We start from the raw sequence: 112,407 nt of genomic DNA, 5'->3' as shown, positions 1-112,407 counted from the left end.
CACCACGCTGCTGCGCCTGTCGCTGAACATGGCGTCGACGCGCCTGATCCTGACGCACGGGCACGAGGGCACGGCGGCGGCCGGCCACGTCATCGAGGCCTTCGCCGGCTTCGTCATGGGCGGCGACTTCATCATCGGCGTGATCGTCTACGCGATCCTGACGATCGTGAACTTCAAGGTGATCACCGCCGGTTCGGGCCGCATCGCGGAAGTCGCGGCCCGCTTCACCCTGGACGCCATGCCCGGCAAGCAGATGGCCATCGACGCCGACCTGTCCGCGGGCATGATCGACGAGACCACCGCGCGCGCCAAGCGCAAGGAGCTGGAGGACGAAAGCGCCTTCTTCGGCTCCATGGACGGTGCGTCGAAGTTCGTGAAGGGCGACGCCGTCGCCGGCCTGATGATCATGTTCATCAACATCATCGGCGGCGTGGCGCTGGCGGTCCTGCGCTACGACATGCCGGTGCTGCAGGCGCTGGACACCTTCACGAAGCTGACCATCGGCGACGGCCTCGTCTCCCAGATCCCGGCACTGGTCATCTCCATCTCCGCCGGCTTCCTGGTGTCGAAGGCCGGCACCGGCGGCTCCACCGACAAGGCGGTGGTCGGCCAGCTGACCGGCCATGTCAGCGCGCTCGGCCTATCGGCCGGCGCCATCGGCCTGCTGGCCCTGATGCCGGGCATGCCGATGCTGCCCTTCCTGCCGGTGGTCGGCGCGGTGGGTGCCGCCGCCTACTACCTGCCGAAGATCCGCGCGAAGAAGGAGGCGGAGGAGGCGGAGGCCGCGGCGGCGGAGGCTGCCGGCATGGGCCCTGGCGGCGGCCCCGCCCCCGTGGCCGACGAGCCGATCTCCACGGCACTCGCCATCGACCTGATTCGGCTGGAACTCGGCTACGGCCTGCTGTCGCTGATCAACCAGCCGCAGGCGGGCAGCCACCGGCTGACCGACCAGATCAAGGGACTGCGCCGGCAGATCGCCGGCGAGGTCGGATTCGTCATGCCGGCGGTGCGCATCCAGGACAACCTGCAACTGCCGCCCAACGCCTACATCATCCGAATCAAGGAGATCGAGGCGGGGCGCGGCGACATCCGGCCCAACATGCTGCTGGTCATGGATCCGCGCGGCGAGGCCATGAGCCTGCCCGGCGAGCAGACGATCGAGCCGACCTTCGGCCTGCCGGCCATCTGGATCGAGCCGGGCTACCGCGAGGAGGCCCTGTTCAAGGGCTACACGGTCGTCGACCCGTCCACCGTCATCACCACACACCTGACGGAGCTGATCAAGGACAACATGCCGGAGCTTCTGTCCTTCACCGAGACGCAGAAGCTGCTCGATGAATTGGACAAGGAACACCAGAAGCTCGTGGCCGACGTGGTGCCGCAGCAGATCACCGTGGGCGGACTGCAACGTGTGCTGCAGAACTTGCTTGCGGAACGCGTGTCGGTACGCGATCTTGCAACAATCTTGGAAGGCGTATCGGAGGCGGCAAGCCAAACCCGCAGCATCACGCAGATCACGGAGCATGTGCGCACGCGCCTGGCCCGTCAGATCTGCGACGCGAACATCAACGAGATGGGCTTCATCCCGCTCGTCACGCTCTCCCCCGAATGGGAGCAGGCGTTCGCGGAATCGCTGGTGGGTGACGGCGACGACCGGCAACTGACGATGGCGCCAAGCCGCCTGCAGCAATTCATCACTTCGGTCCGCCAAACCTTCGAGCGACACGCCATGATGGGCGAGACCCCCGTCCTGTTGACCAGCCCCCTGATCCGTCCCTTCGTCCGCTCGATCGTCGAGCGGTTCCGGCCGGCCACCGTGGTGATGTCGCAGAACGAGATCCACCCCAAGGCGAAGATCAAGACCCTGGGGCAGATCTGATGGCACACGCCGCACACCATGACGTGACCGGGACGGAGCCTCGCGCATGCGGCTGAAGTCCTTCCACGCCAAATCCATGTCCGAGGCCATGCGGATGGTCCGCCAGGCGCTGGGCGACGACGCGATCATCGTCGCCACGCGCGAGGAGGAAGGCGGCGGCGTGCGCGTGACCGCGGCGGTGGAGGAAGACGACCTCGTGATGGCGTCGGCGCGCGCGCCCCACCACGCGCCGCCCAAGCCGATCATCGTGGAGGAGCCGGAGATCGACGTGGGCGAGGTGGTGGCCGACGTGCTGCACCGCCACGGCGTTCCCGCCGCCCTGTCGGAACAGCTGATCGACGCGGCCGCCAGCCTGGACACCGACGATCCGCAGCTTGCGCTGGGCGCAGCACTCGACAGCATGTTCACCTTCAGCCCGCTGCACGACAAGCGCACCGGCAACAAGCCGCTGATCCTGGTCGGCCCGCCGGGCGGCGGGAAGACGCTGGTTGTCGCGAAGCTCGCCGCCCAGGCCGTGTTCAAAAAGCGCAAGGTCGGCGTGATCACCACCGACACGGTGCGCGCCGGCGGCATGGAGCAGCTGGCGGCCTTCACCCGCCTGATGAAGATCAAGCTGGCGACGGTGGAGGACCCCGACGCGCTGGCCGGCGCCTTCGAGGTGAACCGCGGCTGCGACGTGGTGCTGGTGGACACCGCCGGGCGCAACCCCTACGACCGGGAGGAGATGGCCGACCTGAAGGCCCTCCTCGCCGCCGGCGTGGCGGAGCCGATCCTGGTGCTGCCCGCCGGCATGGACGCGCTGGAGGCCGCCGACATCGCCCAATCCTTCAAGGCGCTGGGCGTGCGCCGCATGCTGATCACCCGCCTGGACATGGCGCGCCGGCTGGGCAGCCTGCTCGGCACCGCGCACCGCGCCCGCATGGCTTTCTGCAACGCCAGCGTATCCTCCAAGGTTGCAGAGGGATTGACGCCATTGAACCCGATGGCCTTCGCCCGCCTGATGATGCCCCCCGAGGCCAAGGCGGCGCGTGCCGCCGCCAAGACCTCTCCTTCCAAGACCAAAGCCGTACGTTCTTCGTCGTCGAGGACCATCCCATGACCGATCCGGTGTTTCCGGCCGCCCTCAAGAACGTTCGCCCGCTGCGCGGTGCCAACGTCATCGCCGTGGCCAGCGGCAAGGGCGGCGTCGGCAAGACGTGGTTTTCGATCACGCTCGCCCACGCGCTGACCAAGATGGGCAAGAATTCGCTGCTGTTCGACGGCGACCTCGGCCTTGCCAACGTCGACATCCAGCTGGGATTCCAGCCGAAGAACGACCTGGGCGCCGTCATAAACGGCGACGTGACCCTGGGCCGCGCGGCCCAGCGCTTCCCCGAAGGCGGCTTCGACATCATCGCCGGGCGCTCCGGCTCCGGCACGCTCGCCCAGCTGCCGAGCCAGCGCCTCTCCGGCCTGCGCAACGACCTGCTGGAGCTGGCGCGCACCTACGACTGCGTCATCATGGACATGGGCGCCGGCGTGGACCGCACGGTGCGCACCCTGTCCGGCCCGGCCGGCACCACGCTGGTGGTCACGACGGACGAGCCGACCTCGCTGACCGACGCCTACGCCTTCATCAAGCTGAGCCACGCCACCAACCCGACGGCGGACCTCCGCGTCGTGGTGAACATGGCGCAGAGCGTGAAGGACGGGGAGCGGACCTACGGCACCATCCTGAAGGCCTGCCAGAACTTCCTGAAGTTCAAGCCGTCGCTGGCCGGCATCATCCGCCGCGACCTGAAGGTGCGCGACGCCATCCGCAACCAGTCGCCGCTGCTCACCCGCTCGCCGGGCTGCGACGCCGCGCGCGACGTGCTGGCCATCGCCCAGCGGCTGATGAGCGGCCAGTAAGCCGAAACGCGAGGGAGGGGACATGGGCGGCACCGTCCCACCCCCCGTCGCCGGCCCAGCGGTGCCGGCCGCCCCCGCGCCGACGGCCCCCGCCGCACCAGCGGTGGCGACCGAGGTGACGGTCCTGACCCTGCCGGAACGGTTGCAGGGCCTGACCCGCGCGGTGGTGCTGACCGGCACGGTGGCCGGCGACACGCCGGACGGGCTGACGCGCGTCCGCACCCAGGCCGGCGAGATCCTGCTCGACACGCCGACGCCGCTGCCGACCGACAAGCCGGTCACGCTTCAAATCACGCCGGGCCAGACGTCCGCCCAGGGCGCCAAGGTCCTGCTCCTCCTGACCGCCGGGACGACCGCGGCGCCTTCCGCGCCCGGGACGCCGGCCGCCCCCCAGGCTGGAGCAGGCCAGGGCCCCGCCGTGATCCTGCCGAACCCGACCATCCCCTCGGCAACGCCGACGGCCACGGCGGGCGCCCCGACGGCACAACCCTTGCCGCCGCTGGTGCCCGGCAGCATCGTCCCCGCCCTGGTGATCGCCGCCGCGCCGAAGCCTCCGGCGCCGCGCGGCACGGCGCCCACCCTGCCCGGCCAGGCCGCTCCACCGCCGACACCGCCCGTCACCACGCCCACGCCGTCGGGCGCCGCGCCATCGGCAACGGCCGGCGCGACGCCCCCGCCCCTCGCCGCCGCGCCCACGACCGCCGGAGCAGCCCCCCAGCCCGCCACCCAACCCGCCCCGTCCCCAGGCGCGTCCCCGCCGATGGGCAAGCCGATGCTCGACACGCCGGTCCAACTGGGCGGCGACGCCGCGCACCCCGGCGCGGAGCCGCCCCCGTCCGCCCCAGCCACACCGAAGCCGACCGCCCCCGATCCCCAGCCGGCGCCGGAACCCGACCTGCCGCAGGGCGGCACCGTGGCGCTCAAGATCCTGACGATCACGCCGCCGCCCGACCAGCCGCAGAGCCATCCGCAAGGCATGCCGCCCGAGGGCACGCCCCCGAAATCATCCAACCTGCCGGGCAATCCCCCCGCGGATGGCGAGTCCACCAAAGCACCGCCATCCCCCGCCGGCCTGGACGACATGCCGGACGCGCCGGATGGCGCCACCCCGGACGAACCGGTGCTGCGCGGCACGGTGGCTGGCACGACCGCGCAAGGCCAGCCGATCCTCGCCACGCGCAAGGGCATGCTGGCCCTGAACGTCCAAGCGAACCTGCCGCAGGGAGCCACCGTCACCGCGGCCCTGACCGACCCCGGGCAGGCGTTGCGCGCCGCAGCGCCCGCGGCGACGCCCCCCGGCCCGCTGACGGAGCGCGACTGGCCGGCCATGCGCCAGATCCTGGCCACCCTCGCCGGCGTGGACCGTGCGGCAGCCCAGTCCCTGCTCGCCACCGCCATGCCGCAGCCGAACCGCAAGCTGACCGCGGCGCTGAGCTTCCTTCTGTCGGCGATCCGCGGCGGCGACGCCCGCGGCTGGCTCGGCGACGAGGCCGCCGCCGCCCTGGACAGGGCCGGGCGCGGCGATCTCGTCCAGCAGCTGGACCGCGAGTTCAAGTCCCTCCAGCAGCAGGCGGCCGACCCGCTGCCCGGCGACTGGCGGCCCTTCGTCCTGCCGATGTTCGACGCCAACGGCCCGCTGCCCATCCGCCTGCACATCCACCCGATCAAGGGCGATGAGGAGGAGGACGGCGGCCGCAAGGGCAAGCGCGATGGCAAGGGGAGCCGCTTCCTGCTCGACCTGGAGCTGAGCCGCCTCGGCCCCCTCCAGCTCGACGGGCTGGTGCAGCCCAACCGCTTCGACCTGATCCTGCGCAGCCACACGGCGCTGGCGCCGGAGCTGCGGCTCGACCTGATCCAGATTTTCGCCGACAGCATCCGCGCCGTGGGCTATGTCGGCGGCCTGTCCTTCCAGTCCGGCGCCAAATGCTGGGTCAAGCTGACCCGCGCCGGCGGGGCGGGCGGCCAAAGCTACACTGCTTGATGATTCCGAAACCCATGCACCGCCGCGACCTGCTGACCACTGCACCCAACCCGGGCGCCCGCCACGACTATCTGGTCGTCCTGGAAGGCGAGCCCGTTCCCGGCACGCGCCTGATCGTGCGCTATGTGCCCGACCGGCTGGTGCTGGACCCGGCCGGCTTCGCCGCCTACCTAGGCGCGCTCTCCGGCACGGCCGGCGGCGGGCTGGAGGCGCTGGCGCTCGCCGTCCTCGACGACCTCAACAACGAGCTGGTACCCCGCTGGGCCGAGGTCACGGCCGAACGCCCGGCCCCCGTGCCCCACCGCGTCGTCGTGGAAGACCGCCAGCCCGGCTGGGACAACCCCCATCTCTTCGCCCGGATGCGGCGGATCTAGACCGCACTCTGCCCGGACGGCGCCGACGGAATGCCGCATTCGGCGCGCAGGATGGCCATGTTGTGCAGGGTGGCGTTCAGAAACCGCTGAATCGACGCATCGGTGTCTTCGTTCCGATCCTGCCGTTCAAAATACGCATCGTCCATATCGGCGAACTTCGCGATGTGGTCGTCCGCGACATGCGCGCGTCCCCTGGACTTTTTTCGGATGAACTCTTCCTTTGATTTCACGCTGTAATGGTTGATCTGCCCATAATACATCGACACCGAGGACGTGAAGGCGCATTGCTGCAATTCGATGCGTTCGCCTGCGTCATTCACGCAGAACCCGCTTCGGAGCTTTGCTCCATGAATGAACATCACCCCCGTCATCGAAGGACGGACCAACGTCTTGACATGCAGGTGACCGTCGAAACGCGGCCACGCGCACCGCGTGAAGCGTTCGATGACGGGACGGGGATCCTCGTGCTCGTGCCCCGACGATCCGAAGTATTTCTCATTCACCGCGATCGCCGCCACACCGTCCCGCGACGCGCAACGCGCGACGAAATCCTTGATGGAACGATCACGCACGGGCACGAAGAACTCGTCCGCGTCGACGAACAGCAGCCAGTCATGCTGGTCGCCGAAACTGGTCAGCGCGTGGTTGTACGCGGCGATCTGCGGACTCATCCAGATCAACTTCTGCCAATCATAGCGGATTTGGACGTCGAGCTGATCGAGCGCGTCGTAGATTTCCGGATAGTCGAGGGGGCGCTCGCAATTCGGCGACGGCCACGACACCACCGTTATCGGGACTTTCGTGCCGATCCGCAGCAAAAGCTCGACCGATCCGTCCGTGCTGCCGTTGTCATAGATGATGAAATGGTCGACGCCGATGGCGATGTAATAGGCGATCCATTCCAGAAGGTAAGGCGCCTCGTTCTTCACGATTGCGCAGACTGCAATTCGCACCGCCGTGATCTCCACGCTGAAACCGGTTCTCGCCTTATGACTCGGCGCCGCTTTCCTCCTGCTGGCGGCGGCGGAAGCCGACCAGCGCGGTCTCGTCCAGCATGTTGGCCTCCTTGCGCTTCAGCTTTTCCTTCTCGCGCTTCAGCCGCTCTTCCTCGGCCAGCTCATAGCGCTTCAGCTCCTGGAACGCTTCGGCCATCTCGTCGGTGGCGACCGAGATCTGGCCCTCCACCTGCCCCATGGACTGGGTCAGGCGCTTGCCGCGTTCCATGGCGGCCTGGATGTAGTTGCTGTAGGTGAAGGAGTATTCGACATTGCTGCGGGCCGTCTCCTGCTCCGCCGCGATCTCCTCCTTCAGCCGCTCGATCTCGGCCTTCAGGCGGTCGGCGAGGTTCTGAAGCTCGGCCAGCGCGCGGCGCTTCTCGTCGAGCTTCCATTTCTGCAGGCGGATGATGGTCTTGAGGCTGCTCATTCTTGCGGCGGCCACTGTTCGATGCCGAAGATCGCGGCCAGCATGGCGTAGCTCTCGTCGAGGTTCGTCGCCTCGCGCTTGCCCTGCTTCAGGAAGGCCTCCAGCGCCGGCTGGTAATGGATGGCTTCGTCCACCTGCGGGTCGGTTCCTTTCCGGTAGGCGCCCAGGCGGATCATCTCCGCCATGTTGTCGTAGGACGACATCAGGCGGCGCGCGTGGTTCACCAGCTCGTTCTCGATGGGCGCGTTGCAACCGGGCATGGTTCGCGACACGCTGCGCAGGATGTTGATGGCGGGGTAGCGCCCGCGCTCGCCGATCTGGCGTTCCAGCACGATGTGCCCGTCCAGGATGCCGCGCACGGCATCGGCGATCGGCTCGTTGTGGTCGTCGCCTTCCACCAGCACGGTGAACAGCCCGGTGATGGAGCCCGATCCGGCCACGCCCGGCCCCGCCCGCTCCAGCAGGCGTGGCAGCTCGGCGAAGACGGTCGGCGGGTAGCCCTTGGTCGTCGGCGGTTCGCCCGCCGACAGGCCGATCTCGCGCTGGGCCATGGCGAAGCGGGTGACGCTGTCCATCATGCACAGCACGTCGCGGCCCTGGTCGCGGAAATGCTCCGCCACCGCCATGGTCATGTAGGCCGCCTGCCGGCGCATCAGCGGCGCCTCGTCCGACGTGGCGCAGACGACGATGCTGCGCGCCAGGCCCTCCTCCCCCAGATCCTCGGTGATGAACTCCTGAAGCTCGCGCCCGCGCTCGCCGATCAGGCCGATCACCGCAACCTCCGCGGCGGAGAAGCGGGCGAGCATCGACATGACCGACGACTTGCCGACGCCGGAGCCCGCGAAGATGCCCATGCGCTGGCCGCGGCAGCAGGTCAGGAAAGCGTTGATCGCGCGGATGCCCAGGTCCAGCTTCTCGCCGACGCGGGCGCGGGCGTGGGCCGAGGGCGGGTTGTTGCGCACCGGCACGCCGCGCGGCCCCTTGGGCAGCGGGCCCTTGCCGTCCACCGGCTCCCCCAGCGCGTTGATCACGCGGCCCAGCCATGCGTCGGTGGGGAAAACGGACGGCTGGCCGTCCGACACCAGAGCCCTGCAGCCGAGCCCGACGCCGTCAATGGACCCGAATGGCATAAGCAATGCGCGTCCTTGTCGAAAGCCAACCACCTCACAAGGTACTTGGCGACCGTCGCGGGATTCCACGATGCAACGGCCGCCGACGGACAATTCCTTCTCGATGCCGCCGACTTCGACCAGCAGGCCGAGCACGGCGGTGACGCGCCCGAACCGGCTGTAGCCGGGAAGGGCTTCGATCTCTTGAAGAAGGCGGGCGACGTCGGCGGGCACGGTTTTGGCTGTTTCGCGGACGTTGACAAGGAATCCGGGACGGATAACCGGGACGGGAGTACGGGCGGCGGCGCGCGCAGCGGCGGCCACCACCTGGAGTATGATCGCCTCGAAACATTAACGTTAAATGAAGCGCTATGCCTCTGGCGTTAAGCTGAATCGTCTGTTAACCTCTGTAAACAGACGAGCCGATCTGTTAAAGGTCATACGACCTTACCACGCCTTATCGGGTTGCCAGAAAAGCGCCATCAAACGTCGGGATATCGCCATGAGGGTTCTGCTGGTCGAAGACGATTCGTCCGTCGCCAAAAGCATCGAGCTGATGCTCCAATCGGAGGGCTACATCGTCGATTCAACCGACCTCGGTGAGGACGGGCTGGAAATTGGCAAGCTGTACGACTACGACATCATCATCCTGGATCTGATGCTGCCGGACATCGACGGGTACGAGGTTCTGCGCCGCCTGCGCGCCGCGCGCGTCACCACGCCGATCCTGATCCTGTCCGGCCTGTCGGAGCTTGACCACAAGATCAAGGGCCTGGGCTTCGGCGCCGACGACTACCTGACCAAGCCCTTCGACAAGCGCGAACTGATCGCCCGCATCCAGGCGATCGTGCGCCGGTCCAAGGGCCATTCCGACAGCATCATCCGCACCGGCCGCCTGACCGTGAACCTGGACACCCGCACGGTGGAGGTGGACAGCCAGCCGCTGCACCTGACCGGCAAGGAATACGGCATCCTGGAGCTGCTGTCGCTCCGCAAGGGCACCACGCTGACCAAGGAGATGTTCCTGAACCATCTCTACGGCGGTATGGACGAGCCGGAGCTGAAGATCATCGACGTGTTCGTCTGCAAGCTGCGCAAGAAGCTGGTGGCGGCCACGCAGGGCGACAATTACATCGAGACGGTCTGGGGCCGCGGCTATGTGCTGCGCGACCCGCACGAGGACGCCGCACCGCTCCCGCGCGTCCCGCACCCCCAGGCCCAGGCGGCGGGCTGACGCCCGCCCCTTCTCTCGGAACGTCAATCGTAGGTTGGGTGAAGCGTCAGCGAAACCCAACATCGCCTGCATGGTGACGCGTGTTGGGTTGCGCTGACGCTCCACCCAACCTACGCGGAAACCGACGCGGCGGCGGCGCTCACACCGCCGCCTTCAGCCCGCCCGGCGCGGTGAAGCCGCCCAGGCTGTAGAGCCCGCGCTGCCCGTCCACCGGCTTGAAGCGCTCCGTGATGCCCAGGACCGTCTCGGCGCCGCCGAGATACAGCACGCCGTCCTGCGGCATCTGCCGGGCGATGGCGTCCAGCACCTTGGTCTTGGTCGGCTGGTCGAAATAGATCAGCACGTTGCGGCAGAACACCACGTCGAATTGGCCCAGCGCCGACAGGTCGCCCAGCAGGTTGAACTCGCGGAAGCTGACCATCTGCCGCAGCTGCTGGCTGATCTGCCACTTGTCGCCCTGCTGCTTGAAGTGCTTCACCAGCATCTGGATGGGCAGGCCGCGCTGCACCTCGAACTGGGTGTAGACGCCGGACTTCGACCGCTCCACCATCTCCGACGAGATGTCGGTGCCGACGATCTCGATCCGCCAGCCGGCGATCTTCGCCGCGTCCTCGTTCAGCATCATGGCCAGCGAGTAGGCCTCCTGCCCCGAAGAGCAGGCGGCCGACCAGATGCGGATGGACCGCTTGGTCGCGCGGGTCTCCAGCAGCCGCGGCAGGACGATCTGCCGGAACTGGTCGAAGGGCTTCTGGTCGCGGAAGAAGGAGGACTCGTTGGTGGTCATCGCCTCCGTGATGTCGCGCAGCAGGGCTTCGTCCTTGCGCGTGCGCACGGTGGCGGCCAGCTCCTCCAGCCCCTTCATGTTCCACTTGCGCGCCACCGGCATCAGCCGGGATTCGAGCAGGTAGGCCTTGTCGCGGGTGAGGACGAGTCCGGAACGCTGCTTGAGCAGCGTGGAGAACATGTCGAAATCTTCGACTCTCATGCTGCCCTCGACGCGAACTTGCGGATGTAGGGTCCGATTTCCTTCAGCGGCAGCACGGCGGAACAGATGCCCGCCTGGGCCACGGCGCCGGGCATGCCCCAGACCACGCTGGACGCCTCGTCCTGCGCGATCAGCGTGCCGCCGGCGTTCACCACCTCGGTGCAGCCCTTCAGCCCGTCCTGGCCCATGCCGGTCAGGATGCAGGCCAGCACCTTGCGGCCGTAGGCGCGCACGATCGACCGCATCATCGGGTCCACCGCCGGGCGGCAGAAATTCTCGGGCGGGTCCTTGGTCAGCGCGATGACGTTGGCGCCGGCGCGCTGGTGAACCAGCATGTGGAAATCGCCGGGCGCGATGTAGCAGCGCCCCTGGACGATCGGCTCGCCGTCCTTCGCCTCCTGGGCGTTCAGCCCGCACTGGCGGGTGATGTGCTCCGCCAGGATGGTGGTGAAGGTGGCCGGCATGTGCTGGGTGATCAGGATCGGCTGCGTCACGCCGCCCTTCAGGTGGCTCAGCACCTCGAACAGCGCCTGCGGGCCGCCGGTGGAGCTGCCGATGGCGATCAGGTCCGGCTTCACCGGGGCGGCGGCGCCGACGGCGGGCGCGGGGCGCAGGGTCACCGGCGGCGGTTCGCGCTTCAGGAAGGCCGGCGACACCGGGGCCAGCGGCCGCAGTTCCCCGCGGGAGCGGGAGCCGGCGCGCTTGGCCGCCGCGCCCAGCGCCTTCACCTTGGACACCAGCTCGCGCTTGAAGTCTTCCGCCCCGCCGATCTCGCGGGTCGAGGTGGGCTTCGGGATGTAGTCGGCCGCACCCGCCGACAGGCAGCGCATGGAGATGTCGGCCCCGCGCAGCGTGAGCGTGGAGGCCATGATGATCTTGACCTGCGGCGCCACCGCCAGCAGCTTCGGGATGGCGGTCAGGCCGTCCATCACCGGCATTTCGATGTCCAGCACGATCACGTCGATCGAGTTGCGCTGGAGCGAGTTGATGGCCATCTGCCCGTCGCCGACGGACGCAACGACCCGGATGTCGGGGTCGCCTTCCAGGGCGCGGGTCAGGAGGCCGCGGATCACGGCGGAGTCGTCCACCACCATGACCCGGACCGGATCCTGGTTGGTCGGCGATGACGGCGGCGCTGCGGCAAAGGGGCTCTTGCCAAAACGGTCGGACATGACGCGGTCAGCCTTTCGGCGGCCAGGGCGGCTGCGATGCGGGGTGGACCCGCGTCACAGCAGACCGACCTGCTGGAACTTGGTCTGGATGATGTCGCTGTCGAAGGGCTTCATGATGTACTCGTTCGCCCCTGCGGACAGCGCCTCCTGGATGTGCGCCAGATCGTTTTCCGTCGTGCAGAAGACGACTTTGGGAAAGTCCCCGCCGCTCATCTTCCGCAGGCGGCGGAGGAACTCGATGCCGGTCATCACCGGCATGTTCCAGTCCAGAAGGATGGCGTCCGGCATCCGGTCCGCGCAGGCCTCCATGGCCTGTTTGCCGTCCTCCGCCTCGGTGCAGGCGAAGTTCAGCTCCTCCAGGATCTTCCGCGCGACCTTACGGACCACGCGGCTGTCATCGACCACAAGGCAGGATTTCATGGTGACTCGGGCCTCAAGGCTTCGCTTTTTCAGCAGACCGGTGAGAGTAGCCTCAGGCCGCTTCCATGGTGGTGAAATTCAGCAGGCGCGGCACGTCCAGCACCACCATCAGCTGCCCGTTCAGGCGGTAGATGCCGGTGGACACCTCCCGCCAGCGCGGATCGAGCGTCGCCGGATTGCGCTCGAAGTCGTCGTTGGACAGGCTGAGCACCTCGCCGACGCTGTCGACCATCAGGCTGTACAGCTCGCCGCGCAGGTCGACCACGATGGACATGCCCGGCTTGTCCTTCGGGCGCGACGGCAGGCCGAGCCGCAGGCGGACATCGATGGCGGTGACGATGCGGCCGCGCAGGTTCAGCGATCCGGCGACCTCCGGCGGGGCGAGCGGGATGCGGGTGATCCGCTGGTGCCCCAGCACGTCCTGGACTTGGAGGACCGGGATGCCGAACAGCTGGTCGGCGATCGTCATGGTCACATAGTCCTGGTTGCCGCCGGAGACGATCTCGTCGCCCTTGGCCTTCTTGGTCGTGGTGGGCAGCTTGGCGTTGCTCATGCGGCACCTTTCTGCTCGGACAGCGTCTGCTGGAGCGCGTACAGCAGCGCGTCACGGTCGAACTTGGCGACATAGTCGGTGAAGCCGGCCTGGCGTCCGCGGTCGAGGTCGCGCGGGCTGGCGTGGCTGGACAGGGCGACCATCGGGACGGCGCTCCAGCGGCCGCCCTGGCGGACCGCTTCGGCGAAGTCGAAGCCGCTCATGCCCGGCATCTCGATGTCCGACACGATGACGTCGAAGTCCTCGCCCGACTCGCACAGGGCCAGGGCCTCCGTGGCGTTCTCCACGGCCGTCACGTCGTAGCCGGCCACCGACAGCAGCGGGGTCAGCAGGTTGCGGAAGAAGGGGCTGTCGTCGACCAGCAGCACGCGCTGCTGCGCCTTCTCCTCCTCGTAGGCGTCGGTCGAGGAGGAGCCGAACCAGTCCTTGTAGGCCTGCGTCAGGAAGAAGCCGGCGTCGATGACGTCGGTCGCCTTGCCGGCGATGATGGCGGAGCCCATCATGCCCGGACGCTCGGCGGTCAGCTGGACCACCAGCCGCTCCTCCACGATGTCCACGATCTCGTCGACGATCAGGCCCATGCTGCGGTCGCCGTCGGCGAAGACCAGCACCGGCTGGCGCCCTTCGCTTTCCATGGCGAAGGCCGGGTCGATCGGAACCAGCGGCATCAGCTTGCCGCGGTACTGGACGACCGGCATGCCGTTCGACTGCTCGACGGAGGCGAGGTCCACGTCCTCCAGGCGGGCGACCAGCGACAGCGGCACCGCCTTCGGCGCGCCGGCGCCGGCGCGGAACAGCAGCAGCGCCATCTTGTCCTCCTGGCGGGTCGCCTGGACCGAGGTCGTCTCCTTGCTGACGTTCTCGCCCATGGTCATCTCGCCGGTCGCCGACGCGATGCCGTTCGGGTCGAGGATCATGATGACCGAGCCGTCGCCGAGGATCGTGTTGCCCGAGAACATCTCGATGTGGCGCAGGATCGGCGCCACCGGCTTCACCACGATTTCCTCGGTGTCGAACACGCGGTCGACCATGATGCCGAAGGTGTAGGTGCCGACCTGGGTGACGACGATGAAGGTCTCGTCGTCCTTCTTCTCCGCCCCTTCCTGGTCGTCGAGCCGCAGCAGTTCCTGGAGCGAGACCAGCGGCAGCAGGCGGTTGCGCAGGCGCAGGACGGGCGTGCCCTTCAGCCGCTCGATGGTGTGCTCGCTGTCGGCGGCGGCGCGCACCAGCTCGACCACGCTGATCTGCGGGATGGCGAAGCGCTCGCCCGCGCATTCCACGATCAGGGCGGAGACGATGGCCAGCGTCAGCGGGATCTTGATGACGAAGGTCGAGCCCTTGCCCTGCTGGGACTTGATCTCGATCGTGCCGCCGATCTTCTCGATGTTGGTCTTCACCACGTCCATGCCGACGCCGCGGCCGGACACGTTGGTGACCTTCGCGGCGGTCGAGAAACCCGGCTTCATGATGAACTGGATGATCTGCTGGTCCGACATCGTCGCCAGCTCACCCTCGCTCGCCAGGCCGTTCTGGATGGCCTTCTGCTTGATCTTGTCGATCGCCAGGCCCTTACCGTCGTCCTGGATCTCGATGATGATGTGGCCGCCTTCGTGATAGGCGTTCAGCGTGATGCGGCCGGTCTCCGACTTGCCGGAGCGCAGGCGCTCCGCCGGGGTTTCCAGGCCGTGGTCCGCCGAGTTGCGCACCATGTGCGTCAGCGGGTCCTTGATCAGCTCCAGCACCTGGCGGTCCAGCTCGGTGTCGGCGCCGAGCATCTGGAGGTCGATCTTCTTCGCCAGTTCGTGCGCCAGGTCGCGGACCAGGCGCGGCAGCTTGGCCCAGGCGTTGCCGATGGGCTGCATGCGCGTCTTCATGACGCCCTCCTGCAGCTCCGACGTCACGTGGTTCAGGCGCTGCAGCGGGGCGGCGAACTCGCTCTCCTTCTGGGAGCGCAGGATCTGGAGCAGCTGGTTGCGGGTCAGCACCAGCTCCGAGACCATGGTCATCAGGTTTTCGAGCAGGTCCACGTTCACGCGGATGGTCTGCGCGGCGACCGCCGATTCCTTCGCGGCGGCCTCGGGGCCGGCACCGGCCGAGCCGGCGGCGTCGGCGGCAGCGGCGGCGGGAACCTTGGCGGCGGGGGCCGGCTCGGCGTCCGGTACGACGAGGTCCTGGGACGGGGCGGGTTCGTCGGCGGGCTCCGGCGCGACCGGGGCGAGCGCGGTGCTGGTCGGGCCCGGCGTGGCGTTCCAGATCGCCTCGAGCTCGTCGAGCGTGACGTTGCCGGAGGAGGACGGGACCGGCACCTCCGCTGCGGCGACGGCCGGGGCCGTCGGCTCGGGCGCCGGGGCGGGCTTCGCCGCGGGGGCGCCGCCGCCCAGCTTGCCTTCGGCGCACAGGTTCAGGCGCTCAATCAGCGGCAGGTCGTCGCCGGGCGGCTCGGCCTCGGTGGCCTCCAGCACGGCGAGCAGGCTCTTGATGGTGTCCAGCGCCTGCAGGATCAGCGACACCGCTTCCGGGGTGATGGTCAGTTCCCCGTCGCGGAACTTGCCCAGCACGTTCTCCGACGCGTGGGCCACCTTCTCCAGGCGCGGCAGGCCGAGGAAGCCGCAGGTGCCCTTGATGGTGTGGACGAGTCGGAAGATGTTCGACAGCAGTTCAGGATTGTTGGGATTCTGCTCCAGACGGACCAGTTCCACGTCGAGAACGGACAGGTTTTCGTTGGTTTCCGTCAGGAATTCAGAGAGCAGATCATCCATGTCGCGATCCCCAAGCCCTCAATGATGGTCCGATTCCGGCCGGCCGTCCGGGCTGGCGGCTTGCACAAAGCCGCCGGTACGGGCCATTCCAGCTACGCGGGGAGCGTGTCAAACACTGATTAAGAGAACCTTACCTCTTTCGATACCACCCCGGCGGTCCGGTTGCGAAAGCCCGCCTGCGTTTCCATAGTCACAGCCGGGCGGACGTCGCCCGGCATGGAGACGCGGGAGAGCGCAGGCATGACCGACGAGGAGGCGGCGCAGGCGGTGCGCGCGGCGGTGGCCGCGCTGAACGAGGCGATGGCCGCCGCGGCCCGGCGCAGCATCGCCGTGGAACTGCGCACCACGGCGCACCAGACCGCCGAAGGGGTGGAGCGCATCGTCGCCGAGGCGCGCCTCTTCAAGCGCCTTTGATGAGCGCCCCGCTCACCATTCCACGGTGAAGACCAGAGTCTCCGGCCCGGACGGCGTGGCGGCGACGCGGTACCCGTCGTCCTCAGCGAAGCGGCCTGTCATGTAGGCGTGGATGGTGCGCGGGGTCAGGTCCGCCGGCGCGACGCTGCCGTTCAGCGCCGCTTCCGCCTCCGGCTTCAGGGCGCCCGGGCGGCCGGTCGCGGTGATTGTGAAGCGGCCGGACTGCTCGTCGCCCGTGGCGGCGACGGCGATGGTGCCGCCGTGGGTCAGCGCCTCGTCGGCCAGGATGATGACGTTCAGCAGGGCCTTCGCCGCCCCCCGCTTGAAGGCGAGCTGGTCGTTCGGCACCCCCGCCGGCCAGTCCAGCCGCGTGCGCCCGCCCTCCAGCAGCCCCTGCGCGGAGGCGCGCGTGTCGCCGAAGCCCTTCTGCTCCCGCCCGGCGAGCCCATAGGCGAGGCGGAAGACGCGCAGGCGGCGGTCAGCCTGCCCCGACGAATGCTCGATCAGCTTGATCGCCTCGCCCGCGAAGCCACCGCCGGCCGGCTCGTCGTCCTCCATCTCCTCGATCAGTTCCAACCCGTTGCGGATGGCCCCGACCGGGCTGACGAGATCGTGGCAGATGCGCGAGGCGAGAAGCTCGATGACGCGGATGTCCAACGGCACGGACGGTCTCCAAACTGGTGTGATGGCTCGTGGGGTGGACGGGAACTTCCGCGAAGCCCCCCGCATTCTGTAGCATCGGGATCCGCAGCACCCGTTTGTAACACCTCAACACGGCGAAGGGGAGAGACGCCATGGACGATTCGCTGGTTCCCGGCGCCTGGGTTCGCCATCCCGGACAGCCGGACTGGGGCCTGGGGCAGGTGCAGTCGGCGATCGGCGACCGCGTCACGGTGAATTTCGAGCATGCCGGCAAGGTGCTGATCAACACGGCGGTGATCGCCCTCACGGTCACCGACCCGGGCGCGGAGGCGCCCGACGATCCGACCGGAACACGCCGATGACGGGCCGGCGTGCCATGGCCCGTCTGGTCGCCGCCGGCCTGCTGGTTGCCGGGCCCGCGCTGGCCGACCCTCCGTCCGCCCCTCCTCCGGACCCGGAACACGGGAAGGCCCTGTTCCGCGCCTGCTCCCTGTGCCACACCCTGACACCGGACGGCGGCAACCGCGCCGGGCCGACCCTGTGGGCCCTGTTCGGCCGTCCGGCCGGCTCAGTGCCCGGCTACCGCTATTCCGAGGCGCTGAAGAACAGCGGAATCGTCTGGGACGAGAACACGGTATCCCGCCTGTTCGAGGCCGGGCCCGACACCGTCACGCCGGGCAGCAAGATGCCGCTCCAGACGATCCCCAGCGCGTCCGACCGCGCCGATCTCGTCGCCTACCTGCGCGAGGTCACGACCCCGCCTTGACCGGCAGCGTTGCCGGGGTTGAAGCCAAGCCCACGCCCGCCTATGGTCCTGGGAAACGGGTGCCCGCGCGCGCCCGGCCACTCACACCTCACGGGGAGCGTCACCCATGAAGGCCATGGTGCTTGGATTCGCCGCCGCCGCCCTGATCGCGTTCGGCGCCTCGGTCGCCCTGAAGTCCATGGACGACAGTTCGGCGCACCGCTACGCCTCCTCGTCGGTCCGTTTGTAGGTGGTCCGTTTGTAGGTGGTCCGCCTGTAAGGCCGCGATCGCCTCCGATTACCTAAAAAGCAAGGAAACCCTTTCCGGGCGAAGGGTCTCGCAGTACCATCACCCCCCGAGCGTACTTCCGCCGGAGGGCTGTCGGGTTGCGGTCGCGTCTGAAATGGGGAATGGGCGCGTTCGGCATTCTTCTGATCCTTGGCTTCAACGCCATGATCGGATACGACCTGCTGCGCGACCATCAGGACACCCTTCAATCGGCGCACGACGAAACGCAAAGCCTGTCCGTCGTCCTTGAACGTCACGCCACCGACAGCTTCGCCGGGGTGGACAAGATCCTGGCGGGCCTGGCGGAGGTCCTGTCCGTCCGCGACGACACCTTCCAGCGCGCCGATCCCGACATCCACGCGCTGCTGCGCCGCCAGGCGGCGCTGTCCCCGCTGACCCGGGCCATCCTCTTCATCGGGGCCGACGGCCAGCTTCTCCACGATTCCGACGCGCCGCAGCCGGCCAGCCTGAACCTGTCCGACCGCGACTACGTCATCGTCCACAAGGAACACCGGACGGTGGGGGCCTCCGGGGCCGCAAGGGCCTATGTCGGCCTGCCGGTGCGCGGACGCACGTCCGGCACATGGTTCGTCAGCATGAGCCGGCGTTTCGAGACGCCCGACGGGCGGTTCGCCGGGGTGATCGTCGCCATCGTCGAGCCGATCGCCTTCCGGCGCTTCTACGAGACGCTGCGCCTCGGGCACGACTCCATCGTCACGCTGTTCCACACCGACGGCCAGATCCTGGCGCGCCACCCGGACCACGACGCGAACATCGGCCGTTCCGCGCTGAACAACCCGCTGTTCACCACCTACCTGAAGTCGGCCGCGGAAGGCACCCGGGAATACCGGGCGCCGGGCGAGGACCAGCCGCGCATCCTCAGCTACCGCCGCTCGTCGGACTTCCCCATCGTCGTCGACGTGTCCGTCACGCGCGAGGCGGTGCTGGCCCCCTGGCGGAAGCGGGCGTTCAACGCGGCACTGGTGCTGGCCGCCGGCAACGGCATGCTCGCCCTGCTGATCCTGCTGCTGCTGCGCGGGATCGGCCAGCGGGAGCGCATGCTGGCCGACCTGCAATCCAACGAACGCGCCCTGCGCGCGAGCCAGACCCGCCTGATCGCCGACATCGCCGCCCGCCACCGCGTGGAGGCGGAACTGATCGCCGCGAAGCAGGCCTCCGACGACGCGAACCAGGCGAAGACGCAGTTCCTCGCCAACATGAGCCACGAGCTGCGGACCCCCCTGAACGCCATCATCGGCTTTTCGGAGGCTCTGCTGACCGGGATCTTCGGGCCGATGGCGACGCGCCAGGCGGACTATGTCGGCGACATCCGGCGCTCCGGCCTGCATCTGCTCAGCCTGATCAACGACATCCTCGACACGACCAAGATCGAGTGCGGCAAGTACAGCCTGCACGAGGAAAGCCTGTCGGTCCGCGACCTCGCCCTGCACGGCCTGCGGCAGATCGAGCCGCTGGCCGGGGAGAAGGGCATCGCCCTGGCTGTTCAGGTTCCGTCGTCCCTTCCCCGCCTGTGGGCCGACGAACGGGCGATGACCCAGGTTCTGCTGAACCTGCTGTCGAACGCCGTGAAGTTCACCCCGGCGGGCGGGCGGACGTCCCTGACCGCCTCCCTGACGGCGGAGGGCGCGCTGCGGCTCCAGGTCGCGGACACCGGCATCGGCATACCGGCCGCGGATCTCCAGCGCGTGCTGGAGCCGTTCCAGCAGGTGGAGAACGTCCACACGCGGCGTTACCCCGGAACCGGCCTCGGCCTGCCGCTGGTGAAGTCCCTGGTGGAGCTGCACGGCGGCCGCTTCACCCTGGAAAGCGAGCCCGGCGAGGGCACCACCGCCACCGTCACCCTCCCCGCCTTCCGCGTGCGCGCTTCCGTACCCGTGGCCGTAGCAGCACCGTAGGTTGGGTGGAGCGCCAGCGGAACCCAACATCGTCGCGGTGCGTAGTGTGTTGGGTTCCGCTGACGCTCCACCCAACCTACGAACCTACGATCCCTTCCTACCCCCCCGCCCGCGTCCGCGCCATGCGGTCGGCCGTCTGCATGGCGGCGATCAGGCTGGAGGCGCCGGCCTTGCCCGTGCCGGCGATGTCCAGCGCGGTGCCGTGGTCGGGGGAGGTGCGGACGAAGGGCAGCCCCAGCGTGATGTTGACACCGGTGTCGAAGTCGATGGTCTTCAGCGGGATCAGCGCCTGGTCGTGGTACATACACAGCGCGGCGTCGAACCCGCCGCGCGCCGCCGCGTGGAACAGCGTGTCGGACGGGCGCGGGCCTATGGCGTCGATGCCCTCCGCGCGCAGGGCCGCGACGGCCGGCGCGATGATCTCGATCTCCTCCCGCCCCATGCTGCCGTCCTCGCCGGCGTGGGGATTCAGCGCCGCCACGGCCAGGCGCGGCCGCTCGATGCCGAAGTCGCGGGCCAGACCCGCCGCGGTAACGCGGCCGGCGTGCAGGATGGCCGCGGTGGTCAGCTGGTTCACCGCGTCGCGCAGCGACACGTGGATGGTCACCGGCACCACGCGCAGGTCGCGCGCGGCCAGCATCATCACCGGCTCGTCCGTCATCCCGGCGAGGTGCGCCAGATATTCGGTGTGGCCCGGGTGGCGAAAGCCGGCGGCGTAGAGCGCCGACTTCTGGATCGGGTTGGTGACGACCGCGGCGGCCTCGCCGCTGCGCACCAGGGCGACCGCCCGGTCGATGCTGGCGATCACCGCCGCCCCGTTGGCCGGATCGGGCCGGCCGGGCTCGACCGGCGCGGCGAGCGCCTGGGGCAGCACCGGCAACGCGTGGGCGAACACGCCGCCGGCCTCGGCCGCGGAGGACACGGCGCGAACGGGGACGTCCAGCCCGATGCGCGCGGCCAGCCGCGTCAGGCGGTCCGGATCGTCCAGCAGGACGAAGGGCGGCACGTCACCCTGTCCATCGGCAGCGTCCCGCGCCGCCCAGGCCTTCAAGACGATCTCCCCGCCGATCCCGGCCGGCTCGCCCATGGTGACGGCGAGCGGCGGCCGGACCGCGGCGCCCGCCATCAGACGCGGAACTCCACGAAGGCGGAGCGGCGCAGGTCACGCAGGTAGCGGCGGGACAGCAGGTCGGCGCGCTCGTTGATCAGGTCGCGCTCGATCTCCTCGCGCGGCGGCATCTTGATGTCCTTCGGATCGACCGGCGGCGGCGGGGCCGGGGCGGCGACCTGCTGCGGCTCCGGCTCGGGCGGCGGCGCGATCATCGGCATGTCGCGCTTGCAGACGATCAGGATGACGGCGCCGCCCGGGCTCATCAGCACGGGGCTGGGCTGCCCGACCGGGATGGCGACGACCAGCTGCTGCAGGCCGGGCGGCAGGTCCTTGGCGCGGAGCGTGCCCATGTCGCCCGATTCCGGCACGCCGGTGGCCTTGGCCTTCTCCTCGAAGTCGGCGCAGCTCTTGATCGACTTGCGGATCTTCTCCGCCTGGGCCTTGACGGCGGCCAGCTGCTCCTTGCCCTGACCCTGGGCCGGCAGGACGATCTGCTTCATGTTGACCTTGGTCTTGGCAAGGTCGGGCTTCGGCTGGGCGCGCGGCCGCGGCGGGGGAGGCGGGGCGGCCGCCGCGCTGGCGCCGCCGGTGGCGGTGGCGCTGCTGCCGAAGGCGCGCTGGTCGCGCACCAGCAGCACGTGATAGCCGGTCGCCGTGCGCACGGGGGCCGACATCTGGCCCGGCCGCATGGTGGTCAGCACCTTGTCCAGCTCGGGGTTCAGCTCGCCGGAGCGGACCCAGCCCATGTCGCCGCCCGCGGCGGCGCCGGCCGACTGCGAGAACTGGCGGGCCAGCGCCGCGAAGTTGCCGCCGCGCCGCACCTCCTCGACCAGGCGGTCGGCGGTGCGGTGCACCTCGTCCTCCTGGTCCGGGGTGTCGACGGCCAGGAAGATTTCGGCGACCAGATATTCCGGCTTGCCGATGTTGGCCTTGATGCGCTGCATCACGGCGTCGACTTCCTCGTCGCCGACCACGATCTCCTGGCGGCTGCGGCGCTGCATCACCTTCTGCCAGGCCAGCAGGGCGCGCACCTGCTCCTTCAGCGTCGACACCGGCACGCCCTGGCTCTTCAGCAGCGCGTCCAGCTGCGGGCGTCCCATGCGGTTCTGGTCGGCGATGCGCTTGATCGCGTCCTCGATCTCCGCCGGCGGCACCGTCACGCCGAGGCGCTTGGCCTCCTGGATCTGGAGGCGTTCGTCCACCAGCTGGCGCAGGATCTGCGGGGTCAGGCGCTGGCGCGTCTCCGCCGTGTCCTGCACCCCGGCGTTCAGCAGCGCCAGGCGGATGCGGGCGTAGACGTCCGACAGGGAAATGACCTCGTCGTTGACCACCGCGGCGATCCGTTCGGCCGGAGCCGGCGCGCTGGCGGCGGGAGCGTTGGGGGCCTTTCCGGCCGGGGCCTTCGCCGCCTGCGCAAGCGCGGACGACGCGGGGACCGCGGCAAGAAGGGCACAAGCGGTCGCCGCGGCGAAGGCTGACCGGACGGCTCGCAAACTCGACATGGTGCTCCAGCTCCAGAGGTGGTTGCCGTTTAATACGGCCCGACCACGCGCGTGTAAACGGAATCGTGGACGCGAGAGTGGAACGGAATTGTGGCCAAAGACGGGGCGCGCGCCCCGCCGCCCCGACTTTTCCGCCTCCCGTCCTCGCTCAGCCGTCCTCCAGATGCAGAAGCGCCGCGATGCCCAGCAGCAGGCTGACCGCCGCCGGGCTCCAGGCCGCCATGGCCAGCGGGATCGTTTCCGAAATGCCGAAGGTGCGGATGACGTCGCTCGCCACGAACAGCACGAATCCCGTCAGCACGCCGCCGGTGACCATGACCATCGTGCCGCCCCGGCGCGGCAGCCGCAGGGAGAAGGCGGCGGCGAACAGCACCATCGCGACATAAAGCAGCGGCTGCGACAAAAGCGACTGATAGTGCAGCCGGTGCCGCGTCGCCGGGAAGCCCGTCGCCTCCAGCGTCTGGATGAAGCGCGGCAGCTGCCAGAAGGAGATGGTCTCGGGCGAGGCGAAGCTCTCCTCGATCGTCGCGCGGTCCAGTTCCGTCGGGACGGTGTAGGACGGGACGGTTTCCGATTCCTTCTTGCCCTCGTTGATGGTGGCGCTCTTCAGCTCCAGCTGGCGGGCCTGCAGCAGGGCGGTCGGCGCGTCCACGCGGCCAAGGTACTTCATGTCGCGGTCGAAGCGCAGGACGATCACCTGCGACATCTCGAAGGTCTGCGGGTTGATCAGGTCCGCGTGGATGAAATACTGCTCCCGCTCGCCCTGCTGGCGCAGCCACAAGCCGCTGCGCGACACGTCGAAGCTGCTGGCGCGCAGCTTCAGGTAGCGGTCCTGCATCTGGTTGTACTTGGCGATGAAGACCGCGCCGACCGGGTTGATCAGCGTCACCTTGACCGCGCCGATCAGGGCGGCGGCGAGCAGAACGGGCATCAGGAACTGCCAGGCCGACACGCCGACCGCGCGCGCCACCACCAGCTCCGCGCTGCGCGTCAGCCGCCAGAAGGTGAACATGCCGCTGAACAGGATCACGAAGGGGAAGATCTGCTGCCCGATCTCCGGCAGCTTCATCAAGGCCATCTCCACGATCAGGCCCATCGTGATGTCCGGCTTGCTGCCAGCGCGGCGCAGCAGCTCCACAATGTCCAGCAGCATGATGATCGACAGCAGGATCAGCAGCAGCAGGACGAACCAGGTGACGAACTGGCGCCCGATGTAGCGCGACAGCGTGGCGGATGAGTACATGGCGCCGGCCTCCCCGGCCGATGAACGGGCGAATGGCGCCCCGGCCGGTGCAATGACCGCGGCGCCGCCGGGGCTATGTACTGCGGACCGGCGCAGGAAACAACTGGCCCGCGCCTTGACAGGGCGCGTGGGAAGGTCTTTATCGCAAGGAGGTTGCTGATCGATCCCACCCTTCCCGGCGCTTTCGCGCCGGGCGTTCCAGCCGAGAGGACTCGATGAAGTTCGCCTTTGCCAAGCCGGCGCTCCCCAAATCCGGCACCGTCGCCGTCACCGTCGCCAACGAGCGGACGCTCGGCGCCGCCGGCCAGGATCTGGACCAGAAGACCGGCGGAGCGTTGACCCGCGCCATGAAGGCAAGCCGGTTCACCGGCAAGAAGGAGGAGACGCTCGCCATCCTCGCCCCCGCCGGCGTGGAGCTGGACCGCATCCTGCTGGTCGGCGTGGGCAAGGCGGAGGAGGTCGGCGACACCGCGCTCCAGTCCGCCGGCGGCGCCCTGGTGGCGGCGCTCGACAAGTCGGGCGAGAGCGAGGTGTCCGTGCTGCTCGACCTGCCGGCCGGCGCCGGCCTCGCCCCGGCCGACGCGGCGGCGGAGCTGGCCTTCGGCGGCCGCCTGCGCTCCTACAAGTTCGACAAGTACCGCACGACCGAGAAGAAGGACGCCAAGCCGTCCCTGAAGAAGGTGACCGTGCTGACCGCCGACGCCGACGGCGCCAAGCGCGCCTACGGCCGGCTGGAAGGGCTGGCCGACTCCGTCGCCTTCACCCGCGACCTGGTGTCGGAGCCCGCCAACGTCCTGCACCCCGAAAGCCTGGCGGAGCGCTGCAAGGATCTGGCCGAGGTCGGCGTCGAGGTCGAGGTGCTCGACCTCAAGAAGCTGAAGAAGCTGGGCATGGGCGCGCTGATCGGCGTCGCCCAGGGCAGCGCGTATGAGCCGCGCGTCGTCGTCATGCGCTGGAACGGCGCCCCCGACGCGGAGGATCGCCGCCCCGTCGCCTTCATTGGCAAGGGCGTCACCTTCGACACCGGCGGCATCTCCATCAAGCCGGCGGCCGGCATGGAGGACATGAAGTGGGACATGGGCGGCGCCGCGGTGGTCATCGGCACCATGCGCGCGCTGGCCGCCCGCAAGGCCAAGGTGAACGCGGTCGGCATCGTGGGCCTGGTGGAGAACATGCCGTCCGGCACCGCGCAGCGGCCGGGCGACGTCGTCACCTCCATGTCCGGCCAGACCATCGAGGTCATCAACACCGACGCCGAGGGGCGCCTCGTCCTGGCCGACGTCCTGTGGTACGCGCAGGAGAGCTTCAAGCCGCGCCTGATGGTCGACCTCGCCACCCTGACCGGCGCCGTCATCATCGCGCTGGGCCACGAGCACGCCGGCCTGTTCGCCACCGACGACGCGCTGGCCGACGGGCTGCTGGCCGCCGGCACGGCGGTGGGCGAGCCGCTGTGGCGCCTGCCCATGGGCGACGCCTACGACAAGGACATCAACTCCGACATCGCCGACATGAAGAACGTCGGGTCGGGCCGTGGTGCGGGCAGCATCATCGGCGCGCAGTTCCTGAAGCGCTTCGTCAACGACGTGCCCTGGGCGCACATCGACATCGCCGGCGTCGCCTGGTCGAAGAAGGACAGCGCCACGGTGCCGAAGGGCGGCACGGGCTTCGGCGTGCGCCTGCTCGACCGCTTCGTGGCAGACCACCATGAAAACTAACCACCACGAAGGCTGACCGCAGCTTCATGACCGAAATCCGCTTTTACCACCTCCAGCGGCGCACGCTCGAACAGGCGTTGCCGAAGATCCTGGAGAAGGTGATCGAGCGCAGCTGGCGGGCCGTCGTGCTCGCCGGCTCGCCCGAGCGGGTGGACGCGCTCAACCAGCATCTGTGGACCTACGACCCGGCTTCCTTCCTGCCGCACGGCAGCGCCCGCGACGGTTTCGCCGAACGGCAGCCGGTCTGGCTGACCGCGGAGGACGAGAACCCCAACGGCGCCACCGTGCTGGTGCTGGTCGACGGCGTGACCAGCGACCGGCTGGGCACCTACGACCTCGTCTGCGACCTGTTCGACGGCAACGACGAGGAGGCCGTCCTGGCCGCGCGCGACCGCTGGAAGGCCTGCAAGGCCGCCGGCCACGGCCTGACCTATTGGCAGCAGAACGACCGCGGCGGCTGGGAAAAGCGCGCCTGACCACCATCGGCCTCCACCACCGATCGTTGTAACGGCGGAATTTTTTCGCGCCAGATGACAAACTGGTTGCAATGCGGAGCATTTATGGTGACCTTAAGGTAATCCTTTCCTAAGGATTAACCTTTTCGGATCCAGGCTATTCGCGCCCGGCCATACCCGGCGCCGGACGGCTGGCTTGGAACCGGCCAGGGACGATGGAACGGCACCGGATACCCGCGGGACAACGACAGCGCCTTCATGACACGCAGCATCGACCAGAGCCTCGCGCGGGAAATCAAGGATGCCGCCATCCTGATCGTCGACGACAACCACTCGAACGTCGAGCTGCTGCGCGAGATCCTGAGGCATGACGGCTACACCGGCGTCCGGGGGGAGACCGACCCCCGCGTGGTTCCCGCCCTCTGCGAGGCCGAACGCTTCGACCTGCTGCTGATCGACATCCGCATGCCGCACATGAGCGGGTTCGAGCTGATGGAGCGGGTGCGGGCCATCCACGCCGACGATTACGTCCCGGTTCTGGTCCTGACCGCCCACACCGACCAGGAGACCCGGCGCAAGTCGCTGGAGCTGGGCGCCAACGACTTCCTGACCAAGCCCTTCATCGCGTGGGAGCTGCTGCACCGCGTCCGCAACATGCTGGACATCCGCATGCTCTACCGCCGCGCCGCCGAGGAGAACCGGGAGCTGGAGCGGCGGGTGACCGAACGCACGGCGGAGCTGAGCGCGGCGCTCGACGCCGCCCGCCAGGCCGACCGCGCGAAGCTCGACTTCCTGTCGGTGATGAGCCACGAGCTGCGCACGCCGCTGAACTCCATCATCGGCTTTGCGGAGGTGCTCGCCAAGGACGGGCAGGACCGGCTCGGCGAGCGCGACAGCCAGGAATACGTCACCTTGATCGAGGAGAGCGGCAAGACCCTGCTCACCATGGTCAACAAGATCCTGGACTACACGCGCGCCTCGACCGGCGGCATCGAGCTGTCGGAATCGGACGTCGACCTGCCCCGCCTGCTGGACAGCTGCCTCGCCGTGCTCCTCCCCAAGGCGCAGGCGAAGAACCTCGCCCTGTCGGTCGATTCGCGGCTCGCGGAGTCCGGAGCGCCCGTCACCCTGCGCGCGGACGACCGCCGCCTGCGCGAGATGCTGATGGGCGTGCTCGACAACGCGGTGAAGTTCAGCCACCCCGGCGGACGGGTCGCCGCCCGGATCGAGCGGCGCGCCGACGCGGTCGCCATTATCGTGTCCGACGACGGCCCGGGCATTCCGCCGGACATCGCCGGCCGCATCTTCAGCCCCTTCACCCAGGCCGAACGCTCGCTGGTGCGCAAGCACGAGGGCATCGGGCTCGGCCTGCCCATCGTGCGCCGCTTCGCCGAGCTTCACGGCGGCGCGGTGGTCCTCGACAGCACGCCCGGCCAGGGCACGACCGTCACCATCCTGCTGCCCGCCTCACGCCTGGTGGCGCCGGCCGCCTAATCGTGCACGTCGTCGGCGGTGATGACCTGCAGGTCCAGGTCCGGCATGCCCACCCCGTCGTCGGTGCAGATCGGCTGGTCGATCAGCACGATCACCCGGAAGCCGTCCATCGGCACGACGCTCATCCGCCGTTGCAGCACCGTGCGCCGGCAGGCGACCGCCCGATCCTTGTAGGACAGCGACAGCACATCGCTCTTGCCGTTCAGCATGGCCAGCGCGTGGCGCTCCATCATCTCAAGGGAGAGGCCGTCCAGCCGGCGCAGGATCGACGTCCCGACCAGATCGAGCCGGTGCTGCCGCAGCCAGCCTTGCAAGGACGGGGAGATGGTGTGGACGATCATGCCCGGCGTGTAGAGCGTGCACTTCTCCCCCATGCTCCGCACCATCGCCTGGATCCCGACGAAGGTCGGGTGTTGCCGGTAATGGCCGGTGAGCATATCGCGCAGAAGGGCCTGCTCGCGCGGGCTCGGAATGTTCATTCCGGCTTCCCAGCGCCCGATCACCTCCTCCGTCGTCGCCATCATGATGCCGAACTGCGCCGGGGTGACCCCGTGCAGTTCACGCAAGGCGCGGACGATGTGCGGCCATTCATGCGCCTCCATGGCGCTGGTCTCCTTCCCAATGGCATACCAGCATAACCACTTTCGGGCCGGAGCAGGATTCCCAAAGAGAGGGGATGACCCGTGTTACTCGAAAGAAACAGGCTGGTGTCGGGTTTATCACAGCCGAAGGACCACCGCCTCGCCCCCGCAGGCCCTTCCAAACGCAGGAAAGCGGCGCCCGACGGGGGCGAGCGCCCGGTCGGGGGCGCCGAATCGGGATGGGAAAAGCCGTCGGCTGCTCCGCTTCAAAGCAGAAACAAACAGCCCCTCTCCCGCGGTCGGAAGAGGGGCTTTTCGTTCGGGCGGTACAAGGACGTTCCGGCGCCGCGCGCGTCCCGCATCAGCCGGGAAGCAGTCGGCTCATCCCCACTCGCCTTATTCCCATTCAATCGTGCCGGGCGGCTTCGACGTGATGTCGTAGACGACGCGGTTGACGCCGCGCACCTCGTTGACGATGCGGTTCGACACGCGCGCCAGGAAGTCGTGCGGGAACGGGTACCAATCGGCGGTCATGCCGTCGGTGGAGGTCACCGCGCGCAGCGCCAGCACATGGTCGTAGGTACGGCCGTCGCCCATCACGCCCACGGTGCGGACCGGCAGCAGCACCGCGAAAGCCTGCCAGATCGCGTCGTAGAGGCCGGCGTTGCGGATCTCTTCCAGATAGACCGTGTCGGCCTTGCGCAGGATGTCCAGCTTCTCCGGCGTGATCTCGCCGGGGACGCGGATGGCCAGCCCCGGGCCGGGGAACGGGTGGCGGCCGATGAAGGCCGGCGGCAGGCCAAGCTCGCGGCCGAGCGCGCGGACCTCGTCCTTGAACAGCTCGCGCAGCGGCTCCACCAGCTTCAGCTTCATGCGCTCCGGCAGGCCGCCGACGTTGTGGTGCGACTTGATGGTGACCGACGGGCCGCCGGTGAAGGACACGCTTTCGATCACGTCGGGGTACAGCGTGCCCTGGGCCAGGAACTCCGCCCCGCCGACCTTGGCGCTCTCCTCGTCGAACACGTCGATGAACAGGCCGCCGATGATCTTGCGCTTCTGCTCCGGGTCGGTGACGCCGGCCAGCTTGCCCAGGAACAGCTCCGACGCGTTCCGGTGGACCAGCGGGATGTTGTAGTGATCGCGGAACAGGGTCACGACCTCGTCCGCCTCGCCGGCGCGCATCAGGCCGGTGTCCACGAAGATGCAGGTCAGCTGGTCGCCGATGGCCTCGTGGATCAGCACGGCCGCGACCGACGAATCGACGCCGCCGGACAAGCCGCAGATCACCTTGCCCTTGCCAACCTGGGCGCGGATCTTCTCGATGGCCTGCTGTTTAAAGGCGGCCATGGTCCAGTCGCCCTTCAGGCCGGCCACGCGGTGCACGAAGTTCGCCAGCAGCTGCGCGCCGTGCGGGGTGTGCACGACCTCCGGGTGGAACTGCACGCCGTAGAACTGGCGGGCGTCGTCGGCGATGGCGGCGAAGGGCGCGCCGTCGCTGACCGCCACGGCCTGGAAGCCGTCCGGCAGGGCGGTGACGCGGTCGCCGTGGCTCATCCACACCTGCTCGCGCGAGCCCACGTCCCACAGCCCGTCGAACAGAGCGCAGGTCTGCTTCACCTCGATGAAGGCGCGCCCGAACTCCCGGTGGTCGGAGCCGGAGACCGCGCCGCCCAGCTGGTGGCACATGGTCTGCTGGCCGTAGCAGATGCCCAGCACCGGGACGCCCATGGTGAAGACCGCCTCCGGCGCGCGCGGCCCGTTCTCCTCGGTGACCGAGGCCGGGCTGCCCGACAGGATGATGGCCTTGGGCGCGTAGTCGCGGATCCGATCCTCGCTCATGCTGAAGGGATGGATCTCGCAGTACACGCCGGACTCGCGGACGCGGCGGGCGATGAGCTGGGTCACCTGAGACCCGAAATCGAGGATGAGAACGCGCTCGGCGGACATGGAAACAACCTGATGCGGGGGATCAAGCCCCTGACTACCGCATTTCAGGCCCCGCGGACAAGCGTGCAAGAGGCGTCAAATCCTGCCAACCATAGGCGATTTCCACCAGATCGGCCCCGGCGAACTGGATTGGCCGCTCCGCGACGCGCGTGCCGCCCAGCCTTTCGTAGAACCAGCGGGACGGATTGTCGCGCAGGCACCAGACCACGGCGTTGCGCTGGCCGGATTCCAGCAGCCGCTCCGCCATCACGGCCATCAGCCGCCGGCCGATTCCCTGGCTCTTCGCCTCCTCCAGCAGATAGAGGGCGTAGAATTCCCCCTCATACCCTTCCACCGGCACCCGGCGCCCGCCGTAGGTGGCGAACCCGACGATCTTGTCCATGCCGTCCACCACGACCAGGGCGCCCTGCCCCTTCGCATGGGCCTGCACGGCGTTGTGCCAGCGCATGGCCGCCGCCGCTTCCGACAGGTTCACGAGGTAGGTGTCCGGCACCAGCCCGGGGTAAGTTTCCCGCCAGCTGGCGACATGGACCTTGGCAATCCCCACGGCGTCCGACGGACGCGCATCCCGAATCACCATCCCCTCGCCCATGGACCACTCTCCGCACCATTGCCCTTTCTTGAGAGGTGGGAGCGCGGAGCGGAACCGTCCAGTTGGCCGTCCGCGATAGGCGTTAGGGACGGAGCCCCAACCGGTCACGCCCTGCGGCAGATCACCTCGGTCGGCAGAATGCGCTGCTCCTCCAGGTTCCGGACCTGGTTGCGCGCCATGTCGCGGAAGTCGGGCCCGAGCAGGAGGTGGAAGCCGATCGGCGGCGGCCCTTCGCTCGCCAGCCGTTCGCGCAGCAACTGGAACCAGGCGCGGCCTTCCGCACTGGTGTCGCGCCAGCCGACGACCTCCAACCCGCTGTCGGCCAGCAGCCCGCGAAGCTCGTCCGGTGTGGCGAGGAAGCTGGTGGCCGGATCGCGCGCCCAGGGAACGGGAAAGTGCACCGTCCCGCCCGGACCCTGGAGCAGGTCGTACAGGCCGAACAGGCCGCCCGGCTTCAGCACCCGCGCGATCTCGGCGTAGAGGCGCGGCTTGTCGGCGATGTTCATCGCCACATGCTGCGTGTAGACCCGGTCGAAGCTGGCCGCCGGGAAGGGCATGTCCAGCGCGGAGCCCTGCCGGTACTCGACCATGCCGCCCAGCCCGACCCGCTCCGCCAGGACGGTCGCCGTGCGGCAATACTCGTCGGTCAGGTCGATCCCAACGATTCGGCAGCCGTGGACGTCCGCAAGACGGCGGGAGGGGCCACCGAGCCCGCTTCCGACGTCCAGCACCGCCAAGCCAGCCTCCAGGCCCAGCGCCTGCCCCAGCTCGTCGGTGGCCTCGCGCCCGCGGATGTGGAACTCGTCGATGGCGGCGAGATCCTCCGGGCGCAGGCGGTCAATGTCCTTCCCCGCGCGCTCCAGCGCGCCGAGGATGTCCGACGCCAGGTCGCTGCGCCCGTAATGCTCGGCGACCTGCTGTTCGATGGACATGGACCGACCTCCCCTGCTGCGGGCGCCGCTTCCGGCGGTTGCTCCACAGTATCCGGATCGCCGGACCGCGTCACGGCTCCGTTGGAGCGGCCTCTGCCTCCTCCGCGTCCGGCGTTTCCGCCGGAGCCTCCTCCGCCTTGCGCACCATCACGGCGGCGAAGAAGCCGTCGGTGTCGTGGCGGGCCGGGGTCAGGCGCAGGTAGGGACCCTCGGCCGGCGGGGTGCCCGCCTCCTCCTCCGCCCAGACCTCGGCGACCGGCATCACGGTGAAATCGGGGTGGGTCTCCAGGAAGGCGGCGACCTGCTTCTCGTTCTCCTCCGGCAGCATGGAGCAGGTGGCGTAGACCAGCCGCCCGCCCGGCTTCACCAGACGCGACGCGCTGTCCAGGATGTTCGCCTGGAGCGGGAGCAACTGGTCGAGCCCCGGGCCGAGCTGGCGCCAGCGGCTGTCGGGGTTGCGGCGCCAGGTGCCGGTGCCGCTGCACGGCGCGTCCACCAGCACGCGGTCGAACTTGCGCTTGTGGCGCTTCACCCAGGGGTCGCGCTCGCTGGTCAGCGGGTGCGCCTCGATGTTGTGCAGGCCGGCGCGGCGGAACCGCTCGGCGGCGCGCTTGAGGCGGCCAGCCAGCACGTCGCAGGCGACGACGCGGCCCTTGTTCTTCATCAGCGCGGCGATGGCCAGCGTCTTGCCGCCGGCCCCGGCGCAGAAGTCCACCACCTGCTGCCCGGGCTTCGGCGCCACCGCCAGCGCCACGAGCTGCGAGCCCTCGTCCTGGATCTCGACCAGCCCTTCCTTGAAGGCGTCCACGGTGCCCAGCGGCGGGCGGCCCTGCACGCGCAGGCCCAGCGGCGACCAGCGCGTCGGCTCCGCGGTGATGCGGGCGCGGGCCAGCGCCTTGGTGGCGCTCTCGCGGTTGGCCTTCACCGGGTTGATGCGCAGGTCGAGCGGCGCCGGGTCGAGCAGCGTCTTCATCTCCACGGCGAAACGGTCGCCCAGCGCCTCCCGCATCGGCGCTTCCGCCCAGGGCGGGCACTCCACGCGCACGCTCTCCGGCATCTGCGGATGCTCCAGCGTGTGGGTGTCCAGCTCGTTGGCGAGCTTCGCCTCCTCCGGCGCCAGCGCGTCCGGCGCGAACTTGGAGGAGCCGAACAGCGCCTTCACCGACGTGGCCGCCTTGCCCTCCGCCAGGATCTCGTTGGCGAGCGCGCGGGCGCGCGGGGTCGGCGGGTGGCCCAGCCGCTCCAGCCACCAGGTCAGGCGCGCGTGCCGGCGCAGGATCGCGTAGGCCGTCTGCGCCACCGCGGTGCGGTCCTTGGAGCCGATGTAGCGGCGGGCGCGGAAATAGGCGCTCATCACCGCGTCGGCGGGGCGCGGGGTTTCGTCGATCTCGGTCAGCAGGTCGATGACCGCCTGAAGGCGGGCGGCGGGGGTCATGGCGATGGTCCTCGGGGAACGGGGCGGGCATGGGACGACGCCCGCTCATGTATGGGTCGATAACCCGGATGACCACCTCTTGTCATCCCCCACCGACGCGCCCCTGCCTTCCGAGTCGGTTCGCCGGCCCGCGGCCTGTGACAAGACGGCCGGCCTTTGCTTCACCCCGTGAAGACCTGTTGACCAAAATCCCGTAAAGAGGCAAAAAAGGGGTAGAGGCGCCGGGTGCTGCCGTCTTGGTCGCGGCAAGTCCTGCCTTCCCTCCTCTTTGGCGAATTCAGAAAACTCTGTACGGGGTCCGCGATGGCGGCTGCGGTCGGCAGTGTCATGGCGCGCGTGCCGACGCGCGTCTCCACCCTTCTTGCGTTCGGGCTCCTGGCCGCCTGCGCCGGCACCACGCCGCCGGCCACCGGGCCGGTTGCGACCAACACGGCGCCGCCGCGCCCGGGGCTGGAGACAGTCTCCACCGACTTCCGCGCCCTGCCCGGCTGGTCCGACGACGACCACGCCCAGGCCCTGCCCGCGCTACAGCGCACCTGCCGCTGGGTGGAGGCGCAGCCCTCCGACCGGCCGCTCGGCCCCAACCCCGCGGCCGGGACCACAGCCGACTGGCGGCCGATCTGCGCGGCGCTGCGCGCCCTGCCCGACAGCGGCCCGGAGACGGCGCGCCGTTTCTTCGAGGACAACTTCACGCCCGTGTCCCTGTCCGCCGGGCAGGAGGGCCTGTTCACCGGCTATTACGAGGTGGAACTGCGCGGCAGCTGGACCCGCACCGACCGCTACAACGTCCCCATCTACCGCACGCCCAAGCGCAGCAAGCGCGGCGTCCCGTCCCGCGCGAAGATCGTGGACGGCGCCCTGAAGGGCAAGGGGCTGGAGATCCTGTGGGTGGACGACCCCATCGACGCCTTCTTCCTGGAAATCCAGGGCTCCGGCCGCGTGCGGATGACCGACGGGTCGGTGGTGGCGCTGGGCTACGCCGGGCAGAACGGCCACGGCTATTTCCCCATCGGCAAGCACCTGATCGACATCGGCTTCTGCACGGCGGAGCAGGTGACCATGCCGCTGATCCGCCGCTGGCTGAACGAGCATCCGGCCGAGGCCAAGCGGGTGATGAACCTGAACGCCTCCTACGTGTTCTTCCAGCTGCGCCCCAACATCGGCGCACGCGGCGCGCGGAACATGGAGCTGACCGGCGGGCGCAGCCTCGCGGTCGACGCCAGCCACATCCCGCTCGGCGTGCCGCTGTGGCTGGAACTGCGCGACGCCCCGGCGCCCAACGGCGAGATCAAGCGCCTCGTCGTCGCCCAGGACACCGGCGGCGCCATCAAGGGCCCGGTGCGCGGCGACCTGTTCTGGGGCCACGGGACGGAGGCCGAGGAAGGCGCCGGCGTCATGAAGGCCCGCGGGCGCTACACCATGCTCGCCCCGCGCAACGCCTCCTTCCTGATGGCCCAGCGCCGCTGAGGACACGCCCGTGGAGTTGGTCCGCCTGCCCCGGATGCCCGACCGGCTGGCCGCCCTGGCCGCGCTGGAGGAGATCTTCTTCCTCTCCACGCTCCGCACCAGCTTCGCCTCGCCCGACGAGCGCGCGTCCTTCTTCCGCACCTGGACCGGCTGGTACGTAGAGCAGGCACCGGACGACGTCTGGTTCGCGGTGGACAGGGATGAGGACGGGGACGGCGCGATCCTCGGCTACCTGACCGGCTGCAAGGACAGCGCCGGGGCCACCGACCTCGCCCGCATCATCCCGAAATACGAGGTCTTCGCCGACCGCTTCGCCGCCTTTCCGGCGCACCTGCACGTCAACGTCCGGCCGGGCCACCGCGACCGCGGCGTCGGCCGGGCGCTGGTGGACACCTTTGCCGAGGACTGCCGGACCGATGGGCTGCCCGGCGTCCACCTCGTCACCGGAGTCTTCGCCCGCAACGTCGCCTTCTACCAGCGCGCCGGCTTCACCGAGGCGACCCAGCGCGGCCCCCTGCTGTTCCTCGGCCGCCGCCTGCGCTGAAGCCTTTCCAACCGCCCCGCCCCCGCACTAAGGTCCGCGGGCGGCGGCCAAGGAACAGCAGGGGGCCGCGCGCCTTCCGGAAAGCACCGCCAGGAAAACGCCGCCATCATGACCCGCCCGCCGCGCCTGATCGAAAGCCCGCAGAACCCGCAGTTCAAGCTGTGGGAATCGCTGCTGGAAAGCCGCGGCCTGAAGAAGCAGGGCAAGTTCCTGCTGGCCGGACTGAAGACCGTGCCGGAGGCGCTGGCCCGCTGGCCCGAGCGCTTTTCAACCGTTCTGTTCGCCGACCCGGCCCAGATCGACGGATGGCGCTTTCCCGCTCACATCGACACCGTGCAGTTGGCGCCCGCGCTGTTCCGCATTCTGGACGCGTCCGGCACCGGCTTTCCCTTGCTGGTCGGCGGGGTCCCGGACATGCCGCTGCTCGACCTGTCGCAACCGCCGCAGGGGCTGGAGCTGGTCTGCGCGCTTGGCGACCCGAACAACCTCGGCGCCCTGCTGCGCAGCGCCGCCGCCTTCAACGCACGCCGCGTGATCCTGCTGGAGGGGGTGGCCCACCCCTTCCACCCCAAATGCCTGCGCGCCGCCTCCAACGCCCAGTTCGAGCTAACCCTGCTGCGCGGCGGCCGCTGGGATGACCTGAAAGGAGCCGCCGGCCCCATGGTCGCACTGGACGCCGGCGGCGCGGACATGGCCGACTTCGCCTGGCCGCGCGACGTCCGGCTGGTACTGGGCGAGGAAGGTCAGGGCATCCCCGACGACCTGCCGGTCCAACGCCTGTCCATCCCGACAACGGGCGCCGTGGAATCGCTCAACGCCACGGTCGCGGCGAGCGTGGCGCTGTTCAGCTACTTCCTGTCGTCCAAATAAAGACGTTGGGTTTCGCTATCGCTCCACCCAACCTACGAAGCACGAACCCCGTAGGTTGGGTGGAGCGCAGCGCAACCCAACAAAAACGCCCCATCACCCCTGGCGGTAGTTCGGCGCCTCGTTGGTGATGGTGATGTCGTGCACGTGGCTCTCGCGCAGGCCGGCGTTGGTGATGCGGACGAACTCCGCCCGCGTCTGCATCTCGGCGATGGACTTGCTGCCGGTGTAGCCCATAGCCGCGCGCAGGCCGCCGACCAGCTGGTGGATCACCGCCGACACCGGGCCCTTGTAGGGGACGCGGCCCTCGACGCCTTCCGGCACCAGCTTCATGGTCGAGACTTCCTGCTGGAAGTAACGATCCGCGGAGCCGCGCGCCATGGCGCCCACCGAACCCATGCCGCGGTAGCTCTTGTACGAACGGCCCTGGTACAGGATGACCTCACCGGGGCTCTCGTCGGTGCCGGCGAACAGGCTGCCCAGCATGGCGACGCTGGCGCCGGCGGCGATTGCCTTGGCAAGGTCGCCCGAGAACTTGATGCCGCCGTCGGAGATCACCGGGATGCCCAGCTTCTCGCAGGTCTCGACCACATCCATGACGGCGGTCAGCTGCGGGACGCCGACGCCGGCAACGATGCGGGTGGTGCAGATGGAGCCCGGGCCGATGCCGACCTTCACCGCGTCGGCGCCGGCGTCGATCAGCGCCTTGGCCGCCTCGCCGGTCGCCACGTTGCCGGCGATGACCTGGGTGTAGTTGGACATGTTGCGCGCCGCGCGCACCTGGTCCAGCACCTTCAGCGAATGGCCGTGCGCGGTGTCCACCACCAGCACGTCCACGCCCGCGTCGAACAGAGCCTCCGCCCGGCGCAGCCCGTCGGACCCGGTGCCGGTGGCGGCGGCGACGCGCAGGCGGCCCTGGGCGTCCTTGCAGGCATTCGGGTAGGCCTGGGCCTTCTCGATGTCCTTCACGGTGACGAGGCCGATGCAGCGGTAATCCTCGTCCACCACCAACAGCTTCTCGATGCGGTGCTGGTGCAGCAGGCGCTTGGCCTCGGCTTGGCTGACGCCCTCGCGGACGGTCACCAGATCCTTGGTCATCAGCTCGCTGACCGGCTGCTTCGGGTCGCTGGCGAAGCGCACGTCGCGGTTGGTCAGGATGCCGACCAGCTTGCCGCTGCCGCGGGAGTCCAGCGTCTCCACCACCGGAATGCCGGAGATGCGGTAGTCGGCCATCAACTGCAGCGCGTCGGCCAGCGTGGCGCCCGGCGTGATGGTGATCGGGTTGACCACCATGCCGGACTCGTACCGCTTGACCTTGCGGACCTCCTCGGCCTGCTGCTCGATGGTCAGGTTGCGGTGGATGACGCCGATGCCGCCGGCCTGGGCCATGGCGATGGCGAGGCTGCTCTCGGTCACCGTGTCCATGGCCGAGGACATCAGCGGAATGCCGAGTTCGATGGACTTGGTCAGGCGCGTCCGGGTGTCGACCTCGTTCGGCAGGACCGAACTTTCGGCCGGAACCAGGAGAACGTCGTCGAAGGTCAGGGCTTCGCGGATCGAGGTCGAGCGGGCCATCGGAAATCTCCCGGAAGGAACAGGGGGGCCGGAAAAAATTTCGCCGCACTATACACAAGACCGTGGGCTTGTGAAGGCGCGCACACCACAAATTATCGTGTACGACGGCCCGTACGCGCAGGCCTGCCATGACCTGCGCGATCGGTTCTCAACCTGCGGCCGTGTCAGTCGTTCGTGTTCGCGCCCCGAAAACCGGTGGCGACGACATAGGTTTCCGACGATTCCGCCCGGCTGGCCGGCGGCTTCGCATGGCGGACGGTGGTGAAATCGCGCTTCAGCCGCTCCAGCAACGACTTCTCCGCACCGCCCTGGAACAGCTTCGCCACGAAGGCCCCGCCGGGGGCCAGCACCTCCTCCGCGAAGTCGTAGGCCGCCTCGGCCAGCGCCATAATGCGCAGGTGGTCGGTCGCCTGATGGCCGATGGTGGGTGCGGCCATGTCGCTCAGCACCAGGTCGGCGGGGCCGCCCAGAGCCTCCTTCAGCCGGTCGGCCGCGCCTTCCTCCAGGAAGTCGGCCTGCATGGTGGTGGCGCCGGGGACCGGGTCCATGGGCAGGATGTCCAGCCCGACGACCGTCCAGCCTTCCTTCGCCGTCTGCACCTTGTCCACCGCCACCTGGGTCCAGCCGCCGGGGGCGGCGCCCAGGTCGACCACGCGCTTGCCCGGGCCGAGCAGGTGGAACTTCTCATCCAGCTGCAACAGCTTGAAGGCGGCGCGCGAGCGGTATCCGCGCTTCGTCGCCTCGTGCACGTAGGGGTCGTTCAGGTGCCGCTCCAGCCAGCGGGCCGAGGAGGTGGAGCGCTTGGTCGCGGTCTTCACGCGAACGGTGGCGCGGCGTCCACCCGGCTTGGAGGAGGACGGAGGCTTTCCAACCATGATCTCACAGTTCCTTAATACAATTCCCGCGCCGACCCGATCAGCTCCACGAGGATGCCCTCGCGCAGGCCGCGGTCGGCGATGCGCAGCCGTTCGACCGGCCAGCAGTCGCACAGCGCGTCCAGCACCGCGCAGCCGGCGATGACCAGGTCCGCGCGGTCCTGCCCGATGCAGGGATGCCGCGCCCGGCCCTCGAAGTCCAGCCCCACGAGCCGTTCGATGACCGCGCGGGCATGGTCGATGCGCAGGAAGCTGCCGTCCACCGCCCGCCGGTCGTAGCGGCAGAGGCCGAGATGGACCCCCGCCAGCGTCGTCACCGTGCCCGACGTGCCGAGCATCTGCACCTGCCCCGCCAGCACCCGCTCGCGGATGCCGTTCCGCGCCTCGAAGCCGGCGATGGCAGAGGACACCGCCTCCACCATGTCGCGGTACATGCCGCCGCTCACCTCCGGTCCGCCGAACTGCTCCGTCAGGCCGATGACGCCGCAACGGATGGAGGTCTGGTCGAGGATGCGCGGCGGCCGGTTCTTCTCCACCGCCAGCCACATCAGCTCCGTCGAGCCGCCGCCGATGTCGAACACGACCGCGTAGGGCACGGAGTGGTCCAGCAGCGACGCGCAGCCGGCGAGCGCCAGGCGCCCTTCCTCCTGGCTGGAGATGATCTCGATGGCGATGCCGGTTTCCCGCTCCACCGCGTCGATGAACTCGTTGCAGTTGCGGGCGCGCCGGCAGGCCTCCGTCGCGACGGCGCGGGCGGCGGTGACGCCGCGCCGCTCGATCTTGGACCCGCACACCTTCAGCGCGGCGATGGTGCGCTCCATCGCCAGGTCCGACAGCCGGTCGTGGCGGGTCAGCCCCTCCCCCAGCCGGACGATTCGCGAGAAGGCGTCGATGACACGGAAACCGCCGGGAGCCGCCCGCGCGATCAGCAGGCGGCAATTGTTGGTGCCGAGGTCGAGGGCCGCGAACACAGGGCGCGAGGGAACCGTCGAACGCAACCGTCCGGTGTCATTCTGCCGCTCGCTGTGCACCTGCAGGTCCACGAATCCTCCCCGCCACGCTGAAGAGCGGCATCTTAACCCGGTTTCATTCCCGGTTGGAACCCCACGAATGGTGAAAGCTGACCTAACGAAGGTACCGTCCGCAAAAAAAGTCTATACAAGCGCCGGACCCTTTGCTAAAAGGGCGGCCCACGACGGGACGCGGCCCTGACCGCTCCCGGCGACGGTCTGGGGGATCGTCTAGCGGTAGGACAGCGGACTCTGACTCCGCCAGCCTAGGTTCGAATCCTAGTCCCCCAACCAACCTTTCCCAAGCGGCCAGCGATCCAAAGCTCCGAACCTGTCACGCCCGGTGTTGGCGCCGACGCGGTTTCGCCTGCCCCTCTCCACGGCGACCATCGCACCGAAGCTTCCGGCATCAGGCTTGCGCGAGCGCTCCGTCGACGAAAACCTCGCCGCCGGCATGGCGCCGCTGTCCGACCGGCCCATGGGCCCAAAAGGCGGAAAACTGACCATTCCAGCCCGTTCCCAGGCAATCGCGGAACCCTTCGGGAGAGCGCATTACCCCGTGCGGGGAGAGTGTCCGAAGCAACACCGAAGAAACTCGCTTTGTCTTCCTATCCGGTTTTGAGCAGGAAACCATGACCATGCAGCGTTAGCATGGTCTTCCGATTACGGAACCGCTGGGGTGTGATGATGCATGCAAGAAACCGGGGAAGCGGAACGAAGGCTGCTCTGCTGGTTCTCTTGATGATTGTCGCCGCTCTCATTGGCGGATTTTTGGCGGCCTGGGAGTTAGGCAGGCCGAATCAAGCGTCGACACACAGTGGAACGACGCGATCGCTGGCGCTGCCCGTGCTTCCCAGATGGTGATGTCGCGGCCCAGATGGTGATGTCGCGTCAGCGCTTGACGCCGTTTCCATACCGCGAACAGTCATAGTCGTCGGTGCCGGCTTCGGCACGGCCGCCGTTGGATGTGTTGTAGCGCGGATCGTCGCACTGCCCATTGCGGGCATACTGGTTCGAACCGCCTGATCCGAACAACCCGCCGCCTCCGCTGCTCCCGCTCCCGCCGAAAAGCCCGCCGCCGCTGTCGCCGAACAAGCCGCCGTTGCTGGTCTGGTTGCAGGCGCCAAGCGCCAGCGTGGCCGTCAGCAGCATAGAAAAGCCGAACGCGCGTTTCATGAGCAGTGTCCTCCATGGACGGCGTGGATGAATTCCTCTATCCCCATCAACACGTCCGGCCGCCGGTGATCTCGGAATTTCGGCCCATAAGCACGCGAGCGGTTCCGTCGGGGTGCCGCATATACCCCAAAGCACAGGTTCGGCCCCGCCTCATATGGTTAATTTTTTACTAACGTTAGGGTTGGCCTGCACACGAATGATCGGGTAATGTCCGGCCAACGTGATCGCTTTCGAGAGTGACTGGACGATGCACCCTGTTTCCATCCATCTGATCGACGCCAACAAGCTGTTCCGCGAAGGCATGAAGGCCCTGTTCTCCGACGGGGAGTTCCGCGTCACGAACGAGGCGGCGAGCGCGGAAGGGATGCTGTCGGGCGCAGACGGCGAAGCGCCCCAGCTCATCATGCTTGATCCGGCCTCGACGCGGGAACCGGTGCAGGCGGTGGCGGCGCTGAAGAGCCGCTTTCCGGAAGCGCGCCTGGTTCTGCTCGCCACCGAACTGGACACCACGGAGATGGCCAACGCCATCCAGGCGGGGGCCGATGCCTTCCTGATGAAGGACATCTCGCCGGCGGCGCTCGCCCAGTCGCTGCGCCTGGTGATGATGGGGGAAAAGGTGTTCCCCACCCATCTGGCCGCCCTGCTGATCACCGGCAAGGTGAATGCCAACGCCAACGCGCCGCGCGCGCCGAAGGGCCTGTCGGGCCGCGAGGTGCAGCTCCTGCAGCGCCTCCTCCTGGGCGACAGCAACAAGATGATCGCCATCCACCTGAACATCACCGAGGCGACGGTGAAGGTTCATCTCAAGAGCCTGCTGCGGAAGATCAACGTCTCGAACCGCACCCAGGCGGCGATCTGGGCGCTGGAGAACGGCTTCGGCGGCAAGGTGGAAGGGGCCTTGGAAGTCGCCTGACCCACAAGGCCGCCGCCCTGCGGATGGGCGGGCCGGGAACGCCATCCGGCGTGATCCTCCTCGCGAAGACACGCGCCGGCGAGCAACCGGCCCGCTTCACTCAGCCGCGCCGGGCCGCCTCGATCGCCGCGACGTCGATTTTCGTCATGGTCATCATCGCCTCGAACGCGCGCTTGGCTTCGTCGCCGCCGGCCGCCAGCGCCTCGGTCAGCACGCGGGGCGTGATCTGCCAGGAAACGCCCCACTTGTCCTTGCACCAGCCGCAGGCGCTTTCCTGGCCGCCATTGCCGACGATGGCGTTCCAATAGCGGTCGGTCTCTTCCTGATCGTCGGTGGCGATCTGGAACGAGAAGGCTTCGTTGTGTTTGAACGTCGGCCCGCCGTTGAGGCCGAGGCACGGAATACCGGCGACGGTGAATTCCACCGTCAGCACGTCGCCCGCCTTGCCGGACGGGTAATCGCCGGGTGCGCGGTGAACGGCGCCCACTGAACTGTCGGGAAAGGTCTCGGCGTAGAAGCGGGCCGCGGCCTCGGCATCCTTGTCGTACCAGAGGCAGATCGTGTTCTTGGCGCTTGCCATGGCCTGTCCTTCCTCAATCGCTGTTTGCTCTGGCCCCGCACCGTCCGGGACGGCATGCTGACGCCGTCCGGTCGCCGATGGTTCGAGAGTGCCATCGAAGCCGAACAACAGGCGCCAAGCAACAGGCTCGATGGGAGATACGATGAAGACGCTGGGTCTGATCGGGGGCATGAGTTGGGAAAGCACCGCGATCTACTATCGGCACCTCAACGAGATCGCGCGCGACCGGCTCGGCGGGCTGCATTCGGCGAAGCTGCTGCTGTGGTCCGTTGATTTCGCCGAGATCGCCGAGCGCCAGCACGCCGGGGACTGGGACGGGGCCGCGACGCTTCTGGTCGACGTCGCCCGCCGCCTGGAGGGCGCCGGGGCGGAGGCGCTGGTCATCTGCACCAACACCATGCACAAGCTGGCCGGCGCCGTGGAAGCGGCGGTCGGCATCCCGCTCGTCCACATCGCCGACGCGACCGCCGGGCGGCTGAAGGCGGCCGGTGTCAAGCGCCCCGCCCTGCTCGCCACCCGCTTCACCATGGAGCAGGACTTCTACACCGGCCGCCTTCGGGATCGGCACGGGCTGGACGTTCTGGTGCCGGACGAGGCGGGCCGGGCGCTCGTCCACCGGGTCATCTACGAGGAGCTTTGCCGGGGGGAGGTGAAGGCGGACTCCAAGGCCGCCTACCTCGCGGAGATCGAACGCCTGCGCGCGGCCGGCGCCGACAGCGTCATCCTCGGCTGCACCGAGATCACCATGCTGATCGGGGCCGGCGACACCGACCTGCCCGTCTTCGACACCACCCGCATCCACGCCGAAGCGGCCATGGACGTCGCGCTGGGCGACACCGTTCGCTGACGGCGATTCACCACAGAGGCACAGAGACACAGAGATTTCCGTACAAGCCTCCGTCTCACGGGGGCTTGAAAATCCATCTCCGTGCCTCTGTGTCTCTGTGGTTTTCCCGCGTCACTTGCGTCCCTCCCCGGATCCATATAGGATCAAAGTCATAACAAGGGACAACTCCGCCCGTGCGACATCACCGCGTTTCGTGTTTCACAGCGTTTCATTCCGTCGCATATGAGCCACATGCGGGTCACCCTGGTCGGCGTACCCACCGCTCTCGCGTGCAGGCGGCGAGATGCGGTACCATATGGAAAGGTCCGGGCCGCTCAACCGGCCCGGGCCACTCACGGACGGACGGCTGGTGACACAGCGATGCAGGTTGACGAGTATCTGGGCTTCCGCAAAGGCGACGAAGTCCTCGACGCGGCGGAACTGACCGCGGGCACGGCGCGGATCAAGGAGATCCACATCGTTCCCGACGACATGGGTCTGGCCGCCATCGCGGTGATGGAGAACGGCGCGGAGCGCTACATCACGCAACTGAAGAAGGTCAGCCGGCGCTCGTCGGAGGACCGGCCCAACAACGTGACCGTGCTGCATGGCTGACGCGCCCGGCGCGGCGGAGGCCTTCGTTCCGCGCGCCCATCAGGTCGAGGCGCGCGATGCGATCCTGGCGCGGCGCGCCGCCGGTTGGCCGGGCTTCCTGTTGGGCGACCGCACGGGCCTGGGCAAGACGCTGTCGGTGTGGCTGGCCGTGGCCGCCATGCCGGAGGACGAGGTGCTGGTCGTCTGCCCGAAAAGCGCGCTGGCCCATTGGCGCCGGACCATCGCCCGGTCGGGCTGCCGGCCGAAGCGCGTGACGCTCATCAACTACGAGCGGACCAAATCGCTGCTGAAGCCGGTTGCGGCCAGCACGAAGCGCTCGACGCGCGCCAAGAACAACGAACTCGCCAAGTTCGGGGAGCCCAAGCGGACCTGGCCCATCGTCGTCTTCGACGAGAGCCACCGGCTGCGCAACCCGCACTCCCAGCAGACCATGGCCTGCCGCACCATCGCCGACGCGGCGGCCTTCACCGTCTACATGAGCGCCACCGCTGGGCAGGCGCCGCACGAACTGGCCTATCTCGGCGCCCTGCTCGGCCGCGCCGCCGGGACGGACACCGCCGACATCGGCGGGTTCCGCACCCTGATGAAGCGGCTCGGCATCGGCAAGGCCAAGGGGCGCTGGAAGAACTGGTCGTGGGAGCCGAACGAGCGGGACTGCCGCCTGATGGCCGAGCTGCTCTACCAGGGCCCCAACGCCGCCGGCCTGCGCCGCACGCCGGAGGACATCGCCGGCTGGCCGGAGATCGAGCGGGCGCTGGAACCGACCGAGTTCGACCGGGACGAACGCCGCCTCTACGACGCGACCTGGCGCGAGTTCCGGCGGGAGTTCGGGTTGGCCGGCGGCAGCACGCGACGGCCCCAGGGCTGGGCCGCCGACCTGCGTTTCCGCCAGAAGGGCTCGCTGCTGCGGGTGCGCGGCACGGCGGACTTCGTCGAGGAACTGCTCGGCAACGGCCACGTGGTAGCGGTGTCGGTCGCCTTCCTGGAAACGGCGGCCCTGCTGGAGGACACGCTGCGCGGCCGGGGCTGGCGCGTCGGTCGGATCACGGGGGAGCAGGACGGCGACGCCAACGAGGCGACGCGCGTGGCCTTCCAGACCGGCGGGCTGGACGTGGTGGTCTTCACCGTGACGGAATCGATCTCCCTGCACCAGGGGGAGATGCCGGGCGGCGAGGCGCCGCGCGCGCTCGTCGTCCATGACCTGCGCTATTCCGCGATCCAGATGCAGCAGATCGAGGGACGCTGCCACCGCGACGGCCGCAAGGCGACCGTCTGGTACACCTACGCCGAAGACACCGTGGAGGAGCGCGTCGCCGAGGCGGTGGTCGCCCGCATGACCTCCATGGACGCCATGGCCGGCGACGACACCAGTCTGCTGGACGACATCGGGACGATCCTGCGCGCGTCCCTGGAGGAGCGCACGGCCGCGTGACCGCCGGTCAACGCCGCTCGCACGCGATGCGGTACTCCTCCATGGACCGGCGCAGGTCCTCCGGCAGCGGGACGGACTCGAAGCTGTCGAGCGAGGTCGCCACCACGACCAGCTGGCCCGACAGGCGGACCTTCCCGTCGGCCTCCGCCGTGATGCGCAGGGTGATGGAACTGCGGCCGAGCCGTTCGATCACGACGCCGAGCGTCAGCGTCTCGCCCATGCGGCCGGGGATGAGGAAGTCGCACTCCGCGTGCACGATCGGCAGCCCCAGCCGCCGTTCCAGGATCATGCTGGCGTAGTTGAACCCGAGCCCCTGGGTGAACCAGTCCTCGATCACACCGTTGAACATGTCGAAATAGACCGGGAAATACACGATCCCGGCCGGGTCGGTGTGGGAGAAGCGGATCGGCCTCTGCACCCGGAACGCGCCCTCGGGCAGCAGCGGGTAGCGCGTCGCGTGATCGTTCGCGGAGGGCTTGCCCAGCGGGACGACGGTCATGCGGGATTCCTTTTTTGTTCATCGGGTCGGGCTTTTATATTGCCCTGCAGCACGAATAGTCTATAGCACGAATTGTTGAGAAATCACTTCTTGCCGGGACGGGAAGCCGACCACAGGGCACGCGCAGCGCCTCCCCGAAGGAAGTCCTTCGGAAGCGCCGCAGGCCGATCGCCGGGCATGGCGCGTTCCGCATCCGGACGCGACGCGGAAGGGAGCCCTCGACCAGCATGATGAAGGACCCGAAACAAATCGCGCGGGTGGCCCTGCAGTCCGCCCGCGTCAACGTGGAGGTCTACGAGGCCTGCGGCCTGATCACCTCGGATTCCGCCAACGGCCTGCGCTACAAGATCGCGGTGCAGGCGGGGGACGTGAACGGCGACAATTGCCGCTTCCCCGCCTGCGACTGCCCGTGGCCGGACTGCTCGCGTCAGCCCGCCACGCCGACGCTGTCCACATAGCGCTTCATGGCGGCCGCCCCGGCCTCCGTCAGCTCGATGAAGACGCGGCGGCCGTCCTTGTCGTCGGCGATGCGGCGCACCAGCCCGCGGTCGTGCAGGTCGGCGATGCGCCGAAGCGCGGTGGTCTGGGCGACGCCCGAGGCGATGCACAGCGACGACACGGAGATGCGCCGCCCCTGGAGGTGGTTGATCATCAGGTCCAGCAGCATGTCCCAGCAGGGGTCCTCGAACAGCCCCTTGGGAAAGAACTTGCCGCGGGCGGCGCGCTTGCGCTGAATGGCCTGCAAGATGGAAAGATGGTCGTTCGGCGCGTCCGCAACGGCCGACGGGACGGGCGCGACCGGGGCTGGGACCGCCCGCGGCCCCGATGCGAAGGGCTTGACGCGGACCGGCACGCTGTCCTCCCGCAGGGTCCGCACCGTCTCGATGAGGGCGAGACCGTGGCGGTAGGCTTGCTCCAGCACATCGCTGTTGAAGCCCTCCGGTGACGCGGACGCCAGGTCGGCACCGGCATCCTCCCGGGCGGCGAGCGCGCGGCCGAGCGCCCGGTCGAGCTGGGCGCCGTCCTCCGGGGCGGTCACGACGTCGGCGACCTGCAGGCGCATGGCCCGCACGACCTCGTCGGCCGACGGGTTGCGCGCGACCAGGACGCAGGCGACGCCCCGATGGGTGCGGCGCAGCCGCTCGATCAGGGCCAAGCCGTCGAAGCCGGGCGAGCCGCCATCGACGAAGGCGATGCCGATGTCCGGCGCCGCGTCCAGGACGCCCAGCGCGGTGATGACGTCCCGCGCCTCCTGCACGCGATGGCCGCCGCGCAGCCCGCAATCGCGGACGCCTTCGGCGGCGCCAATGTCGTTTCCGATGATCAGGATCGAAGGTGCAACCGCCGAAAGCCCGACCGGCGCACCGAATTCCGCCCCCCGCGAAGCCAGAGACCGCTGCATGCCCCACCCCTTGCCGCTCGTCCGCCGGTGTCGCCCGGCGGCCCGTGGCAGCCCCTGCGCCGCTGCGACGCCGAAGCATCGGACGCCGCAACGTTGTCTCTTACGCGATAGGCCGCCGAACAATTGTTGGTAGTTTCATAGCATTACCTCGTTCGTTTGCGTATCAACGGCCGTTGATGCTTTCGACGGCGCCGCAGCGACACAATCGCTTGCGCGTCGGCAATTATCGGTCACGCCTTCTCCGCTTCGAGCGCATAACCAACCCCGCGCACGGTCACGATGGGCGACGGGCTGCCGTCCTCCAGCCGCATCTTCCGCCGCAGCCGCGTGATCAGCGTGTCCACCGTGTGCTCGCTGATCGACCGCGGGTCGCGGTTGCTGATGACATCCAGCAGATACTCCCGGCTGACCGGGTTGGGGCGCATCGCCGCCAGCGCCGCCAGGATGTTGAACTCGCCCGTGGTGAGCGCAAGGTAGGAGCCGTCGGGCCGGAACAGCGCCCGGCGCACGAGGTCGAGCCGCCACCCGCTGAAGACGAGCGGCGCGTCGGACGGTGCCGCGGGCGCGGCGGGCGCAACCGCGGACGACCGCGCCGCATGGCGCAGCAGGTTCCGGATGCGGATCAGCAGTTCCAGAAGGTCGACCGGCTTGGTCACATAATCGCCGCCCTGGGACAGCCCGGCGATGCGGTCGGTCGGGCTGTCCCGGCCGGTCACGAAGATCAGCGGGATTTCTTCCCCCAGCTTCAGCCGCTCGGCCAGCGCCAAGCCGTCGCCGTCCGGCAGGTTGATGTCCAGCAGCACCAGATCCGGCCGCTGGTCGGCCAGCAGCCCGGCCATCGCCGCGCAGCTGGAGGCCCGCAGCACGCACAGCCCCTGGCGCTCCAGGTAGGAGGCGATCAGGTCCTGGGTTTCGAGCGCGTCCTCGACCAGAAGGACCGTGCGCCCGGCCAGTTCCGACCCGACGCTCATGGTGGGATACGCTCCCGTGACTTCGCTGCCGGCGGCATCATGGAAGCGTCCCTCCCCTTTCCCCCGTCTCGATCGCGCGGAGCACGGCCGCGACGCGGCGCTCCAACACCAGAACCGCGTCGCTCAACGCGTCCTCCTCCCCCTGCCCGGTCGCCGGCCCCGCCTGAACCAGGGTCAGGGCAGCACGCTCCAGCACGCGCGCCTCTTCGCTCAATTCAGGAAAGCCATAGGTTGCCCCGCTGCCCTTCAGGCGGTGCGCCAGCTCCGCCAGCCGTTCCGGCGATACGGAGCGGTCCGCCAGCGCCGCCAGGACCTCGCGGCAGGCCTGCGCGAAATGCCCGAGCAGCCGGTCCCGGTCCGACGGCGTGAGGCCGGCCGGCGCGAGGGCGTCGGGCCGCACCGCGTCGGTCGGCGCGTGCCGGGCCAGCGCATCGTGCAGCACATCCGGATCGACCGGTTTGGACACCACCTCGTCCACCCCGGCGTCGAGGTATTGGGCGCAGTCCTCAGGCGAGCTGTTGGCGGTCACCGCGATGATCGGGATCAGGGCGCGGTCGGGATCGGGCAGCGCCCGGATGCGGCGCGCGACCTCCACGCCGTCCATCCCCGGCAGCCGCATGTCGAGCAGCACGACGTCCGCGGGCGCCTCGAAGAGCCGGGCCAGCGCCTCCTCCCCGCTCTCCACGCAGACGACCCGATGCCGTCCCGGGGCGAGATACTCGCGCATGACCGCCTGATTCTCCGGCGCGTCCTCGACCAGGAGGATGTCGAGCAGCCCGGGCTCCGGCAGCCGCGTCGTCCGCGCGCGCGCGGGAACCGGCACCGGCCGGGTCGGCACCGTGACCGAAAACACCGATCCGCCGCCGGGCCGGTTCTGAAGGTCCACCGCTCCGCCCATCAGCCCGGCCAGCCGCTTGACGATCGCGAGGCCGAGCCCCGTGCCGTCGCGCCACCCGCCGACGCCGCGCTGGAACGGCTCAAAGATGATCGCCCTTGCGGCCAGCGGCACGCCCGGCCCCGTGTCGGCGACGGTCAGCACCAGCGTCATGCCCCCGAACACCGCGCTCGTCGCGGCCGGGCGAGCGGACAGGCCGACCATGACGCCGCCCTGCTCCGTGAACTTCACCGCGTTGCTCAGCAGGTTCAGCACGATCTGGCGAAAGCGCACCGGGTCGATCCAGAAGCGGGTGGCGCCAATGCCCGTGACCTCCAGCGTCAGGCGCAACCCCTTCTCCTCGGCGCTGGGCTGCACCAGGGCAACCGCGTCCTCGACGAGGCCGGCGACGTCGGTCGGCTCCGGCTCAAGCTCCGTCCGGCCGGCGTCCAGCCGCGCCAACTCCAGCACGCTGTCCAGCATGGTCACCAGATGGCGCCCGGCGTCGTCGGCCACGCGCAGCCGTTCCCCCAGGCGCTCCGTCGCCCCTTCCCGCCGGATCACCCGCACCATGCCGAGCAGGGCGTTCAGCGGCGTGCGCACCTCGTGGCTGAGATTGGCGAGAAACCGCTCCAGCATTGTCGACTTGTCCGACAAGGCCCGCGTGCGTTCGGCGATCTGGCGCTCCAGCCCCTCGTTGAGGGCGGCAAGCTCCTGCGACAGGTCGCGGACGTTGTCGAGCGCCGTCACCACCCGGCGGCCGAGCACCAGCGCGTGCGAGAACATGAAGAGCAGCGCGCCGTAGGGGACGAGGTCGATGCTCTGAAACAGGTGCGCGTACATCAGCGCGTCGTGCACCACCGACCCCAGAAAGGCCAGGGCGCCGCCACCCAGCAGCAAGGCGCCGAAATGGCGCCGCCACGCCGCCACGGCCAGGCACCAGGCGAAGTACAGTGCCGAGAGGACCAGCAGCAGGCTGGCGACGTCGCGGAAGCGCGTGAAGACCGCCGGCTGGGTGAACAGCACCATCAGGACACCGGCAACCGATACGCCGAGCATCACCCGGCCGACCCACCGGTGCAGGCATCCGGGAAACAGCGACCGCAGCAGGTGGAAATAGATGGGGTAGAACAGGTAGATCGGCAGGTATTCCAGCCGATAGGCCCAGGCCTCGGGCACCTCTGGGAAGAACAGGCGCAGCAGGCCGCTGGTGCAGACCAGCCGCATCGTGCAGGCGGCCAGCAGAAGCACCAGGTAGACCGCGGCCGCCGACACCCCGCGGCGGACGAAGGCGGCGATGAACAGGGCCATCAGCGCCAGCGACATCAGCGCGCCGGCGTTGGTCATCAGCTGGCGCTGCCAGACCCGGGCCAACTCTCCGTTGCCATCCAGGTGCAGGGTGCGGCCGATGCCGCCTTCGACATGGAAGTGGTTGGAGATCTCCAGCGCCAGCTCCATCACCCGGCGCCCGCCCGGCAGGGTGGTGAAGCGCGTGGCGGAGACCGGCTCCTCCGTCGCGGCATCAAGCGACGGCTTGCCGGCGGCGACGACGGCTTGCCCGTCCACCCACAGCCGCGTGGCGGAATAGGCGGTCGGTAACTGCAGCGTCAGCGGCGGCGTGCCGGGCGGCAGCAGAAGTTGCAACCGGAAGGTTGCCGCGCCCTGCCCGTCCATCCTTCCGCCATCGGGGCGCACGACCCCGTTCCAGATCAGGGGAAGCGTGACCGGCACCCAGAGCTTTCCGTCCGGCAGGGGCAGCCGCTGCCAGCTTTCCTCCCCCGCCAGCCGACCCCAGGAGACGAGCCATTCGCCGTCCAGTTCCACCACCCCGTCCTTGCCGGGGTTCCAGGACCGCAGGTCGAGGACGCCGTGTTCCGCCTTGAAGCCATCCCGCGCGCTGGCCGGATCGGCCGAGAACAGCAGGACGACGGCGGCCAACCAGAACCACATCAACGACCCGATGGCGGCGGGAATCACGGCAGGCATCGTCACACGGTGGATCCGAGGCGGGTATCGATGGGACCGATGCACCGGACCGCACATCCTTGGGCTGTGGCAGGCACGAGATCAGGGCCGGCACGAACGACTCTTGGTTGTTCGACCGCTCCAATCCCTTGTTGGGTAGCGCAAAACGTCCGGCGAGGAAACAGCGACGCTGCGGCACGATTAAAGCACGGTTTCCAATCCAAGTCTCCCGGATTTCGTCCTATACACGGACGGTTTCGGAGCCGACGGCGCGGATGTAAGTCACATTCGGCCTATGGGCTTCCGGTTGCAGGATCGGGGCTGGCTTTTGCTGGCTACAAGTCCCGTTCGTTTACGGCCTTGCCAGTCTGTATTGAGCGGGAGCATTGACGATTGGATCGTCAGTCGACGGAGTCACGCACCGGCTGTCCGGCCCGCACCGCGTCGATGAAGGCGCGCAGCGCCGGGGCCATCTGGCGCTGCTGCGGGTAGCAGAGGAAGTGGCCGGGAAAGCGCGCGGACCAGGGTTCCAGCAGCGGGACCAGCCGTCCCGACGCGATGTGCTCCCGCACCGTATCCTCGACGACGAAGCCGATGCCGATCCCCTGAAGCGCTGCCCGCAGCGCCATCGGCTTGTCGTCGACGATGAGCGGCCCGTCCACCACCACCTCGAACCACGCCCCGTCCTCGAAGAACTCCCAGGCGTAGGGGATGGGACGGCCCGGCCAGCGCCAGCGGATGCAGCGGTGCCGCACGAGGTCGCGGGGATGCGCCGGGGCTCCGTGTACGGCCAGATAGTCGGGCGACGCGACGGCGAGCTGCCGCATGTCGGCCCCCAGCCGCACGGCCACCATGTCGCGCTCGATCACCTCCCCGATCCGGATCGCGGCGTCGAAGCCGCCGGCCACCACGTCGACCACCGCGTCGTCCAGCGTGACGTCCAGGACGACGTCCGGATAGTCCCGCGCGAAGGCGGGCAGGATCGGCTCGATGTACATTTCCGCCGCGGAGCGGAAGCTGTGGATGCGGACGGTCCCGGCCGGCCGTTCCCGCTGCTGGCGGGCCTGGCCGATGGCGTCGCCGAGCTGCGAGACGGCCGGGCGCACGCGCTCGAACAGCCGCTCGCCCGCCTCCGTCAGCACGACGCTGCGCGTGGTGCGGTTGAACAGCCGCACGCCGAGCCGCTCCTCGAAGCCGCGCACCATCTGGCTCAACGCCGACGGTGACACGCCCAGCCGCTCCGCCGCCCGGCTGAAGTTCAGCGTCTCCGCGACCGCCAGGAAGGCGCGCAGCTGGTTGTAATCCGCGCTGGAGAGAAGGGTGTCCATCGCCGCAGGATGGTATCTTTAAGTACAGCTTACAAGCCCTGTCAGTTTCGGCCCCATTCTGAACCTGAGGTGTCCGGCGTATCTCCATCCCGAAAGGAGACACCGCATGACGACATGGTTCATCACCGGCATTTCACGGGGACTGGGATACGCGCTGGCCAAGGCGGCGCTGGCGGAAGGGGACACGGTCTATGGCACCGTCCGCAGCGGAACGCCCGACCTTCCGACCGGCCGCGGAACGCTCCACGTCGCGACGCTCGACGTCGCCGACGGGGACGCGGCCGAGGCGGCGGTCCATGACGCCGTCGCGCGGATGGGGCGGATCGACGTGCTGGTCAACAACGCCGGCTACGGCCTGCTCGGCGCGATCGAGAAGGCCACCGACGACGAGGTCGCGCGCCTGTTCGCGGTCGACCTGTTCAGCCCCTTCCGCATCATCCGGGCGGCACTGCCCCATCTGCGCGCCCAGGGGTCGGGGCACATCGTCAACATCACCTCCATCGCGGGGCGCGCGCCGGGCGTCGGCTCCGGCCTGTATTGCGCGGTGAAATTCGCATTGGAGGGCCTGTCGGCGAGCCTCGCACCGGAGGTCGCCCCCCTCGGCATCAAGGTGACGGCCGTGGCGCCGGGCGCCTTCCGCACCAACTTCCTGTCGGCCTCCTCGATCCGCTGGAGCGAGTCCGAGGATTCGGCCTACGCCGCCAGCGTCGGGCGCAGCTCCGCCGCCTTCAACGCCGCTGACGGCCGGCAACTGGGCGATCCCGACCGCGCAGCAAAGGCGATCCTCGCGGCCGTGCGGTCGGACAACCCGCCGCTGCACCTCCTGCTCGGGTCGGACGCGCTGCGCCGCGCCCGCACGAAGCTCGACGCCGTGATCGCCGAGATGAACGCGTGGGAAGAGTTGACGCTCAGCACCGACTTCCCCGACGGGGAGTGATCAAGGCACCCGGGGCCGGTGGATCCCGGCCCCGACAACCGTCCGGTCAGCGGCTGTTGACCAGCTGGACCACGCCCTTGCAGACCGTGGAGAACTCCTTCATCAGGTCCATGATCTGCTTGGCGGTGTAGTCCTCCGGCACCTTGACCGGCAGGCCGGTGCCGCTCTGGTTCGCCCAGGGGTCGAGCTTCTTCTTGAAGAAGTCCGGCTCGGCCTTCAGGTTGTCGATCTTGCGCGCGAAGACCAGCTGCATGGTGATGTCGCGCGCCAGCGTCGGGAACAGTTCGTTATAGGTTTCCGGGACCGGCTTGGCCTTGACCTTCGCCACACCGGCGGCAGCGCGGGCGAGCGCGCCGTTGATGTTCTTCTCCCAGTTCTTCAGCATCTTCTCTTCGGTCGACTGGTCCTTGGCGGCCTGGTCGAACTTGGTGGTGTACATGCCCACCGACGCCTCGATGGTCGATTCCAGGGCGTCCAGCTCCTTCATCAGGAACTTCAGCGCGCGCTCGTAGGCCGACTTGGCCTCCTTCTCCTCGCGCTTCACGAACTCGTCGTAGATGGCCTTTTCCAACACCGTGACGTAGGACTTCTTCGCCTTCGCGAAGTCCTTGTACGCGGCGCCGTAGGCCTTCACCGCGCTCTGGCCGGCCTTGGCGTCCGTGCTGTTGGTGGGGTCGCACTGCTGATAGGCGGTCTCGCACGACTTCAGCGACTTCGACAGGCCGGTGTAGCTGCCGAAGGCGTTGAAGATGCCCTTGCTTTCCTTCGGCTTGTGCTTGCCGGTGATGGCCTCGAATTCCTTCTTGACCTTGTCCCAGCGCTGATCGAAGGCGATGTGCGCCATGGTCTGTGTCCTTTCCTGTGCGGGGGAGACGAGGAGGGTCGGTGCGCGTGGGCCTCAGGACAGGCGGGGCTGGAGGGAGTCCTCCATGGCCCGGATCGCCGCCCAGTCGCGTTCGAACACGGCCCGGTCGGGGTGGGCGAGGTAGACCTTCGCGAGGATCTGCGTGAGGTCGAGCGTCGGCGCGACCACGTCCCCGACCTGCGGGACCAGCGCATGGCCGCGCACGCTCTCCAGCCGGTCGAGCACGCCCAAATCCGGCAGTTCCTCCACCCGGCCCGAACCGAGAACCGGGAGGTAGAGCACCATCGCCTCGGCCTGGAAGCGGTAGTGGCCGTCCAGCAGCGGGCCGACCGTGGCGGCGCCGTCGAAGGCATCCACCAGCAGGTCGACCTGATCGTGCCCGGTGCCCGCGGCGATGCCCGTCGTGGACCCCGCCGGCCCCATGGCGCGCGCGGCGATCTCCACCAGCGCCGGGCCGCGGCTGGTCATGCGCACCTCGGCGTGCCCCGCGCCATCGGTGATCTCCAGCGCGTCGAGCACGCGCCGGATGTAGACCATCAGCGCCCGCGCGGTCGCGTCGTCGGGCGGCAGCAGCCGGTAATAGTCGTAGACGAAGGGCGAGCCGTTCAGCGTCCGCTTGGCGGAATGCAGGACGTCGCACACGTAATGGCGCCCGCCGTGGCTGACCGTGTTGACGACATACTCTTCGCCGTCGAGGTAGGTCTGCACCAGCAGCCGGTCGTTCGCCGTGCCGCAGAAGTCCCGGCTGCCCAGGATGCTCTCCGCCGCCGCCCGCAGCTCAGCCGGGCGGGAGCAGAAATAGACATGGTCGGTGGACGCGCTGGCCAGCGGCTTCGCCACCACGGGCCAGCCGGCCTGCGCGGCCCATTCCACCGCCTCCGCCGCGCTGCCGGCCATGGTCTGGCGCGCGGTCAGCAGGCCGGCGGCGGCCAGCCGCTCGATCATCATGAACTTGTTGCGCCGCGCCGCAGTCAGCTTCGGGCTGTTGCCCGGCGTGCCCAGCGCATCGCTCAGCGCGTCGGTCAGTTCCACCGCGGACTCGTTGCCCGGCAGCACGAAGGCCGGGTCCATCGGGCGCAACCGCTCCGTCAGGGCGGCAAGGTCGCCGTCGTGGGCGATGTGGCCGGCGAAATCCTCCGCCCGATAGCTGCGCACCAGCGAGGGCGCGAGGTCGGGACGGCTCTGCACCGCCACCACTTGGTACCCACGCGCGCGCAGCCTTGGTGCGAGCAGGATGCCGGTCGAATAGGGGTCAACGATGACGGCTGTCTTTCGGGGGGCGGTCTTCACGACACCGCCTCCACGCAGGGCGCGACCGCGACAGCCGCCGCCGCGACCGCCGGCCGCGCGTAGGTCACCAGCGGGACGGGGCCGGAGAGGTCCACGGCGGCACCGATCCAGCCGGCCTCGATCACCGACCGTTGCTCATCAACTTCGGGGATCGTAAAGACGCGCTCGCTTCCGGGGATCCAGGCGGGCGGCGGCGCCCCCATGTCGCGGTGAAGCAGGTAGCGCAGCCGACCGCTGTGCATGGTCAGCACGCGGCGCACGACGAAGCCGCCGGCCAGCAGGTTGGACAGGCTGAGCGGGTTGGACAGCGCCACCCGCGAGAACAGCTGAGTCCGCCCCGCCCCCAGCGCATGGAACGTCCGCATGCCGACCAGCAGCCGCTGCAGCCCGTTGCCGCGGAAGTCGGGATGGATCATGCAGCTCGCCATATGGGCCGTGGATGTGACGGCCGGGCGCGGCTGCGGCAGGTCCTCCACGAAGGCCGGCATGCCGGGTTGCGGCAGGCCAAGGATGGCGCAGCCGATCAGGCGCCCTTCCGCCTCCAGCCCCAGGGTCACGCCGCGCTCGCCCAGGTGCAGCCCGGCGAACTCCGGCGTTTCCGGGAAATAGGCGTCGATGTCCGGCAGCTGGTCGAAGATGAAGCCTCGAAACGCTTCCAGCGCCGGCAGATCGCCGGGACCAAGGAAGCGCAGCCGGTAGGGGATGGATACCGAAGCTCCCCGGCGGACGCGCAGCACGCCGGCGTGGACCGTCTGGTCGGGGGATAAGGGGACCGTCATGTCAGGCGTCCTGCACGATTTCGGCGATGTTCAGAAGGCGCATCGGCGGGTAGAGGTCGAGCCGCTTGGCCGCCCCGATGCGCAGCAGAAGGGAGAAGCGGTTCAGCGTCTCGACCGCGACGGCGTCGGCGGGCTTGGCGCCCGACAGGATCTCCACCGCCTTCAGCCCGGCGAAGCGGCCGACGTTCACAGCCGGGCTGACCAGCCCCATCAGCAGGTTCGCCCGGCGGATCGGCAGCTCGGTGGAGCAGAAGGTGGCGAGCTTCTGGGCCAGCGCCTGCTCCGCCACCACCGCGTTGTTGTTCGACGCCACCAGCGTGTCCGGCCCGATGTAGACCAGCTCCGCCCCGGCACGCGCCGCGTCGGCGATCAGGTCCGGAATGGCAGCGGGATTGGGCGCGCCGGCACCGTCGCGCGGCAGGGCGCTGTCCAGCACCTCCACCCCCTGGCGCTGCGCCTCCTCCTTCAGGTCGCGCACGGCGACGACCATGTTGTCCTCGCCGGGGTTGTAGAGCGCGGCGATCTTCTTCCAGCGCCGGTAGGACAGCATCGTCTTCAGCTGCACCGCCACCGGCGCGATGTGCCGCGTCCCGGTCACCGCGCGCCCCGTGCGGTCGAGCCCGCGAACGATGCGCGAGGCGACGGGGTCGGTGACCGAGGTGAAGACCACGGGGATGTCCGTCAGGTAGCGCGACGGGTCCGGATCGTCGTAGCGCCCGACCGCCGCCAGCGTCAGCGGCGTGAAGACCGTCACCACGAGGTCGGGCTTGGCCGCCTGAATCTCCGGGAGCATCCCCGCCAGGGCCGACGCCTGCGGAACCTCGCGCACGTCCACCGTGGCGGCAAGGCCGCTCGACCCGATGAAGTCGCGGAAGCCCAGCACGTCGCCCACGTCCTTGCGCGGGGTCAGCACCAGGATGCGCGCGGTCTTGCCGGCGGCGACAGGCTTGATCGATTGGGCGAAGCCAGGCGTGGCAGAGGCCAGCAGGGCACCGGAGGCGCCGGCCAGGACGGAGCGGCGGGACAGGCTCATGCGGGGGTCCTCTGCGGAAGGTCGGCCGGCGGCGGCCGGAAGGCCATGCCGAGAACGAGCTGGACGGCGACGCACAGCGCCAGGACGATGCCGATGCCCCTCAGCGCGCCGGCGTAGCCGTAGTGGGCCAGGAACAGCCCGGCCAGGAAGGGGGCGACGACGGAGCCCAGCCGCTCGATCAAGCGGAACATGCCGATGACCGTCGTCTCGCCGAGCACGGCGCGCTCCTTCTCGCAGACGTCGGCCAGCATGGCGAGCTGCGGCGCGTTCAGCAGGGCATGCGCGAGGCCCAGCGTCGCCACACCGCCCAGCGCCGTGGCGAGCGAGCCCGGGACGGACAGCACATAGGCCGCCGCCGCGGCGAGCAGCCCGCCCGCCACCAGGAAGGCCGTGCGCTGGCCCGACCGGTCCGACAGCTTCGCGGCCATCGGCGACACGAAGATCATCAGCAGCCAATAGAGAAGCAGCACGCGCCCGATCCAGGACTGGCTGACGCCCTGGTCGTCCAGCGCCAGAGGCAGCAGGAAGAACAGCAGCGCGGTCAGCCCCAGCTTCGCCGGCACGGCGCTGAAGACGGCCAGCCCGACGAAGCGCGGGTTGCGCAGGCACAGCACCGCGTCGGCCAGGCGCAGGCCGCGGCCCAGCCGCTCCCTCGGCACCGGCACGCGGGGCAGCACGCGCCACGCCATGAAGGCGGCGAGCAGTGCCAGACCGGCGGAGATCAGGAAGGTGGTGCGGAAGCCGACCTGCCCGGCGATCACGCCGCCGATGGCCGGGCCGCAGACGCCGGCGCTGAGGATGCCGCCGGCGTACATGGCCACCGCCTGCGCGCGCTGCTTCGGGTCGGTGGCGTCGATGACGAAGCCCTGGGCCGAGATGAACACGCTGGCATAGCCGATAGCGGTCAGGCAACGCGCGGCGATCAGCTGGACCAGGTCGGTGGCGAGGCCGGAGCCGACCAGCCCCGCGAAGGACATCAGCGCGCCGGCCAGGAACACCGCGCGGCGTCCCCGCCGCTCCGACACGCTGCCGGCGATGGGCTGGCTGACCGCCCACAGCAGCATGAACAGCGCGATCGGCGCGCCGATGACCATTTCCATGGTCAGGCCGGGCACCGGCTCGAACAGCGACTTGATGTAGACGGACAGGAAGGTGCGCGTCAGCTCCTCCGCCAGGGAGAAGATGAAGATCGCGAAGCGAAGCTCGACCACCCGCTGCATCATGCCGATCTTCGCCATGACCGGCTCGGTCCCGGACAGGTCGGCGCGATGGCGGACGCTGTCGAGCGCCCAGTCGATGGCGCGGGCCAGCGCGCCGACCTCGTCGCGGTTGCGCAGGTCGACGCGCACGCCCAGATGCCCCTCGCCCACCCGGCGGATCACCGCCGACACGCGGCGCAAGGGGGCGGCGACCGAGCTGCCGACGACCAGCAGCAGGATCTCCACATTCAGCAGGATGGCGACGATCAGCACCGAACCCAGGTCGTAGACGACCTCGTTCAGGGCGGACTGCACGAAACCGGCGCCCATCCCGACATGCAGCCGCGCGACGGTCACCCCACCGCTTTCGAGCGGCAGCACGGTGTCGATGAAGGACGGCCCATCAGCGCCCGCAGCGGTCTCCGCCGCCGTCAGGCGCTCGCCCGACCGGGCAGCGTCCACGCCGGCGTAGGCGGTGAGGCGCCCGCCGATCTCCAGGCCGATGTACTTCACGTCGGGGTTGGCGGCCAGCGTGTCGGCCAGCAGCTCGTCCATCCCCACCAGCTTGTCCACGGCGATGCCTAGGTCGACCGCGCGGTCGATCTGCGCCACCACATAGGCGCCGACCACCTCCGCCTTACGCGCCAGTTCGGGCTCGATCAGGGGACGGAACAAGCTGTTGAAGTGGGTGGTCTGGACGGCGAGGCTGACGAGCATGAGGACGGACACCACGCCCGTCAGCATCCAGTTCAGGCGCCGGACGAAAGACAGTTTCATCGCACGCTCTCCGCCGGGGAGTGGGCCGGGCGGTGGGCGGCCCCGTCCGTTTCCTGTTGCTGCAAGTGAAGGATGCGGTCCGCGAACTGCGGAAGGTCGGGGGCGAAGTCCGCCATCTCCGGCGTGATCTCCGGCGGTTCCCCGTGGCCCAGCGCGTTGACGGCGGCGGTCAGCTCCCGCAGCAGGCGCTGGATCGGGCGCAGCAGCAGCCAGACCGCGACCATCGTGATCAGCAGCCCGGTGACCAGGTTGATGCCGCTGGACAGCGCCAGTTCCGGGATCGTGCCGCGGATGCCCGCGTGCACCTCGTTCAGCGAATAGGTCAGCCCGATGCCCCCGGCCACGCCGCCGAAGGCGTTGCGGATGCCGAGCAGAAGGGCCTGGGAGTCGCCGCTGGTCACCTTGGCGCCGCGCTCCGACCGGCCGTCGCGCGCGAAGGCGGCCTTCCAGTCGGCGGGCATGGTCCCGATCGGCGCGTTGCGCCCGGCCGACGCCAGGATCTCGCCCGCGTCGTTGAAGAGGACGAGGCCGGTGATGCGGTCGTCCCGCGACAGCGCGCGCTGGATCAGCGCGTCGAGGTTGCGCAGCGCATTCAACGACACGCCGAGGCTCACCGCCCCCTCCACCTCCCCAGCCAGCCCGCGCAGGGCGACGGTGAAGCGGGAGGCCACGGTGTCCTCCACCATGCGCTCCATCTTCAGGTAGGACAGCGCCGCGGTCGAGATCAGCGCGAAACACAGCGCAACCTGCAGCAGCAAGATGATCTTGGTCGTAAGGGTCAGGCGCATTGGTCTGTGGCCGGGATGAGACGCGCTTACCTTACGCGCAACCCGGCGGGCGCCGGTCCCGAGACGGGTCCAGACTGGACGGGAACCGGCGGACATGGCTCCGCACCGGCACAACCCCGAAATCCAAATTATGTTCGAATTTCGTTACAACTTTTATGTTTACTCGCGATGAAATGACCTCAGACCGTAACGCTTGATGTCAGCGGCGCAATACACGTTTACGACCTTCGTCATATCCGCCGTGGTTTCGCCGCATCGCGCATATGGTTATTTGATGCATCTATTTTGGACCATGATTGCATCCACCTCGGTTTGCTTTGCGTGTTACTCCTTTTGGATCAGAATGCATGCAATCCGGTGGGGAGGGCTTCGATGCGGATCGAAATGGAGCGACCCTTGGCGTGGCCCGTCCGCCCCGTGCCGACGAGCGCCGACCTCAACGTCACCGGGACATCCATCCTGATCGCCTGTGCCGACCGCGACCTCGGCGACGGCATGCGCGACGCGTTTGAGCGCAACGGCCACCGCATCCACGTCACGCATAACGCGATCGCGGCGCTCGACACGCTTGAGTCGGACGCCAGCATCGGCATCGTCGCCGTCGAATTGGCCCGCCCGCATTTCGACGGGCTCGCCCTGGTCGAACGGATGCGCCGCAGCGTGGCCCGTCCGCTCCAGTTCGTCATCGTCTCGGCCGAGGCCGCGGCACAGGACGTCGTCCGCGCCATCCACCTCGGCGTGGCCGACTTCGTCAGCGACCCGTCGGACGGCAGTCAACTCCACGGCGCCCTGGCCCGCGCCCTGACGCTCCACCAGGGCGCCGCCAACGACGCGGGAAGCCCTCCAGTGCCCGAGCATCGTCGCACCGACGCGCTGGAGGAGGCCTACCGCCACGGCCTCGCCCTCATCGCGGCGGTCCGGTCGCTGCGCGAGGGGCAGCCGGTGGCCCTGCCGCAGCCGCCCGCCGCCATTCCGCTGGCGGAGCCGGCCAGCCGTCCGGCAAACGCCAAGAGCGGCCTGGACATCCTGCGCGGCCTCCAGCAATCCCGCGTCGCCCGCGACAAGTTCTTTCCCAAGGGGCTGTTCGAGGATCCCTGCTGGGACATGCTGCTAGACCTGATGGCGAACCACCTCCGCGGCCGGCGCATTTCCGTGTCGTCCCTGTGCGTGGCGTCGGGGGTCGCCCAAACCACGGCGCTCCGCCGCATTACGGAGCTGAACGAGCGCGGCCTCGTGCGGCGGATCGCCGACGAGCGGGACGGCCGCCGCGTGTTCGTGGAACTGACCGACGAGGGCATTGCCGCCCTGACCGGCTACGTGGATCACATCCAGTCCCTGGCGTGATTCAACCGCAACCCGCACCAACGGGGATACGTCCCGGATCGACAGCCCTTGACCAAAGCGGCAACCATCTCCGCGGACAGGGATCTGTCCGAAGGACGGCGGAGATCCGATGACCGACCAGAAGTACAAGGATGTGATCGTCCTCTCGTCCCACACTGAAGGGAGCGAGCCCGGCACGGCCCTGCCCTCCCGCCCCGCGATGCCGAGCGAGGAGCTGGACCGCCAGCGCCTTGCCGAAAAGCTGCGTTCGCAGGGCTGGAGCTACCGCCGCATCGCCGAGGAACTTCAGGTCTCCTACATCCTCGTCTCGCGCTGGCTGGGCGGCGACGGCGCCATGGGCGGCGCGCGGCCGACGTCGACCGCCGCCAAGACGGTGACCGTCCCGATACCGCAATCGCCGCCCCCCGCGAAAACCGGCAAGGCTTCCAAGGCGGCCAAGGCCGCAGCCGCCGTCGTGGCGGCCGGCGCCGTGGCCGAGGACGACGTCCTGGCGATTCAGCTCCGTGCCGTGGAGCAGTATGTCCGCGAGGTCATCGCCAGCCTTGAGGAACGGCACGAAACGCTGCTTCAGCGGCAGGACGATCTGATCCAGGCCCTGGACCGCGAACGCACCGCCGCCCGCGCCCGTGAGGAGGAACTCCTCGCCACCCTGGAGGAGGAGCGCCGCCTCTTCCGCGAGGAGATGGAGCGCTTCAAGGAGGAGCTGCGCCAGGATCGGGGCACGGCGGACCACGCGGACGACGATAAGGACGAGGACGAGGACGAGAACGCCCTGGCCGCCTTCAGCTTCGACGACGACTCCTCCAATTCGGACCAGGAGGACGGCGAGGATACCGTAGCCGCGAGCGCCTTCTCCTTCGACGACGATGACGAGGACACGTCGCCCGTCGCCGAGAAGGCTTTTTCCTTCGACGACGATGACGAACCTTCGGAGGTGGAAACCGTCGCGGAGAACGCGTTCTCCTTCGACGATGACGACACGTCCACGGACGAACCCGACACCGTGGCGGAGAGCGCATTCTCCTTTGACGACGAGGGCGAGACGGAGAAGGATGCCGAGCCGGTCGCGGAGAGCGCCTTCTCGTTCGACGACAAAGACGACAAATCCGAGTCCGACGACGACGCACCGAAGGTCACCGAGGACGCATTCTCCTTCGACGACGACGAACCGGCGCCGGAGCCCGAGCCGAAGCCCAAGAAGAAGGGGCTGTTCTTCTGGCGCCGCTGACGCCACCCTGACAAAGCAATAGCGCTGACACCAAGTCCCCCTCTCCCAGCCCTGCTGGGAGAGGGCGAAAGGGCGCGGCTTACCGGACCGTCAGCCAGTAGCAGACGATCGCGTACACCAGCGGGAAGACCACCAGGGACACGCGGTCGAGCGTCAGCGACTTGGCGGCGTTGCGCTCATAGATCATCAGCGAAAGCGCACTCTGCATCAGGCTGAGGAAGATCATGGCCATGGAGGCCAAATTCACCCGGTCCGACAGGGTGAAGCCGCTGCTGCGCGGCAGGTCGCCGGAGATCACGAAATAGCTCGCCACCACCGCGAACAGCGCCCCGATGCCCAGCCCGAAGCGCGGGTCGAGGTCCACCGGCTTCACCATGAAGGCCAGGAAGGCGACCAGCGAGGAGATGAAGATCGTCGAGAAGGTCTTCAGGTAATAGACCGAATCCGGCCGCTCCAGCGTGATGGTCTGGGTGTAGCGGGAATAGACGGACTCATGGTTCTTCGGCAGGGTGATGTCGCCGTAGTTCGTGCGGTACAGGTGCTCGCTGACGGAGGCCTTCGTCCCGCCCAGTGCGTAGCCCGACACCGACACGTCGGGATCGACGGTGCTGTTCTCCGTGTCCGGCACATAGACGATCTTGTCGGACGTCTGGTCGCTGTCCTCGATCTGCAGGCGGATGGTCTGGCGGTCGAGCGGAAAGTGAGTCACGTCCCAGGGCTGGTTCAGCGTGGCCTGGACGCGCACCTGTCCGTAGTTGGTGTCCTTCAGCTTGCGGACGGGGGTGGGCGTCTTGGATTCGACCTTGCCGTTCATCAGCTCGAAGGTGTCCAGCGGGTTGATGCTGTCGTCGTCCCAGCGGAACCAGACGTAGAAGTCCACGCTCACCTGGTTCTCGCGCAGGTTCACCCCGGTGATCTGGTTGACGTAGGTGCCCACCGTCACCTTCACCGGCTCCGCCGCCGCAAAGGTCGGAAGCCCGCCCAGAAGCGCCACCAGGAACGCCAGCACGATCCGCGTCATTCGAAAATCCCCCTCCCCGTTCCTCGTGTCCGCACGGCGCCGCTCAGTGCGCGTGCGCCTTCTTCACCAGCACGTCCATGGTCGCCAGCAGCACGCCGGAGATCACGAAGGCGATGTGGATGCCGATCAGCCAGGCTAGGTCGCGGTCGGACATGTCCTTGACGTGCATGAAGGTCTTCAGGATCTGGATGGAGGAGATCGCGACGATGGAGGCGATCAGCTTCACCTTCAGGCCGCTGAAATCCAGCTTGCCCATCCAGTCCGGCCGGTCGGCGTGGCCGTGCACGTCGATCTTGGAGACGAAGTTCTCGTAGCCGCTGAAGATCACCATCAGCACGAGGTTGCCGACCATCGTCAGGTCGACCAGCCCGAGCACGACCAGGATGATGTCGCCCTCGTCGCCGCTGATCAGGTGCGGCAGCGCGTGCATCAGCTCCTGCGCAAAGCGCCAGCCGATCATGGCGAGTGCCGCGACCAGCCCGACATAGAGCGGGGCCAGCAGCCAGCGGCTCTGGAACATCAGGGTTTCCAGGAAATGCTCGGTCTTGCGGGCCGCGCGCCAACCGGTGTTGGTGGGGGTCACGATGTCCGTCGCGTCGGCCGCGGCCGAAAGGTTCGTCTGTGTCATGGGTTAGCTCGCCATTGTGATGTCGCCGCGGACCTGACCGATCTTCCGGCCGTCGACGTAGTGGACGAAGGTCATGCTCAGCTCGTCGAAGGCCAGCGCGATGGTCTCGTCGCTGCCGTCCCCGATGCTCAGGTCGTATTGGGTGATCTGCGTCTTCTTCAGCGTGATGGTCAGGTACGGTTGCAGGAAGTCGTTGCCCGACGCGCCGCCCTGGAGATCCGGAACGGCCAGGAAGAAGTAGAGCGTGGCCGTGACCTCCTTGACCGGGTCGGAGAAGGCCGCCTGCATCAGCTTCGGCGAGGCGATGTCGAGCCGCCGCGTCAGCTTCAGGCTGTCCACGCCGAGGTTGCGCTTGTCGACCGGCTCCGCCGCTTCGCCATACAGGGTGCGGACATACTTGACCGGGTCGTCGTCCTGGCGGTCGCCGTATTCGAAGCCACCGACCTCGCGCTTGCCGGAGGCCATGTCGAAGGTCTCGCAGACGATCATGTCCTTGTAGTTGGTGAACTGGCTGTCGCCCTTGATGCCTGGGTAGTCCAGCAGGATGCAGGGCATGGCTCAGCGCTCCTCAAGGCGAAGCAGAGAGAAGATCCGGCCGACCTCGCCGTTGTCGCCCAGCAGTTCGGCGTACAGCTCCGGCAGCGACAGGGAGCCCCAGCCGGCCGCCCGCCGCACGAGGTAGGAAGTCGGGCTGTGCGGCTCCTCCCGCGCCAGGAAGTCGGCGATCTGGTGCAGCATCGCGTAGGCCTCCTGCCGCGTGCGCGGCCCGCCCGCCCGCCCAAAGGCCGAATGGGGGGCCGAATGCGGCGTCGCCCCTTCCACCGGGACATCCTCCTGTTCCGTTTCCTCAGCCGCCGCGGCCCCGTCCGGATCGATGCCGCGCTTGCCCAGCGCCTCACGGTGGAACTGGATCAGACTTTCCAGCGCGCGCAGCAGGTTGGTGAAACCCGGCGCCGAGCGCCCGGCGACCTCGTCCAACTCCGACACCAGGGCGCGCACGGCCATCACCGCGTCGCGCAGGTGGCCGTATTGCGTTTGGTAGAAGTCGGGCGAGGTGCGGTCCTGGTCGGCGGCGATCTGTTCGACCGTCACCTCGCCGTCGGAAACCGCCGCCTGATAGGCGCGGTGGTCGCGCGCGGCCAGCTTGTGCAGCCGTTGCGCGTTCTGCCAGTCCTGGAAGCGGAAGGCCTCCCGGCCGCGCTGCTCCGGCATCGTGATGGACGTCGCCATCAGGTCGCGGGCCAGCCGGTCGTCGAGCCAGACCAGCGGCGACAGCCGCGGCTCCACGTCGTCGTCCTCGATGCGGGGGTACAGGCCGTCCCAGAAATTCTCGACCAGCCCGTGGACCAGCAGCAGCCCCGGCGCCAGCCCGGCCAGCCCGTGCAACTGGCCGAGCCCCTGGACCATCCAGGCCGCGACCTGGAGGTCCTTTGTCCGCGTCTCCAGCAGCTCCGTCGCCAGCTGGACGAGGCCCTTCCAGTCGGCCTTCTTGACGGTGGTCTGCCAGATGCCCTGGTCAAGTTCGTCGTCCATGCGCCGCGCCTCGTTCAGCGCGTCGAACTCCGGGCCGTGGCGCAAATCCTCGCCGGCGGGATCGTCGCCGGGGATGGGTTGCAGCAGCGCGTCGATGTCGATCAGCGCGGCGGCGGGTCGGTGGGTGAGCAGCGTGTCGGTCATGGTCTCGCCACCGGGGGTCAATAGGTGCGTAGGGCGGCCGGCCGCGGCATCGGCCCATCCGAGGTCGGGGCCGGGGCGCCCAGGTCGAAGAAGGCGCGGTCGGCCGGCGCCACCCCGCTGGGCTGGCCCGGCCAGCTGGCGAGGCTCGGCCGGCGCGGCACGCCGACGGGGGACAGCGGCGGGGCCTGGACCGGCAGGGTCGGAACCGCCACCTTCTCCTCCCGTGGCGGCTTTCCGTCGGCGGTGACGGTGCGCTTCACGGTGAGCGCCATGAAGACGCGGACGTTCGGTTTCGGCGGAACCGCCGCCGCTCCGGCGGGCGCCAGGGCCGTCGGCGCGGCGGCCTTCTCACCCCCCTGCGCCATCGCTTCGAACATCAGCAGCGGCTCGTCGCCGTTGCCCGGCCGGCGGTCGCGCTGGGCTGCGGCGTGCTGGCGCGCCAGCGCGAACAGCGACCAGGGACCCTCGAAGTCGTAGCGCAGGGACGGACCGTCCACCGACGCGCCGCCCCCGACGCCCGATGTGGGCAGCACCGTGCCGTCCTTGGCCCAGCGCAGCGTGACGGACAGCTTGTCGCCTGGGTACCAGCGCAGCGGCTTGCGCGGCGGCATGCTGGAAACGGCACCGTTGGGCGTGGACAGCCGCCACTCGATGATGTCGCTGCCGCCGGCCTCGCGGTCGCGGTTGACGCGGAAGGCAGGGTCGATGGACAGGCCGCCGCTCTGGTCGGTCGTGATGGCGGCGGTCAGCAGCGGCCGGGCCTGGGCCATGGTCTCCACGAAGCGCAATGCGTCGCGCCCCGTCGCCCCGAAGCGCTCGCCCCGGCGCAGGCCGTTCAGCAGGAAATCGCCCTGTGCCTCGAACCGGTCGTAGAAGGCGCGCACCGCCACCGGATCCGCGGCGTCGGCGTTGAGGGCCGTCGCAAAGGGGAAGCGGTTCGCCAGCGTCTCGTTGAACTGCCCGGCCAGCTCCACATAGGCGTCGTAGACGCGGGCGTCGGCGGCCAGCCGGCAGCGGTTGGCGATCCACTGCTTCAGTTCGACCAGACGCCCTTGGAAGAAGTCGCCGGAGGGCCCGTCGATGCCGCCCAGCCCCTGGCAGCCGTTGGCGTCGATGGCGGCGGACTCCACCGTCACGAACTTCTCCAGCTGGGCGAGCGAGCTGTTGGGCCGGCCGCCATCGTACTTGTCCAGCTCCGCGAGAATGCGCGACCACTTGGCGGCGACGCCGGTGCCCTTGTTGGAGCCCATCACCGGGCGTTCCAGAATCTCCACCACCGGGGCGGCGATGTCGTGGGCCAGCGTGGCGACCTCCTGCCGCGCGTTGCCGAGGTAGAGCGCCAGCCCGCCGGGGTTCGCCTGTCCGAACAGTGTGTGGGGCACCAGCGGCCCGTCCACCCAGACGTCGAGCGCGTGGGCGTCGGGCTTGTAGAGCTGGTCGCCCTCCAGAAGCCGGTCGGCCTGCGCCAGCACGGCGTTGGCCTGCCGGGCGACGATGTCGCGGATCGTGTCGGCCGAGCCGCCAAGTCCGATCTGGCGGAAGGACTGCATGGTCTCCGCCAGCACCGGGAAGGCGACGCGCAGGGCGCGCGCCGACTCCCGCAGCTGCGCCAAGCCCCCAGCGCGGTCGATACCATTGCCGGCCGGGCTGCCGACCAGCGCGCGGGCCAGGATCTGCTCCACCCCGCGGCGGAGCTGGTGCTGCGCCGCCGCCTTCATGGACGCGCGCAGCACCGCCGGGGCTTGCGGCAGATCCTTGGCATCGAACAGCAGATAGTCCTCGACCAGCGGCGGGATCGTGTCGAGCGCCGCGCGGTCCCAACCGCCGGCACCGGATGTGATCGGAGCGACGGCGGCACCATCGGCAGTGCGCGCGAAGCGGCGGCCCATCCACACCGACAGAGTGCGGCGCAGTTGCTCCGCGGCCGGGGCGAGGCGGGCGCCGCCGTTCGGTGCCTGCACCAGCAGCCGGCCGATCACCGAATCCAGGCTCCGCGCCCCCACCCCGGCCTCGTCGTAGCGGCGCTGCGCCAGATCCATCACGTCGGCGCGCAGGTTGGGGCCGAGCAGGTCGGACTTCTCCAACTGGCCGAGCAGAGCGTCGAACTCCGGCGGCAGCACGGGACCGTTGGCGCCCACCCAGGCGCCGCGTTCGGCGCTCAGGCCGCGGGCGGCGTCCTCCAGGCTCGACAGCACCTCGGCGTAGGACGCGGCGGCATCCGCGCCGGTGCGCGCGCCGCCGGCCAGCAACTCCAGCTCGTTGGCGGCGACCGACAGGCGCGCCGCGGCGAGCCCGCCCATGGCGAGGTCGCGCAGGTAGGCGTCGGCGAACTGGCGGAAGCGGCGGTTCACCTCGGCTCGATAGCCGGCGAGGTCGATGGGCCGCTGCGCGCCCGGACCCGGCGCCGGAATGGCGCTGCCGGTCGAGGGCTGGTCGAACCCCCAGCCGTGCATCCGCGCCGTGAAGCCGCGCGCCACGCCGGAGCCGAGCGCGAATTCCAGCAGCTCGTCCAGCGGCATGTTCGGGTCGCGGGCGTCCACGTTGTTGTAGGCGCGGGCCAGCCCCTCCGCGATGCCGACCTCGCCCGCGAAGGCGCGCAGCCGCTCGAACTCGCTGACGCCCACCGGGCCGGCGCCGGCGTCGCGCGTCAGGCGGCGCAGCCGGTCCTCCGCCACGTCGCGCACGGTGGACAGCGCCAGCCGGCGGTAACCGACCGCCAGCGCCCCGGACACGCCGCCCGGCACGCCGCTGATCCAGGAGGCCGGCAGCGGGTTGAAGCTCCAGTCCACAGGCAGCGTGGAGACACCCTGCACGAAGCGCGCGGCGGGGTCGCTGTAGGCCGCGGTCAGCGGCGCCCCGGCCTCGACCGCCGGGCGCTGGTCGGCCAGCTGCTGGAGGCTGCCGGGGATGTCCGCCAGGATCGGCACCAGCCGGTCCGACAGGGTGGAGGCGCGCTGCACCCCCATCCACAGCAGGAGCAGCGCGGTCGCCGCGGCAAGCCCCGTCCCCACCGGCCAGGCGTAGCGGCGCCATGCCCGCGAGGCCGCCAGCGCGCGGGTCGCCTTGGGCAGCCCGGCCTCCGGGAAGATCTTGCGGTTCAGCAGGTCGCGGCCGAACAGGGCCGGCGCGTCCGGATCGGGCCGGCCGGTGAAGTACAGGCCGCGAACGTAGAGCGTTTCCTGGTAGGCCGTGCGTTTGAAGGCGGTGCCGAGCATGGCGCGCAGCGCCGCCTCCGTCCCGGTCAGCCGCTCCGTCAGGGCGAACAGCGGGCCGCCGTCCGCGGTGGCGGAGGCGCCGAACACCTCCAGTTCCACGGCCAGCATGCCGTCGGCCACGGTCTGCATCGCCTCGCCGACGAAGTCGGGAGAGAAGGCCGTTTCCAGCGCGTAGGGGCTGGACCAGCCCAGCATGCCGCCGGTCATCGCCTCGGGCAGAACCTCCGCCAAAGTCTCGAAGCCGGGGACCGCCTCGCAACCCGTCACCACCACATAGACCGGCAGGGCGAAGCCCAACGTGCGCTGGATCTCCCACAGGCGCGCGTACAGCTCGGTCCCGCGCGCGGTGGCGCGGCGGACGTCGTCCAGTTCCGCCAGTGGCACGGTCAGGATCAGGCCATCGGCCGGCAGCATCGGCCGGCGCCGGCCCAACTGGTCGAGCACGCCGCCCCAGGCGGCGCGCGGGTCGTCGACGTCGATGACCACGGCGCGGTCGTAGAATCGCCAGGAGAAGCCGGCGTGGCGGTCGGCGACCACCGGCGGCCGGACCTCCTCCGCGCAGCCCAGCAGGCCGGCGTCGTCGGAGGCAACCACGCCCGTGCGCAGGTACCAGGGCACCAGATAGACGTTGCGCGACAGCGTCTCGCGGTAGGCGGCGAGGCCGGCGCGGAACAGGCGCCGGATGTCGCGCATGGTGACGTCCGGCAGCGCCGGCACCGGAATCGACGGCGACGCGCCCTCCTCCGCCACGGCATCCGGCGGCGGCAGGGCGGCGGGCTCAACCGGCGCCGGGGCGGACGCGGCGGCGCGCCCGCGCATCAGGATCACCGCCATGACGACGATGATCAGGACGACGAGGACCAGCAGCCCGGCGAAGAACCACAGCTGGTGGCCAGCAATGCCCGAGAGGATGGATGCGAGGATGTCCATGACCGTCCCCTCCTCAGCGCGTCACGCGGAGCGATGCCTGCAGCACCGCGTCCGCCGCGCTCGACAGCTGGGCGGTGGACATCCACCACAGCGCCTGCCCCAACACCAGCCACACCCCGGCGATCGCCCCCAGCACGACCGGCCAGCGCGGCCCCCGCGCCAGTGTGCGCGCCTTGCCGTCGGTCAGCGTGTGGGCGTAGGCGGCGGGGATCAGCGTCCGCCCGGCGGGCAGCAGGCCCGTACCAAGCTCCGACTCCCGCCCGGCGATGAACTCGAACAGGCGGGCGCTGTAGTTGCGCAGCGTGGACTCGCCGCCCGGCACCCGGTACCGCCCCTTGAAGCCCATGCCGAGCACGCAGAGATAGACCGCGGCCAACTGCACCAGCCGGCGGTCGTTGCTGGCGAGCAACGCCTCCATCCGGTCGAACACCCGCTCGCCGGCCAACCGGGTGCGGAACAGCGCCTGCTCCAGCAGGACGCCGCGCCAGATCTCCCGTCCGGTCCACTCCACGTCGTGGATGAACAGGTCGTCGGCCAGCGCCGCCATGGCGTATTGGGCCTCGCGGTGCTGGCTGATCATCAGGTCGGTGGCGGTGCGCCCGACCTGGACCGCCTGCGCCTCCAGGAAGTCCTGAAGGCGGCGGATGACGATCTCCGCGTCCGGCTCCAGCGCCAGCGACGGAACGCCGATGGCGGCCTGCCCGCCGCCGAGCGCGGGAAGCGCCAGCACGTCCTCCGTCAGGAAGGCCGGCAGGGCCTCGGCCGGCTCGGCGCCACCCTCGGGCTTGCGCGCCGGCTTGGCGCGGCCGGATTCGATCGCCGCGCGGTGCTGCTGGAGTTCCCGCGCGAAGGCGAGGAAGTGGTCGACCAGGTCTCGGCGGTGGAGCATGCGGTCAGGTCCTTCCTCAGGCGGTCACGAACAGCGTGATCTCGACGGGGCGGAAGCGGCTGCCCAGCGAGTCCGGGTTCCAGATCTCCAGCCGCTCGCCGGGCACGATGTAGCGGGGGTCGACCTTCACCTCGAAGGGCACCACCCCGCACGGGGCGGCCACCCCGCCCTCCCCGCTGTCGTCCAGCGCGATGCGGTCGGCGCCCTTCACGCGCAGGCCGGACAGCGCCTCCAGCTTCGACCGCGAGGCGACGATGCAGTTCTCCATCCAGGCCGCGACCTCGCTGACCGAGGCCGCGGCCGGGCCGCGCACGCCGACGACGAGCCGGCCCTTCAGCCAGGCCTCCTCCATCGGCAGCCCGAACATGCCGTCCTCGAAGGTGAAGGGGATGCGCGCCACGCCTTCCTTCACGCGGTCGATCATGCGAAGGATGAAGTCGCGCACCTCGCCGAAGCTGGCCATCGGGTCGTCGTGATCGTAGCGCGACAGCTTGGCCGGCACGGCGCCGCTGGCGAAGGCCGACAGGTGTCCGGCCAGCGTGCAGAGCGACAGGTAGACGTCGAAGGGGTGGCAGACGCCGACGCCCAGCTGCGCCTCCAGCGGCGGCAGGCCGGTGACCAGGCTGCGGATCTCCACCCGCGCCGCCTCGGCCAGCTCCGTCGTGGCGTTGCCGCTGCCGACGCCGGAGCGTTCGGCCAGGAACAGCGCCTTCTCGCGCACGCGCCGCACCACCTCCGCCCCCAGCCGCCCGAGCGACGAGTTGGCGGTGACGGCGAGCGCCGGCGGCACGAAGTCGGTCAGCACGAAGGCGTCGTTGCGGAAGGTCGCCTGCGCGATGGGCATGGACACGAACTTCTGCGGCGGTTTCTGGTTCGGGCCGGTGGTGGCGTAGAGCGCCAGCCGCGGGCGCAGGCGGGCGATCTGCACCTCCTCCCCGCCGTGCAGGTCGGGCACCGGCGCGCCTTCGACCGAGACGTAGCGCGGCGTCTCGCCCGGCCCCGGCGCGCGGTCGCCCCGCGCGGTCGGCACGATCAGGTGGATGGTGATCTGCGTCTGGCCGACCGGGTCGGCGTAGGCGGAGATGTCCACCTCCAGCGGCTCGTCGGCGCCGGCGTGATAGTCGACGACCAGCCCGTCGGGCATGACCGCCTCCAGCTCCCGCACCTGGACGAGGCCGGAGACGAGCTGCACGCGGTCGACCTGCAAGTGCGCGACACCCCAGTGGAAGGGCCGGGCAAAGCGCAGGTGGTAGGTCAGCTGCCGCTCGTGCCGCAGGGCCTGCTGCTGGAAATGCTGGGGCGCCAGCAGCATGCCGTCGTGCCACGCGATCGCGTCGGGAATGTCGCGCGCGTCGGTCATGCGGTCCTCGTCTCGGTGCACAGTGGGGCGTCAGGGAGCCAGTTCGACATCTTTGTCCCCGGCGGTGAGGGTCAGCGTTCGGGTGTCCGGCACGCGCAGGCGGTGCGGCCCGGGGGTGGCGTAGTTGGCGAAGACCAGGATCGCCCAGGCGGGCTCCTGATTCGGCAATTCGGTGTGCAGCTTCTGGCCAGGCACCAGTTCCCAGCTCGTCACGCCGACCGTCGTGGGGTGGTCGCGAAGGGTCTGCTCCCGCTGGCCGAACCAATCGGCGGCGGTCAGGGCGGCCAGCTTCTCCACCAGCGCCTTGTCGCGCACGGCCACCATGTCGATGGCGACCGGCGTGGTGTCGTTGGCGGCCGGGGCCACGGTGACCGACACCGTGTCCAGCCGTGCCGAGGGCTTGTCCGCGCAAGCCGTCGCCAGCAGGGCCAGGGACAGCGTTGCGGCGATCCGAAGGCGTGGTGAGGTGAAGGGCATCATGGCGCGGGACGTGCTCCCGGTTCGGCAAGGGTGACGACGGTTCCGGAGACGCCGGCTGAGCGCGACAGCGCGTCGAGCGCCGCGGACGCCTCGTCGGCGGCGGCGTAGCGCCCGCTGCGCACGGCGTAGGCGGCGGACGGACCGGACTCCGGCGCGTAATCGACGGTGGTGGGCACGCCACGCTGGGCCGCGGCGGCGGCGAAGGATTCCGCGTTGAAGGGGGTGGCGAAGCGCCCGAGTTCGACGGCGTAGACCCGCGGCGGCGCAGCTGGCGCCCGGCCGGTGCCGTCGCCGTAGACCGTGTCCTTCAGCGAGCCCTCCACCGAATCCTCGACCCCGTAGGCGAACTTCTCCTTGGTGTGGAAGCTCGCGCGGTCGATGCCGCGGGCCACTTGGCTGCTCATCCATTTCGGCAGGAAGCGCCGGGCCGCAGCGCCGGCGCCCTTCGCCACCGGATCGACAAACATGGCGTTGCCCTCGCGCACCACGTCGCCAACCTCATCGGCCGTCCCGACGATCGCGCGGTTCGCCTCGTAATTGTTCTTCAAGCGCTGGCGGGCCGCGGCGGCGAGGTCGCCGCCGGCGACGGATTGAGAAGGCGCGGGGGCGTCGGACGCCACGGACGGGCTGGCCCCCGCCAAACTGTAGGCGGCGAGCAGGAAACCCGAGAACACGGCGACCACGACGAGCGCGAAGAGGCTGACGGCAAGAGCCGCCACCTGCCATCGCCCGAGCGTGATCGTCATCATCGCAAAGCCCCTGAGATGCGGCTCCGCCGGCCGGGCGGAGTTCCAGCGTGATTGAAGCATCCCGGACGCGGATCGTTGCGCCTTGTCTGGTTCGTTCTGGCGCAGTCCTGCCGGGGACGCGAAGGGACAGGGTCAAAAGGTCATATTGATGGTCGCGAGAACTCGCCCTCTCCCCTCCGGGGAGAGGGAGGGGACCCACGCCGTAGGCGTGGGGAGGGTGAGGGGGCCGGCGCGCTTGTGCGCGCCGCCAAGGGGCATGCTGCCCCTTGGCAATCCCCTGGCATGGGCTGGCGCCCATGCTACCCCCTCACCCTGACCCTCTCCCCGGAGGGGAGAGGGAATGACGTCCGGCACCGTGAAAGCCTGCAACTCCGCCGGGTTAACCCGTTGGTCCGATCTGGATCATTCGCCGCCGGCCGGCTTTGCCGGCGCTGCGGGCAAGGCGGGCTCTTCGACCACGACGCCGTTAAGGCCGGCAATGCGGTCGTACTCGACCAAGCGCGCCTCGGCCTGCCAACGGTCGGCAAAGGCGCCGGCGCGCACCCGCCGCCAGGTCTGCCCGGCAGCGTCCACCGTCTCCACGATCTCCACAGGAAGCTTGCGCTCAACCAGCGCCACAGCGAACTGCTGGGCGTTCTCGGCGGAACGGAACACGCCCAGTTCGATGGCGAAACGCGCATCGCCTTTGGCGGGCGCTGCGACGGGCCGCACCGGGACGGCCGGTGGCGATGGAGGGGCGTCGGCTTTGGCCGCTTCGGCGGCCTTGCCGCCCTCAACCGGGGCGGCCGGAGCAGGCTCCTGTTTGCCGGGCACGACCTCGACGGTCTTCGCGTCCGCGGCGCCGGGCATCCCACCACCGGCCAGAAGATACCCTCCCCCGAGGGCAAGGCCGAGCAGCAGGACGGCCACCACGACGATCAGGATCTTCTTCATCACCGCCCCCTCACGACGGCTTCCCGCCGCACAGGCGCTGCATGTCGGGCGTCGGGCGCTGGTAGCCGAGCCGGACCCGCCGGTCGAGGACCTGGCAAAGGTAGGTGTCCTGCGCCGCCGGGTCGCTGGCGTGGTACCGGCGCACCGCCTCCGTCCAGGAGCCGTGGCGGTCGTACAGTTCCCGCAGGAAACGGGCGGCGTAGGTGACGTTGATGGCGGGGTCGAGGATGTCCTCGTCCGCGGCGAAGGAGCCCGCGTGCCAGCGCGTGTAGATCTGCATGCAGCCCACGGCCACGTCGGCGCGCAACGTTCCCACCTCGTCGCGCATCAGCCGCAGCGCCTCCGACCGCGTGGCGGGAAAGCGCGGCGTGCCGGAGACGTTCAGCGCCCAGGGCCAGGGCATGCCGGCGCGCCCCGATTCCACGACGCTCATGGCGTGCAGGATGCCGCGGGGAATGCCGTACATGGCCTCGCTGTTGCGAAAATGGCGGGTGCACTGGAACAGCGCCGGCCCGCCGGGCGGCTGGGCGGCCAACTGCGCCGACGCGCTTTCAAAGCCCAGCGTCAGGACGGCCAGGGCCGCCGCGATCACGCCGCGCCCGATCATGCCCGCACCCGCAGCGCGACGCAGAGCCGGTCCTGCGGCATCGGCGCGCCGCCCGCATGCTCGGCCAGCGCGGCCGAGACCGCCGCCGTGACGCTGTGCGCCGACAGGTCGTCGAGGTTGCCCAGCGTGTCCGTCATGCGCGCGCGCCCGAAGCCCACGCCGAACCGGTTGGCGCCGTCCAGCAGCCCACCGTTGCACAGCACGAGCGTGCTCGGCACCGGCAGTTCCAGCGCCGTCTCCGTCACCGCCATCCCCGCGTCGAGGCCGAGCGGCGGGTTGGCCGCGACCGGCAGGTCCACCACGTCGCCGAAGCGGCGCAGGATGAAGGGCTCCGGCATGCCCGCGGCGGCGAAGACCAGCCGCCGGGACCGCGGCGCGACGACCCCCATGGCAAGCCCGATGGCCCGCCCCGCCGCGTTGTCGGCGGCGAGCAGCCGGTTGGCGCCGGTCAGACAGGCCGCGGGACCCTGCCCCGCCTCCGCCAGCGTGCGCACCGCGGCGCGCGCCGTCACCGTCATGAAGCCGGCGGCAAGCCCGCCGCCGGACACCTGCCCCAGCAGCACAACCAGCGTCCCGTCGGCGGTCTGGAAGAAGTCGTAGAAACTGCCGTCGAACTCCGCCGCCGGGCGCATCAGCCCCGCGGCCTCCAGGTCCGGAAGGTCTGGCAGGTCGGCCGGCAGCATGGCGGCCTGCATGCGCCGGGCGATCTCGAACTGCTTCTGGAGTTCCAGCAGTTCCGTCCGGGTGTTGAGCGCAGCCTGCAGCTGCCGGACCATGCCGTCGAGTTCGGCGTGCTGGTCGCGCACGCGCTCCGCCATCACCTCGAAGGCGACGGCCAGCGCGCCGGGATCGTCGGCGCGGTCGCCGCCCGGCCGTTCCGCCGCCGCGGCCTCGATCCGCGCGAGGTCGGCCAGCAGCTCCCGCTGCCCCTGCTCCGGCAGGGTCTCGGCCAAGCGAAGCATCTGCTTGCGGATGAAGGCTTGCTGACGCAGCCAGTGGCGGGCGCGCCGCTCCTCCGCGTCGCGCAGCGCGCGGCTGCGGTCGCGGAACACCTCCACCGTGCGGGCGAGCCGCCCGGCCTCGTCGTGCCGCTCCGCCCCCAGCACCGCCACGCTGGTGTCCCCGGCGGCCAGCGCCGACAGGGCGGACATGGAGGCGTAGACCGGGTTGAAGCTGCGCCGGAAGAACCAGTCGAGCCCCAGCGTCCCGGCCGCCAGCACCGTCAGCACCACCAGGATGGTCGTGGTGTCGAGCAGGCTGTCGGCCATGGCGACCAGCGTCGTCTCCCGCGCGGTCACCAGGAAGAGCGTCGCCCCGCCCTCCGGCCCCGCGCCGGCCACCTTGGGCAGGCGCAGGCTGCGGATGTCGTAGGCGCGCTCCGCGATGGTCGCGCGCACGGGTTCGCCGCCGTCCATGCGCAGGGCCGGGCGCACGTCGTTCCAGGCCAGCGGGCCGGCGTGTCCGTACAGCTTCCCATCGGCGTCGGTGAGGTAGGCGGAGCCGCCATGCACGTCGGCCAGCGTTTCCAGGCTGTCGGTCAGCGGCCGAACCGCGACCACCACCCGGTCGGCGGGGCGCTGCGCGCCGAACGGCTGCGCCAGGAGAAGCTGGGCGGTGCCGCCGGACAGCACCAGCCCGTCGTGCACGTAGTTCTGCGTCAACACCTGCCCGATGCGCCGCTCGTCGATCAGCCGCGCCGCGTCGCCGGCCGGCGCGCCGAGCAGGGTCTGCCCGGCGCCGTTCAGCAGGGCGACGGATGTCAGCTCCAGCGCGCGCAGCCGCTCGGTCGCCGCGGCCGCGTCCCCGCGCTCCAGCGCCGTGGTCAGGCGCGGGTCGCCGACGGCCGCCTTGGCCGCCGCGGCGGTCTGGTCGAGCAGCCCTTCCCACAGGCGCTGCACCAGCCGCGCCTCCTCCTCCGCGTGGCGGGAGGACACCACCTCCGTCCGCAGCAGGGAGAAGCCGGCGGCGGTGGCCAGCATCGCAAGGACCGCGCCGACGGCGACCACCGTCATCCGCTGCCGCAGCCCGTTCATCACCAGGACTGACATCACAGCGCCTCCCCGGACGCGGGAATCGCGCGCCGGCGCGGCAGTGCGCAGCGCCACGCGGTCACCGCCAGCGGCGGCAGGACCGCGATGCCGGCCAACAGGCCGAGCGCCGACACCGCCGCGGGCAGCAGGGCACTTCCGGCCCCAATCCAGACCGCAACCGCGCCCGCCAGCAGGGTCAGCGCGGCGCGCGCGGCGACGAGGGCTCCCGGTTCGCCGGTCGCGGCCTGCCCGGCGTGCGCGATCCCCAGCGCGGCGGCGACCAGCACCGCCATCGAGGTCCCGGGCTCCACCAATCCGAAGGCCAGGACCAGCGCGGCCACCGCCGTGCCACCCAGCGCCGCCAGGGCGGCACCGGCGCCGCGCGGCGCCATGGTCGCCAGGACGGTGGCGGCCAGCCAAGCCGGCATGGCGTGCAGCCAGACAAGCTCCGCGCTGCGCCGGAGGTCCGGCGCCTCTCCGACGCTCGGCAAGCCGAGGCACAGGAGCGCCGGCACCGTCACCAGCCACAAGGCCCAGCCTTTGGGACGCGCCGTCGCCGCCGACCACCAGCGGTCCGGGGCCGCCAAGCCCCGAAGCGTGATCCGTGGCAGCGCCGATCCGCCCCGCCCCTCCAGCCGCAGCGCAACGGTCGCACCGACCAGCGTCGCCAGCGCGGCGGCGACCATCCCGATCTCCAGGACCGCCCCACCCGCGCACAGCACGGACAGGCCGGCGCCCGCGACGAAGCCGGCTGCGGCCGACACGGTCTGGCCGGCGCGCAGGGAGTCCCCGGCCGCGCGTACGGACTGGACGGACAGCACCGCCGCCAGCGCGCCGACCCCGGCCACCGCGACCAGAAGCACCGGCGTGCCCGTCGACAGCCGTGACAACCCCCAGACCAGCAAGGCCCACAGCAGGTAGGCCAGAACCGCCACCGGCGCCGCGCGGCGGCCGAGCGCGTGGGCCATGGGCACCGCCAGCGCCACACCGACGCCGGCCCCGAGCATCGCCAGCCCCAGGGGGAGGCGCTGCGCCGCGACCGCGGTCACGACGGCCAGCACGACCCCCGCCGCGAACAGGGCGACGTGGGGCAGCGGATCGCTGCCGCCGGGCGCCAGCGCGGCAAGACGGTCGGGGGCGAAGGCGCCCAGCCGCTCGACACGCGCGATCAGCGGGGTGACCTGCCCCGCCGCCTCCTTGTTGAAGCTGAGGTCGCGCACCTCCGTCAGGTAGCTGCGCACCCGCGCGAAGCGGTCGTTGACGGTGATCACGACACGATTCATTTCGGCCAGCAGGCCGCCGATCAGGCTCTGCTCGACCGGCGGTGCGATACGGTCGTAGGCGGATCGCGCGAGGTTCGATTCCAGCGCCGCGACCAGGCGCAGCGGCGCCACCACCAGGGAATGCAGCATGGCGCGCAGCAGCAGCCCGCCCATGGCGAGCGCTATGCTGATCGCCACGGCGAAGTCGATCAGAATGCGCTGAGCGTTGGCCGGCTGCGACACGGCGCTGCGGCCCAGCAGCACCTCCCCCGCCGCCGACGCGCCGTTGCGCACCGGGAAGCGCTGCACCTTCAGCCCCAGGGCGGCCCAGTCCGTCTCGGACGGGGTCAGGCGCACCGACAGCTCCGGCCGCGCGGCGTTGGACTTCTGGAACAGGGGCCGACCACTGGCGTCCACCACCAGGATCAGGTCGATTTCCGGGAACACGGCCGCGGCCTCGCCCAGGTAATCCTCCATGCCGGCCATGCGGTCGAGCGGCAGGCCGAGCGTCAACGCCTTCTCCAGGTCGTGGGCGATGCCCAGGCCGACGATCTCCGCGCGCGATGCCGCCCCCCGATCCGCCAGCCCGGCCGCCGCGATCAGCGCCGCCGCCAGCGTGGCGAGCCAGGGCACCACGACGACCATGACCAGCAGCGGCATGAAGCGCCGCATCGGGCGGCGCGCCTTCGGATCCATCCTCACGCCCTCCCGGCGCCGGCCGGCGCGTCGTCGATGCGGGCGGCCTCAACCTCCGCCGCGCGCAGGCCGGAGAGCACCGCCGCAAGCGGCTGCGCGGTGACGGCGGAGGCGTCTGCCTGCAACAGCCGGTTTTCGGCGGCATAGGCCTCCGTGCGCTTCCGGATGAAGCGGCAGGTGTCGGACAGCAGCAGGCGCGTGCCCATCACGGCCAGCCCGGCGATGGCGATCAGGAAGACCACGGTGACGCTCGCCGTCTCGCGGAGCGCGGCCAGCACCTCCACCCGCGCGTCCTGCTGCGGGGCGTGGCCCAGCACGGCCCCACTCGGTTTGCCGACCGCGTCCACCACCGGCACGCCGACCAGCACGCCGTCGCGGTCGGCCAGATCCCAGGACTCCGCCGGAATGGCGCCGTCACCGCCCAGCCAGGACGCCGGGGCCGGAGCGCCCACCGCGCTCTGGTCCGTGCCGAACAGCACCGTGCCGCGCTGGTCCACGACGTAGAGGCGCACGCCGCCCCCGCCGGTGGACACCAGCTCGATCAGCCGTTGCAGGTCGTTCTGATAGGCCAGCGGAAAGCCGATGGCCGCGCGTTCCGCCGCCGTGGCGGCGACACGGCCGGCCAGCGCCGTCACCCGCGCGGCGATTTCCGCGGTGTGCGCTTCCGCCACCGCATTGTGGAAGGCGAACAGCGTGAACACCTGCCCACCCACGGCACACAGCCACAACACCAGCGCCAGGCGCCCGAAACCGTAGAGCATCGCCAGCCTCCCGATTCCGGCTATAACGGCTTTCGCACCGGCAGGCCCCGGAAGATTGGGCCATGTTGGTTCGATCCGCTTTTGTGGCGGCCGGCCGCCTCGGGGTATCCCCGCGGACCGCAGCAGGGAAAGGGAAGCAATGAGCGCCAAGGGCCAGCCGACCAAGCCGGATGCCCGCCTGCACGCCGTCCTGTCCCGGCTGAGGAGCGACTCTCCCGGCGAACGGCTGGCGGCGCTCGCCGCGCTGGAGCGGATGCTTCCGGCGGGCACGTCCCTGCACGAGGTCATCCAGGTCGGGCTGTTCTACACCGACCGCGGCAGCGTCGCCCCGTCGCTGGTGGAGGAGGTTGACCGCCTGCGCGGCGCCCTGCTCGACGCCGAGCGGCGGGAGGACCGGCTGCGCCGCCGCACCGACGCGCTGGAGGCCGCGGCCCGCGACGTGGTGCGGGAGGCGAAGCGCCGGAAGGGCTGACCGCTTCGCTCCGCAACGGACGCAGTTGCGGGGGCGTGGCTCCGGATGTGGACCAACAATCGGTACCGCCGGACGGCCGCTTTCGCCCACGGTGCGCTGCGAAACGCCGTGCCGACCGGAGGCCCTTTGCCCACCATCACCGCGCCTTGTCAGCATGCCCTTCTGTCCGCCGTGGACTCCGCCGCGGCGGCGCGGGGCATGACCGTTCCCGCCCTCATCCGCGCCTGCCTGACGGTGATCGGGCCGGAGGCGCTGGCCCCGCTCCCCGATCCGGGCAGCCCGGAGCCGGTCGACGTGTCCCACCGCACGGTGACGCTGAAGAGCGGGCGCCAGCGCCGCGTGCGCGTCGTGCCGAAGCTGCGCGTGCGCTATGAGGCGCCGCTCGACGCCGCGACGGTGCGCAAGGCCGCCTGGGTCGCCGCCACCGTCGGCAGCACGGATGGCGCGCGCCTCATCACCGCCGGCGAGCTGAACGCCGTGGAATCGGAGATGAGCCGCTGCCGCCTGCGGCTGGAACAGCTGACCGCGGCGCTGGAGACGCTGGCCTTCCGGCCGCTGCGCCAGCCCATCCGCAAGCCCTGGCAGGCAACCTACGTGCTGGGCTTCACCCACGAATGGGGCCTGGACCCGCAGACGGTGAACAGCCGCTTCCGCACGCTGGCCCCGATCTTCCATCCCGACACCGGCCTGCTGTCCAGCGCCGAGCGGATGGGACAGCTGCTGGAGGCCCGCAACTTCCTGCTCCAGCACCTGCGGGACTGACGGCTACAGAAAGCAACTTCCAAAAGCCCTTCTCCCCTTGTGGGAGAAGGGTTGGGATGAGGGGTTGTTACCGCTCGGAGAGCGGGAAAAAAGACCTGCCGGCATGCGCCGGCACCACCCTCACCCCAACCCCTCTCCCATCGAGGGAGAGGGGCTTCCCTCATAAACCGATGCTTCGCGGGTCCAGCAATCCCTCCGCAACGCCAATCCCTCCGAAACGGAGGTGTTCCACCGCGATGTCGTCCAATTGGGGTCCATCTCGGCTGGCCTCGCGACGGGTGCCATTCGAATGATGACGAAGCTCTTCAGTCGGCGCGCGACGCGCACAACCATGTGAGGTGGTCAGATCATGAGCGAGAGCACTCAGAAGAAGTTGGAGCGCGTCCGCCCGCCGCGGGTCAAGCTCACCTACGAGGTGCACACCGGCGGCGCCATCGAGATGAAGGAACTGCCGTTCCTGGTCGGCGTGCTCGCCGACCTCAGTGGCAAGCCGGAGAAGCCCCTTCCCAAGCTGAAGGAGCGCAAGTTCGTCGAGATCGACCGCGACAACTTCAACGACGTGATGGCCGCCACGGCCCCGCGCCTCGCCTTCCAGGTCGACAACAAGCTGCAGGAAGACGGCGGCAAGCTGAACATCCTGCTGAACATGCAGCACATCGACGACTTCCAGCCGGTGGAAGTGCTGAAGCAGGTGCCGACGCTGTCGCGCCTGTTCGAGGCCCGGCAGAAGCTATCCGACCTCCTCACCAAGCTCGACGGCAACGACGAGCTGAACGGCCTGCTCAACGACGTCATTTCCAACACCGAGCAGCAGGACGAGCTGAAGAAGCTCCTCGGTCCTGTGGACGGCGCCGCGGGCGAGCCCGCCGGCGAGCCGGCCTGATCCCCCGCCCCCCACTGAACCGCATTCACGGAGCGAACAGGTGAGCACGGAAACGTCCGTTGAGAGCGCCGCCAATCTGTCCCTGCTCGACCGCATGATGGTCGAAGGCAAGATGGCGCGCGACGAGGGCCAGCGTCCCTATGCCCGCGACCTTCTGACCGAATTCGTCGACCAGGTGCTCGCCGAGACCGGCGACGCGTCGGCCATCGACGTGGTCGAGGCGATCAACCAGCGCATCGCGCAGATCGACGAGCTGATCAGCGTCCAGCTGAACGAGATCATGCACCACGAGGATTTCCAGAAGCTGGAAGCCTCCTGGCGCGGCCTGCACTACCTCGTGTCCAACACGGAGACCTCGACGACGCTGAAGCTGCGCGTCCTGAACGTCTCCCGCAAGGACCTGCAGAAGGACCTGGACAGCGCCGTCGAGTTCGACCAGAGCGCGCTGTTCAAGATGGTCTACGAGGCCGAATACGGCACCCTGGGCGGCACGCCCTACAGCTGCCTGATCGGTGACTACGAGTTCGGCCGCCACCCGCAGGACATCTCCCTGCTGGAGAAGGTCTCCAACGTCGCCGCCGCCGCGCACGCGCCGTTCATCGCCGCGGCTGCCCCGGCGCTGTTCGACATGGCGAACTTCGCCGAGTTGGGCGCCCCGCGCGACCTCGCGAAGATCTTCGAGACCGCCGACATGGTGAAGTGGCGCTCCTTCCGGGCGTCGGAGGACTCGCGCTTCGTGGCGCTGGCCATGCCGCACGTCCTGATGCGCCTGCCCTATGGGCCGAACACCGTGCCGGTCGAGGGCGTCAACTTCGTCGAGGACACCGACGGGCGCGACCATTCCAAGTACCTGTGGGGCAACGCCGCCTGGGCGCTGGGTGCGCGCATCACCGACGCCTTCGCCAAGTACGGCTGGACCGCGGCGATCCGCGGCGTCGAGGGCGGCGGCAAGGTCGAGGGCCTGCCGAGCCACACCTTCAAGACCGACGAAGGCGACATCGCGCTGAAGTGCCCGACCGAGATCGCCATCACCGACCGCCGCGAGAAGGAGCTGAACGACCTCGGCTTCATCTCGCTGGTGCACTGCAAGAACACCGACTACGCGGCCTTCTTCGGCGGCCAGACGGCCAACAAGCCGAAGGTCTACAACACCAACGAGGCCAACGCGAACGCCCGCATCTCGGCGATGCTGCCGTACATGCTCGTCTCGTCGCGCTTCGCCCATTACCTGAAGGTGATGCTGCGCGACAAGATCGGCTCGTTCCAGACGCGCGGCACGATCGACAACTACCTGAACACCTGGATCTCCAACTACGTCCTCCTGGACGACGATGCCGGCCAGGCGATGAAGGCCCGCTTCCCGCTGCGCGAAGCCCGCATCGACGTCTACGACGTCCCGGGCCGGCCGGGCGTGTTCCGCGCCAACGTCTTCCTGCGCCCGCATTTCCAGCTGGAAGAGCTGTCGGCGTCGATCCGCATGGTCGCCGAACTGCCGGCGCCCGAAGCCTGATCCCAACACTGACCCCAGCATCCATTCGTCCGGAGTGACAGCCCATGTCCATGGTTATTCTTGAAATTCCCAAGATCGAAGGCGAATGCCAGGTCGAGAATTACCAGAAGATGATCCTGTGCGAGTCCCTGTCGCACGACATGAACGTGGAAATGGAGGTGAGCACCAACGCCCGCCGCACCGTCCACACGCCGAAGGTCGAGAACATCGCCCTGGAGCGCAAGTGGGACCTCGCCTCGCCCAAGCTGATCAGCCGCCTCCTGCGCGCCCAGAGCGATGAGGTCTGGAAGATCCACTGCCTGAAGCCGCTGAGCGACGACAACTTCCAGTGGGTCGAGTTCCTCACCCTGGAGCTGACGAGCCCGATGCTTGCCAAGCATTCGCTGAGCGTCAGCGAAGGCGACACGACCGAGTCGATCGAAATCAACGCGACGGAGATCAACTGGGTCTACAAGCTCCAGGACGAGAAGAACAAGAAGACCGGCGGTTCGATGGGCGTGTCCTTCAACCTGCTGACCGGCCGCGTGAAGGAAAGCGCCTGACCAACCTGACATCCCCTCTCCCCTCTGGGGAGAGGGTTAGGGTGAGGGGGTTGCACGTGGGCCGAACGTTCCAACAAGCACCTCCTCCTTCCTTCCAACCATCCGGGATTCGGTCGTGAGCCAACCCAGGACGATGACCGGCGGGCGCAGCCTGCTCTTCGAACGTCTGATCGACTTCGAGCCGGACCAGCCGAGCGCCGACGAGCCGTCCATGACCACGCTGTCGATGGCCGACCTGAAGGCCTCGATTCAGCGCGAGATCGTCCGGCTGCTCGACAGCCGCAGCGCCGGCGAACGCCGTCCGGACCTCGGCGGCACCGTGCTGGACTACGGCATCGGCGACATCGCGCATCTGGACGCGGCCTCCTTCACCGACCAGCGCCGGGTGGAGCAGATGGTGCGCCAGGCCATCATCGATTTCGAACCGCGGCTGAAGCGCCCGCGGGTGTCCGTGTCCCCCGGCACCGGGCGCGGCACGCTGGTGACCAGCATCTCCGGCGACGTGGTCGCGGGCAGCGTCACCGAACAGCTGGTGTTCGATGTCGGCCTGGGCGCCACGCGCACGCCGTCCGACACCCAGCAGGCAAGCTGAGATGCGGCGCGAGGATCTCCTCGACCATTACGAACGCGAGCTTCTGTACGTCCGCCGCGCCGGCGAGGCCTTCGCGCGCAGCTACCCCAAGATCGCCCGGCGCCTGGCGCTCGGCCCCGACCAGGCCGCCGACCCGAACGTCGAGCGGCTGATCGAATCCTTCGCCTTCCTGTCCGGGCGCCTGCAACTGAACCTGGAGCGCGAGTTCCCGCGCTTTTCCGAGGCGTTGCTGGGCATCCTGCACCCGCAGCTGGTGGCGCCGATCCCCGCCATGGGCATCGCCCGCATGGATCCCGCCCCGGGGGAGGGCCGGCTGACCGGCGGCTTCACCGTGCCGCGCGGCACGGCGCTGCACGCGATTGCGGAGGGCAACACGCGCTGCCGCTTCCGCACCGCCTACGACGTGACGCTTTGGCCGCTGGCGCTGACCGACGCCGCGGTGGAGCCGACCGACCGTTACGACTTCATCGACGGGTCCAAGGCGGCCTCCGTCCTGCGGCTGCGCCTGGAGACGCGCAACGAGTCCTTCGAGAACCTGCCCATCGAGAAGCTGCGGCTGTTCATCGACGGCGAGACGATCCTGACGTCGGCCCTGCACGAGCTGTTCCTGTGCGGCGTGGTGGAGTTGGCCTTCCTGGTGCCCGGCAAGCCGCCGATCCGGCTGCGCGGCGAGGATCTCATCGCCCCCGTCGGCTTCGGCCCCGACGAGACGGTTCTGCCGCACCCCAAGCACGCCCAGCCGGCCTATGGCCTGCTGCAGGAATATTTCGAGTTCCCGCAGAAGTTCGACTTCTACGACCTGACCATGCCCAAGGGGAGGCTGTCGGGTGAGGTCGTGGACGTGCTGATCGTGGTGTCGCGCCCGCTGCCGAACCGGCTGACGCTGCGCAAGGAAACCTTCGCTCTCGGCTGCACGCCCATCGTCAACCTGTTCACCCGCACCGCGGAGCCGATCCGGCTGAACCACCGGCGCACCGCCTACCGCGTCGTTGCCGATGCGATGCGGGAGCGGACCACCGAAATCCATTCCGTTCTGGAGGTCCGCGGCCTGCGCGACGAGGACGGGATGCACCACCGCTACGTCCCGCTCTTCTCCCACCAGCACGCCTCCGCGGAGGTGGAGCCGCGCGGCTTCTGGCTGGCGGCGCGCGAGCCGACCCAGCGGGAGGATGTGCCGGGCACCGACGTCTATCTCAGCCTGCACCACCTCGACCTCAACCCGACCGACCCGGCCGACGAGACGCTGCTGGTGCGCACGCTCTGCACCAACCGCGCGCTGGCGGAGCAGGTGCCGGCTGGTGCCGTGCTGATGATCGAGGAAGCGGCCCCCATCGCCACCATCAAGTGCCTGCACAAGCCGACGTCGGGACGGCCCGCGCCGGCCGGCGGGTCGTCGGCCTGGAAGCTGATTTCCCACCTGTCCGTCAATCATCTCAGCCTGACGGACGACGCGGAGGGGCTGCGCGCGCTGCAATCCATCCTGATGCTGCACGCGCCGGAGGACCCCAGCGCCCAGCACCAGCTGCGCGGCATCCAGGGCATATCCTCCCGCCCGGTCCTGCACCGCATCGGCCAGGACGCTTGGCGCGGCTTCGTGCGCGGGCTGGAGGTGACGGTGGACCTGGACGAGCGGCACTTTGTCGGGTCCTCCCCGCTGGTCTTTGGCGGCGTGCTCAGCCGCTTCCTTGGCCTCTACATCAACGTCAACGCGTTCGCCCAACTGCGGCTGCGCTCCGTGCAGCGGGAAGGAGTCTGGAAGGCATGGTCGCGCCTCGCCGGCAGTCAACCAGTGCTCTGATCGACCGTTTGGAGGCGGAGCCCTGGGGCTTCGACCTCCTCCAGGCCATCGCGCTGCTGGAACGCGCCTCCCCCGACCGCGCGGCGCTCGGCACCGGCATCGACCCGGAGCAGGAGGCGGTGCGGATCGAGCATGACCCCAGCCTCGCCTTCCCGCCCAGCGACGTGGTCGAGGCCAGGCGCCGGCCGGAGGGCGGCGGGGTGGTGCGCACACCCGTGATGGGCGTGGCGGGCTTCGCCGGTCCCCTGCCCTACGTCGCGACGGAGCTGCTGCTGGAGCGCAGCGCCAAGCGCGACACGGCGGGCAAGGCCTTCTACGACATCTTCAACCACCGCCTGATGTCGATCTTCTACCGGACCCGCCAGGGCAGCCTGCCGCTGCTGGAGCGCGACCCGGAGCAGACGCTGATGGCCCGGGTGCTGCGCGCGCTGGCTGGGATCGGCACACCGGGGCTTGAGAACCGCCTGCCCGGAACGCCCGACCGGATGCTGCTGGCCTTTTCCGGCATCCTCGCCAACCGGCGCCGCTCCTCCGCGGGGCTGGAGGCGATCCTCGGCGCGGTGTTCGGCGTGCGGGTGACGGTGCGCAGCTTCGTCGGCCGCTGGCTGCCGCTGGGCGAGGACAGCCAGACCCGCCTGGGTGCGCAGAACAACAGCCTCGGCCGGACGGTCGTGCTGGGCCGCCGCGTCTGGGACCAGCAGAGCTGCTTCGCCATCGAGCTGACGCTGGACAGCCTGGAGCGCTACCGCGAGTTCCTGCCGACCGGACGCCATCACCAGACGCTGTGCGCGCTCGCCCGCTTCCACGCCGGCGACGGCATGGACTTCCGCATCGTGCTGACTCTGGAAGCGCCCAAGGTGCCGCCGACACGCCTGTCCACCAAGCCGCGGGAGGGCAGCCTGCTCGGCTGGACCTCCTGGCTGCGCGCGCCCGGCCGTCCGAGCCAAAGCGACGGCCGCCTGACCCTCGACCCCGCACCGCCCACCACCAGTCAATCGCAGGGAGCCTTCCCGTGACCGCCGACATCAAGTCCCTGATCGGAAAGCTCGACCGCGACGGCCGCAAGGTGCTGGAGCGTTCCGCCGCGCTGTGCGTCTCGCAGACCCACTACGACGTGGAGGTGGAGCATGTCCTGCTGGCGCTGCTGCGCCTGAAGGACGGCACGGTGGCCGGCATCCTGCGCCACTACGACGTGGACGCCGGCCGGCTGGAGACGGAGCTGAACGCCGCGCTGGAGAAGATCCGCCGCGGCAACAGCCGTACCCCGGCCTTCTCCCCCCGCGTGCCGGAGCTGCTGGAAACGGCGCTGCTGATCTCCGTCACCCACCTGGACAGCCCGCAGATCCTGCTGCCGGCGATTCTCTGGGCGGCGGTGGCCTGCGATTCCGTGCGCGCCGTGGTGACGGAATCAGCACCGTCGCTGCTCGCCTTGCCGCGCGAGCGCACCGCCTCCGACCTGCCGGAGCTGGTCCGCGCCCTCAAGGACAGCGCCCCCGCCGCCAAGGCGACGCCCGAGGCCGCGCCCGCGTCGTCCGCATCGGAAGGACGGGCCATGCTGGACCAGTACAGCACGGACCTGACCGCCCAAGCCAAGGCCGGGAAGATCGACCCGGTGATCGGCCGCGACCGCGAGATCCGGCAGGTCATCGACGTGATGATGCGCCGCCGCCAGAACAACCCGATCCTGGTCGGCGACCCTGGCGTCGGCAAGACCGCCATCGTGGAGGGGCTGGCGCTGCGCATCGCCGAGGGCGACGTGCCGCCGCCGCTGCAAGGGGTGGTCATCCGAACGCTCGACCTCGGCCTGCTCCAGGCCGGCGCCGGGGTGAAGGGCGAGTTCGAAAACCGGCTGAAGTCGATCATCAAGGAGGTCTCCGCCTCCCCCGTGCCGACCGTCGTCTTCATCGACGAGGCGCACGCGCTGATCGGCGCCGGCGGCGCGGCCGGCCAGGGCGACGCAGCCAACCTGCTGAAACCCGCGCTGGCGCGCGGCGAGTTCCGCACCATCGCCGCCACCACCTGGGCCGAGTACAAGAAGTATTTCGAGAAGGACCCCGCCCTCGCCCGCCGCTTCCAGCCCGTCTCGGTGCCGGAGCCCGACGAGACGGCCGCCGCCGCCATGCTGCGTGGCCTCGTCCGCCGCTTCGAGGAGCATCACGGGGTGCGCGTGCTGGACGACGGCATCGCCGCCGCGGTGAAGCTGTCGGCCCGCTACATCCCCGCGCGCCAGCTGCCCGACAAGGCGATCAGCGTGCTCGACACCGCCTGCGCCCGTGTCGCCATCGCCCGCAGCTCCAAGCCGGAGGCCATCGAGGCGCTGGAGCGCGAGGACACCGTGCTCGCCCGCGAGGCCGAACGGCTGGAGGCGGAAACCGGCAACAGCCACGCCGTGCGCCTGTCGCAGATTTCCGAATGCCGCGGCGCCATCGCCGTGGAGAAGACCGCGCTCGACGAGCGCTGGCGGCGGGAACGCGACCTCGTGGAAGCTGTGGACGCCGCGCTGAAGGCCGGCCACCAGTTTGAGGCCGCCGCCGCGACCGAGAAGCTGAAGGCCATCCAGGGCGACGGCGCGCTGGTCCCGCACCGGGTGGACGGCGCCGTGGTCGCCGCCGTGGTGTCGAACTGGACCGGCATTCCCGTCGGCTCCATGTCCAAGGACGACCTGGAGGTGGTCGCCAACCTGGAGGACCGCATGGCCGCGCGCGTCGTCGGCCAGCCGCAGGCGCTCCAGGCCATCGCCCGCTCGGTGCGCGGCTACCGCGCTGGTTTGGGCGAGCCCAACCGCCCCATCGGCATCTTCCTGCTGAGCGGCCCGAGCGGCGTCGGCAAGACGGAGACCGCGCTCGCCCTGGCCGAGCTGCTGAACGGCGGGGAGGACAGCCTGATCACCATCAACATGTCCGAATACCAGGAGGCGCACGCGGTCGCGACCCTGCGCGGCGCCCCGCCGGGCTATGTCGGCTACGGCAGCGGCGGCGTGCTGACCGAAGCGGTGCGGCGGCGCCCGCACTCCGTGATCCTGATGGACGAGGTGGAGAAGGCCCACCCCGACGTGCTGGACATGTTCTACCAGGTCTTCGACAAAGGCGTTCTGGAGGACGGCGAGGGCGTGGAGGTGGACTTCCGCAACACGCTGATCCTTCTCACCAGCAACCTCGGCGACACGGAACTGTTCGAGCTTGGCCGCGACACGCTCGACGCCGGCCATATCCGCGAGGCTTGCGAGGAAGGGCTGGCGGCCATTTCCGACGTGCTGCGCCGCCGCTTCCGCCCGGCCTTCCTCGGCCGCCTGACGGTCGTGCCCTACTACCCCCTCAGCGAGGCGCAGATCCGCCGCATTGTCACCATGAAGCTCGGCAAGCTGCAACGGCGCACCGCCGGCAACCGCGGCGCCGAGCTGGCGGTGACCGACGCCGCCGTGGAGGCTTTGGTGCAGCGGGCGCTGAACTCCGACGCCGGGGCGCGCATGATCGACACGCTGCTGTCGGAATTCGTGGTGCCGGAAGTGGCGATCCGCATCCTGGACCGGGTCGCCGCCGGTGAGCCCGTCGGGTGTATCACCGTGGACCACGACGTCAGCGGCCGCTTCGCCGTGACCGTCGCATGACCAACCGCTTCACCCAGGACAAGCAGTACCTGTCGATCTCCACCCCGCTCGGGCCGGACGCGCTGGCGCTGCGCACCATCGTGGGGGAGGAGCGGCTGTCGTCGCTGTTCACCTACCGCGTCACGATGATCTCCTCGGACGAGGACGTCGCCTTCGACACGCTGGTCGGCAAGCCGGTGACCGTCACCATCACGCTCGGCGACCGGGAGACCAAGCGCCACATCAACGCCGTCGTCGGCCGCATCGAGCTGACCCACGTGGACGACCGCAGCCTCGTCGCCCATTACGAGGCGGAGCTGCACCCCTGGCTGTGGATGCTGACCCATTCCGGCGACTGCCGCATCTTTCAGGAAAAGACGGTTCCGGAGATCGTGGAGGAGGTCTGCAAGGGTGCCGGCTTCACCGATCTGAAGACTTCCCTGACCGGCAGCTACGCCGCCCGCGAATACTGCGTGCAGTACCGGGAGACCGACTACAACTTCATCGCCCGGCTGCTGGAAGAGGAAGGCATCTTCTATTACTTCACGCACGAGGACGGGAAGCACACGCTGGTGCTGGGCGACAGCGCCAGCGCCTTCGCCAAGAGCAGCCTGCTCGACACGCTGGAATACCGCGCCGGCGACACGCACGAGGACGACGACACCATCCTGACCGGCCTGAGCGTGGAGCGGCGCGTCACGCCCAAGAGCTTCGGCATCGACGGCTACAACTTCGAGACGCCCTCCACCGACCTCTACGCCACGGCCGACGGCGCCTCCGGGAAGGGCACGATCAGCGACGGCATGCTGGGCTACAAAACCTCCGCCGAAGGCGAGGCGCTGGCCAAGCTGCGCCAGCAGGCCTTGGCCTTCCCCGGCGCGCGGGTGCGCGGCGGCGGGGTCTGCCGCTCGCTGGAGGCCGGCACGCGCATCACCGTCTCCGGCCACCGCAAGAGCGACCTGAACGCCGAATATGTCCTGCTTTCGGTGCGCATCGACGGGTCGAGCGGGCATTTCAACGCCCACTTCACCGGCTTTGCCCCCGACCTGCCCTTCCGACCCCTGAACACCGCGACCAAGCCGCGCATCCACTCCACCCAGACCGCCATCGTCGTCGGCAAGAGCGGCGAGGAGATCTGGGTCGACAAGTACGGCCGCATCAAGGTGCAGTTCCACTGGGACCGGCTGGGCAAGAAGGACGAGAAAAGTTCCTGCTGGGTGCGCGTCGCCCAGAACTGGGCCGGCAAGAATTATGGCATCATGTTCCTGCCCCGCGTCGGGCAGGAGGTGGTGGTCACCTTCATCGACGGCGACCCCGACCGGCCGCTGGTCACCGGCTCCGTCTACAACGCGGAGCAGACGGTGCCCTACGCCCTGCCCGACAACTCGACGCGCAGCACCATCAAGACCCAGACCTCCAAGAACGGCACCGGCAAGTTCAACGAGATCCGCTTCGAGGACAAGGCGGACAACGAGGAGATCTACGTCCACGCCCAGAAGGACATGAACGTCGAGGTGCTGAACGACGTCACCCGCAAGATCAAGCACGACGAGACGGAAACGGTCGAGAACGACAGCACCATCACGGTGAACCACGACCGCAAGCTGACCGTGAAGAACGACCACGCCATCACGGTGTCGGAGGGCAACGAGACCCACGCCGTCTCCAAGGGCACGCGGGCCGTGTCGGTCAAGGGCGACGAGACGCACACCAACAACGCCAACTTCGAGCACACCGCCGACGGCAACTACAAGCTGACGGTCAAGGGCAACCTGACCATCGACGTCACCGGCGACATCGTCATCAAGGGCAAGTCGGTCAAGATCTCCTCCACCTCCGCCGACATCGGCATCAAGGCGTCGACCGCCATGGACGTGCAGTCCGGCGCGGCGATGACGTTGAAGGCCGGGTCCGACGCGACGCTGAAGGCCGGTTCGGCGCTGACCGTGCAATCCGGCATGGGCACTGCCATCAAGGCCGGCATGGGCCTGGACCTGAAGGCGACCATGGGCCTGACCGCCGAAGGCCTGACCGCCACCGTGAAGGGCCAGACCACGGGCGAGGTCAGCGCCAGCGCCATGCTGACGCTGAAGGGCGGCTTGGTAAAAGTGAATTGAGGGTGAACTAGGATGGCCGACGCGGACACCGCCCCCGTCGAGGAGCGCGACGAGGCCGGCCGCCTGCTGCGCTCCGGCGAGCTGCGCGACGGCCGGTTCTCCGGCGTCTTCACCGCCTACGGTCCGGCGGGCCTGCCGCTCCTGCGCGCGCGGATGCGCGCCGACCTCATGCATGGGGAGGTGCGCCACTACGACGACAAGGGCGCGCTGGTGCAGGTGGCGGAGTTCGCCGACGGGGTCCAGCACGGTGTCGCGACCTTCTACGCCAACGCGCGGCCAAGCTGCCGCATGACCTACCGCGTCGGCCTGCTCGACGGCCCCTCCGCCTTCTTCAACGACAACGGGACCGTCGCCGCCGTCTTCCAATACAAGGCCGGCAAGCGTGAGGGGGAGGCACAATTCTACAGCCCGCAAGGCCGCCTGGTCCGCCGCGAGACCTACGCCGCCGACCAGCTGAACGGCCCCGTGCAGGGCTTCTTCGAAGACGGCGCGGTCAGCGAGCGGTCCGCCTTCCTCGATGGGCTGCAAGAGGGAGAGCTGTGCCGCTACTTTCCGTCCGGCGCGCTGATGCAGCGCGGTGTCTACCGGAAGGGCCTGCTGGTGGAACCGCTGCGCACCTATTCCGAAGGCGGCAAGGAAATCGGCGTGGTCCTGCCGCCAAAGGCGTGAGCCCAAACCCCCTCGCCCGCCACCGGCGGGAGAGGGAGGGGCCCACCGCAGAGCGGTGGGAGGGTGAGGGCTAGGTTTCTCGGGAAAACCTTGCCCTCACCCTTCCCGCTTCGCAGGCCCCTTCCCTCTCCCGCCGGAGGCGGGCGAGGGAGGTTATGGTGTCTGCACGGTGAACTGGCCGGGCAGCGTGATCGCGATCATGCCGCCCCAATTGCACATCAGCTTGCTGGTGGAGGTCAGCGCCGGCATGTTGCCGACCAGCACCGTCGGCGCGCCGGGCATCCAGGGGGCCACGGTGCAGGGGACGCAGGGCTGCGGCTTGATCACGCCCGGCGGCGGGACCGGGATCATCGAGGCGACGACGGGGTTCGCCGGGCTGCGGCAGACGCCGAAGGGCGGGATGTTCACGATGGGCTTGTTGTCCATGATGTTGGCCATCGGCGGCCCGCCGGCCATGGTCCGGTTGACCGGCAGCACCACCAGCGCGGAAGGTGTCGCCCCCATGGTGCAGGTCATCATCGCGCCTGCGCAGACTGCCTGGCTCATGTCCCGTCTCCCTCGACCATCGTGCCGAAGAGTGTCGGCCCACAGCCCATCGCGGCAACTGGTCCTTGGGCCGGAATGAAGCGAGTTCGCTTCACCCCGGTGGAAGCCTCGCCTCCGCGTCACCGACTCCGTCGAACAGGCCCGGTTCCGGCTCGGTCTCCGGGTCCAGCAGGTCGGTGCAGCCGATGCCGATCAGCCGGATCAGCCGGCCATCGGCCTCGGCGTCCAGCATCTCGCAGCCGGTCTGCCAGATCAGCTCGGCCACGCTGGCCGGCGGGTCGACGCGGCGCGACCGGGTCAGCAGTTGGAAGTCGGCCGTCTTCAGCTTCAGCACGACGCTCCGCCCCTGCAGACCGGCGGCCTTGAGGCGGCGCTCCACCGTCTCGGCCAAGGGGCGCAGCGCGTCCTTCAGCGCCGCGCGGTCGGCGGTGTCCCAGTCGAAGGTCGTCTCGGCGGAAATGCTCTTGCTGACCGATTCCGGTTCGATGCGGCGGTCGTCCTGGCCGCGGGCGAAGCGGTAGAGCAGCCGGCCCATCTTGCCATGGCGGCGGACGAGGTCGATCTCCGACCAGCCGCGCAGGTCGCCCACCGTGCGGATGCCCTCCGATTGCAGCTTGCGCTGGAGCACCGGCCCGACGCCCCACAGGATCGACACCGGCTTCGGCGCCAGGAAGTCCAGCGCCTGCCCCCGCCCCACCACGGAGAATCCCCGCGGCTTCTCCAGGTCCGACGCGATCTTGGCGAACAGCTTGTTGTAGCTGAGGCCGACCGAAGCCGTGATGCCCAGCTGCTGTTCGAATCGCCGGACCAGTTCGACCAGCGCCTGGGCCGGGCTGATGCTCAGCCGTTCCTCCACGCCGGACAGGTCCAGGAAGGCCTCGTCGATGGACAGCGGCTCGACCAGCGGCGTGAAGGTCCGCATCAGCTCCCGCGCCTGCCGGCCGACCGTCTTGTACTTCGCCATGTCCGGCGGCAGGACGACAGCGTCCGGGCAGGCCTCCAGCGCCTGCCAGATCGGCATGGCGGAGCGCACCCCGGCCATCCGCGCGACGTAGCAGCAGGCGGCCACCACGCCGCGCCGGTCGCCGCCGATGATCAGCGGCCGGCTGACCAGCTCCGGCCGGTCGCGCTTCTCCACCGTGGCGTAGAAGGCGTCGCAGTCGATGTGACCGATGGCGAGGTCGTGCAATTCGTCGTGCCGGACGAGGCGCCGGCTGCCGCACTTCGGGCAGCGCGGCTCCGCCCCGCGCAGGGCGGCGGCGCAGTCGCGGCACAGGGCCTTGCCGAAGGCGGAAACGCGGTTTGCAGGCGCTGGGTCGGGCGCAGGATCGCGGATCGGGTGCATGGCGCCAGTCTACCAGCCCACCCCGCCCGCCGGCCACCAATGTTCCTCGCTTGTTCCAATTTTCACCTCACGTCTTCGCCTCAGCGGGCGAACACGACGGAGCGACGCTCCTCTTTTGCGACCGCGCCGGTCAGGGCGGCGATGGCGGTCGCGATCTTGGCGCCGCCCTGGACCGACGGTTCGATGGGGTTGGCGTAATCCTCCGCCTCGTCGCAGATCAGCCGCAGGTCGAGCAGCGGCAGCCCGCGGGCGAAGGCCTCGCGCGTGATCACATCGTTGAACAGGGTCAGCCCCGTGATGACCAGCCTTTGCCGCAGCGGGTCGGGGTAACGCGCGTCGTAGATCGTGCTGACCGCGGTCGGCAGGCGGTGGGCCAGCACGGCGTCGAGCATCGCGCGGTAGTCCCGCTGGAACGCCTCGCGGATCTCGCCCAGCCGATTGACTGCCCCAGCCACCGAGCGCGCCCCCTCGTCGAGAACGCCCGACGCCCGCAACGCGTCGTTGCCGCCGACGCTGACGACCAGATGGCTGGCGTCCGGCGGCAAGGTCCGGACCTGGGCGGCCACGCCGCCGGTGACCGCGCCGTCGACCGCCTGAAGGGTCGCCCGCCATCCGTCCGGCAGGCGCCGGCGCAGGTGGGTCACGACGTCGGGGCCACCCTGCACATAGGCGCGGTTGTCGAAGATGGAGTCGCCGAGAAGCACGATGTGGGGCATGGCGTCGCTTGCGTACGCGGTTGGTCTTTCCCAACAGCGCGGCCGACCAAGCCTCTCGCCCCGTGTCAGAATCGGAAACCCCGGTTCAGCAGCCAGCCGAGCGCGCCGGTGAAGACCAATGGCTTGTCCTGCACCAGCAGGCACACGCACTCCCCATCGCGGTCGGCAACGGCGTGGTGCGGCGTGTCCGGATCGTAGGAGGCCACGTCGCCGACCCGGTACCGCCCGAACTCGTCGGAAAAGGCGCCGGTCAGGACCAGCAGCATCTCGTGGTCGGTGTGCCGGTGCGCGGGCACGCTGGCGCCCGCCGCCATGCGGAGCAGGCAGGCCGACGCGGTCCCGACGCCAAGCGACCAGCCGGACAGATGGATGCCCGGCACGATGCGCACCCAGTCCACACCGTCCAGCGCGCCGCCCATTGAGCCGCCCAGGGCCCGATGCAGCGGTCCCGGCAGGATCCCGTTGGGAGGTGGCGTCGCCGGTTGGGGTGGGAGCGCCGCCGGAGCGTCGGCCAGCTTCGCGAGCACCGCGTCCAACAGACCGTCGGACACCGGCTCGGCCGCCACCTCCTCCAGCAGCACGCCGCCGCAGGCTTCCAGCTCCGCCACCCGACGGCGGCACTCGGCGCAGTAGGCAAGGTGCGAGGCGACCAGCAGCGCCTGCACCTCTCGCAGGCTGCCGGCGGCGTAGTCGAACAGCAGTTCGGGGGCGGGGTGGTGCGCGGGCATGGTCACGCCTCCTCCCCGAACGCCCGTCGCAACCGGACGAGCGCCAAACGCAGGCGCGTCTTCACCGTGCCCAACGGAATGCCCTGCTCGACGGAAATCTCGGAATGCACCTTGTCTTCGTAATAGGCGAGCCGCAACACCTCCGCCTGCTCCGGCGGCAGGTCGCCGATCACCGCGCGCAGGCGCGACGCCTCCTGCGCGGCCTGGACCTGATGGTCGGGCGGCGGCGCCCCGTCGCCGTCCAGCATGGAGTCGTCCGGGTGGAGTTCGGGGCGGCGTTCCTGCCGGATGCGGTCGATCCGGCGGTTTCGGGCGATGGTGTAGATCCAGGTGGCCGCGCTGGCAAGGTCCGGGTCGAAGGTGTCCGCCCGTTGCCACACCGTCAGCATGACGTCCTGGACCAGCTCCTCCGCCGCGCCATCGTCGGCGCCGAGCTTGCGGGCATAGCCCTTGACCCGCGGCGCGAAGTGCTGGAACAGCGCGCGGAACGCCTGCTGGTCGCGCCCTTGGGCGACGGCGAGCAGCAGGCGCTCAAGGGACGGCACGGTCGGGTCGTTGGAATCGGCCTGAAGCGACATCCCACCACGAAGCTCGAAAGTCTGCGGACCGGTTGGAGCAGGGGCGCCAACACTACAACAGTCGGGGTGCGGAACCACAGGAGAAACGACGTGGTATGGGTCTCGCCGCAGCATCGACAGGACTCCGATGCCGGGGCGAGGCCCGGCAACTTGAAATCGTAAGCTATTGTTCATCGATCCGACGCTAATGAGAAGGGAAATCCGTTCGGACGCTCAACGATCCCTCCGGTGGGGCCGGCGCACGTCTGGACTCCGCGCATCGAAACCCCCACTTGTTGCATGGTCTGCCAGCGCCACGGCTCCTGCCCCGAGCCGGAATTTAGCCAGCATTCAGAAGGAAGAAAGGCATGAGCCTCGACCCGAACTTCGAGCATCTGCGGGCCCGGGCGGTGGAATCGCTGTTCCAGCATTTCGCGGACGCCTGCGTGGGGCTGATCGTCGTCGACAAGGACGCGCGGATCGCCTGGATCGGGGATCGCTACCTGGAATTGCTCGGCTACCCCAAGGAGCCGCTCGGCAAGCCGGTGGAGGAGGTTATCCCCAACAGCCAGATGCGCCATGTGGTGGAGAGCGGGCAGCCGATGCTGATCGACCTGATGGACATCGGCAAGCGCACCATCGTCGTGACCCGCCTGCCCTTGCGGGACGACGACGGCACCCTGATCGGCGCCATCGGCCTCGCCCTGTTCGACCGGGCGGAGCATCTGCGTCCGCTGATGTCCAAGTACCAGCGCCTCCAGGAGGAGCTGACCCGCACCCGGCAGGAGCTGGCGAACGAACGCCGCGCCAAATACTCGCTGTCGCAGATGATCGGCAACAGCGAGTCCATGCGCGAGGTGAAGCGCCTCGCCCGCCGCGCCGCCCAGATGGACAGCACCGTGCTGCTGCTGGGCGAGACCGGCACCGGCAAGGAGCTGCTCGCCCACGGCATCCACGCGGCGAGCCCGCGCGCCAACGCCCCCTTCGTCGGCGTGAACGTGGCGGCCATCCCGGAGAACCTGCTGGAGGCGGAACTGTTCGGCGTCGCTCCCGGCGCCTACACCGGGGCCGACCGGCGGCTGCGCGAGGGCAAGTTCCAGCTCGCCAACGGCGGCACGCTGTTCCTGGACGAGATCGGCGACATGCCGCTGCCGCTCCAGGCCAAGCTGCTGCGCGTGCTTCAGGAGCGGGAGTTCGAGGCGGTCGGCTCCAACAAGGTGGTGCGGGTCGACCTGCGCATCATCGCGGCGACCAGCCGCGACCTCGACGCGCTCGTGCGGGACAAGCAGTTCCGTGCCGACCTCTACTACCGCCTGAACGTCGTGCCGATCACCCTGCCGCCGCTCCGCGACCGGACGGAGGACATCGCCAGCATCGCCGACCGAATCCTGGACGACCTGGCGCTGACCTCCGCATCCCCCGCCCGCGACCTGACGGCCGAAGCGGTCGCCGCGCTGAAGGCCTACGACTGGCCGGGCAACGTGCGGGAGCTGCGCAACGTGCTGGAGCGGGTGTCGGCCATGACCGACGACGTCACCCTCACCGCCGCGCACATCGCCGCCGCCCTGCCCCGCAACGCGCCGGCACAGCGCGACACGGCGGAGGAGGTGCCGGCGTCCCTGCTCCGCTCCGTCGGCGGCAGCCCGCGCGCCCTGACGGACGTGCTGAAGGACACGGAACGCGCCGCCATCATCGGCGCGCTCGCCCGCACCGGCGGCGTGAAGGCGCAAGCCGCGAAACTGCTGGGCATCTCCCGCGCCTCCCTCTACGAGCGCATGCAAGCTCTGGGAATCCGCGAGGATATGCAGGGGTCGGCGTGACAAAGCCCTTTTCCCCTCCGGCCTCTCGCGCCCGCTTGCGGGCGCTGCCGGCGACAGGCGGCCTTTGGCCGCCGAGAGCGGGAGAAGGGTTGGGATGAGGGGGCGGCCGAAGGCCGGAAACGCACACACATTGCAGTGCTTTGACGCCCTGCGGGCGCCCCCTCACCCTAACCCTCTCCCCGGAGGGGAGAGGGAACTTAAGGAGCCCAGAAAATCTCCAGCGGCACGCGGTCCTGGCGCAGGACGGAGCGGACGGGCATGGCTTCCACCGGGCCGTCGGCTTCCGCCTGCTCCAGCGTTCGGCGCTTGGCGTCGCCGGTGATCAGCAGCAGCAGGCGCTGCGTGTCCAGCAGCGTCGGCAGGGTCAGGGTCATGCGCGGCTGGCGGATGCCCGGGGCGCGGATCGCCTGGACCGTCCGGCCGTCGGCCGGGGACAGCGCCGCGGCGAGGTTGGCCGCGCCGGGGAAGAAGGAGGCCGTGTGGCCGTCCTCCCCCATGCCGAGCAGGACGACGTCGAAGGGGCGGGGCAAGGCGCGGATGCGGGCGTCGCAGGCGTCCTGCCCGGCCTCCGGCGTGTCGGCGCCGGTGTAGAGGCCGACGAAACGCGCGGCGGCGGCCGGGCCGGCGAGCAGGGAGCGGCGGACCAAGGCCTCGTTGCTGTCGGGGTCGTCGGGCGGAACCCAGCGCTCGTCGGCCAGCGTGACGGTGACGGCGGCCCAGTCCAGCGGCAGGTCGGCCATCTGGCGGAACAGCGCCTCCGGCGTGCGCCCGCCGGAGACGACCAGGGTCGCGGAGCCGCGGGCGGCGATGGCGCCGCGCAGCCGGGCGGCGAGGCTGCCGGCCAGCGCCTCGACCAGCGCCTCCGTGCTGGCGAAGCTGCGGCGACCGTCCCGTGGGGCGTCGGAGTCGAAGAAACCGTCCACGCTCATCGCCCGTCCCCCACATCCTCGTGCCAGGTGCGGCCGTCGCGCTCGATCATGGCGATGGCGGTGGAGGGGCCCCAGGTGCCGGCGATGTAGGGCTTCGGCGGCTCCCCGCGCGTCTGCCAGGCCTCCAGGATGGATTCGGTCCAGACCCAGGCGGCCTCCACCTCGTCGCGGCGCATGAACAGGGTCGGGTCGCCGCGCACCACGTCGCCGAGCAGCCGGACATAGGCGTCGGACACCGGGTGCTTGAAGGTTTCCGCGAAGCTGAGGTTCAGCGGCACCTCGCGCAGGCGCATGCCGCCGGGGCCGGGCTCCTTCGCCATCAGGTGCAGGCGCACCGCCTCGTCGGGCTGCAGGCGCAGAACCAGCCGGTTGGCGGCCAGCTCGCCGGAGGTCGGCGGGAAGATGGAATAGGGCACCGGCTTGAACTGGATGACGATCTCCGACGCCTTCTGCTGCAACCGCTTGCCGGTGCGCAGGTAGAAGGGCACGCCGGTCCAGCGCCAGTTCTGCAACTCCACCTTCAGCGCGACGAAGGTCTCCGTGTCGCTGTCCGCGGCGATGCCGGATTCTTCCAGGTAGCCGCGGACCGCGGCGCCATCGACCGCCCCGGCGCGGTACTGGCCGCGCACCGTGCAGGCGGGCACCTCGTCGCGGCCGATCGGCTTCAGCGCGCGCAGCACCTTCAGCTTCTCGTCGCGCACCGAATCCTTGTCGAGGTGAAGCGGCGGCTCCATGGCGACGAGGCAGAGGAGCTGGAGCAGGTGGTTCTGCACCATGTCGCGCAGCGCGCCGCTGTGGTCGTAATAGCCGCCGCGGCTCTCCACCCCGATGGTCTCGGCCACCGTGATCTGGACATGGTCGATGGAGGTGCTGTTCCACAGCGGCTGGAACAGGGCGTTGGCGAAACGCAGCGCCATCAGGTTCTGCACCGTCTCCTTGCCGACGTAATGGTCGATGCGGAAGATCTGGTGCTCGGAGAAGACGGCGCCGACCCGCTCGTTGATGCAGCGGGCGGAATAGAGGTCGTGGCCGATCGGCTTTTCCAGCACGACGCGGCTCTGCTCCGTCACCAGGCCGGCGGCCTGGAGCCGCTCGCAGATCGGGCCGAACAGGTCAGGCGCGGTGGCGAGGTAGAACATCCGGACGCGGTCGGGTGCTGCACCCAGCGTCTCCGCCAGCTCCGGCCAGCCGGACTCGCCGGTGGCGTCGATGGCCGCGTGGTGCAGGCGGCCGGAGAAGCGGTCCCACACGGCCGGGTCGAACTCGTCCGGCTTCATGTGACGGCGCATGCCTTCCTCGGCGATGGCGACGTAGCGGTCGTCGCTCATGGCCTGGCGCGAGACGCCGATGATGCGGTCCTCCGGCGGCAGCTGTTCGCCGCGGTCGCGCTGGAACAGCGAGGGCAGCAGCTTGCGCATCGCCAAATCCCCGGTTCCGCCGAACACGACGTAATCGCATGGCGTCAAGGGCCGGTTCAGTGGGGGCATCGGTGCACCTCTGCGTAAGTCGACAACCGTTCCGTCCGGACCGAATGCCCGGACGGTCGAACGGGCAAATGGTGCGGCGGCGGTTCGCCGGAAAGTCCCGGACGAAAAGACCCGAATTGGTCATGGCCCGGCGGGCCGGCCACCTTCGGCGAAACCTTCGGCGAAACCAGATCCCCGCGTTTCCTCCGCTTTTTGCCGGTGCCGTGTCTTGAACGAACCTCAGGTCCGGAGGCAGGGCGACCGCACGGGAGAACGCGCTCCCTTCGGAAGACACCCGTCATTCCGGGGAAGCGAGCCGTGCCTGCGAGGGCCGGGGCTAGGCCGCGCCGTTCCGCAGGAGGGCCCCCAGGCGGCGCAGCCCAGGCTCGATCCGGTGGGTGGCGATCGAGGTGAAGCCGAGGCGGAAGTGACGGCGCCCCTCGGCGGGATCGACGAAGAAGATGTCGCCCGCCTCGATCAGCACGCCCTGCTCCCGGGCGGCGCGGACGAGGTCGCGGCTGTCGATGCCCGGCGGGCCTTCGATCCAGAAGCTCTTCGCCCCGAAATCGCGCCGGAACCGGCAGCCGGGCAACAGCTCCGGCAGCAGTTCAGCGATCCGCTCCGCCCGCTCCCGCAGGATGGTGGCCGTGCGGCGGAGATGCTGGCGGTAATGGCCGAGCTGGATGAAGGTGGCGAGGCTGCGCTGGTTGTTGGTCGGCGGGTGGCGCAGCATCAGCCGCCGCAGGACGCGCAGCTCGTCGACCACCGGCTTGGGCGCCACGACGTAGCCGATGCGCAGGCCCGGCGCCAGGACCTTGGAGAAGCTGCCGGTGTAGATCACGCGATTGGCCCGGTCGAGGCTCTTCAGGCAGGGAAGGTCGGCGTCCCCCTCCACCGACAGGTCGGATTCGTAGTCGTCCTCGACCAGGACGACACCATGGCGGGACGCGGCGTCCAGCAGGTCTCGCCGGCGCCCGACCGGCATGACGGCCGTGGTCGGGCATTGATGACCCACCGTCACGAAGGCGACCCGCCGGCTGGCGAACACCCCGTCGGGCACGACGCCGTGGACGTCGCAGGTCAGCGCGCGCATGTCCGCCGTCGCCATGCCGACCATGTGACGGACGTCGGGGTAGCCGGGATTCTCGACGCCGACCGGCGTGTCGCGGCCGACCAGCAGCTGGACCAGCATCGACAGCGCGTGCTGCGACCCGATGGTGATGATGATCTCGCCCGGACCGGCGAAGATGCCGCGCCGGGGCAGCACCTTGTGGCACAGCTGGTCCAGCAGGTCGGGATCGTCGTCGTCGATCATGTCGCGGGCCCAGCGGGTGATTTCCTGCACGCTGGAGGCCGCCTTCACGCTCTCCCGCCATGGGTTGGTGGGGAACAGGCCGGGGTCGAACTGCCCGAACAGGAAGGGATAGGGATAGTCCATCCAGTTCCGCGGCTTGGTGATCTGGGGCATCTGCGACGGCCGGATGGCGAAGCGCGCCGCCCAGCCGTCCGGCCCCTCCCCCGCCCCCTGCCCGGCCGCCGGCCTGCCCTCCGTTGCGACGACGAAGAACCCGCTGCGCTCGCGCGAGACGAGCAGGCCATCGTCGATCAGCTGCTGGTAGGCCGCGTTGACCGTGTTGCGCGAGATGCCCAGCGCCTCGGCAAGGCTGCGGCTTGAGGGCACCCGCATGTCGGGCGCCAGCAGGCCGGTTTCGATGGCCTCGGCGATGATGCCGCGGACGCGCGAACTCAACCCCTGCGGGTCGCGCTCCATCCCACCGAAAAGAAGCCGCCAGGCGGTGTCGATCTGCATGGTGCCAACCGTCTTTCTTCCTCGGACGTCCCGACCGGGCCTGACTGCCCCGGTATGCGATAAAGCAAGAAGGGTGCCGGCCGGCGCGGGGCAGGAAACCGGCGGTCCCGGCGAATCCGGTGATTGCCGGGTGGGCGCTTGCCCAAACGGGCGCCAGTTGGCGCGTGATGCGGCAGCGGATCGGGCGCCGGACCAGTCACCGCCGCAAACCGCGGGGATCTGGACCTTTCGGCAGGGGGAGCGCTGGTCCCTAATGGCCGCATCGGAACGACAGGCCTCGACGGAGCCCCCGCCATGACCTTCAGCAAAAGCTTGCTCGCCACCGCGGTCATCAGTTTCGGCGCGCTGTTCGGGGCGTCCGCCCCGGCCGTGGCCGCGGACAAGACCGTCACTTTCGCCTACCAGGACATGATGACCCCCATCCGCGTGCTGATGGAAAGCGGGGAGCTGGAGAAAAAGACCGGCTACACGGTGAAGTGGGTCAAGTTCGGCGGCGGCGGCGACGTGATCCGCGCCATGTCGTCGGGCAACGTCGATGTGGGCGAGGCCGGCTCCTCCCCCATCGCGGCGGCGGCCTCGCAGGGGCTGCCGATCACGCTGTTCTGGATCCTCGACGACATCGCCAACGCCGAGCAGCTGGTCGCCCGCAATGGCAGCGGCATCAAGACCATCGCCGACCTGAAAGGCAAGACGGTCGCGGTTCCCTTCGTCTCCACCTCCCACTACCAGCTGATGTACGCGCTGCAGGAGGCGGGGCTGTCGGGCAAGGACGTCAAGCTGCTGAACATGCGACCGCCGGAAATCGCCGCCGCCTGGGAACGCGGCGACATCGACGCCACCTTCATCTGGGCGCCGGTCCTGACCACCGCGAAGAAGAACGGCACCGTCATCGCCAGCGCCGGCGACTTCGCCAAAAAGGGCAAGGCGACCTTCGACGGCATCGTCGCGACCAAGGCCTTCATGGCCGCCAACCCCGAGTTCCTGACCACCTTCGTCAAGCTGCTGGCCGCGGCCGACGCCGACTACGCCAAGACGGGGAGCAAATGGACGGCGGACTCGCCGCAGGTGGCGGCGGTCGCCAAATGGACCGGCGCCGCCCCGGCCGACGTGCCGGACGGGTTGGCCGCCTACCGCTTCCCGACCTTGGAGGAGCAGGCGTCCAAGGCGTGGCTGGGCGGCGGCGCCGCGGACGCGCTGAAGTCGACCGCCGAGTTCCTGAAGAGCCAGGGGCGCGTCACCGACCTGGCCCCCGACTACGGCCCCTTCGTGACCGCCGACGTGGTCAAGGCGGCGGCCAAGTAACGGCGTCTAAAGCGAATTTGCATTCGCTTTAGAGTCTTATGGCCTCATTCGCCGGCCGGGCTTCGGCCGCACGTGCGGCCGGGACCGCAGTCGCGGTCCAAAGCGGATTGTAATCCGCTTTAAATAACGGTCCACCACTCGCCCCCGGTTCATCCCCTCACGTCAGGAAGCCGCCCATGCTCGAAGTCCGCAATGTCAGCGTCCAGTATGGCGGCGGCGAAAGCAGCACCGTCGCCCTGTCCTGGGTCAACCTGACCATCGAACCGGGGGAGTTCGTGGTGGCGCTCGGCGCGTCGGGCTGCGGCAAGACGACCCTGCTGTCCTGCATCGCCGGCTTCCTGCCGGCGACGGACGGGGAGATCCTGCTGGACGGCAAGCCGGTCACCGGGCCGGGGGCCGACCGCGGCGTGGTGTTCCAGCGCCACGCGCTGATGCCGTGGCTGAGCGTGGTCGACAACGTCGCCTTCGGCCTGAAGATGCAGGGCATGGCCAAGGCCGAACGGACGCAGCGCGCCCGCAGCATGCTGGAGCTGGTCGGGCTCGCCGCCTTCGCCGACAAGAAAATCTACGAGCTGTCGGGCGGCATGCAGCAGCGCGTCGGCATCGCCCGCGCGCTGGCCGCCGACCCGCGCATGCTGCTGATGGACGAACCGCTGGGCGCGCTGGACGCCTTCACCCGCGAGCAGATCCAGGAGCTGATCCTGCGGGTGTGGGCCGAGACGCGCAAGATGGCCTTCTTCATCACGCACGAGGTGGAGGAGGCGATCTTCCTCGCCACCAAGCTGATCATCATGACGCCGCGCCCCGGCCGGATCGCGCAGGAGATCCCGCTGGACTTCAGCCGGCGCTTCCTGGCCGGGCAGGACGCGCGTTCCGTCAAATCCTCCCCCGATTTCATCGCGATGCGCGAACGGGTCCTGGGCTTCATCCACGACCGCAACGCCGCCGTCGCAGGAGAGGCCGCATGAAACCGACCGTCACGGACCAGGCGAAAGCCGAGAACCTGACCGGGCTGCCCGGCGGGATGGTGCCGCTCCGCCGGATGCGCCGGCGCATGCAGGGCTTCCGGCCGCAGCCGGCGCTGATCAGCATGGCGGCCATCCTCGCGGCCCTGGCCCTGTGGGCGGCGCTCACCAGCCAGGGAGTGGTCAAGCCGCTGTTCCTGCCCAAGATCGGGACGGTCTTCCAGGCCTTCCTCGACGCGGTGGACGGGCGGATCGACGGCGCGCCGCTGACCGAGCACATCGCCATGAGCCTCGTGCGCGTGGTCAGCGCCTTCCTGCTGGCGGCCCTGGTCGGCGTTCCCGTCGGCCTCGCCACCGGCCTCAGCCCCGGGCTGCGCGCGGCGCTGGATCCCTTCATCGAGTTCTACCGGCCGCTGCCGCCGCTGGCCTACCTGCCGCTGGTCATCATCTGGTTCGGCATCGGCGAGACGTCGAAGGTCCTGCTGATCTTCTTCGCCTGCTTCGCGCCGGTGGCGCTGGCCGCGCGGGCCGGCGTGTCGGCGGCGGCGGCCGATCAGGTCAACGCGGCCCGCGCGCTGGGCGCCAGCCGTTGGCAGGTGGTGGTGCATGTGGTGCTGCCGGCGGCGTTGCCCGACATCCTCGTCGGCCTGCGGATCGGCATGGGGGTGGGCTGGACGACGCTGGTCGCCGCGGAGATGGTGGCCGCCTCCACCGGCATCGGCCAGATGGTGCTGAACGCCTCCAACTTCCTGCGCACCGACATCGTGCTGATGGGGATCTTCGTGATCGGCTTCTTCGCCGCCCTGTTCGAATTCGGCATGCGCTGGCTGGAACGCCGTCTGGTGCCCTGGAAGGGCAAGGTCTGAGGACGCTTTCGGAAAGCGATGACGGCGATGTCCATGGTCCTTTTCGGGGGCGTGACCTTCCTTGCCGCCGCCTTCCGCGGGGTGACGGGGTTCGGCTATGCCCTGATCGCGGCGCTGGGGCTGCTGTTCCTGCCGTCGCCCGCGGCCGGCGTTCCCTTCATCCTGGTCAGCGACCTGCTGCTCACCGGCTTCCTGCTTCTGGACCGCGACCAGGGGGCGGTGGATTGGGCGGTGGCGCGGCTTCTGCTGGCGATGGGCTTCGCCGGTGCCCTGTGCGGCAGCGTGGTCGCCGCCGGCCTCGACGACGGGACCGCAAAGCTGCTGGTGGCCGTCACCATCTTCGCGGCGGCCTGCGTCGCCCTGGTGCGGGAGCCGCCGTCCTGGCTGCGGCACCGCGGCATCGGGGCGGCAATCGCCTTCGTCGTCGGCGTCCTGCTCGCCGCCTTCGCGGTCGGGGGTCCGCTGATTGCCGCGTGGCTGCTCGCCGGCGGCCGGGACCGCCGGACCATCAAGGGCACGCTGGCGGTGTTCTTCGGCGCGGTTGACGCGCTGAGCCTCGCCGGCCGCGGCCTGGTGGGGGCGATCGATCCGGGCGTCGTCGGCCTGCTGGCGGCCTACACGGCCCCCACCCTGGCCGGCTTCGCCGCCGGCCGCCTGCTGGCCGCGCGCCTGAGTTTCGACGGCTGGCGGCGGCTGGCCTCCGGGGGCCTGCTCGCCGTCGCGGTGGCGGGCCTGATCCAGACCGTCGTCACGCTCGGACACAGTTTCAACCCGTCATGAGGAAAGGCGGAACCATGCGGAACACAGCCATCGTCACCGGCGCCACCTCCGGCTTCGGCGACGCCATCGCGCGGCGGCTGGCCGCGGACGGCTGGCGGATCGTCGCCACCGGCCGGCGGCGCGACCGGCTCGACGCCCTGGCCGACGCGCTGGGCGGACCCGACGTCGTCCACCCGCTCTGCTTCGACATCCGCGACGAAGCGGCGACGCGCGCGGCGCTCCAGTCCCTGCCGGAGGGGTTCCAGGACATCTCGGTCCTGGTCAACAACGCCGGGCTGGCGCTGGGCACCGGAGCGGCGCAGGACTGCGACCTGGAGCAGTGGCGGGCGATGATCGACACCAACATCACCGGGCTGGTCACCATCACCCGGCTGCTGCTGGACCGCCTGATCGCGCGGCGCGGGCTGATCGTCAACCTCGCGTCCATCGCCTCCAACTGGCCCTATCCGGGCGGCAACGTCTATGGCGGCACCAAGGCCTTCGTGAAGCAGTTCTCGCTCGGCCTGCGCTGCGACCTGTCGGCGCACGGCGTGCGCGTCACCTCCATCGAGCCCGGCCTGTCGGAGAGCGAGTTCACCCTGGTCCGCACCGGCGGCGACACGGCCGCCTACGACGCGCTCTACGCCGGCGCGAACCCGCTGCAGCCGGAGGACATCGCCGAGACGGTGCGCTGGGTGGCCTCGCTGCCCCCGCACGTCAACATCAACAGCCTGGAAATCATGCCGGTCAGCCAGTCCTGGTCGCCGTTCAAGATCCACCGCGAAACGCCGGCCTGATCCCCCCTGAGCGACACCGCCTTCCACCCGAGGAGAAGACCGATGGATGACGTCCTTCGGACCGACCAGTCACGCCCCAACGATATCCGCCCCAACGACATTCGCCACATCATCGAGGCCGACCGCGCCCATGTCTGGCACCATCTGACCCAGCACAAGGGCTTCGAGGTCAACGACCCGCGGATCTTCGTCGAGGGCAAGGGGATGCGGCTGTGGGACGCCACGGGTCGCGAGTATCTCGACGCCGTGTCAGGGGGCGTCTGGACCGTCAACGTCGGCTATGGCCGGACCAGCATCGCCGACGCGGTGCGCGACCAGCTGGTCAAGCTGAACTATTTCGCCAACTCCGCCGGGTCGATCGCCGGCGCCCGCTTCGCCGAGAAGCTGATCGCCAAGATGCCGGGCATGAGCCGCGTCTACTACTCCAACTCCGGCTCGGAGGCGAACGAGAAGGTGTTCAAGATGGTGCGCCAGATCGCGCACCGGCACCATGGCGGGCGCAAGCACAAGATCCTCTACCGCGAGCGCGACTATCACGGCACCACCCTCGGCACGCTGGCGGCGGCCGGGCAGGCGCAGCGGCGCGAGCAGTTCGGCCCCTTCCCCGACGGCTTCGTCGAGGTGCCGCATTGCCTGGAATACCGCAGCCAGTACGGCGCGGTGGAGAATTACGGCGAGCTGGCCGCCGACGCCATCGAGGCGGTCATCCTGCGCGAGGGGCCGGACACGGTCGGCGCCCTGTGCCTGGAGCCGATCACCGCCGGCGGCGGCGTCATCACCCCGCCCAAGGGCTATTGGGAGAAGGTGCAGGACATCTGCCGCCGCCACGACGTGCTGCTGCACATCGACGAGGTGGTCTGCGGCGTCGGGCGCACCGGGGAGTGGTTCGGCTACCAGCATTACGGCGTGCAGCCCGACTTCGTCACCATGGCGAAGGGCGTGGCGTCCGGCTATGCCGCCATCTCCTGCACCGTCACGACCGAACGCATCTTCGAGCTGTTCAAGGACTCCCCGGACGACCCGATGTCCTTCTTCCGCGACATCTCGACCTTCGGCGGTTGCGTCGCCGGCCCGGCGGCGGCGCTGGAGAACATGCGGATCATCGAGGACGAGGATCTGCTCGCCAACACCCGCGCGATGGGCGAGCGCCTGCTCTCGGGCCTGTGGGGGCTGGCGGAGCGCCACCGCGCCGCCGGCGACGTCCGCGGCAAGGGGCTGTTCTGCGGCGTGGAGCTGGTGCAGGACCGCGCCACCAAGGAAGCGGCCGACGAGAAGCAGGTCCAGGCGGTCATCGCCGACTGCATGGCGAACGGCGTCATCATCGGCGCCACCAACCGCTCGCTGCCCGGCCTGAACAACACCCTGTGCCTCAGCCCCGCGCTGATCGCCACGACCGACGACATCGACCGCATCGTCGCCGCCGTCGACGGCGCCTTGTCGCGTGTGTTCCACTGAACGATAGGCGGTTCCAGGCCGGCCGGGCGCATGAGGACGCCCGGCCGGCCTTTCTGCACCAGGACCCCATTCAGGGGCGTGACGCCGAAGCGACCTGCAGCTTCTGGCTGATGATCGGCGCGTTCCTCTTCAACGATCTCGCCGCGGCGGCCGGGTCCATTTCGCTGCCCACGATCCTGGAAGACCGGGGCATGTCCGCCCCCGGAGCGGCCGGCGCTCGTGCATGAACTCCCAACGAGGTGTCAAGGCACCAGCGCCGCCCTCCTCGCCGTCATGACGGTGTGCAGGCCCGGCGCCGATGCCATTCCATGGAAACGGCGCGGTTCACGCGTCCGGGAATGACCGGCGACGATCACCGAACCGGAGCATGAGGACTCCTCGTCGCCGGGGCAGGGATCACTCGGTCAGCATCGTCGCAATCGCCTCGACCGCCGCCGCCGCGTAGGGGCGAACCCGGCTGGGGATCTGCGACGGGTGAATGTCCGGTCCCAGAATGCCGACACCGACCGGCTTCATGAACTCAAGCTGCAGGTCGATCAGGCTCTTGATCACGGCGTGGCCCATGACCAGGCCGTGGGAGGTTTCGCCCCGCTCGATGATGCCGAGGGCCGCCACGCCGGCGACCTCGGGGCGCCGCAGCAGGCGCTTGACCGCCAGCGGGGTTTCCATCGAGCCCGGCACCCAGGTCTCGGCCGCGATCTGCAACCCCAGCCGGGCGGCCACGTCGCGCGCCTCCGCCAGCATGTCCTCGGCCTCCTGGCGGTGAAAGCGTCCCAGCACCAACCCGATCTGCGCCATCGTCCTCTCCTGTGAGCCAACCCTGTGAATCGTGCCGCCACAGTACGGAAGCTCGTCGTCGATGGTACAGAAATTCTTTCCGGTCTTGGTCCTTATGCCCGGCCGGCCGGAAGCGCATCGTCCCCCGAAGCGACCATCAACCGAGGACCGACCGATGCACCTGCGCTCCCTCGCCGTCGTCGGCTGGCTCGCGGCGCTTGCGGCTCCCGCCGCTGACGCCGCGCAGCCCCGGCATGAAACCGTGACGCCCGCCTTCCACCACGCAATCCCCAATATCCCCGGCAAAAACCTCCTCTCCGTCGTCGTCGACTACCCGCCGGGCGGAAAATCCGCACCGCACCGCCACGCGGGGTCGGCCTTCATCTACGCCTATGTGCTGTCCGGTGCGATCCGCAGCCAGGTCGATGACGGACCGGACAAGGTCTATCGGGCCGGCGAGAGCTTCGTCGAAACGCCCGGCGGCCACCACCGCGTCAGCGAGAACGCCAGCGCCACCGAACCGGCCCGCCTGCTCGCGGTCTTCGTCATCAACGATGGCGATACGCCCCTGACCACCCCCCTGGCCACCACCAACTCTCATTGAGGAGCACCACCATGACCCAGCGTCTCGACTACAACAGCATCGCGCCCGCCGGCATGAAGGCCCTGGGCGGGGTTTACGGCTATGTCAGCCAGTGCGGCCTGCCGGCCGAGCTGATCAATCTCGTCTTCCTCCGGGTGTCGGAGATCAACGGCTGCGCCTACTGCATCGACATGCACAGCCGCGACCTGATCAAGGGCGGCATGGCCGTCGAAAAGCTGGTGCTAGTGCCGGTCTGGCGCGAAGCCGGCGCGCTGTTCACCGCGCAGGAGCGCGCCGCCCTGCGCTGGGCGGAAACGGTGACCCGGGTGGCAGAAACCGCCATTCCCGACGAGGAATACCAGGCCGTCTCGGCGCAGTTCTCGGAGAAGGAACGCGTCGACCTGACGATCACGGTCGGGCTGATGAACGTCTACAACCGCATCGCCATCAGCTTCCGCGCGACGCCAGCGGCGGCCGTGGCGGACTGACGCGCGCAGCGCGTCGAACTCCTAGCCATAGCGGTCCACAAGTTCGATCAGCCGCGCGCAGTCGGAGGCCAGGCGCCGCTCGTACAGGTTGGTCGTTCCCAGAAGCAGGCCGCTGGGCCGCGGCTCATCGGCGTACCAGGGGGCGTACCAGGGGGACAGGGGCACCGGCGCCAGGCCGAACGGCAGGGCGTGCAGCGCGACGTCGGTGTCCTTCGTCCCGTCCGGCAGCGTGACGCGGACCGACAGGCTCCCCGCGGCGTCCACCCGAACGACCCTGCGTCCGTTCGCGTCGGCCGCCGCCGCGCGCATCCCGGCCAGCACGGCCTCCTGGCGGGCGGCGTAGAGCCGCTTCATCCGGCGCAGGTGGCGGAAATGGTGCCCCTCGGCCAGAAACTCCGTCACCGCCCGCTGCACCACCGCCGCCGGCGCCGGGGCGAGGCAGGCGGCCGCCTCGCCGAAGACGGTGGTCAGTTCGGGCGGCACGACGAGGAAGCCCAGCCGCAGCGCCGGGCTGATCGTCTTGCTGAAGGTGCCCACATGCAGGACGCGCCCGTCCCGGTCGAGGGACGCGAGCGCCGGCGCGGCGCGCCCTTTCAGCTGAAGCTCGCTCAGATAGTCGTCCTCGACGATCCAGGCGTTGGTCCGGGCGGCCCAGTCCAGAAGTGCCAAGCGACGTTCCAGCGACAAGGTCACGCCGAGCGGCGCCTGCTGCCCCGGCGTCACCACGGCGAGCGCGGCGTGCGGGGCCCGCCGCACCCCTTCCGCCACGTCGATTCCGTCGCTGTCGACCGGCACGGCGGCGACCCGCATCCGGGCGAGGCGGAGCGCGGTCCGCGTCAGGGGAAAGCCGGGGTCCTCCAGCCAAGCCGTCGCGTCTTCCAGGCGCAGGGCCCGGATGATCAGGCCGAGCGCCCCGGAAAAGCCGGCCGTGACGAACAGCTGGTCCGGCGTGCAGCGGATACCCCGGGCGATGGCGAGATAGGCCGCGATCTCCCGGCGCAGATCGGGATGGCCGCGCGGATCGGGATAGCCGACGGGCGCGGCCGCGGCGGCCCGGGCGGCGCGCGCCATGATCCGGGACCAGAGCGCGTAGGGGAAGGCGTCCTGGGCCGGCACGCCCATCTGGAACGACAGGGGGCTGGTCTCGAAATCGTGGTACAGCTCGGGCAGGAGAGGAGTTTCGCCGGCGCGCTCGGCCGCCGGCGCCATCGCGATGCGCTCCGCCACACGGGTTCCGGCGGCCCCCATCCCGACCACCAGCTGCTCGTCGATCAGCCGCTCATAGGCTTCGCGCACCGTGCCGCGCGACACGCCGAGCTGGGTGGCCAGATCGCGCCAGGACGGCAGGCGCGCTCCGCCGGCCAGCCGGCCGTCACGGATGGCGTCGCGCAGCGCGGCGTGGATTTGCGCGGCCAACGGAATCTTCGCGCTCCGGCTGACAGCCAGATGCAGCGGCTCGAGCAAGTCCGGCGGGGCTGGGTGCTGTTGGGGCATGCCCGCAGGATAGCGCAGGCGCCATCCGGCGACGGCGGATTTTTCGAGTCCCCGTACGGTCGGGACGACACGCGACGGGCGCCACGATGGCAAGCGGAAGAATTTATGCCCTACCATCCCGTACCAGTGACGCACGTTGGCCTGATCGTCACCGACATACACGGCGCGACGAAGTGGTGTACGGAGGTGTTCAGCTGGCCGAGCAGATCTGGCCCGGGGTGCAATAGCCGGGTGCCGGTCAGTTGAAGATGCTCCCGCAGGGCGTCGAGAAGGCTCGTTCACGTGTCGAGCGTCAGGAACTGGGAACGGCCGTTGATGTCCATGGTGACGGTCATCATCGGGTTGGCTTCCATGGTGACGTTCCTCGTGGGCGCGGCGCTGGGCACGAGCGTGTCGGCGGCCTGTGCCGTGCCGAAGAATGGCGGCGATGCAACCGCGGACGGTGACGCCCCTCCAGCGACGAATTCACGGCGGGATAGCTCCCAATCGGGACTGCTCATGACCTGCCTCCGCTGTTGTGGGTTTACCAAGCCGCCGTGGCCGCGGACGCGGGCGCCGCATTTCCGGCACCGGTCGTTCGGCCGCGGCATTGTTGGATCAAGGACCTGCCGCAATGGGTTTCGGTGGCGCAGAGACAGACAGCCCGCCACTCCCGGCCGACCGGTTAATCGGGGTTAAGCGCGCCAACGCCGAAAAGCCGGCGCTCCTGTGGGGAGCGCCGGCTTTTCGTGTGTTCGCGAAGACGTGCGTAAGTGACGATGCTGTATGAAGCGCGTCCAATCGGAAGGGCTTGGGCGTGTGCCGTGGTGACCTGGCGGCGACCTACTCTCCCACGTCTTGAGACGCAGTACCATCGGCGCTGAGGCGTTTCACGGCCGAGTT

At 69.6% G+C, this 112,407-nt stretch carries 103 protein-coding genes, 1 tRNA gene and 1 rRNA gene (1 of these 105 only partly in view); 46 read left to right on the top strand and 59 right to left on the bottom strand.

Going from position 1 to position 112,407, the window contains the following annotated elements:
* The 5 genes in view from flhA to J2851_RS00495 are tightly spaced (at most 46 nt apart) and all read left to right on the top strand, a layout consistent with a single transcriptional unit that may run on beyond the window.
* Positions 1-1,879: the 3' portion of a flagellar biosynthesis protein FlhA gene (flhA, locus tag J2851_RS00515; protein ID WP_209762281.1), read on the top strand. The gene continues 290 nt to the left of window position 1, outside the view; the window shows 1,879 of its 2,169 coding nt (coding positions 291-2,169); its start codon lies beyond the left edge, outside the window; it ends in the stop codon at positions 1,877-1,879.
* Positions 1,880-1,925: 46 nt separating this feature from the next.
* The gene (locus tag J2851_RS00510; RefSeq protein WP_209762278.1) at positions 1,926-2,978 is read left to right on the top strand and encodes a flagellar biosynthesis protein FlhF; all 1,053 of its coding nucleotides are present in this window, start codon (positions 1,926-1,928) and stop codon (positions 2,976-2,978) included.
* Positions 2,975-3,769 (top strand): MinD/ParA family protein, encoded by a 795-nt coding sequence (locus J2851_RS00505; protein WP_209762275.1) that lies wholly within the window; start codon positions 2,975-2,977, stop codon positions 3,767-3,769. The genes J2851_RS00510 and J2851_RS00505 overlap by 4 nt, the downstream gene beginning before the upstream one ends.
* A 22-nt stretch (positions 3,770-3,791) precedes the next feature.
* A complete protein-coding gene (locus J2851_RS00500; RefSeq protein WP_209762272.1) occupies positions 3,792-5,750 on the top strand; it encodes a hypothetical protein in 1,959 nt (652 codons plus the stop codon).
* A 14-nt stretch (positions 5,751-5,764) separates the two neighbouring features.
* The gene (locus J2851_RS00495; RefSeq protein WP_209762269.1) at positions 5,765-6,124 is read left to right on the top strand and encodes a hypothetical protein; all 360 of its coding nucleotides are present in this window, start codon (positions 5,765-5,767) and stop codon (positions 6,122-6,124) included.
* Here the strand turns inward: J2851_RS00495 and J2851_RS00490 are convergent.
* Genes J2851_RS00490 through fliI form a run of 3 tightly spaced genes read right to left on the bottom strand, consistent with a single transcriptional unit; the run spans position 6,121 to position 8,892 of the window.
* Positions 6,121-7,092 carry a glycosyltransferase family 2 protein gene (locus tag J2851_RS00490; protein WP_209762266.1) on the bottom strand — a complete coding sequence of 324 codons (972 nt, stop codon included), beginning with the start codon at positions 7,090-7,092 and terminating at the stop codon, positions 6,121-6,123. The two genes, J2851_RS00495 and J2851_RS00490, sit on opposite strands and share 4 nt — an antisense overlap.
* A 19-nt stretch (positions 7,093-7,111) precedes the next feature.
* Positions 7,112-7,549, bottom strand: a complete 438-nt coding sequence (locus J2851_RS00485) for a flagellar FliJ family protein (protein WP_209762263.1) — start codon at positions 7,547-7,549, stop codon at positions 7,112-7,114.
* Entirely contained in the window at positions 7,546-8,892 is a 1,347-nt protein-coding gene (gene fliI, locus J2851_RS00480; RefSeq protein ID WP_209762259.1) for a flagellar protein export ATPase FliI, read from the bottom strand. The genes J2851_RS00485 and fliI overlap by 4 nt, the downstream gene beginning before the upstream one ends.
* A 268-nt stretch (positions 8,893-9,160) precedes the next feature.
* Here fliI and ctrA point away from each other — a divergent pair, with 268 nt between their 5' ends.
* On the top strand, positions 9,161-9,892 hold the full coding sequence (gene ctrA / locus J2851_RS00475) for a response regulator transcription factor CtrA (protein ID WP_209762257.1): 732 nt from the start codon (positions 9,161-9,163) through the stop codon (positions 9,890-9,892).
* Positions 9,893-10,031: 139 nt separating this feature from the next.
* Here ctrA and J2851_RS00470 read toward each other — a convergent pair whose 3' ends face one another.
* The 5 genes from J2851_RS00470 to J2851_RS00450 are packed head-to-tail and all read right to left on the bottom strand — an operon-like array spanning position 10,032 to position 15,781.
* Positions 10,032-10,877, bottom strand: a complete 846-nt coding sequence (locus J2851_RS00470; protein WP_209762253.1) for a CheR family methyltransferase — start codon at positions 10,875-10,877, stop codon at positions 10,032-10,034.
* Entirely contained in the window at positions 10,874-12,049 is a 1,176-nt protein-coding gene (locus J2851_RS00465) for a protein-glutamate methylesterase/protein-glutamine glutaminase (protein WP_370881315.1), read from the bottom strand. The genes J2851_RS00470 and J2851_RS00465 overlap by 4 nt, the downstream gene beginning before the upstream one ends.
* Positions 12,050-12,103: 54 nt before the next feature.
* Complete coding sequence (locus J2851_RS00460; protein ID WP_209762250.1) at positions 12,104-12,469, bottom strand: response regulator; 366 nt, start codon at positions 12,467-12,469, stop codon at positions 12,104-12,106.
* 52 nt (positions 12,470-12,521) lie between these two features.
* Entirely contained in the window at positions 12,522-13,022 is a 501-nt protein-coding gene (locus tag J2851_RS00455; protein WP_209762247.1) for a chemotaxis protein CheW, read from the bottom strand.
* A complete protein-coding gene (locus J2851_RS00450) occupies positions 13,019-15,781 on the bottom strand; it encodes a hybrid sensor histidine kinase/response regulator (RefSeq protein ID WP_209762244.1) in 2,763 nt (920 codons plus the stop codon). The genes J2851_RS00455 and J2851_RS00450 overlap by 4 nt, the downstream gene beginning before the upstream one ends.
* Before the next feature lie 240 nt (positions 15,782-16,021).
* Between J2851_RS00450 and J2851_RS00445 the strand changes: the two genes are divergently transcribed.
* Positions 16,022-16,195: a hypothetical protein gene (locus J2851_RS00445; protein WP_209762242.1), complete on the top strand. Its 174-nt coding sequence runs from the start codon at positions 16,022-16,024 to the stop codon at positions 16,193-16,195.
* Between the two features lie 12 nt (positions 16,196-16,207).
* On the opposite strand, the gene J2851_RS00440 is transcribed toward J2851_RS00445, so the two are convergent.
* On the bottom strand, positions 16,208-16,858 hold the full coding sequence (locus J2851_RS00440; protein WP_209762238.1) for a histidine phosphotransferase family protein: 651 nt from the start codon (positions 16,856-16,858) through the stop codon (positions 16,208-16,210).
* Between the two features lie 131 nt (positions 16,859-16,989).
* Between J2851_RS00440 and J2851_RS00435 the strand changes: the two genes are divergently transcribed.
* From J2851_RS00435 to J2851_RS00425, 4 genes are all read left to right on the top strand, one after another.
* Positions 16,990-17,199, top strand: a complete 210-nt coding sequence (locus J2851_RS00435; protein ID WP_209762235.1) for a DUF3553 domain-containing protein — start codon at positions 16,990-16,992, stop codon at positions 17,197-17,199.
* Positions 17,196-17,603 (top strand): c-type cytochrome, encoded by a 408-nt coding sequence (locus J2851_RS00430; protein WP_209762230.1) that lies wholly within the window; start codon positions 17,196-17,198, stop codon positions 17,601-17,603. Before J2851_RS00435 ends, J2851_RS00430 begins: the two co-directional genes overlap by 4 nt.
* Before the next feature lie 106 nt (positions 17,604-17,709).
* A complete protein-coding gene (locus tag J2851_RS36195) occupies positions 17,710-17,832 on the top strand; it encodes a hypothetical protein (protein WP_281415941.1) in 123 nt (40 codons plus the stop codon).
* A gap of 161 nt (positions 17,833-17,993) precedes the next feature.
* Positions 17,994-19,787, top strand: coding sequence for a sensor histidine kinase (locus tag J2851_RS00425; RefSeq protein WP_209762227.1), 1,794 nt, complete (start codon positions 17,994-17,996; stop codon positions 19,785-19,787).
* A 97-nt stretch (positions 19,788-19,884) separates the two neighbouring features.
* On the opposite strand, the gene pdxA is transcribed toward J2851_RS00425, so the two are convergent.
* The 3 genes from pdxA to lptG form a co-directional block, all read right to left on the bottom strand.
* Complete coding sequence (pdxA, locus tag J2851_RS00420) at positions 19,885-20,913, bottom strand: 4-hydroxythreonine-4-phosphate dehydrogenase PdxA (RefSeq protein ID WP_209762224.1); 1,029 nt, start codon at positions 20,911-20,913, stop codon at positions 19,885-19,887.
* Entirely contained in the window at positions 20,913-22,400 is a 1,488-nt protein-coding gene (locus tag J2851_RS00415; RefSeq protein WP_209762222.1) for a peptidylprolyl isomerase, read from the bottom strand. The genes pdxA and J2851_RS00415 overlap by 1 nt, the downstream gene beginning before the upstream one ends.
* Positions 22,401-22,548: 148 nt before the next feature.
* Positions 22,549-23,643: an LPS export ABC transporter permease LptG gene (lptG, locus tag J2851_RS00410; RefSeq protein ID WP_209762219.1), complete on the bottom strand. Its 1,095-nt coding sequence runs from the start codon at positions 23,641-23,643 to the stop codon at positions 22,549-22,551.
* A gap of 215 nt (positions 23,644-23,858) precedes the next feature.
* Here lptG and J2851_RS00405 point away from each other — a divergent pair, with 215 nt between their 5' ends.
* From J2851_RS00405 to J2851_RS00395, 3 genes are all read left to right on the top strand, one after another.
* Entirely contained in the window at positions 23,859-25,358 is a 1,500-nt protein-coding gene (locus tag J2851_RS00405) for a leucyl aminopeptidase (protein ID WP_209762216.1), read from the top strand.
* 26 nt (positions 25,359-25,384) lie between these two features.
* Positions 25,385-25,834, top strand: coding sequence for a DNA polymerase III subunit chi (locus J2851_RS00400; RefSeq protein ID WP_209762214.1), 450 nt, complete (start codon positions 25,385-25,387; stop codon positions 25,832-25,834).
* A gap of 237 nt (positions 25,835-26,071) precedes the next feature.
* Positions 26,072-27,307, top strand: coding sequence for an ATP-binding response regulator (locus J2851_RS00395; RefSeq protein WP_209762211.1), 1,236 nt, complete (start codon positions 26,072-26,074; stop codon positions 27,305-27,307).
* On the opposite strand, the gene J2851_RS00390 is transcribed toward J2851_RS00395, so the two are convergent.
* The 5 genes from J2851_RS00390 to J2851_RS00370 form a co-directional block, all read right to left on the bottom strand.
* The gene (locus J2851_RS00390) at positions 27,304-27,909 is read right to left on the bottom strand and encodes a helix-turn-helix domain-containing protein (RefSeq protein ID WP_209762208.1); all 606 of its coding nucleotides are present in this window, start codon (positions 27,907-27,909) and stop codon (positions 27,304-27,306) included. The genes J2851_RS00395 and J2851_RS00390 overlap by 4 nt on opposite strands.
* A 375-nt stretch (positions 27,910-28,284) precedes the next feature.
* Positions 28,285-29,835: a glutamine-hydrolyzing GMP synthase gene (guaA, locus tag J2851_RS00385; RefSeq protein ID WP_209762205.1), complete on the bottom strand. Its 1,551-nt coding sequence runs from the start codon at positions 29,833-29,835 to the stop codon at positions 28,285-28,287.
* Positions 29,836-29,869: 34 nt separating this feature from the next.
* Positions 29,870-30,427 carry a GNAT family N-acetyltransferase gene (locus J2851_RS00380; RefSeq protein WP_209762202.1) on the bottom strand — a complete coding sequence of 186 codons (558 nt, stop codon included), beginning with the start codon at positions 30,425-30,427 and terminating at the stop codon, positions 29,870-29,872.
* 104 nt (positions 30,428-30,531) lie between these two features.
* Positions 30,532-31,359 (bottom strand): class I SAM-dependent methyltransferase, encoded by an 828-nt coding sequence (locus tag J2851_RS00375; protein ID WP_209762199.1) that lies wholly within the window; start codon positions 31,357-31,359, stop codon positions 30,532-30,534.
* A 70-nt stretch (positions 31,360-31,429) separates the two neighbouring features.
* A complete protein-coding gene (locus J2851_RS00370; RefSeq protein WP_209762196.1) occupies positions 31,430-32,794 on the bottom strand; it encodes an RsmB/NOP family class I SAM-dependent RNA methyltransferase in 1,365 nt (454 codons plus the stop codon).
* 303 nt (positions 32,795-33,097) lie between these two features.
* Here J2851_RS00370 and mltA point away from each other — a divergent pair, with 303 nt between their 5' ends.
* From mltA to J2851_RS00355, 3 genes are all read left to right on the top strand, one after another.
* Positions 33,098-34,261, top strand: coding sequence for a murein transglycosylase A (gene mltA, locus J2851_RS00365; RefSeq protein WP_209762193.1), 1,164 nt, complete (start codon positions 33,098-33,100; stop codon positions 34,259-34,261).
* A 10-nt stretch (positions 34,262-34,271) separates the two neighbouring features.
* Positions 34,272-34,805 carry a GNAT family N-acetyltransferase gene (locus J2851_RS00360; protein ID WP_307420019.1) on the top strand — a complete coding sequence of 178 codons (534 nt, stop codon included), beginning with the start codon at positions 34,272-34,274 and terminating at the stop codon, positions 34,803-34,805.
* Positions 34,806-34,913: 108 nt separating this feature from the next.
* Positions 34,914-35,675 carry a TrmH family RNA methyltransferase gene (locus tag J2851_RS00355; protein ID WP_209762190.1) on the top strand — a complete coding sequence of 254 codons (762 nt, stop codon included), beginning with the start codon at positions 34,914-34,916 and terminating at the stop codon, positions 35,673-35,675.
* Between the two features lie 93 nt (positions 35,676-35,768).
* Here J2851_RS00355 and guaB read toward each other — a convergent pair whose 3' ends face one another.
* The 3 genes from guaB to J2851_RS00340 form a co-directional block, all read right to left on the bottom strand.
* The gene (gene guaB / locus J2851_RS00350) at positions 35,769-37,247 is read right to left on the bottom strand and encodes an IMP dehydrogenase (protein WP_209762187.1); all 1,479 of its coding nucleotides are present in this window, start codon (positions 37,245-37,247) and stop codon (positions 35,769-35,771) included.
* 164 nt (positions 37,248-37,411) lie between these two features.
* The gene (locus J2851_RS00345) at positions 37,412-38,122 is read right to left on the bottom strand and encodes an RlmE family RNA methyltransferase (protein WP_209762185.1); all 711 of its coding nucleotides are present in this window, start codon (positions 38,120-38,122) and stop codon (positions 37,412-37,414) included.
* 14 nt (positions 38,123-38,136) lie between these two features.
* A complete protein-coding gene (locus J2851_RS00340) occupies positions 38,137-39,165 on the bottom strand; it encodes a Ppx/GppA phosphatase family protein (protein WP_209762183.1) in 1,029 nt (342 codons plus the stop codon).
* A gap of 187 nt (positions 39,166-39,352) precedes the next feature.
* On the opposite strand from J2851_RS00340, the gene J2851_RS00335 reads away from it, so the two are divergent.
* Positions 39,353-39,426, top strand: a tRNA-Gln gene (locus J2851_RS00335).
* 597 nt (positions 39,427-40,023) lie between these two features.
* Here the strand turns inward: J2851_RS00335 and J2851_RS00330 are convergent.
* A complete protein-coding gene (locus tag J2851_RS00330) occupies positions 40,024-40,308 on the bottom strand; it encodes a hypothetical protein (RefSeq protein WP_209762181.1) in 285 nt (94 codons plus the stop codon).
* A 247-nt stretch (positions 40,309-40,555) separates the two neighbouring features.
* Between J2851_RS00330 and J2851_RS00325 the strand changes: the two genes are divergently transcribed.
* Complete coding sequence (locus tag J2851_RS00325) at positions 40,556-41,221, top strand: LuxR C-terminal-related transcriptional regulator (RefSeq protein WP_209762179.1); 666 nt, start codon at positions 40,556-40,558, stop codon at positions 41,219-41,221.
* A 100-nt stretch (positions 41,222-41,321) separates the two neighbouring features.
* Here the strand turns inward: J2851_RS00325 and J2851_RS00320 are convergent, their stop codons facing one another.
* On the bottom strand, positions 41,322-41,801 hold the full coding sequence (locus tag J2851_RS00320; protein ID WP_209762177.1) for a VOC family protein: 480 nt from the start codon (positions 41,799-41,801) through the stop codon (positions 41,322-41,324).
* A gap of 142 nt (positions 41,802-41,943) precedes the next feature.
* Between J2851_RS00320 and J2851_RS00315 the strand changes: the two genes are divergently transcribed.
* The 3 genes from J2851_RS00315 to J2851_RS00305 all read left to right on the top strand — a co-directional run bounded on the left by J2851_RS00315 (position 41,944) and on the right by J2851_RS00305 (position 44,674).
* On the top strand, positions 41,944-42,648 hold the full coding sequence (locus J2851_RS00315; RefSeq protein ID WP_209762175.1) for an aspartate/glutamate racemase family protein: 705 nt from the start codon (positions 41,944-41,946) through the stop codon (positions 42,646-42,648).
* 360 nt (positions 42,649-43,008) lie between these two features.
* Positions 43,009-43,242 carry a hypothetical protein gene (locus J2851_RS00310; RefSeq protein ID WP_209762173.1) on the top strand — a complete coding sequence of 78 codons (234 nt, stop codon included), beginning with the start codon at positions 43,009-43,011 and terminating at the stop codon, positions 43,240-43,242.
* Positions 43,235-44,674, top strand: a complete 1,440-nt coding sequence (locus J2851_RS00305; protein ID WP_209762171.1) for an SNF2-related protein — start codon at positions 43,235-43,237, stop codon at positions 44,672-44,674. Before J2851_RS00310 ends, J2851_RS00305 begins: the two co-directional genes overlap by 8 nt.
* A gap of 7 nt (positions 44,675-44,681) precedes the next feature.
* Here J2851_RS00305 and J2851_RS00300 read toward each other — a convergent pair whose 3' ends face one another.
* Positions 44,682-45,173 (bottom strand): acyl-CoA thioesterase, encoded by a 492-nt coding sequence (locus J2851_RS00300; RefSeq protein WP_211114178.1) that lies wholly within the window; start codon positions 45,171-45,173, stop codon positions 44,682-44,684.
* A gap of 227 nt (positions 45,174-45,400) precedes the next feature.
* Between J2851_RS00300 and J2851_RS00295 the strand changes: the two genes are divergently transcribed.
* Entirely contained in the window at positions 45,401-45,631 is a 231-nt protein-coding gene (locus tag J2851_RS00295; RefSeq protein WP_209762169.1) for a hypothetical protein, read from the top strand.
* On the opposite strand, the gene J2851_RS00290 is transcribed toward J2851_RS00295, so the two are convergent.
* The 4 genes from J2851_RS00290 to J2851_RS00275 all read right to left on the bottom strand — a co-directional run bounded on the left by J2851_RS00290 (position 45,601) and on the right by J2851_RS00275 (position 51,713).
* Positions 45,601-46,575, bottom strand: coding sequence for a response regulator transcription factor (locus J2851_RS00290; RefSeq protein WP_209762167.1), 975 nt, complete (start codon positions 46,573-46,575; stop codon positions 45,601-45,603). The genes J2851_RS00295 and J2851_RS00290 overlap by 31 nt on opposite strands.
* 230 nt (positions 46,576-46,805) lie before the next feature.
* On the bottom strand, positions 46,806-47,546 hold the full coding sequence (locus J2851_RS00285) for a response regulator transcription factor (protein ID WP_209762165.1): 741 nt from the start codon (positions 47,544-47,546) through the stop codon (positions 46,806-46,808).
* 37 nt (positions 47,547-47,583) lie between these two features.
* Positions 47,584-50,406 carry a response regulator gene (locus tag J2851_RS00280; RefSeq protein ID WP_209763604.1) on the bottom strand — a complete coding sequence of 941 codons (2,823 nt, stop codon included), beginning with the start codon at positions 50,404-50,406 and terminating at the stop codon, positions 47,584-47,586.
* 380 nt (positions 50,407-50,786) lie between these two features.
* The gene (locus J2851_RS00275; RefSeq protein WP_209762163.1) at positions 50,787-51,713 is read right to left on the bottom strand and encodes a LysR family transcriptional regulator; all 927 of its coding nucleotides are present in this window, start codon (positions 51,711-51,713) and stop codon (positions 50,787-50,789) included.
* A gap of 106 nt (positions 51,714-51,819) precedes the next feature.
* On the opposite strand from J2851_RS00275, the gene J2851_RS00270 reads away from it, so the two are divergent.
* Entirely contained in the window at positions 51,820-52,650 is an 831-nt protein-coding gene (locus tag J2851_RS00270; protein WP_209762161.1) for an oxidoreductase, read from the top strand.
* Between the two features lie 46 nt (positions 52,651-52,696).
* On the opposite strand, the gene J2851_RS00265 is transcribed toward J2851_RS00270, so the two are convergent.
* Genes J2851_RS00265 through J2851_RS00240 form a run of 6 tightly spaced genes read right to left on the bottom strand, consistent with a single transcriptional unit; the run spans position 52,697 to position 59,381 of the window.
* Positions 52,697-53,494: a hypothetical protein gene (locus J2851_RS00265; protein ID WP_209762159.1), complete on the bottom strand. Its 798-nt coding sequence runs from the start codon at positions 53,492-53,494 to the stop codon at positions 52,697-52,699.
* A gap of 54 nt (positions 53,495-53,548) precedes the next feature.
* A complete protein-coding gene (locus J2851_RS00260) occupies positions 53,549-54,805 on the bottom strand; it encodes an ATP-grasp domain-containing protein (RefSeq protein ID WP_209762157.1) in 1,257 nt (418 codons plus the stop codon).
* Positions 54,802-55,584, bottom strand: a complete 783-nt coding sequence (locus J2851_RS00255) for a GNAT family N-acetyltransferase (RefSeq protein WP_209762155.1) — start codon at positions 55,582-55,584, stop codon at positions 54,802-54,804. Before J2851_RS00255 ends, J2851_RS00260 begins: the two co-directional genes overlap by 4 nt.
* 1 nt (position 55,585) lies before the next feature.
* On the bottom strand, positions 55,586-56,617 hold the full coding sequence (locus tag J2851_RS00250; protein WP_209762153.1) for an ABC transporter substrate binding protein: 1,032 nt from the start codon (positions 56,615-56,617) through the stop codon (positions 55,586-55,588).
* Positions 56,614-58,593: an MFS transporter gene (locus J2851_RS00245; RefSeq protein WP_209762151.1), complete on the bottom strand. Its 1,980-nt coding sequence runs from the start codon at positions 58,591-58,593 to the stop codon at positions 56,614-56,616. Before J2851_RS00245 ends, J2851_RS00250 begins: the two co-directional genes overlap by 4 nt.
* Complete coding sequence (locus J2851_RS00240; protein ID WP_209762149.1) at positions 58,590-59,381, bottom strand: hypothetical protein; 792 nt, start codon at positions 59,379-59,381, stop codon at positions 58,590-58,592. Before J2851_RS00240 ends, J2851_RS00245 begins: the two co-directional genes overlap by 4 nt.
* A 372-nt stretch (positions 59,382-59,753) precedes the next feature.
* Here J2851_RS00240 and J2851_RS00235 point away from each other — a divergent pair, with 372 nt between their 5' ends.
* Together J2851_RS00235 and J2851_RS00230 are read left to right on the top strand one after the other, a co-directional pair.
* Positions 59,754-60,725, top strand: coding sequence for a response regulator (locus tag J2851_RS00235; RefSeq protein WP_209762147.1), 972 nt, complete (start codon positions 59,754-59,756; stop codon positions 60,723-60,725).
* A 109-nt stretch (positions 60,726-60,834) separates the two neighbouring features.
* The gene (locus J2851_RS00230; protein WP_209762145.1) at positions 60,835-61,953 is read left to right on the top strand and encodes a helix-turn-helix domain-containing protein; all 1,119 of its coding nucleotides are present in this window, start codon (positions 60,835-60,837) and stop codon (positions 61,951-61,953) included.
* A 79-nt stretch (positions 61,954-62,032) separates the two neighbouring features.
* Here the strand turns inward: J2851_RS00230 and J2851_RS00225 are convergent, their stop codons facing one another.
* The 14 genes from J2851_RS00225 to J2851_RS00160 form a co-directional block, all read right to left on the bottom strand.
* Entirely contained in the window at positions 62,033-62,974 is a 942-nt protein-coding gene (locus tag J2851_RS00225) for a ligand-gated ion channel (protein ID WP_209762143.1), read from the bottom strand.
* A 43-nt stretch (positions 62,975-63,017) separates the two neighbouring features.
* Positions 63,018-63,602, bottom strand: coding sequence for a TIGR00645 family protein (locus tag J2851_RS00220; protein ID WP_209762141.1), 585 nt, complete (start codon positions 63,600-63,602; stop codon positions 63,018-63,020).
* 3 nt (positions 63,603-63,605) lie between these two features.
* Entirely contained in the window at positions 63,606-64,157 is a 552-nt protein-coding gene (locus J2851_RS00215; protein WP_209762139.1) for a type VI secretion system tube protein Hcp, read from the bottom strand.
* Positions 64,158-64,160: 3 nt separating this feature from the next.
* Positions 64,161-65,279, bottom strand: coding sequence for a type VI secretion system protein TssA (tssA, locus tag J2851_RS00210; protein ID WP_209762137.1), 1,119 nt, complete (start codon positions 65,277-65,279; stop codon positions 64,161-64,163).
* Positions 65,280-65,296: 17 nt separating this feature from the next.
* Complete coding sequence (locus J2851_RS00205; protein WP_209762135.1) at positions 65,297-69,424, bottom strand: type VI secretion system protein; 4,128 nt, start codon at positions 69,422-69,424, stop codon at positions 65,297-65,299.
* Between the two features lie 13 nt (positions 69,425-69,437).
* Complete coding sequence (locus J2851_RS00200) at positions 69,438-70,313, bottom strand: DotU family type IV/VI secretion system protein (RefSeq protein WP_209762133.1); 876 nt, start codon at positions 70,311-70,313, stop codon at positions 69,438-69,440.
* Between the two features lie 16 nt (positions 70,314-70,329).
* The gene (gene tssK / locus J2851_RS00195; protein WP_209762131.1) at positions 70,330-71,673 is read right to left on the bottom strand and encodes a type VI secretion system baseplate subunit TssK; all 1,344 of its coding nucleotides are present in this window, start codon (positions 71,671-71,673) and stop codon (positions 70,330-70,332) included.
* 30 nt (positions 71,674-71,703) lie between these two features.
* Positions 71,704-72,153: a hypothetical protein gene (locus tag J2851_RS00190; RefSeq protein ID WP_209762129.1), complete on the bottom strand. Its 450-nt coding sequence runs from the start codon at positions 72,151-72,153 to the stop codon at positions 71,704-71,706.
* Positions 72,150-72,902: an SPOR domain-containing protein gene (locus J2851_RS00185; protein WP_209762127.1), complete on the bottom strand. Its 753-nt coding sequence runs from the start codon at positions 72,900-72,902 to the stop codon at positions 72,150-72,152. Before J2851_RS00185 ends, J2851_RS00190 begins: the two co-directional genes overlap by 4 nt.
* Before the next feature lie 402 nt (positions 72,903-73,304).
* Positions 73,305-73,835, bottom strand: coding sequence for an SPOR domain-containing protein (locus J2851_RS00180; RefSeq protein ID WP_209762125.1), 531 nt, complete (start codon positions 73,833-73,835; stop codon positions 73,305-73,307).
* A 10-nt stretch (positions 73,836-73,845) separates the two neighbouring features.
* Positions 73,846-74,442: a transglycosylase SLT domain-containing protein gene (locus J2851_RS00175; protein ID WP_209762123.1), complete on the bottom strand. Its 597-nt coding sequence runs from the start codon at positions 74,440-74,442 to the stop codon at positions 73,846-73,848.
* Complete coding sequence (locus J2851_RS00170; RefSeq protein ID WP_211114177.1) at positions 74,439-76,490, bottom strand: PP2C family protein-serine/threonine phosphatase; 2,052 nt, start codon at positions 76,488-76,490, stop codon at positions 74,439-74,441. Before J2851_RS00170 ends, J2851_RS00175 begins: the two co-directional genes overlap by 4 nt.
* Positions 76,490-78,430: a hypothetical protein gene (locus J2851_RS35455; protein WP_211114176.1), complete on the bottom strand. Its 1,941-nt coding sequence runs from the start codon at positions 78,428-78,430 to the stop codon at positions 76,490-76,492. Before J2851_RS35455 ends, J2851_RS00170 begins: the two co-directional genes overlap by 1 nt.
* A gap of 2 nt (positions 78,431-78,432) precedes the next feature.
* Entirely contained in the window at positions 78,433-79,191 is a 759-nt protein-coding gene (locus J2851_RS00160; RefSeq protein WP_209762119.1) for a hypothetical protein, read from the bottom strand.
* Between the two features lie 139 nt (positions 79,192-79,330).
* On the opposite strand from J2851_RS00160, the gene J2851_RS00155 reads away from it, so the two are divergent.
* The 11 genes from J2851_RS00155 to J2851_RS00105 all read left to right on the top strand — a co-directional run bounded on the left by J2851_RS00155 (position 79,331) and on the right by J2851_RS00105 (position 92,122).
* Positions 79,331-79,663 carry a hypothetical protein gene (locus tag J2851_RS00155; RefSeq protein WP_209762117.1) on the top strand — a complete coding sequence of 111 codons (333 nt, stop codon included), beginning with the start codon at positions 79,331-79,333 and terminating at the stop codon, positions 79,661-79,663.
* Between the two features lie 198 nt (positions 79,664-79,861).
* A complete protein-coding gene (locus tag J2851_RS00150; protein ID WP_211114175.1) occupies positions 79,862-80,425 on the top strand; it encodes a hypothetical protein in 564 nt (187 codons plus the stop codon).
* Between the two features lie 349 nt (positions 80,426-80,774).
* Positions 80,775-81,308, top strand: coding sequence for a type VI secretion system contractile sheath small subunit (tssB, locus tag J2851_RS00145; RefSeq protein WP_209762114.1), 534 nt, complete (start codon positions 80,775-80,777; stop codon positions 81,306-81,308).
* A 40-nt stretch (positions 81,309-81,348) separates the two neighbouring features.
* Entirely contained in the window at positions 81,349-82,818 is a 1,470-nt protein-coding gene (gene tssC / locus J2851_RS00140; RefSeq protein WP_209762113.1) for a type VI secretion system contractile sheath large subunit, read from the top strand.
* Positions 82,819-82,862: 44 nt separating this feature from the next.
* The gene (locus J2851_RS00135) at positions 82,863-83,360 is read left to right on the top strand and encodes a type VI secretion system tube protein Hcp (protein WP_209762111.1); all 498 of its coding nucleotides are present in this window, start codon (positions 82,863-82,865) and stop codon (positions 83,358-83,360) included.
* 115 nt (positions 83,361-83,475) lie between these two features.
* Positions 83,476-83,952, top strand: a complete 477-nt coding sequence (tssE, locus tag J2851_RS00130; RefSeq protein WP_209762109.1) for a type VI secretion system baseplate subunit TssE — start codon at positions 83,476-83,478, stop codon at positions 83,950-83,952.
* 1 nt (position 83,953) lies between these two features.
* Positions 83,954-85,750, top strand: a complete 1,797-nt coding sequence (tssF, locus tag J2851_RS00125) for a type VI secretion system baseplate subunit TssF (RefSeq protein ID WP_209762107.1) — start codon at positions 83,954-83,956, stop codon at positions 85,748-85,750.
* On the top strand, positions 85,714-86,766 hold the full coding sequence (gene tssG, locus J2851_RS00120; protein ID WP_209762105.1) for a type VI secretion system baseplate subunit TssG: 1,053 nt from the start codon (positions 85,714-85,716) through the stop codon (positions 86,764-86,766). The genes tssF and tssG overlap by 37 nt, the downstream gene beginning before the upstream one ends.
* Entirely contained in the window at positions 86,763-89,357 is a 2,595-nt protein-coding gene (gene tssH / locus J2851_RS00115) for a type VI secretion system ATPase TssH (protein WP_209762103.1), read from the top strand. Before tssG ends, tssH begins: the two co-directional genes overlap by 4 nt.
* The gene (locus J2851_RS00110) at positions 89,354-91,453 is read left to right on the top strand and encodes a type VI secretion system Vgr family protein (protein ID WP_209762101.1); all 2,100 of its coding nucleotides are present in this window, start codon (positions 89,354-89,356) and stop codon (positions 91,451-91,453) included. The genes tssH and J2851_RS00110 overlap by 4 nt, the downstream gene beginning before the upstream one ends.
* 12 nt (positions 91,454-91,465) lie before the next feature.
* Positions 91,466-92,122: a toxin-antitoxin system YwqK family antitoxin gene (locus J2851_RS00105; protein WP_209762099.1), complete on the top strand. Its 657-nt coding sequence runs from the start codon at positions 91,466-91,468 to the stop codon at positions 92,120-92,122.
* A 153-nt stretch (positions 92,123-92,275) separates the two neighbouring features.
* Here J2851_RS00105 and J2851_RS00100 read toward each other — a convergent pair whose 3' ends face one another.
* The 5 genes from J2851_RS00100 to J2851_RS00080 all read right to left on the bottom strand — a co-directional run bounded on the left by J2851_RS00100 (position 92,276) and on the right by J2851_RS00080 (position 96,035).
* Entirely contained in the window at positions 92,276-92,668 is a 393-nt protein-coding gene (locus J2851_RS00100) for a DUF4280 domain-containing protein (RefSeq protein WP_209762097.1), read from the bottom strand.
* 91 nt (positions 92,669-92,759) lie between these two features.
* The gene (locus J2851_RS00095; protein ID WP_246500324.1) at positions 92,760-94,013 is read right to left on the bottom strand and encodes a DNA polymerase IV; all 1,254 of its coding nucleotides are present in this window, start codon (positions 94,011-94,013) and stop codon (positions 92,760-92,762) included.
* An 80-nt stretch (positions 94,014-94,093) separates the two neighbouring features.
* Positions 94,094-94,729 (bottom strand): SGNH/GDSL hydrolase family protein, encoded by a 636-nt coding sequence (locus J2851_RS00090; RefSeq protein WP_209762094.1) that lies wholly within the window; start codon positions 94,727-94,729, stop codon positions 94,094-94,096.
* A 65-nt stretch (positions 94,730-94,794) separates the two neighbouring features.
* Positions 94,795-95,457: a ChrR family anti-sigma-E factor gene (locus J2851_RS00085; RefSeq protein WP_211114174.1), complete on the bottom strand. Its 663-nt coding sequence runs from the start codon at positions 95,455-95,457 to the stop codon at positions 94,795-94,797.
* A gap of 2 nt (positions 95,458-95,459) precedes the next feature.
* Positions 95,460-96,035, bottom strand: a complete 576-nt coding sequence (locus J2851_RS00080) for a sigma-70 family RNA polymerase sigma factor (RefSeq protein ID WP_209762091.1) — start codon at positions 96,033-96,035, stop codon at positions 95,460-95,462.
* A gap of 347 nt (positions 96,036-96,382) precedes the next feature.
* On the opposite strand from J2851_RS00080, the gene J2851_RS00075 reads away from it, so the two are divergent.
* A complete protein-coding gene (locus tag J2851_RS00075; protein WP_209762089.1) occupies positions 96,383-97,834 on the top strand; it encodes a sigma-54 interaction domain-containing protein in 1,452 nt (483 codons plus the stop codon).
* 197 nt (positions 97,835-98,031) lie between these two features.
* On the opposite strand, the gene pgl is transcribed toward J2851_RS00075, so the two are convergent.
* From pgl to pdxR (J2851_RS00060), 3 genes are all read right to left on the bottom strand, one after another.
* Positions 98,032-98,763: a 6-phosphogluconolactonase gene (gene pgl, locus J2851_RS00070; RefSeq protein ID WP_209762087.1), complete on the bottom strand. Its 732-nt coding sequence runs from the start codon at positions 98,761-98,763 to the stop codon at positions 98,032-98,034.
* Positions 98,760-100,250 carry a glucose-6-phosphate dehydrogenase gene (gene zwf / locus J2851_RS00065; RefSeq protein ID WP_209762085.1) on the bottom strand — a complete coding sequence of 497 codons (1,491 nt, stop codon included), beginning with the start codon at positions 100,248-100,250 and terminating at the stop codon, positions 98,760-98,762. The genes pgl and zwf overlap by 4 nt, the downstream gene beginning before the upstream one ends.
* A 316-nt stretch (positions 100,251-100,566) precedes the next feature.
* Entirely contained in the window at positions 100,567-102,039 is a 1,473-nt protein-coding gene (pdxR, locus tag J2851_RS00060; RefSeq protein WP_209762083.1) for a MocR-like pyridoxine biosynthesis transcription factor PdxR, read from the bottom strand.
* 294 nt (positions 102,040-102,333) lie between these two features.
* On the opposite strand from pdxR (J2851_RS00060), the gene tauA reads away from it, so the two are divergent.
* The 6 genes from tauA (at position 102,334) to J2851_RS00030 (ending at position 108,183) form a co-directional block, all read left to right on the top strand.
* Positions 102,334-103,341, top strand: coding sequence for a taurine ABC transporter substrate-binding protein (gene tauA / locus J2851_RS00055; RefSeq protein WP_209762081.1), 1,008 nt, complete (start codon positions 102,334-102,336; stop codon positions 103,339-103,341).
* 176 nt (positions 103,342-103,517) lie between these two features.
* Positions 103,518-104,309: a taurine ABC transporter ATP-binding subunit gene (gene tauB, locus J2851_RS00050; RefSeq protein WP_209762079.1), complete on the top strand. Its 792-nt coding sequence runs from the start codon at positions 103,518-103,520 to the stop codon at positions 104,307-104,309.
* Positions 104,306-105,172 (top strand): ABC transporter permease subunit, encoded by an 867-nt coding sequence (locus tag J2851_RS00045; RefSeq protein ID WP_209762077.1) that lies wholly within the window; start codon positions 104,306-104,308, stop codon positions 105,170-105,172. Before tauB ends, J2851_RS00045 begins: the two co-directional genes overlap by 4 nt.
* Before the next feature lie 27 nt (positions 105,173-105,199).
* A complete protein-coding gene (locus J2851_RS00040; protein ID WP_209762075.1) occupies positions 105,200-105,952 on the top strand; it encodes a sulfite exporter TauE/SafE family protein in 753 nt (250 codons plus the stop codon).
* Between the two features lie 14 nt (positions 105,953-105,966).
* Positions 105,967-106,728 carry an SDR family NAD(P)-dependent oxidoreductase gene (locus J2851_RS00035; RefSeq protein WP_209762073.1) on the top strand — a complete coding sequence of 254 codons (762 nt, stop codon included), beginning with the start codon at positions 105,967-105,969 and terminating at the stop codon, positions 106,726-106,728.
* A 42-nt stretch (positions 106,729-106,770) separates the two neighbouring features.
* Positions 106,771-108,183 carry an aminotransferase family protein gene (locus tag J2851_RS00030; protein ID WP_209762071.1) on the top strand — a complete coding sequence of 471 codons (1,413 nt, stop codon included), beginning with the start codon at positions 106,771-106,773 and terminating at the stop codon, positions 108,181-108,183.
* Between the two features lie 396 nt (positions 108,184-108,579).
* On the opposite strand, the gene J2851_RS00025 is transcribed toward J2851_RS00030, so the two are convergent.
* Positions 108,580-108,981: a 6,7-dimethyl-8-ribityllumazine synthase gene (locus tag J2851_RS00025; RefSeq protein WP_209762069.1), complete on the bottom strand. Its 402-nt coding sequence runs from the start codon at positions 108,979-108,981 to the stop codon at positions 108,580-108,582.
* 154 nt (positions 108,982-109,135) lie between these two features.
* On the opposite strand from J2851_RS00025, the gene J2851_RS00020 reads away from it, so the two are divergent.
* Both J2851_RS00020 and J2851_RS00015 read left to right on the top strand, forming a co-directional pair.
* Complete coding sequence (locus J2851_RS00020; RefSeq protein WP_209762067.1) at positions 109,136-109,564, top strand: cupin domain-containing protein; 429 nt, start codon at positions 109,136-109,138, stop codon at positions 109,562-109,564.
* Positions 109,565-109,575: 11 nt separating this feature from the next.
* On the top strand, positions 109,576-110,031 hold the full coding sequence (locus J2851_RS00015) for a carboxymuconolactone decarboxylase family protein (protein WP_209762065.1): 456 nt from the start codon (positions 109,576-109,578) through the stop codon (positions 110,029-110,031).
* Positions 110,032-110,052: 21 nt separating this feature from the next.
* On the opposite strand, the gene pdxR (J2851_RS00010) is transcribed toward J2851_RS00015, so the two are convergent.
* From pdxR (J2851_RS00010) to rrf, 3 genes are all read right to left on the bottom strand, one after another.
* Positions 110,053-111,447, bottom strand: a complete 1,395-nt coding sequence (gene pdxR, locus J2851_RS00010) for a MocR-like pyridoxine biosynthesis transcription factor PdxR (protein ID WP_246500322.1) — start codon at positions 111,445-111,447, stop codon at positions 110,053-110,055.
* A gap of 356 nt (positions 111,448-111,803) precedes the next feature.
* On the bottom strand, positions 111,804-112,025 hold the full coding sequence (locus J2851_RS00005) for a CoxS/CutS family dehydrogenase iron-sulfur subunit (protein ID WP_209762061.1): 222 nt from the start codon (positions 112,023-112,025) through the stop codon (positions 111,804-111,806).
* A gap of 309 nt (positions 112,026-112,334) precedes the next feature.
* Positions 112,335-112,407, bottom strand: a 5S ribosomal RNA gene (gene rrf, locus J2851_RS36640); the annotation flags it as partial.

The organism is Azospirillum rugosum (genome assembly GCF_017876155.1).
GTDB lineage: Bacteria > Pseudomonadota > Alphaproteobacteria > Azospirillales > Azospirillaceae > Azospirillum > Azospirillum rugosum.
The sequence above is the reverse complement of the archived record's forward strand: the minus strand, read 5'-3'. Positions and strand labels throughout refer to the sequence as shown.

Excerpts from the sequence above, each read along its gene's own strand:
- J2851_RS00020 (WP_209762067.1), top strand. The coding sequence starts at position 109,136 with ATGCACCTGCGCTCCCTCGCCGTCGTCGGCTGGCTCGCGGCGCTTGCG.
- tssK (WP_209762131.1), bottom strand. The coding sequence starts at position 71,673 with ATGACCGACGCGCGCGACATTCCCGACGCGATCGCGTGGCACGACGGC.
- tauA (WP_209762081.1), top strand. The coding sequence starts at position 102,334 with ATGACCTTCAGCAAAAGCTTGCTCGCCACCGCGGTCATCAGTTTCGGC.
- J2851_RS00035 (WP_209762073.1), top strand. The coding sequence starts at position 105,967 with ATGCGGAACACAGCCATCGTCACCGGCGCCACCTCCGGCTTCGGCGAC.
- J2851_RS00310 (WP_209762173.1), top strand. The coding sequence starts at position 43,009 with ATGCAGGTTGACGAGTATCTGGGCTTCCGCAAAGGCGACGAAGTCCTC.
- J2851_RS00230 (WP_209762145.1), top strand. The coding sequence starts at position 60,835 with ATGACCGACCAGAAGTACAAGGATGTGATCGTCCTCTCGTCCCACACT.
- J2851_RS36195 (WP_281415941.1), top strand. The coding sequence starts at position 17,710 with ATGAAGGCCATGGTGCTTGGATTCGCCGCCGCCGCCCTGATCGCGTTC.
- J2851_RS00250 (WP_209762153.1), bottom strand. The coding sequence starts at position 56,617 with ATGAGCCTGTCCCGCCGCTCCGTCCTGGCCGGCGCCTCCGGTGCCCTG.
- J2851_RS00500 (WP_209762272.1), top strand. The coding sequence starts at position 3,792 with ATGGGCGGCACCGTCCCACCCCCCGTCGCCGGCCCAGCGGTGCCGGCC.
- J2851_RS00320 (WP_209762177.1), bottom strand. The coding sequence starts at position 41,801 with ATGGCAAGCGCCAAGAACACGATCTGCCTCTGGTACGACAAGGATGCC.
- J2851_RS00025 (WP_209762069.1), bottom strand. The coding sequence starts at position 108,981 with ATGGCGCAGATCGGGTTGGTGCTGGGACGCTTTCACCGCCAGGAGGCC.
- J2851_RS00225 (WP_209762143.1), bottom strand. The coding sequence starts at position 62,974 with ATGACGCGGATCGTGCTGGCGTTCCTGGTGGCGCTTCTGGGCGGGCTT.
- guaA (WP_209762205.1), bottom strand. The coding sequence starts at position 29,835 with ATGTCCGCCGAGCGCGTTCTCATCCTCGATTTCGGGTCTCAGGTGACC.
- J2851_RS00215 (WP_209762139.1), bottom strand. The coding sequence starts at position 64,157 with ATGCCCTGCATCCTGCTGGACTACCCAGGCATCAAGGGCGACAGCCAG.
- J2851_RS00430 (WP_209762230.1), top strand. The coding sequence starts at position 17,196 with ATGACGGGCCGGCGTGCCATGGCCCGTCTGGTCGCCGCCGGCCTGCTG.
- tssB (WP_209762114.1), top strand. The coding sequence starts at position 80,775 with ATGAGCGAGAGCACTCAGAAGAAGTTGGAGCGCGTCCGCCCGCCGCGG.
- J2851_RS00375 (WP_209762199.1), bottom strand. The coding sequence starts at position 31,359 with ATGTCCATCGAACAGCAGGTCGCCGAGCATTACGGGCGCAGCGACCTG.
- tssG (WP_209762105.1), top strand. The coding sequence starts at position 85,714 with ATGGTCGCGCCTCGCCGGCAGTCAACCAGTGCTCTGATCGACCGTTTG.
- J2851_RS00095 (WP_246500324.1), bottom strand. The coding sequence starts at position 94,013 with ATGCACCCGATCCGCGATCCTGCGCCCGACCCAGCGCCTGCAAACCGC.
- J2851_RS00160 (WP_209762119.1), bottom strand. The coding sequence starts at position 79,191 with ATGCTCTACGGTTTCGGGCGCCTGGCGCTGGTGTTGTGGCTGTGTGCC.
- J2851_RS00305 (WP_209762171.1), top strand. The coding sequence starts at position 43,235 with ATGGCTGACGCGCCCGGCGCGGCGGAGGCCTTCGTTCCGCGCGCCCAT.
- J2851_RS00245 (WP_209762151.1), bottom strand. The coding sequence starts at position 58,593 with ATGAAACTGTCTTTCGTCCGGCGCCTGAACTGGATGCTGACGGGCGTG.
- J2851_RS00315 (WP_209762175.1), top strand. The coding sequence starts at position 41,944 with ATGAAGACGCTGGGTCTGATCGGGGGCATGAGTTGGGAAAGCACCGCG.
- J2851_RS00275 (WP_209762163.1), bottom strand. The coding sequence starts at position 51,713 with ATGGACACCCTTCTCTCCAGCGCGGATTACAACCAGCTGCGCGCCTTC.
- J2851_RS00090 (WP_209762094.1), bottom strand. The coding sequence starts at position 94,729 with ATGCCCCACATCGTGCTTCTCGGCGACTCCATCTTCGACAACCGCGCC.
- J2851_RS00255 (WP_209762155.1), bottom strand. The coding sequence starts at position 55,584 with ATGACGGTCCCCTTATCCCCCGACCAGACGGTCCACGCCGGCGTGCTG.
- pgl (WP_209762087.1), bottom strand. The coding sequence starts at position 98,763 with ATGAGCGTGGACGGTTTCTTCGACTCCGACGCCCCACGGGACGGTCGC.
- J2851_RS00395 (WP_209762211.1), top strand. The coding sequence starts at position 26,072 with ATGACACGCAGCATCGACCAGAGCCTCGCGCGGGAAATCAAGGATGCC.
- J2851_RS00380 (WP_209762202.1), bottom strand. The coding sequence starts at position 30,427 with ATGGGCGAGGGGATGGTGATTCGGGATGCGCGTCCGTCGGACGCCGTG.
- J2851_RS00450 (WP_209762244.1), bottom strand. The coding sequence starts at position 15,781 with ATGGATGATCTGCTCTCTGAATTCCTGACGGAAACCAACGAAAACCTG.
- J2851_RS00370 (WP_209762196.1), bottom strand. The coding sequence starts at position 32,794 with ATGACCCCCGCCGCCCGCCTTCAGGCGGTCATCGACCTGCTGACCGAG.
- J2851_RS00325 (WP_209762179.1), top strand. The coding sequence starts at position 40,556 with ATGCACCCTGTTTCCATCCATCTGATCGACGCCAACAAGCTGTTCCGC.
- J2851_RS00015 (WP_209762065.1), top strand. The coding sequence starts at position 109,576 with ATGACCCAGCGTCTCGACTACAACAGCATCGCGCCCGCCGGCATGAAG.
- J2851_RS00220 (WP_209762141.1), bottom strand. The coding sequence starts at position 63,602 with ATGACACAGACGAACCTTTCGGCCGCGGCCGACGCGACGGACATCGTG.
- J2851_RS00190 (WP_209762129.1), bottom strand. The coding sequence starts at position 72,153 with ATGATGCCCTTCACCTCACCACGCCTTCGGATCGCCGCAACGCTGTCC.
- J2851_RS00005 (WP_209762061.1), bottom strand. The coding sequence starts at position 112,025 with ATGAGCAGTCCCGATTGGGAGCTATCCCGCCGTGAATTCGTCGCTGGA.
- J2851_RS00465 (WP_370881315.1), bottom strand. The coding sequence starts at position 12,049 with ATGTCCGACCGTTTTGGCAAGAGCCCCTTTGCCGCAGCGCCGCCGTCA.
- J2851_RS00435 (WP_209762235.1), top strand. The coding sequence starts at position 16,990 with ATGGACGATTCGCTGGTTCCCGGCGCCTGGGTTCGCCATCCCGGACAG.
- tauB (WP_209762079.1), top strand. The coding sequence starts at position 103,518 with ATGCTCGAAGTCCGCAATGTCAGCGTCCAGTATGGCGGCGGCGAAAGC.
- J2851_RS00510 (WP_209762278.1), top strand. The coding sequence starts at position 1,926 with ATGCGGCTGAAGTCCTTCCACGCCAAATCCATGTCCGAGGCCATGCGG.
- J2851_RS00280 (WP_209763604.1), bottom strand. The coding sequence starts at position 50,406 with ATGCCTGCCGTGATTCCCGCCGCCATCGGGTCGTTGATGTGGTTCTGG.
- J2851_RS00400 (WP_209762214.1), top strand. The coding sequence starts at position 25,385 with ATGACCGAAATCCGCTTTTACCACCTCCAGCGGCGCACGCTCGAACAG.
- J2851_RS00080 (WP_209762091.1), bottom strand. The coding sequence starts at position 96,035 with ATGTCGCTTCAGGCCGATTCCAACGACCCGACCGTGCCGTCCCTTGAG.
- J2851_RS00355 (WP_209762190.1), top strand. The coding sequence starts at position 34,914 with ATGACCCGCCCGCCGCGCCTGATCGAAAGCCCGCAGAACCCGCAGTTC.
- J2851_RS00135 (WP_209762111.1), top strand. The coding sequence starts at position 82,863 with ATGTCCATGGTTATTCTTGAAATTCCCAAGATCGAAGGCGAATGCCAG.
- pdxR (WP_209762083.1), bottom strand. The coding sequence starts at position 102,039 with ATGCAGATCGACACCGCCTGGCGGCTTCTTTTCGGTGGGATGGAGCGC.
- J2851_RS00290 (WP_209762167.1), bottom strand. The coding sequence starts at position 46,575 with ATGCAGCGGTCTCTGGCTTCGCGGGGGGCGGAATTCGGTGCGCCGGTC.
- J2851_RS00180 (WP_209762125.1), bottom strand. The coding sequence starts at position 73,835 with ATGAAGAAGATCCTGATCGTCGTGGTGGCCGTCCTGCTGCTCGGCCTT.
- J2851_RS00390 (WP_209762208.1), bottom strand. The coding sequence starts at position 27,909 with ATGGAGGCGCATGAATGGCCGCACATCGTCCGCGCCTTGCGTGAACTG.
- J2851_RS00445 (WP_209762242.1), top strand. The coding sequence starts at position 16,022 with ATGACCGACGAGGAGGCGGCGCAGGCGGTGCGCGCGGCGGTGGCCGCG.
- J2851_RS00105 (WP_209762099.1), top strand. The coding sequence starts at position 91,466 with ATGGCCGACGCGGACACCGCCCCCGTCGAGGAGCGCGACGAGGCCGGC.
- guaB (WP_209762187.1), bottom strand. The coding sequence starts at position 37,247 with ATGGCCCGCTCGACCTCGATCCGCGAAGCCCTGACCTTCGACGACGTT.
- J2851_RS00085 (WP_211114174.1), bottom strand. The coding sequence starts at position 95,457 with ATGCCCGCGCACCACCCCGCCCCCGAACTGCTGTTCGACTACGCCGCC.
- J2851_RS00155 (WP_209762117.1), top strand. The coding sequence starts at position 79,331 with ATGAGCGCCAAGGGCCAGCCGACCAAGCCGGATGCCCGCCTGCACGCC.
- J2851_RS00415 (WP_209762222.1), bottom strand. The coding sequence starts at position 22,400 with ATGTCGAGTTTGCGAGCCGTCCGGTCAGCCTTCGCCGCGGCGACCGCT.
- J2851_RS00295 (WP_209762169.1), top strand. The coding sequence starts at position 45,401 with ATGATGAAGGACCCGAAACAAATCGCGCGGGTGGCCCTGCAGTCCGCC.
- J2851_RS00495 (WP_209762269.1), top strand. The coding sequence starts at position 5,765 with ATGCACCGCCGCGACCTGCTGACCACTGCACCCAACCCGGGCGCCCGC.
- J2851_RS00240 (WP_209762149.1), bottom strand. The coding sequence starts at position 59,381 with ATGCGCCTGACCCTTACGACCAAGATCATCTTGCTGCTGCAGGTTGCG.
- J2851_RS00460 (WP_209762250.1), bottom strand. The coding sequence starts at position 12,469 with ATGAAATCCTGCCTTGTGGTCGATGACAGCCGCGTGGTCCGTAAGGTC.
- J2851_RS00300 (WP_211114178.1), bottom strand. The coding sequence starts at position 45,173 with ATGACCGTCGTCCCGCTGGGCAAGCCCTCCGCGAACGATCACGCGACG.
- J2851_RS00345 (WP_209762185.1), bottom strand. The coding sequence starts at position 38,122 with ATGGTTGGAAAGCCTCCGTCCTCCTCCAAGCCGGGTGGACGCCGCGCC.
- J2851_RS00100 (WP_209762097.1), bottom strand. The coding sequence starts at position 92,668 with ATGAGCCAGGCAGTCTGCGCAGGCGCGATGATGACCTGCACCATGGGG.
- J2851_RS00470 (WP_209762253.1), bottom strand. The coding sequence starts at position 10,877 with ATGAGAGTCGAAGATTTCGACATGTTCTCCACGCTGCTCAAGCAGCGT.
- J2851_RS00110 (WP_209762101.1), top strand. The coding sequence starts at position 89,354 with ATGACCAACCGCTTCACCCAGGACAAGCAGTACCTGTCGATCTCCACC.
- J2851_RS00200 (WP_209762133.1), bottom strand. The coding sequence starts at position 70,313 with ATGCTCCACCGCCGAGACCTGGTCGACCACTTCCTCGCCTTCGCGCGG.
- J2851_RS00485 (WP_209762263.1), bottom strand. The coding sequence starts at position 7,549 with ATGAGCAGCCTCAAGACCATCATCCGCCTGCAGAAATGGAAGCTCGAC.
- J2851_RS00285 (WP_209762165.1), bottom strand. The coding sequence starts at position 47,546 with ATGAGCGTCGGGTCGGAACTGGCCGGGCGCACGGTCCTTCTGGTCGAG.
- J2851_RS00045 (WP_209762077.1), top strand. The coding sequence starts at position 104,306 with ATGAAACCGACCGTCACGGACCAGGCGAAAGCCGAGAACCTGACCGGG.
- J2851_RS00075 (WP_209762089.1), top strand. The coding sequence starts at position 96,383 with ATGAGCCTCGACCCGAACTTCGAGCATCTGCGGGCCCGGGCGGTGGAA.
- tssA (WP_209762137.1), bottom strand. The coding sequence starts at position 65,279 with ATGACCGACACGCTGCTCACCCACCGACCCGCCGCCGCGCTGATCGAC.
- J2851_RS00425 (WP_209762227.1), top strand. The coding sequence starts at position 17,994 with ATGGGCGCGTTCGGCATTCTTCTGATCCTTGGCTTCAACGCCATGATC.
- J2851_RS00505 (WP_209762275.1), top strand. The coding sequence starts at position 2,975 with ATGACCGATCCGGTGTTTCCGGCCGCCCTCAAGAACGTTCGCCCGCTG.
- J2851_RS00330 (WP_209762181.1), bottom strand. The coding sequence starts at position 40,308 with ATGAAACGCGCGTTCGGCTTTTCTATGCTGCTGACGGCCACGCTGGCG.
- tssF (WP_209762107.1), top strand. The coding sequence starts at position 83,954 with ATGCGGCGCGAGGATCTCCTCGACCATTACGAACGCGAGCTTCTGTAC.
- mltA (WP_209762193.1), top strand. The coding sequence starts at position 33,098 with ATGGCGGCTGCGGTCGGCAGTGTCATGGCGCGCGTGCCGACGCGCGTC.
- J2851_RS00205 (WP_209762135.1), bottom strand. The coding sequence starts at position 69,424 with ATGGACATCCTCGCATCCATCCTCTCGGGCATTGCTGGCCACCAGCTG.
- J2851_RS00455 (WP_209762247.1), bottom strand. The coding sequence starts at position 13,022 with ATGAGCAACGCCAAGCTGCCCACCACGACCAAGAAGGCCAAGGGCGAC.
- lptG (WP_209762219.1), bottom strand. The coding sequence starts at position 23,643 with ATGTACTCATCCGCCACGCTGTCGCGCTACATCGGGCGCCAGTTCGTC.
- J2851_RS00235 (WP_209762147.1), top strand. The coding sequence starts at position 59,754 with ATGCGGATCGAAATGGAGCGACCCTTGGCGTGGCCCGTCCGCCCCGTG.
- J2851_RS00405 (WP_209762216.1), top strand. The coding sequence starts at position 23,859 with ATGAAGTTCGCCTTTGCCAAGCCGGCGCTCCCCAAATCCGGCACCGTC.
- J2851_RS00150 (WP_211114175.1), top strand. The coding sequence starts at position 79,862 with ATGACCGTTCCCGCCCTCATCCGCGCCTGCCTGACGGTGATCGGGCCG.
- J2851_RS00030 (WP_209762071.1), top strand. The coding sequence starts at position 106,771 with ATGGATGACGTCCTTCGGACCGACCAGTCACGCCCCAACGATATCCGC.
- ctrA (WP_209762257.1), top strand. The coding sequence starts at position 9,161 with ATGAGGGTTCTGCTGGTCGAAGACGATTCGTCCGTCGCCAAAAGCATC.
- J2851_RS35455 (WP_211114176.1), bottom strand. The coding sequence starts at position 78,430 with ATGGATCCGAAGGCGCGCCGCCCGATGCGGCGCTTCATGCCGCTGCTG.
- J2851_RS00175 (WP_209762123.1), bottom strand. The coding sequence starts at position 74,442 with ATGATCGGGCGCGGCGTGATCGCGGCGGCCCTGGCCGTCCTGACGCTG.
- J2851_RS00270 (WP_209762161.1), top strand. The coding sequence starts at position 51,820 with ATGACGACATGGTTCATCACCGGCATTTCACGGGGACTGGGATACGCG.
- pdxA (WP_209762224.1), bottom strand. The coding sequence starts at position 20,913 with ATGGCGGGCGCCGCGGTCCGGCCGCCGCTCGCCGTCACCATGGGCGAG.
- J2851_RS00040 (WP_209762075.1), top strand. The coding sequence starts at position 105,200 with ATGTCCATGGTCCTTTTCGGGGGCGTGACCTTCCTTGCCGCCGCCTTC.
- J2851_RS00170 (WP_211114177.1), bottom strand. The coding sequence starts at position 76,490 with ATGTCAGTCCTGGTGATGAACGGGCTGCGGCAGCGGATGACGGTGGTC.
- J2851_RS00185 (WP_209762127.1), bottom strand. The coding sequence starts at position 72,902 with ATGATGACGATCACGCTCGGGCGATGGCAGGTGGCGGCTCTTGCCGTC.
- zwf (WP_209762085.1), bottom strand. The coding sequence starts at position 100,250 with ATGCCCCCACTGAACCGGCCCTTGACGCCATGCGATTACGTCGTGTTC.
- J2851_RS00265 (WP_209762159.1), bottom strand. The coding sequence starts at position 53,494 with ATGGCGCACATCGCCTTCGATCAGCGCTGGGACAAGGTCAAGAAGGAA.